This is a genomic window from Achromobacter sp. T5-5 (assembly GCF_055397965.1).
In genome coordinates this window covers 1,644,542-1,757,286 of the sequence record NZ_AP027919.1, presented here as the reverse complement: position 1 = coordinate 1,757,286, position 112,745 = coordinate 1,644,542, and the positions used below count along the sequence as shown (strand labels likewise).

General features: G+C 66.0%; 105 protein-coding genes and 3 rRNA genes (2 of these 108 running past the window's edge). 47 read left to right on the top strand and 61 right to left on the bottom strand.

All coding sequences use genetic code 11. From position 1 onward, the window contains the following. The 4 genes from ACZ50Q_RS07940 to ACZ50Q_RS07925 all read right to left on the bottom strand — a co-directional run. Positions 1-185, bottom strand: partial view of an SDR family NAD(P)-dependent oxidoreductase gene (locus ACZ50Q_RS07940; RefSeq protein WP_092582603.1) — the beginning only. The gene continues 640 nt to the left of window position 1, outside the view; 185 of the gene's 825 nt are visible here — the first part of the coding sequence; the start codon lies at positions 183-185; the stop codon falls past the left edge of the window. 39 nt (positions 186-224) lie between these two features. Next, positions 225-1,409 carry a lipid-transfer protein gene (locus tag ACZ50Q_RS07935; protein ID WP_464081092.1) on the bottom strand — a complete coding sequence of 395 codons (1,185 nt, stop codon included), beginning with the start codon at positions 1,407-1,409 and terminating at the stop codon, positions 225-227. Further along, positions 1,406-2,938: an acyl-CoA synthetase gene (locus ACZ50Q_RS07930; RefSeq protein WP_464081091.1), complete on the bottom strand. Its 1,533-nt coding sequence runs from the start codon at positions 2,936-2,938 to the stop codon at positions 1,406-1,408. Before ACZ50Q_RS07930 ends, ACZ50Q_RS07935 begins: the two co-directional genes overlap by 4 nt. A 152-nt stretch (positions 2,939-3,090) precedes the next feature. After that, positions 3,091-4,122 (bottom strand): AraC family transcriptional regulator, encoded by a 1,032-nt coding sequence (locus ACZ50Q_RS07925; protein ID WP_076515495.1) that lies wholly within the window; start codon positions 4,120-4,122, stop codon positions 3,091-3,093. A gap of 190 nt (positions 4,123-4,312) precedes the next feature. Between ACZ50Q_RS07925 and ACZ50Q_RS07920 the strand changes: the two genes are divergently transcribed. Beyond that, entirely contained in the window at positions 4,313-5,482 is a 1,170-nt protein-coding gene (locus ACZ50Q_RS07920; protein WP_464081090.1) for a CaiB/BaiF CoA transferase family protein, read from the top strand. 80 nt (positions 5,483-5,562) lie between these two features. Continuing rightward, a complete protein-coding gene (locus ACZ50Q_RS07915) occupies positions 5,563-6,558 on the top strand; it encodes a tripartite tricarboxylate transporter substrate binding protein (protein WP_464081089.1) in 996 nt (331 codons plus the stop codon). A 46-nt stretch (positions 6,559-6,604) separates the two neighbouring features. On the opposite strand, the gene ACZ50Q_RS07910 is transcribed toward ACZ50Q_RS07915, so the two are convergent. Beyond that, positions 6,605-7,504: a LysR family transcriptional regulator gene (locus ACZ50Q_RS07910; protein WP_231952184.1), complete on the bottom strand. Its 900-nt coding sequence runs from the start codon at positions 7,502-7,504 to the stop codon at positions 6,605-6,607. 71 nt (positions 7,505-7,575) lie between these two features. Here ACZ50Q_RS07910 and ACZ50Q_RS07905 point away from each other — a divergent pair, with 71 nt between their 5' ends. From ACZ50Q_RS07905 to ACZ50Q_RS07895, 3 genes are all read left to right on the top strand, one after another. After that, the gene (locus tag ACZ50Q_RS07905; protein WP_464081088.1) at positions 7,576-8,823 is read left to right on the top strand and encodes a CaiB/BaiF CoA transferase family protein; all 1,248 of its coding nucleotides are present in this window, start codon (positions 7,576-7,578) and stop codon (positions 8,821-8,823) included. Then, positions 8,820-9,299, top strand: coding sequence for a MaoC family dehydratase (locus tag ACZ50Q_RS07900; protein ID WP_464081087.1), 480 nt, complete (start codon positions 8,820-8,822; stop codon positions 9,297-9,299). Before ACZ50Q_RS07905 ends, ACZ50Q_RS07900 begins: the two co-directional genes overlap by 4 nt. An 88-nt stretch (positions 9,300-9,387) precedes the next feature. Beyond that, the gene (locus tag ACZ50Q_RS07895; protein WP_464081086.1) at positions 9,388-10,353 is read left to right on the top strand and encodes a Bug family tripartite tricarboxylate transporter substrate binding protein; all 966 of its coding nucleotides are present in this window, start codon (positions 9,388-9,390) and stop codon (positions 10,351-10,353) included. Here ACZ50Q_RS07895 and ACZ50Q_RS07890 read toward each other — a convergent pair. From ACZ50Q_RS07890 to ACZ50Q_RS07860, 7 genes are all read right to left on the bottom strand, one after another. Further along, a complete protein-coding gene (locus ACZ50Q_RS07890; RefSeq protein ID WP_464081085.1) occupies positions 10,350-10,832 on the bottom strand; it encodes a hypothetical protein in 483 nt (160 codons plus the stop codon). The two genes, ACZ50Q_RS07895 and ACZ50Q_RS07890, sit on opposite strands and share 4 nt — an antisense overlap. A gap of 11 nt (positions 10,833-10,843) precedes the next feature. Beyond that, on the bottom strand, positions 10,844-11,716 hold the full coding sequence (locus ACZ50Q_RS07885; protein ID WP_464081084.1) for a hypothetical protein: 873 nt from the start codon (positions 11,714-11,716) through the stop codon (positions 10,844-10,846). 154 nt (positions 11,717-11,870) lie between these two features. Next, positions 11,871-12,245 (bottom strand): tautomerase family protein, encoded by a 375-nt coding sequence (locus ACZ50Q_RS07880; RefSeq protein ID WP_464081083.1) that lies wholly within the window; start codon positions 12,243-12,245, stop codon positions 11,871-11,873. Between the two features lie 139 nt (positions 12,246-12,384). Then, entirely contained in the window at positions 12,385-13,653 is a 1,269-nt protein-coding gene (locus tag ACZ50Q_RS07875) for a quaternary amine ABC transporter ATP-binding protein (RefSeq protein ID WP_464081082.1), read from the bottom strand. Beyond that, the gene (locus ACZ50Q_RS07870; RefSeq protein ID WP_092582593.1) at positions 13,650-14,507 is read right to left on the bottom strand and encodes an ABC transporter permease; all 858 of its coding nucleotides are present in this window, start codon (positions 14,505-14,507) and stop codon (positions 13,650-13,652) included. Before ACZ50Q_RS07870 ends, ACZ50Q_RS07875 begins: the two co-directional genes overlap by 4 nt. Before the next feature lie 292 nt (positions 14,508-14,799). Next, a complete protein-coding gene (locus tag ACZ50Q_RS07865) occupies positions 14,800-15,801 on the bottom strand; it encodes an ABC transporter substrate-binding protein (RefSeq protein ID WP_464081081.1) in 1,002 nt (333 codons plus the stop codon). A 499-nt stretch (positions 15,802-16,300) separates the two neighbouring features. Continuing rightward, positions 16,301-17,572 (bottom strand): class I SAM-dependent methyltransferase, encoded by a 1,272-nt coding sequence (locus tag ACZ50Q_RS07860; protein ID WP_464081080.1) that lies wholly within the window; start codon positions 17,570-17,572, stop codon positions 16,301-16,303. A gap of 218 nt (positions 17,573-17,790) precedes the next feature. Between ACZ50Q_RS07860 and ACZ50Q_RS07855 the strand changes: the two genes are divergently transcribed. From ACZ50Q_RS07855 to ACZ50Q_RS07830, 6 genes are all read left to right on the top strand, one after another. Further along, positions 17,791-18,939 (top strand): Bcr/CflA family multidrug efflux MFS transporter, encoded by a 1,149-nt coding sequence (locus ACZ50Q_RS07855; protein WP_464081079.1) that lies wholly within the window; start codon positions 17,791-17,793, stop codon positions 18,937-18,939. A 310-nt stretch (positions 18,940-19,249) separates the two neighbouring features. Next, positions 19,250-19,486, top strand: coding sequence for a 50S ribosomal protein L28 (gene rpmB, locus ACZ50Q_RS07850; RefSeq protein ID WP_076515521.1), 237 nt, complete (start codon positions 19,250-19,252; stop codon positions 19,484-19,486). A gap of 37 nt (positions 19,487-19,523) precedes the next feature. Further along, the gene (gene rpmG, locus ACZ50Q_RS07845; protein ID WP_003810296.1) at positions 19,524-19,691 is read left to right on the top strand and encodes a 50S ribosomal protein L33; all 168 of its coding nucleotides are present in this window, start codon (positions 19,524-19,526) and stop codon (positions 19,689-19,691) included. A 216-nt stretch (positions 19,692-19,907) separates the two neighbouring features. After that, complete coding sequence (locus tag ACZ50Q_RS07840) at positions 19,908-21,137, top strand: ABC transporter substrate-binding protein (RefSeq protein WP_092582864.1); 1,230 nt, start codon at positions 19,908-19,910, stop codon at positions 21,135-21,137. After that, positions 21,137-23,014, top strand: a complete 1,878-nt coding sequence (locus ACZ50Q_RS07835; protein WP_464081078.1) for an ABC transporter permease — start codon at positions 21,137-21,139, stop codon at positions 23,012-23,014. Before ACZ50Q_RS07840 ends, ACZ50Q_RS07835 begins: the two co-directional genes overlap by 1 nt. Then, positions 23,011-23,778, top strand: a complete 768-nt coding sequence (locus ACZ50Q_RS07830; protein ID WP_464081077.1) for an ABC transporter ATP-binding protein — start codon at positions 23,011-23,013, stop codon at positions 23,776-23,778. Before ACZ50Q_RS07835 ends, ACZ50Q_RS07830 begins: the two co-directional genes overlap by 4 nt. Positions 23,779-23,850: 72 nt before the next feature. On the opposite strand, the gene ACZ50Q_RS07825 is transcribed toward ACZ50Q_RS07830, so the two are convergent. The 3 genes from ACZ50Q_RS07825 to ACZ50Q_RS07815 are packed head-to-tail and all read right to left on the bottom strand — an operon-like array spanning position 23,851 to position 27,454. Continuing rightward, positions 23,851-25,659: a SulP family inorganic anion transporter gene (locus ACZ50Q_RS07825; protein WP_464081076.1), complete on the bottom strand. Its 1,809-nt coding sequence runs from the start codon at positions 25,657-25,659 to the stop codon at positions 23,851-23,853. Positions 25,660-25,719: 60 nt separating this feature from the next. Then, positions 25,720-26,268, bottom strand: coding sequence for a hemerythrin domain-containing protein (locus tag ACZ50Q_RS07820; RefSeq protein ID WP_464081075.1), 549 nt, complete (start codon positions 26,266-26,268; stop codon positions 25,720-25,722). A 25-nt stretch (positions 26,269-26,293) separates the two neighbouring features. Beyond that, positions 26,294-27,454, bottom strand: coding sequence for a D-alanyl-D-alanine carboxypeptidase family protein (locus ACZ50Q_RS07815; RefSeq protein ID WP_083714128.1), 1,161 nt, complete (start codon positions 27,452-27,454; stop codon positions 26,294-26,296). Positions 27,455-27,818: 364 nt separating this feature from the next. On the opposite strand from ACZ50Q_RS07815, the gene ACZ50Q_RS07810 reads away from it, so the two are divergent. The 9 genes from ACZ50Q_RS07810 to ACZ50Q_RS07770 all read left to right on the top strand — a co-directional run bounded on the left by ACZ50Q_RS07810 (position 27,819) and on the right by ACZ50Q_RS07770 (position 37,438). Continuing rightward, a complete protein-coding gene (locus ACZ50Q_RS07810) occupies positions 27,819-28,295 on the top strand; it encodes an HU family DNA-binding protein (RefSeq protein ID WP_092582868.1) in 477 nt (158 codons plus the stop codon). A 156-nt stretch (positions 28,296-28,451) separates the two neighbouring features. Then, complete coding sequence (locus ACZ50Q_RS07805) at positions 28,452-28,964, top strand: MarR family winged helix-turn-helix transcriptional regulator (protein ID WP_464081074.1); 513 nt, start codon at positions 28,452-28,454, stop codon at positions 28,962-28,964. Between the two features lie 100 nt (positions 28,965-29,064). Further along, entirely contained in the window at positions 29,065-30,225 is a 1,161-nt protein-coding gene (locus ACZ50Q_RS07800) for an MFS transporter (RefSeq protein WP_464081963.1), read from the top strand. Between the two features lie 87 nt (positions 30,226-30,312). Continuing rightward, positions 30,313-32,970 carry a leucine--tRNA ligase gene (gene leuS / locus ACZ50Q_RS07795; protein WP_464081073.1) on the top strand — a complete coding sequence of 886 codons (2,658 nt, stop codon included), beginning with the start codon at positions 30,313-30,315 and terminating at the stop codon, positions 32,968-32,970. 11 nt (positions 32,971-32,981) lie between these two features. Beyond that, entirely contained in the window at positions 32,982-33,644 is a 663-nt protein-coding gene (locus ACZ50Q_RS07790) for an LPS-assembly lipoprotein LptE (RefSeq protein ID WP_464081072.1), read from the top strand. 3 nt (positions 33,645-33,647) lie between these two features. Then, the gene (gene holA / locus ACZ50Q_RS07785) at positions 33,648-34,703 is read left to right on the top strand and encodes a DNA polymerase III subunit delta (protein ID WP_464081071.1); all 1,056 of its coding nucleotides are present in this window, start codon (positions 33,648-33,650) and stop codon (positions 34,701-34,703) included. Positions 34,704-34,824: 121 nt separating this feature from the next. Continuing rightward, positions 34,825-36,105 (top strand): glutamate-5-semialdehyde dehydrogenase, encoded by a 1,281-nt coding sequence (locus ACZ50Q_RS07780; RefSeq protein WP_092582871.1) that lies wholly within the window; start codon positions 34,825-34,827, stop codon positions 36,103-36,105. 159 nt (positions 36,106-36,264) lie between these two features. After that, positions 36,265-36,645: a hypothetical protein gene (locus ACZ50Q_RS07775; RefSeq protein ID WP_464081070.1), complete on the top strand. Its 381-nt coding sequence runs from the start codon at positions 36,265-36,267 to the stop codon at positions 36,643-36,645. A gap of 4 nt (positions 36,646-36,649) precedes the next feature. Then, complete coding sequence (locus ACZ50Q_RS07770; RefSeq protein WP_464081069.1) at positions 36,650-37,438, top strand: 2-keto-4-pentenoate hydratase; 789 nt, start codon at positions 36,650-36,652, stop codon at positions 37,436-37,438. 88 nt (positions 37,439-37,526) lie between these two features. Here the strand turns inward: ACZ50Q_RS07770 and ACZ50Q_RS07765 are convergent, their stop codons facing one another. Then, positions 37,527-38,942, bottom strand: a complete 1,416-nt coding sequence (locus ACZ50Q_RS07765) for an amidase family protein (protein ID WP_464081068.1) — start codon at positions 38,940-38,942, stop codon at positions 37,527-37,529. Between the two features lie 84 nt (positions 38,943-39,026). Further along, entirely contained in the window at positions 39,027-39,896 is an 870-nt protein-coding gene (locus ACZ50Q_RS07760) for a LysR family transcriptional regulator (protein ID WP_076515547.1), read from the bottom strand. A gap of 113 nt (positions 39,897-40,009) precedes the next feature. Here ACZ50Q_RS07760 and ACZ50Q_RS07755 point away from each other — a divergent pair, with 113 nt between their 5' ends. The 4 genes from ACZ50Q_RS07755 to ACZ50Q_RS07740 all read left to right on the top strand — a co-directional run bounded on the left by ACZ50Q_RS07755 (position 40,010) and on the right by ACZ50Q_RS07740 (position 43,386). Then, positions 40,010-41,404: an MFS transporter gene (locus tag ACZ50Q_RS07755; protein WP_464081067.1), complete on the top strand. Its 1,395-nt coding sequence runs from the start codon at positions 40,010-40,012 to the stop codon at positions 41,402-41,404. A gap of 72 nt (positions 41,405-41,476) precedes the next feature. Continuing rightward, positions 41,477-42,436 carry a 3-hydroxyacyl-CoA dehydrogenase NAD-binding domain-containing protein gene (locus ACZ50Q_RS07750; RefSeq protein ID WP_464081066.1) on the top strand — a complete coding sequence of 320 codons (960 nt, stop codon included), beginning with the start codon at positions 41,477-41,479 and terminating at the stop codon, positions 42,434-42,436. Between the two features lie 254 nt (positions 42,437-42,690). Further along, a complete protein-coding gene (locus ACZ50Q_RS07745) occupies positions 42,691-42,963 on the top strand; it encodes a GNAT family N-acetyltransferase (RefSeq protein ID WP_092582875.1) in 273 nt (90 codons plus the stop codon). 18 nt (positions 42,964-42,981) lie between these two features. Next, positions 42,982-43,386, top strand: coding sequence for a YchJ family protein (locus ACZ50Q_RS07740; protein ID WP_464081065.1), 405 nt, complete (start codon positions 42,982-42,984; stop codon positions 43,384-43,386). Between the two features lie 68 nt (positions 43,387-43,454). On the opposite strand, the gene ACZ50Q_RS07735 is transcribed toward ACZ50Q_RS07740, so the two are convergent. Beyond that, positions 43,455-44,315, bottom strand: a complete 861-nt coding sequence (locus ACZ50Q_RS07735) for a LysR substrate-binding domain-containing protein (RefSeq protein ID WP_464081064.1) — start codon at positions 44,313-44,315, stop codon at positions 43,455-43,457. A 307-nt stretch (positions 44,316-44,622) separates the two neighbouring features. On the opposite strand from ACZ50Q_RS07735, the gene ACZ50Q_RS07730 reads away from it, so the two are divergent. Continuing rightward, positions 44,623-45,336: a haloacid dehalogenase type II gene (locus tag ACZ50Q_RS07730; protein WP_464081063.1), complete on the top strand. Its 714-nt coding sequence runs from the start codon at positions 44,623-44,625 to the stop codon at positions 45,334-45,336. Positions 45,337-45,370: 34 nt separating this feature from the next. After that, a complete protein-coding gene (locus ACZ50Q_RS07725) occupies positions 45,371-46,117 on the top strand; it encodes an aldolase (protein ID WP_464081062.1) in 747 nt (248 codons plus the stop codon). A 173-nt stretch (positions 46,118-46,290) separates the two neighbouring features. On the opposite strand, the gene rrf is transcribed toward ACZ50Q_RS07725, so the two are convergent. The 4 genes from rrf to ACZ50Q_RS07705 all read right to left on the bottom strand — a co-directional run bounded on the left by rrf (position 46,291) and on the right by ACZ50Q_RS07705 (position 52,496). Next, positions 46,291-46,403 (bottom strand): 5S ribosomal RNA (gene rrf, locus ACZ50Q_RS07720). 199 nt (positions 46,404-46,602) lie between these two features. Further along, positions 46,603-49,487, bottom strand: a 23S ribosomal RNA gene (locus ACZ50Q_RS07715). A 342-nt stretch (positions 49,488-49,829) separates the two neighbouring features. Continuing rightward, positions 49,830-51,360, bottom strand: a 16S ribosomal RNA gene (locus ACZ50Q_RS07710). Together the 16S, 23S and 5S rRNA genes form the textbook arrangement of a ribosomal RNA operon. A gap of 839 nt (positions 51,361-52,199) precedes the next feature. Further along, positions 52,200-52,496, bottom strand: a complete 297-nt coding sequence (locus tag ACZ50Q_RS07705) for a hypothetical protein (RefSeq protein WP_254791983.1) — start codon at positions 52,494-52,496, stop codon at positions 52,200-52,202. 146 nt (positions 52,497-52,642) lie between these two features. Between ACZ50Q_RS07705 and ACZ50Q_RS07700 the strand changes: the two genes are divergently transcribed. Further along, positions 52,643-53,566: a LysR substrate-binding domain-containing protein gene (locus ACZ50Q_RS07700; protein WP_464081061.1), complete on the top strand. Its 924-nt coding sequence runs from the start codon at positions 52,643-52,645 to the stop codon at positions 53,564-53,566. An 87-nt stretch (positions 53,567-53,653) separates the two neighbouring features. Here ACZ50Q_RS07700 and ACZ50Q_RS07695 read toward each other — a convergent pair whose 3' ends face one another. Continuing rightward, positions 53,654-55,171: an acetyl-CoA hydrolase/transferase family protein gene (locus ACZ50Q_RS07695; RefSeq protein ID WP_464081060.1), complete on the bottom strand. Its 1,518-nt coding sequence runs from the start codon at positions 55,169-55,171 to the stop codon at positions 53,654-53,656. Between the two features lie 245 nt (positions 55,172-55,416). Between ACZ50Q_RS07695 and ACZ50Q_RS07690 the strand changes: the two genes are divergently transcribed. Then, positions 55,417-56,343 (top strand): LysR family transcriptional regulator, encoded by a 927-nt coding sequence (locus ACZ50Q_RS07690; protein ID WP_464081059.1) that lies wholly within the window; start codon positions 55,417-55,419, stop codon positions 56,341-56,343. Here the strand turns inward: ACZ50Q_RS07690 and ACZ50Q_RS07685 are convergent. Beyond that, a complete protein-coding gene (locus ACZ50Q_RS07685) occupies positions 56,335-56,571 on the bottom strand; it encodes a hypothetical protein (protein ID WP_464081058.1) in 237 nt (78 codons plus the stop codon). The genes ACZ50Q_RS07690 and ACZ50Q_RS07685 overlap by 9 nt on opposite strands. On the opposite strand from ACZ50Q_RS07685, the gene ACZ50Q_RS07680 reads away from it, so the two are divergent. Further along, positions 56,570-58,984, top strand: a complete 2,415-nt coding sequence (locus tag ACZ50Q_RS07680) for a DUF3772 domain-containing protein (protein WP_464081057.1) — start codon at positions 56,570-56,572, stop codon at positions 58,982-58,984. The genes ACZ50Q_RS07685 and ACZ50Q_RS07680 overlap by 2 nt on opposite strands. A gap of 31 nt (positions 58,985-59,015) precedes the next feature. Here the strand turns inward: ACZ50Q_RS07680 and ACZ50Q_RS07675 are convergent, their stop codons facing one another. The 3 genes from ACZ50Q_RS07675 to ACZ50Q_RS07665 form a co-directional block, all read right to left on the bottom strand. Further along, positions 59,016-59,696 (bottom strand): hypothetical protein, encoded by a 681-nt coding sequence (locus ACZ50Q_RS07675; protein WP_464081056.1) that lies wholly within the window; start codon positions 59,694-59,696, stop codon positions 59,016-59,018. A gap of 44 nt (positions 59,697-59,740) precedes the next feature. Further along, entirely contained in the window at positions 59,741-60,217 is a 477-nt protein-coding gene (locus ACZ50Q_RS07670; protein ID WP_076515568.1) for a hypothetical protein, read from the bottom strand. A gap of 403 nt (positions 60,218-60,620) precedes the next feature. Then, on the bottom strand, positions 60,621-61,013 hold the full coding sequence (locus tag ACZ50Q_RS07665) for a hypothetical protein (protein ID WP_231952186.1): 393 nt from the start codon (positions 61,011-61,013) through the stop codon (positions 60,621-60,623). 97 nt (positions 61,014-61,110) lie between these two features. Between ACZ50Q_RS07665 and ACZ50Q_RS07660 the strand changes: the two genes are divergently transcribed. After that, on the top strand, positions 61,111-61,401 hold the full coding sequence (locus tag ACZ50Q_RS07660) for an antibiotic biosynthesis monooxygenase family protein (protein WP_076515572.1): 291 nt from the start codon (positions 61,111-61,113) through the stop codon (positions 61,399-61,401). Between the two features lie 76 nt (positions 61,402-61,477). Here the strand turns inward: ACZ50Q_RS07660 and ACZ50Q_RS07655 are convergent, their stop codons facing one another. The 8 genes from ACZ50Q_RS07655 to ACZ50Q_RS07620 all read right to left on the bottom strand — a co-directional run bounded on the left by ACZ50Q_RS07655 (position 61,478) and on the right by ACZ50Q_RS07620 (position 69,022). After that, positions 61,478-62,089: a 3'-5' exonuclease gene (locus ACZ50Q_RS07655; protein ID WP_464081055.1), complete on the bottom strand. Its 612-nt coding sequence runs from the start codon at positions 62,087-62,089 to the stop codon at positions 61,478-61,480. 4 nt (positions 62,090-62,093) lie between these two features. Then, entirely contained in the window at positions 62,094-62,318 is a 225-nt protein-coding gene (locus tag ACZ50Q_RS07650; protein WP_076515574.1) for a DUF1653 domain-containing protein, read from the bottom strand. A gap of 122 nt (positions 62,319-62,440) precedes the next feature. Continuing rightward, entirely contained in the window at positions 62,441-63,784 is a 1,344-nt protein-coding gene (locus ACZ50Q_RS07645; protein ID WP_464081054.1) for a PAS domain-containing protein, read from the bottom strand. Between the two features lie 147 nt (positions 63,785-63,931). Further along, a complete protein-coding gene (locus tag ACZ50Q_RS07640; protein WP_464081053.1) occupies positions 63,932-64,642 on the bottom strand; it encodes a glutathione S-transferase in 711 nt (236 codons plus the stop codon). 84 nt (positions 64,643-64,726) lie between these two features. Then, on the bottom strand, positions 64,727-66,325 hold the full coding sequence (locus tag ACZ50Q_RS07635; RefSeq protein WP_464081052.1) for a GMC family oxidoreductase: 1,599 nt from the start codon (positions 66,323-66,325) through the stop codon (positions 64,727-64,729). Positions 66,326-66,360: 35 nt separating this feature from the next. Further along, positions 66,361-67,164: a shikimate dehydrogenase family protein gene (locus tag ACZ50Q_RS07630; RefSeq protein ID WP_076515582.1), complete on the bottom strand. Its 804-nt coding sequence runs from the start codon at positions 67,162-67,164 to the stop codon at positions 66,361-66,363. A 13-nt stretch (positions 67,165-67,177) separates the two neighbouring features. Then, complete coding sequence (locus tag ACZ50Q_RS07625) at positions 67,178-68,164, bottom strand: transketolase family protein (RefSeq protein ID WP_092579083.1); 987 nt, start codon at positions 68,162-68,164, stop codon at positions 67,178-67,180. Continuing rightward, on the bottom strand, positions 68,165-69,022 hold the full coding sequence (locus tag ACZ50Q_RS07620) for a transketolase (RefSeq protein ID WP_464081051.1): 858 nt from the start codon (positions 69,020-69,022) through the stop codon (positions 68,165-68,167). It lies immediately after the preceding gene. Between the two features lie 125 nt (positions 69,023-69,147). Between ACZ50Q_RS07620 and ACZ50Q_RS07615 the strand changes: the two genes are divergently transcribed. Both ACZ50Q_RS07615 and ACZ50Q_RS07610 read left to right on the top strand, forming a co-directional pair. Continuing rightward, the gene (locus tag ACZ50Q_RS07615; protein WP_076515588.1) at positions 69,148-69,852 is read left to right on the top strand and encodes a GntR family transcriptional regulator; all 705 of its coding nucleotides are present in this window, start codon (positions 69,148-69,150) and stop codon (positions 69,850-69,852) included. A gap of 9 nt (positions 69,853-69,861) precedes the next feature. Beyond that, a complete protein-coding gene (locus tag ACZ50Q_RS07610) occupies positions 69,862-70,932 on the top strand; it encodes a glycerol dehydrogenase (protein WP_464081050.1) in 1,071 nt (356 codons plus the stop codon). 58 nt (positions 70,933-70,990) lie between these two features. Here ACZ50Q_RS07610 and kce read toward each other — a convergent pair whose 3' ends face one another. The 3 genes from kce to ACZ50Q_RS07595 are packed head-to-tail and all read right to left on the bottom strand — an operon-like array spanning position 70,991 to position 73,657. Next, positions 70,991-71,926: a 3,5-dioxohexanoate:acetyl-CoA acetone transferase gene (gene kce / locus ACZ50Q_RS07605; RefSeq protein WP_464081049.1), complete on the bottom strand. Its 936-nt coding sequence runs from the start codon at positions 71,924-71,926 to the stop codon at positions 70,991-70,993. Beyond that, positions 71,919-72,875: a 3-hydroxyacyl-CoA dehydrogenase gene (locus tag ACZ50Q_RS07600; protein ID WP_464081048.1), complete on the bottom strand. Its 957-nt coding sequence runs from the start codon at positions 72,873-72,875 to the stop codon at positions 71,919-71,921. Before ACZ50Q_RS07600 ends, kce begins: the two co-directional genes overlap by 8 nt. Continuing rightward, entirely contained in the window at positions 72,875-73,657 is a 783-nt protein-coding gene (locus ACZ50Q_RS07595) for an SDR family oxidoreductase (RefSeq protein ID WP_464081047.1), read from the bottom strand. The genes ACZ50Q_RS07600 and ACZ50Q_RS07595 overlap by 1 nt, the downstream gene beginning before the upstream one ends. Before the next feature lie 329 nt (positions 73,658-73,986). Between ACZ50Q_RS07595 and ACZ50Q_RS07590 the strand changes: the two genes are divergently transcribed. The 6 genes from ACZ50Q_RS07590 (at position 73,987) to ACZ50Q_RS07565 (ending at position 80,492) form a co-directional block, all read left to right on the top strand. Continuing rightward, the gene (locus tag ACZ50Q_RS07590) at positions 73,987-75,186 is read left to right on the top strand and encodes an ABC transporter substrate-binding protein (protein ID WP_464081046.1); all 1,200 of its coding nucleotides are present in this window, start codon (positions 73,987-73,989) and stop codon (positions 75,184-75,186) included. 134 nt (positions 75,187-75,320) lie between these two features. Continuing rightward, on the top strand, positions 75,321-76,187 hold the full coding sequence (locus ACZ50Q_RS07585; RefSeq protein WP_092579071.1) for a branched-chain amino acid ABC transporter permease: 867 nt from the start codon (positions 75,321-75,323) through the stop codon (positions 76,185-76,187). A gap of 23 nt (positions 76,188-76,210) precedes the next feature. Then, positions 76,211-77,992 (top strand): branched-chain amino acid ABC transporter ATP-binding protein/permease, encoded by a 1,782-nt coding sequence (locus tag ACZ50Q_RS07580; protein WP_092579138.1) that lies wholly within the window; start codon positions 76,211-76,213, stop codon positions 77,990-77,992. Beyond that, entirely contained in the window at positions 77,985-78,689 is a 705-nt protein-coding gene (locus ACZ50Q_RS07575; protein ID WP_076515602.1) for an ABC transporter ATP-binding protein, read from the top strand. The genes ACZ50Q_RS07580 and ACZ50Q_RS07575 overlap by 8 nt, the downstream gene beginning before the upstream one ends. Positions 78,690-78,708: 19 nt before the next feature. Then, positions 78,709-79,704 (top strand): NAD(P)H-quinone oxidoreductase, encoded by a 996-nt coding sequence (locus tag ACZ50Q_RS07570; protein ID WP_464081045.1) that lies wholly within the window; start codon positions 78,709-78,711, stop codon positions 79,702-79,704. Between the two features lie 8 nt (positions 79,705-79,712). Next, the gene (locus ACZ50Q_RS07565; RefSeq protein ID WP_464081044.1) at positions 79,713-80,492 is read left to right on the top strand and encodes an SDR family oxidoreductase; all 780 of its coding nucleotides are present in this window, start codon (positions 79,713-79,715) and stop codon (positions 80,490-80,492) included. A 63-nt stretch (positions 80,493-80,555) separates the two neighbouring features. On the opposite strand, the gene ACZ50Q_RS07560 is transcribed toward ACZ50Q_RS07565, so the two are convergent. Then, positions 80,556-81,215, bottom strand: a complete 660-nt coding sequence (locus ACZ50Q_RS07560) for a thiopurine S-methyltransferase (RefSeq protein WP_464081043.1) — start codon at positions 81,213-81,215, stop codon at positions 80,556-80,558. Between the two features lie 187 nt (positions 81,216-81,402). On the opposite strand from ACZ50Q_RS07560, the gene ACZ50Q_RS07555 reads away from it, so the two are divergent. Further along, positions 81,403-82,179, top strand: coding sequence for a hypothetical protein (locus ACZ50Q_RS07555; RefSeq protein WP_464081042.1), 777 nt, complete (start codon positions 81,403-81,405; stop codon positions 82,177-82,179). A 50-nt stretch (positions 82,180-82,229) separates the two neighbouring features. On the opposite strand, the gene ACZ50Q_RS07550 is transcribed toward ACZ50Q_RS07555, so the two are convergent. From ACZ50Q_RS07550 to ACZ50Q_RS07535, 4 genes are all read right to left on the bottom strand, one after another. Then, complete coding sequence (locus ACZ50Q_RS07550; protein WP_076521736.1) at positions 82,230-82,988, bottom strand: YoaK family protein; 759 nt, start codon at positions 82,986-82,988, stop codon at positions 82,230-82,232. A 77-nt stretch (positions 82,989-83,065) separates the two neighbouring features. Beyond that, positions 83,066-83,776, bottom strand: a complete 711-nt coding sequence (locus tag ACZ50Q_RS07545; protein WP_464081041.1) for a lysozyme inhibitor LprI family protein — start codon at positions 83,774-83,776, stop codon at positions 83,066-83,068. Next, the gene (locus ACZ50Q_RS07540; RefSeq protein ID WP_464081040.1) at positions 83,773-85,002 is read right to left on the bottom strand and encodes an SMI1/KNR4 family protein; all 1,230 of its coding nucleotides are present in this window, start codon (positions 85,000-85,002) and stop codon (positions 83,773-83,775) included. The genes ACZ50Q_RS07545 and ACZ50Q_RS07540 overlap by 4 nt, the downstream gene beginning before the upstream one ends. Before the next feature lie 153 nt (positions 85,003-85,155). Continuing rightward, a complete protein-coding gene (locus tag ACZ50Q_RS07535; protein ID WP_464081039.1) occupies positions 85,156-86,202 on the bottom strand; it encodes an aldo/keto reductase in 1,047 nt (348 codons plus the stop codon). Positions 86,203-86,519: 317 nt separating this feature from the next. Here ACZ50Q_RS07535 and ACZ50Q_RS07530 point away from each other — a divergent pair, with 317 nt between their 5' ends. The 3 genes from ACZ50Q_RS07530 (at position 86,520) to ycaC (ending at position 89,300) form a co-directional block, all read left to right on the top strand. Beyond that, entirely contained in the window at positions 86,520-87,479 is a 960-nt protein-coding gene (locus ACZ50Q_RS07530; RefSeq protein ID WP_464081038.1) for an AraC family transcriptional regulator, read from the top strand. An 88-nt stretch (positions 87,480-87,567) separates the two neighbouring features. Further along, complete coding sequence (locus ACZ50Q_RS07525) at positions 87,568-88,536, top strand: LysR substrate-binding domain-containing protein (protein ID WP_464081037.1); 969 nt, start codon at positions 87,568-87,570, stop codon at positions 88,534-88,536. 131 nt (positions 88,537-88,667) lie between these two features. Then, a complete protein-coding gene (ycaC, locus tag ACZ50Q_RS07520) occupies positions 88,668-89,300 on the top strand; it encodes an isochorismate family cysteine hydrolase YcaC (protein ID WP_076515620.1) in 633 nt (210 codons plus the stop codon). Positions 89,301-89,375: 75 nt separating this feature from the next. On the opposite strand, the gene ACZ50Q_RS07515 is transcribed toward ycaC, so the two are convergent. Continuing rightward, positions 89,376-90,527 (bottom strand): sterol desaturase family protein, encoded by a 1,152-nt coding sequence (locus ACZ50Q_RS07515; RefSeq protein WP_092579053.1) that lies wholly within the window; start codon positions 90,525-90,527, stop codon positions 89,376-89,378. A 252-nt stretch (positions 90,528-90,779) separates the two neighbouring features. Between ACZ50Q_RS07515 and ACZ50Q_RS07510 the strand changes: the two genes are divergently transcribed. Then, a complete protein-coding gene (locus ACZ50Q_RS07510; RefSeq protein ID WP_092579051.1) occupies positions 90,780-91,022 on the top strand; it encodes a YdcH family protein in 243 nt (80 codons plus the stop codon). 17 nt (positions 91,023-91,039) lie between these two features. Here ACZ50Q_RS07510 and ACZ50Q_RS07505 read toward each other — a convergent pair whose 3' ends face one another. From ACZ50Q_RS07505 to ACZ50Q_RS07495, 3 genes are all read right to left on the bottom strand, one after another. After that, the gene (locus ACZ50Q_RS07505; RefSeq protein ID WP_464081036.1) at positions 91,040-92,032 is read right to left on the bottom strand and encodes a Bug family tripartite tricarboxylate transporter substrate binding protein; all 993 of its coding nucleotides are present in this window, start codon (positions 92,030-92,032) and stop codon (positions 91,040-91,042) included. A 140-nt stretch (positions 92,033-92,172) separates the two neighbouring features. Further along, positions 92,173-93,405, bottom strand: a complete 1,233-nt coding sequence (locus ACZ50Q_RS07500) for a CaiB/BaiF CoA transferase family protein (RefSeq protein ID WP_464081035.1) — start codon at positions 93,403-93,405, stop codon at positions 92,173-92,175. A 35-nt stretch (positions 93,406-93,440) separates the two neighbouring features. Next, positions 93,441-94,397 carry a hydroxymethylglutaryl-CoA lyase gene (locus ACZ50Q_RS07495; protein ID WP_464081034.1) on the bottom strand — a complete coding sequence of 319 codons (957 nt, stop codon included), beginning with the start codon at positions 94,395-94,397 and terminating at the stop codon, positions 93,441-93,443. A gap of 114 nt (positions 94,398-94,511) precedes the next feature. On the opposite strand from ACZ50Q_RS07495, the gene ACZ50Q_RS07490 reads away from it, so the two are divergent. Continuing rightward, positions 94,512-95,459 carry a LysR family transcriptional regulator gene (locus ACZ50Q_RS07490; protein WP_464081033.1) on the top strand — a complete coding sequence of 316 codons (948 nt, stop codon included), beginning with the start codon at positions 94,512-94,514 and terminating at the stop codon, positions 95,457-95,459. On the opposite strand, the gene ACZ50Q_RS07485 is transcribed toward ACZ50Q_RS07490, so the two are convergent. Beyond that, positions 95,456-95,782, bottom strand: a complete 327-nt coding sequence (locus ACZ50Q_RS07485; protein ID WP_076515632.1) for a hypothetical protein — start codon at positions 95,780-95,782, stop codon at positions 95,456-95,458. The genes ACZ50Q_RS07490 and ACZ50Q_RS07485 overlap by 4 nt on opposite strands. 179 nt (positions 95,783-95,961) lie before the next feature. On the opposite strand from ACZ50Q_RS07485, the gene ACZ50Q_RS07480 reads away from it, so the two are divergent. Beyond that, a complete protein-coding gene (locus ACZ50Q_RS07480; protein WP_092579043.1) occupies positions 95,962-96,867 on the top strand; it encodes a DNA/RNA non-specific endonuclease in 906 nt (301 codons plus the stop codon). A 22-nt stretch (positions 96,868-96,889) separates the two neighbouring features. Here the strand turns inward: ACZ50Q_RS07480 and ACZ50Q_RS07475 are convergent, their stop codons facing one another. From ACZ50Q_RS07475 to ACZ50Q_RS07435, 9 genes are all read right to left on the bottom strand, one after another. Then, on the bottom strand, positions 96,890-98,122 hold the full coding sequence (locus ACZ50Q_RS07475) for a beta-ketoacyl-[acyl-carrier-protein] synthase family protein (RefSeq protein WP_464081032.1): 1,233 nt from the start codon (positions 98,120-98,122) through the stop codon (positions 96,890-96,892). A gap of 13 nt (positions 98,123-98,135) precedes the next feature. Beyond that, a complete protein-coding gene (locus ACZ50Q_RS07470) occupies positions 98,136-98,480 on the bottom strand; it encodes an acyl carrier protein (protein ID WP_464081031.1) in 345 nt (114 codons plus the stop codon). Between the two features lie 174 nt (positions 98,481-98,654). Continuing rightward, complete coding sequence (locus tag ACZ50Q_RS07465) at positions 98,655-99,821, bottom strand: fimbrial protein (RefSeq protein ID WP_464081030.1); 1,167 nt, start codon at positions 99,819-99,821, stop codon at positions 98,655-98,657. Next, positions 99,812-102,304 carry a fimbria/pilus outer membrane usher protein gene (locus ACZ50Q_RS07460; RefSeq protein ID WP_464081029.1) on the bottom strand — a complete coding sequence of 831 codons (2,493 nt, stop codon included), beginning with the start codon at positions 102,302-102,304 and terminating at the stop codon, positions 99,812-99,814. Before ACZ50Q_RS07460 ends, ACZ50Q_RS07465 begins: the two co-directional genes overlap by 10 nt. A 2-nt stretch (positions 102,305-102,306) precedes the next feature. After that, positions 102,307-103,044: a fimbrial biogenesis chaperone gene (locus ACZ50Q_RS07455; RefSeq protein ID WP_464081028.1), complete on the bottom strand. Its 738-nt coding sequence runs from the start codon at positions 103,042-103,044 to the stop codon at positions 102,307-102,309. Between the two features lie 101 nt (positions 103,045-103,145). Then, a complete protein-coding gene (locus ACZ50Q_RS07450) occupies positions 103,146-103,688 on the bottom strand; it encodes a fimbrial protein (protein ID WP_464081027.1) in 543 nt (180 codons plus the stop codon). Positions 103,689-103,891: 203 nt separating this feature from the next. Further along, positions 103,892-104,425 (bottom strand): fimbrial protein, encoded by a 534-nt coding sequence (locus ACZ50Q_RS07445; protein ID WP_464081026.1) that lies wholly within the window; start codon positions 104,423-104,425, stop codon positions 103,892-103,894. A gap of 53 nt (positions 104,426-104,478) precedes the next feature. After that, the gene (locus ACZ50Q_RS07440) at positions 104,479-104,886 is read right to left on the bottom strand and encodes a hypothetical protein (protein WP_464081025.1); all 408 of its coding nucleotides are present in this window, start codon (positions 104,884-104,886) and stop codon (positions 104,479-104,481) included. A gap of 5 nt (positions 104,887-104,891) precedes the next feature. Beyond that, the gene (locus ACZ50Q_RS07435; protein WP_464081024.1) at positions 104,892-106,244 is read right to left on the bottom strand and encodes a hypothetical protein; all 1,353 of its coding nucleotides are present in this window, start codon (positions 106,242-106,244) and stop codon (positions 104,892-104,894) included. Positions 106,245-107,357: 1,113 nt separating this feature from the next. Here ACZ50Q_RS07435 and ACZ50Q_RS07430 point away from each other — a divergent pair. After that, positions 107,358-107,729, top strand: a complete 372-nt coding sequence (locus ACZ50Q_RS07430; protein ID WP_464081023.1) for a DUF2946 family protein — start codon at positions 107,358-107,360, stop codon at positions 107,727-107,729. 256 nt (positions 107,730-107,985) lie between these two features. After that, complete coding sequence (locus ACZ50Q_RS07425; protein ID WP_464081022.1) at positions 107,986-108,756, top strand: helix-turn-helix domain-containing protein; 771 nt, start codon at positions 107,986-107,988, stop codon at positions 108,754-108,756. Between the two features lie 27 nt (positions 108,757-108,783). Here ACZ50Q_RS07425 and ACZ50Q_RS07420 read toward each other — a convergent pair whose 3' ends face one another. The 4 genes in view from ACZ50Q_RS07420 to ACZ50Q_RS07405 are tightly spaced (at most 29 nt apart) and all read right to left on the bottom strand, a layout consistent with a single transcriptional unit that may run on beyond the window. Beyond that, positions 108,784-109,512, bottom strand: coding sequence for an amino acid ABC transporter ATP-binding protein (locus ACZ50Q_RS07420; protein ID WP_076521742.1), 729 nt, complete (start codon positions 109,510-109,512; stop codon positions 108,784-108,786). A gap of 29 nt (positions 109,513-109,541) precedes the next feature. Further along, a complete protein-coding gene (locus tag ACZ50Q_RS07415; RefSeq protein ID WP_464081021.1) occupies positions 109,542-110,636 on the bottom strand; it encodes an amino acid ABC transporter permease in 1,095 nt (364 codons plus the stop codon). After that, positions 110,633-111,775 carry an amino acid ABC transporter permease gene (locus ACZ50Q_RS07410; RefSeq protein ID WP_464081020.1) on the bottom strand — a complete coding sequence of 381 codons (1,143 nt, stop codon included), beginning with the start codon at positions 111,773-111,775 and terminating at the stop codon, positions 110,633-110,635. The genes ACZ50Q_RS07415 and ACZ50Q_RS07410 overlap by 4 nt, the downstream gene beginning before the upstream one ends. Positions 111,776-111,800: 25 nt before the next feature. Beyond that, positions 111,801-112,745: the 3' portion of an amino acid ABC transporter substrate-binding protein gene (locus tag ACZ50Q_RS07405; protein ID WP_464081019.1), read on the bottom strand. The gene runs 135 nt beyond the window's last position; only the last 945 of its 1,080 coding nucleotides appear in the window; its start codon lies off the right edge, out of view; the stop codon is at positions 111,801-111,803.

Below are 112,745 nucleotides of genomic sequence, written 5' to 3'. Positions count from 1 at the left end.
CCCGCGCAGGCCACGGCCTGCCCGCCCGCCTTGCGGATCAGCGCCACCGTGTCATCGGCGGGCCCCGCGTCCAGGTCGTTGACCACCACCCTGGCGCCTTCGCGCGCCAGTTTCAGCGCGATTTCCTGGCCAATGCCGCGCCCCGATCCGGACACCAGCGCCACCTTGCCTTCAAGCGTACCCATGCCTTGTCTCTCCATGCTTGTTCTCCATGCTTGTTCTCCTTATGCGGCCTGATACAGCGTGACGACGCACGCGCCGCCCAGTCCCAGGTTGTGCTGCAGCGCCAGGCGCGCGCCTTCCACCTGGCGCAGGTCCGCCTGGCCGCGCAGTTGCCAGACCAGCTCGGCGCATTGCGCCAGGCCCGTCGCGCCCAGCGGATGGCCCTTGGACAGCAAGCCGCCGGACGGATTGGTGACGACGCGCCCGCCATAGGTGTTGTCGCCATCCACGATGAATTTTTCCGCCGTGCCCTCGGGCGTCAGGCGCAGGCCTTCGTAGGTGATCAGTTCGTTGGCCGTGAAGCAGTCGTGCAGTTCGACGACATCCACGTCGGCCGGATCCACGCCCGCGGCCGCGTAGACGCGGTCCGCCGCGGCGCGCGTCATGTCGTAGCCGACCAGCTTGCGCATGTCGCCGGCGTCAAAGGTCGATGGCAGGTCGGTCGTCATCGCCTGCGCGGCGATGCCCACCGCGGGGCGCAGTCCGTGGCGACGGGCGAAATCGTCCGAGCACAGAATGGCCGCCGCCGCGCCGCAGGTGGGCGGGCAGCACTGCAGCCGGGTCAGCGGGTCGAAGATCATGGGCGCGGCCAGCACTTCGTCCAGCGTCACGGTCTGGCGGAACACGGCATACGGGTTGCGCGCCGCGTGCTGGCGCGCTTTGACCGAAATGCGCGCGAACGTGTCCGCACGGATGCCGTGCGCTTTCATGTAGTCGCGGCCGGCGCCGCCGAAGAACTGCGCCGCGCGCGGCTTGTCGGCGTCGTAACCCTGGAGCTCGGTCATGGACGCCGCGAAGGCCTGCAGCGGCGACGGGCGGTCTTCATACACGCCCTTCAGCGCGCCAGGCACCATCTGTTCAAAGCCCACCGCCAGCGCGCATTCCGCGGCGCCGCTTTCGACCGCCTGCCGCGCCAGGAACAGGGCCGACGAACCGCTGGCGCAATTGTTGTTGACGTTGAATACGGGGATGCCCGTCAGGCCCACGCCGTAGACCACCGCCTGGCCAGAGGTCGAATCGCCATAGACATAGCCGGCGTAGGCCTGCTCCACGGACTCGTAGGGCAGTCCGGCGTCCTGCATGGCGTCGCGCACCGCGCGCATGCCCATGACGGAATAGGGTTCGCTCGCGCCGGGCTTGCTGAACGGGATCATGCCGACGCCGGCCACCCACACTTTTCGATTCATGCCTGCTTCTCCTGAAGAGTCGACGCGGCGGACGCCGCGCTGGGGAATCCATGGCCCTGCCGCAGCACGGACTTCAACACCTTGCCCGCCGCCGACATGGGCAGGTCATCGCGGAATTCATAGCTCTTGGGGCACTTGTAGGGCGCAAGGACCTGGCGGCAATGCGCGTTCAACGTGGCGGCATCGGGCGCGGCGCCCGGCCGCGCCACGATCACCGCGTGCACGGCTTCGCCCCACCGTTCGTGCGCCACCCCGATCACCGCGCAGCGCGCCACGCCCGCATGCCGCGCCAGGGCGGCTTCCACTTCGGCCGCGTAGACGTTTTCGCCGCCGGTGACGATCATGTCCTTCAGGCGGTCCACCACGTACAGATAACCGTCGTCGTCCTGGCGCGCCGCATCGCCCGTCAATAGCCATCCGTCGGCAAACATCCGCGCCGTCTCGTCGGGCCGGTTCCAGTAGCCGGCGACGACCATGGGACCGCGCACCGCCAGCTCGCCCACCGCGCCGGACGGGACGTCCTGGCCGTCGGCCGCCAGGATGCGCACCTCGACCCCGACCGCGGGACGGCCCGCCGACAAGGCGCGCGGCCCGCCCTGCCGCACGTCGGCATTGAGGGCCACCAGCGCCGAGGTCTCGGTCATGCCGTAGGCATGCACGAATTCCGCGTTGGGAAAGGCGTCCAGCGCCCGGGCCAGCAGCGCGGGCGCGATGGGGGACGCGCCCCAGATGACGCGCTGCACGCCGCCCAGCCGATAGGTCGCGAAATCCGGCGCGTCCAGCAGCATCTGGATCATGCTGGGCACCAGCAGCACTTCGGAGACGCCATCGTCCTGCAGGGATTGAAGCACCGCCCCGGGATCGAACCCGCGCTGCATCACGACCGACGCGCCCGCCAGGAACTGCCCCATCAGCCGGCCCAGTCCGGCCACGTGGAAAAGCGGCGCCACCAGCAGCACGCGGCTGTCCTGCGGCGTGGGGACGGTGGCCAGCCGGGCGACGGCGGCGCTCCACAGATTGGCGTGCGTCAGCATCGCTCCTTTGGGCAGGCCGGTCGTGCCGCCGGTGTACAGAATGGCGGCCAGCGCGTCGCCGCCCGCGCGGCAGTCTTCCAGGGCGGGCGCGGCCTCGGCCAGCGCATCCAGTTCGGGCAGCGGCAGCGCCTGCGCCGCGCAAGCCGACAGGCTGCCGGCAAGGCGCGGCGACATCGCAGGGTCCGCCAGGGCCAGGCGCGCGCCGCCGTCCGCCAGGCCCTGCGACAGCTCGGCGTCGTTCCAGCGCGTATTCAGGGGCTGGATGACCGCCCCCAGCCACCAGCACGCGAGCATGGCCGACACGTACGAGGCGCTGTTCGCGCCCAGCAGCGCGACCCGGTCGCCGCGACGCACGCCGCAGTCCCGCAGCACGGCGGCCTTGCGGGCCGCCCAGGCCAGCAGTTCGGGATAGGTCCAGGCGCGCGCGCCTTCACGCAAGGCGATCGTGCGGGGATACAGCCGGCTTGCCCGGTGCAGGCCCTGAGTCAGATACATAAGCCCGTGTTCCTCCTGCGGCGCGCCGGCGTGCCGGCTCGGTGTCTCGTGCGGCGCGGCGTCTGGCGGCCGGCCGGTGTCCAGTCCGTAGGTTCCCGCCGGCCGGGCGGCGCGGCAATGGCCGCAGGCGTCAATCCGATTGGCGGAAAGTGTCAGTCCATGGGCGGCCGGCAGGCCGGACCGCACACGAGCCGATTGCGGCGGTATTCGCCGGGCGACACGCCCGTCCATTTCTTGAACGCGCGGTGAAAGGTGCTGGGCTCGGAAAACCCCAGTCGCTCGGCGATGTCCATCAGCGATAGATCGTGCCGTCCCAGGTATTCGACCGCCGCATCGCGCCGCAGGTCGTCCTTGAGCACCTGGAATCCCTGGCCTTCTTCGCGCAGGTGGCGCCGCAGCGTCTGCGGCGTCATCGACAGCTGCGCGCTGACCTGCGCCAGCGACGGCAGGTCGGCCGACAGGTCGTTGCGCAGCAGGCGCCGGATGCGGTCGGTGAGCGTTGCGCGATCCTGGTACTTCACCAGCAGATCGAATGGCGCATTCGCCAGGAAGGCCTTGAGCGCCTGCGCGTCCTGCACCACTGGCAGCGCCAGCCAGCGCGACTCCAGCCGCAATCCCGTCACCTGCTGCCCATAATGGACCGGGGCATGGAACACCCTGTGCGCGTCGGCGCTGCGTGTGCCGCCGTTGTAGTCCACGCCCAATATCGGAATGCGGCGCCCGGCCAGCCAGTTCGCCACGCCCAGCGTGAAGAACAGAAAGGTGCGCTCGGCGTACCACTGCGTGCAGCGGCGTTCGCCGCGCGCATCCAGCACGACGCGCGCGGCATCGCGGTCCACGCACAGACGCGCGGTGAAGTCGCGCAGGACGCCGTGGTAATAGCGGAACGCGACGCGCAGCGCCTGCCCCACCGTGGCCTCCTGCAGCGCGAGCCGGCAGGCATGGGCGAAGGCGCCCAACGGAACCGGCTGGCGGCCCATGCCCAGGAAGTCGTCGCGCGTGGCGCGCCGCAGCATCCGCAGGATCTGCGCGAACTGCGCCTGCGACACGCGCGCCATCGGCGCCTGCAGCAGCGCGGGCGGCACGTCGGCGCGCAACAGCACCCGGTCGACGTCCACGCCGCGGCGGCGTGCGCCTTGCAGGATCTGGGCGACATGGCCCACGGCGATGGTGTGATGCGTCATGGCGATTCCCGAGGCGGGGTGGACACCGATGGCGTCGATGGTAGCGAAAGGTCCGCCGGCAAGAAATGCCCGGCGTGAGCATTCCCGCCAAGCGAAATCAGCGATTTCGCCATTGGACCGCCGCAAAGCCGCGCCTAGACTGGCTTGAGCCGATTCCCGGCCGCCTCTTCGTATTTACCGGAGTCCCTCTTTGGATACGCCGAACACCGCCCCGCTCGCGGACATCAGGATCCTGGACTTGTCGCGATTGCTGCCCGGCCCGCTGGGCGCGCAGTACCTGGCGGACCTGGGCGCGGACGTGATCAAGATCGAAGACACGCAGGCCGGCGACTATGCGCCGCCGTCGCTGCGCGCGGTGTGCAACCGCAACAAGCGCGGCCTGCGGCTGGACCTGAAGCACCCCGACGGCCAGGCCGCGCTGGCGGCGCTGGCGCGCGAGGCGGACGTCGTGATCGAGAGCTTCCGGCCCGGCGTGGCGGCCCGCCTGAAGGCCGACTATCCCACCCTGGCCAGCCACAATCCCCGGCTGGTGTACTGCAGCATCACCGGCTACGGCCAGACGGGTCCCCTGCGCGACGCCGCCGGCCACGACCTCAATTATTCAGCCTATGCCGGCGTGGCGGACCAGATGGGCTGCGGCCCGGACGAACCCGCGCTGTCCAACGTGCCCGTGGCCGATATCCTGGGCGGCTCGCTCACGGCGGCGATGGGCATCCTGGCCGCCCTGCTCGACGCGCGGCGCACCGGCCGCGGCCGCTGTCTGGACATCGCCATCGCGGACGGCCTGCTGGCCAGCGCCGCAGTGCCGCTGGCCACCCTCAACGCCCACGGCGCCACCCGGCCCGCCGGCGGCGACACGCTCTCTGGCGCACTGGCCTGCTACGGCCAATACCGTGCGCAGGACGGCCGCCATCTGGCGGTGGCGGCGCTGGAACCCAAATTCTGGACGGCGCTGTGCCAGCGCCTGGACCGCACGGACCTGATTCCCCTGCACCGCGATGCCGATGCGGCGCAACAGGCCCATGTGCGCGCAGAACTTGAACGCCTGTTCGGCTCGAAGCCGCGGGCGCATTGGCTTGCCTTGCTGGACGGCGCGGACTGCTGCGTGTCCCCGGTGCTGACGCTGGCCGAAAGCCTGGCGCACCCGCAATTCGTCGCGCGCGGCATGGTGCGGCAGCTCCGGCACGACACCTACGGCAGCGGCGCGCAGATCGCCAGCCCCGTAAAGATGTCCGGTTTTCAGTTCGCCATCCATCGGCAGGCGCCCCTGCCCGGCGAACATACCGACCAGATCCTGCGCGAAGCCGGCTACGACGACGCCGCCATCGCCAGCCTGCGCGCGCGCGGCATCGCGCGCTAGGCGTTGCCTTTCCCGGCGCGCGTGACGCCGCCGGAAACCTGCTGTCTGCTGTGCCCATAACAACCAGGACGGAGACCACCATGACGCATCCCATTTGCAGCACCGCTTCGCCCAGACGCCGCAGCCTGCTCAAGCTGGGGCTGGCCTTGCCCGCGGCGCTTGGCCTTTGCGCGCCCGCGCGCGCCGCCGCGTTCCCCGCGCGGCCCATCACGCTGATCGTGCCCTTTCCCGCGGGCGGCGCCACCGACACGCAGATGCGCGCCCTGGCGGTGGCGGCCTCGCGCGAACTCGGCCAGCCGGTCGTCATCGCCAACCGGCCCGGAGCGGGCGGCACGCTGGGACCCGCCGCCATGGCGCAAACGGCGGCGCCCGACGGCTATACGGTGTCGGTGGTGGTGGGCACCTTGTTTCGCTATCCCTTCCTGCAAGCGGTCAACTACGACCCGCTCAAGGACTTCACCTACGTCGCCTGCATGACGGCCTACTCCTACGGCATCGTCGTGCGGCAGGACGCGCCGTGGAAGACGCTGGACGACCTCATCGCCGATGCGCGCGCCAACCCCGACAGGATCAGCTATGGCGCGACCGGCACGGGCGGCTCCGGGCGCATCGCCATCGAACGCCTGTCCCGGCTCACCGGCGTCAGGTTCAACTTCATCCCCTACAAGGGCGCGGCTGAAGAAACCACCGCGCTGCTGGGCGGACATATCCAGATGGTGTCGGATGCGGGCTGGGGTCCGATGATCGACACCGGCAAGGCGCGGCTGCTGGCCGTGATGGGCGACGCGCGCGCCCGGCGCTTGCCCGACGTGCCCACGCTCACCGAGCTGGGCTATCCCATCGTCGCCTCCAACCCCGTCGGCATCGCCGGACCCAAGGACATGGACCCGGCCATCGTCGCCGTGCTGCAGCAGGCATTCCATCGCGCCTCGCGCGACGCGGAATACAACCGCGCGCTGGAAAGCGCCGACCAGCCGCACATGCTGATGGACTCGGCCGCCTACACGGACTACGCCATCCGGCAGGTGGCGCAGGAAAAGCAGTTCGTGGCCGAACTGGGCTTGAAGACGCAGTAGCGGCCGCGCCCGGCCGCGCGCCTCATGCCCCCGGCCAGGCGGCCGTTCAGCCCGCCTCCGGCGCCAGCATGCTGTCGCGCAGCCGCAGCACCGACGCACACGACGTGTCGCGATGCGTCACCAGCGACAGGGACAGCGCGCCGTGCGCATCCGCATCGGTCAGGGACACGAAGGCCACATGCGGCGTGGAGTACGCGCGCGTCACGCCCGGCACCAGCGCGACGCCCATGCCGCTGGCGACCAGGCTGACCAGCGTCTGCACCTGGATGGCTTCCTGGCTGATGCGCGGCGAAAAACCCGCCTTGTGGCACAGCGCCAGCGTCACCCCGTTCAGGCCGGGCACCTTGGCCGGCGAGTACAGCACGAAGTTCTCGGACCGCATGCGCGCCAGCGCAACCGGACCGGCGGCGGCGAGCGGATGCCCGGCGGGCACGGCAAGGATGAGATCGTCGCGCTCCACCACCCAGGAATCCAGCTCGCTGTCTTCGGCCAGCGGCCCGCGCACCAGGCCCGCGTCGATATCGTTGGCGCGCAGCATCGCCACCAGCCCCACCGTGCTGTCCTCGCGCAGATCCAGTTGCACGTCCGGGTACTGCGCGCGAAACACGGGCAGGCAGCGCGGCAGCAGCATGTAGGTGGCCGAGCCGACGAAGCCCAGGCGCAGCGTGCCCCATTCGCCCAGCGCCACGCGGCGGGCGGCCTGCCGGGCCTGCTCGGTGTGGAACAGCGCGCGCCGCGCGTCGGCCATCAACGCGTCTCCGGCAGGCGTGGTGGTGACGCCCTTGGCGCCTCGCACCAGCAACGGCACGCCCACCGCATGTTCCAGTTTCTGGATGGACACCGATAGCGCGGGCTGCGCGATGTGCAGCGCGTCGGCCGCGCGCCGGTAACTTCCCAGTTCGGCAATCGTCACGAATTGCCGAAGCTGGCGCAAATCTATAGCCATAACAGATTCCGTATCAAGCAATACCGAAGCCATATTAGACGCGTATGAGCGGCGCCGATAGCATGGCCCCCATGACAACCTCTCCCTCTCCCCGCGCCACCGCGCTGGACGGCGTGCGCATCCTGGACCTGACCTCCGTCGTGTTCGGCCCCTACGCGTCGCAGATCCTGGCCGACTATGGCGCGGACGTGATCAAGGTGGAAGCGCCCGGCGGCGACTCCACCCGGCGCACCGGCCCGTCGCAGGAGGCCGGCCTGTCCGCGATCTTCCTGGGCCTGAACCGCAACAAGCGCAGCATCGTGCTGGACCTGAAACAGCCGGCCGCGCGCCAGGCGCTGCTGACGATGGTGGACCAGGCCGACGTGCTGATGCACAGCATGCGCCCCGCCAAGATGGCCGCGCTCGGCCTGGACCCCGCCACGCTGTGCGCCCGCAACCCCCGCCTGGTCTACGCGGGCCTGTACGGCTTCGGCGCGGGCGGCGCCTACGACGGGCGCCCCGCCTACGACGACATCATCCAGGGACTGTCCGGCCTGGCCGACCTGGTGGGCCGCCAGACCGGCGCCCCGCGCTACCTGCCCACCGTCGCCGCCGACAAGACCTGCGGCCTCGTCGCCGCGCACGCCATCCTGGCCGCGCTGTTCCAGCGGGAGCGCACGGGCCTCGGCCAGGAGGTGGAAGTGCCCATGTTCGAAAGCATGGCGTCATTTGCGCTGGTGGAGCATTACTACGGCCGGCACCTGGCGGACGAGCCCGGCGCACCCGGCTATCCCCGCGTGCTGACGCCCTGGCGCCGGCCCTGCCAGACCGCCGACGGCCACGTCTGCCTGATGCCCTACACCGACGCGCACTGGCGCGACTTCTTCATCGCCGCCGGGCGGCCCGACCTGGCCGAGGATCCGCGCTTTGCCGACATCTCGGCCCGCACCCGGCACATCGAGACGCTCTACGAGCTGCAGGCCGGCATCGTCGCCGCGCACGACACGGCCTACTGGCTGGCCCTGTGCGAACGCCTGGAAATTCCCGCCGCCCCCGTGAACCGGCTGGAGGACCTGGAAACCGACCCGCATCTGCAGAGCGTCGGCTTCTTCGTGCCGCTGCAAAGCGCCGCCGGCAGCCGCTATCGCTTCGCGCGCAACCCCGTGCGCCTGGCGCAATCCGAGGTGCCGCCCGCCATGCCCCCGCGGCTGGGCGAGCACACGCGCGAGGTGCTGCGCCAGGCGGGCCTGCCGCCCGCCGACATCGCGGCGCTGCTCGATACCGGCGCGGCCCGCGACGCCGGCGATCCCCTTCCTGAAAACGCCAAGGACCCCGCATGACCCAAGACCGCACTTCCGCCCCCGTCGCCCAACTCGGCCAGGGCTATTACTGGCAGGACCTCGTCGTCGGCCAGCGCTTCCAGACGTTTCGCCGCACGGTCACCGAGACCGACATCGTGAATTTCATCAGCGTCACCGGCATGCTGGAAACCATCTTCATCGACGCCACCTACGCGCACGGCGCGATCCAGGGCCGCCCCGCGCCGGGCGCGCTGACATATGGGCTGATCGAGGGCCTCATCATGCAGGGCATGGTGCAGGGCACGGGGCTGGCGCTGCTGGAAGTCCACAAGAAGATGCTCGCGCCCGTGGTGGCCGGCGACACCGTCTGGGCCGAGATCGAAGTCACGGGCGTGCGTCCCACCTCGCAGCACAACCGCGCGGTCGTCACCTCCGCCATCGAGGTGCGCAACCAGCACGGCAAGCCGGTGATGGCCTACACGGCCGTGCGCATGCTGGCTGGCAGGCCCGACTGAGTCCGCGCCGGACGGCGCAGCGTCCCGCAGAGGACGCGGCCGCCCGGGCGTCATCCGCAGTACCCATAACAGCACAAGGAGACAACCCATGAAAAAAGCAATGCTGGCCGCCACGCTGGCCATCCTGGCGCTGGGAGGCGCCGCGAGCGCGCAGGCCGCCTGGCCCGACCGCCCCGTCACGATGGTGGTGCCCTTCCCGCCCGGCGGGCCGACCGACCTGGTGGCGCGCGTGCTGGCCAAACAGCTCACCGAACAACTCGGCCAGACCGTGGTCGTGGAAAACAAGGGCGGCGCCAACGGCAACATCGGCATGCAGTACGCGGCCGCCGCCAAGCCCGACGGCTACACGGTGCTGTACAACACCTCGTCCATCGCCCTCAGCCCCAACCTCTACCGCTCGCTGCCCTTTGATCCGGTCAAGGACTTCGCGCCGGTCTCGACCACGGCCGTCATTCCGCTGGTCCTGCTGGTGCACCCGTCCGTGCCCGCCGACACCGCGTCGGCCTTCGTCGACTATGCGCGCAAGCACCCCGGCAAGCTGTCGTACGGCTCGGCCGGCGCGGGCAACGTCACGCACCTGGGCGCGCTGCTGCTCCTGCGGTCGCTGGACATCGACGCCGTCCACGTCCCCTACCGCGGCAGCGCCCCCGCCATGACGGACCTGGTCGGCGGCCAGGTCCAGGTGATGACCAACACGCTCAACGATTCGCTGGGCTTCATCCGCGAAGGCAAGCTGCGCGCGCTGGCGGTCACCAGCGCGTCGCGCAGCGAACAGTTGCCGGATGTGCCGACGGTGGCGGAAACGGTGGCGCCGGGCTTCGGCATGGGCGCCTGGCAAGGCGTCGTCGTCCCGAGCGGCACGCCCGCGCCCGTCATCGACAAGCTGAACGCCGAGATCCTGCGCGCGCTGAAGTCGCCGAAAATGCAGAAGCAGCTCAAGGTGCAGGGCGCGCAGGCGCTGGGATCGACACCGCAGGAATATGGCGCCTACATCAAGAGCGAGATCGCGCGGTGGGGAGAGGTGGTGAAGGCGGCGAATGTGAAGCTGGATTAACGCCCGGGGGCGATCGGTTCGAACACGTACTTCTCGCCATGCTGCGCGCAGTCGGCTGCCAGCTGTTTCCAGGCCCGCGTGCTCAAGGTGCGTGGGAACATGGCAGCCCGGTCGCCTTCTTCGTACGTGTCCCTGCCCCACTTCACGCCGTCGCGTTCGTTCATGAGGCTTGATTCGCGGATGTCTTTATCCCGGCTGCCATGCCACTGAATCAGGCTGTCGTCTTCTTTCCAATGCAGCCAGGCCACCTCAGTGCCGTCATTCCAACGATACCCAACCAGGCAGAAATGATTCGTCTGGCCATTTTTGTGCACGTAGGCCAACCGGTTCGAGATGGCACGTTCGGGCTGCTGGTAATAGGGGCTGGCGGAAACAACGAGGCGTTCGTCGGGCGGCAGGCGAAAGGGCGCATCGGGCAGGTCGCCGGCGGTTGCCAGCATGGGAAACACAAGCAATAACATCGTACGCAGTGCAATCATTGGACCGTCCTTTACCGGATCTTGAGCACCTCGGCCTGATAGGCCGGCGTCAAACTATAGAAGTCTTGCCCGCCTTTCGTTTGAAAGAAGACGAAATTGGGCCCCGGACTTCCAGATGTGCGGGTTCGCCATGCGTATAGGCCAGTCGGACATGGATCTGCGATGATGTCGGCGCTACGCGCCACCGAGATCACATCATCAACGAATTTCCGATAGCGCTGGTGTCGCTTATCGGAGGCGTCGTTGGCAATACTCACCACGCCATTGATACGTTCTTGCATGGCCTGGGGCAAGTCCGGATACCGCTCGAAGTCCGCAATTTGGCCTGGCGCTTTTACTACTCCTCGCAGCGTATTGATGGCGTGTGCGTCGGCCGATCCCGGGCGCGGCGCAAAGTGCCTGGCTCCCGCGTTCAACCGGTTATGCAGGACCCGTTTGATCCACCTCATGCTTTCTACCGCTTCTGCCGGGCCGGCATAGCGTGAATCATCGGGTCCCGCAGTCTCTGCAAGCAAAACCCTTGCGAGCAATCCCTCATCGGTGCCCTCGTTGGGAAGCGACAGTCGAGGCAGAATCCTGACCCTGAGCCGCCGCGTGCCGGCATCAACCCTGCTCAAGGGCTGTTCGTTCACGTACGCGACCACTTCCACCACGCTTTCCAACTGCGCTTGCGTGGCAAGCGAGACCAGTCTGATCGACTGCTCTCTGTTCCTGTCATCCGGGTTGATTGCCTCGACGCGAAGCAAGGAAGGCGGGTTTCCCTTGAACACAAGGTGCTTCTTGTTCGGCCCCAACCCCAGCACTTTGAGTAGCAGCGCGTTGCCCTGAACCAAGGCGATTTCAGGGGGAAGCGACGAACGGTCGTTACGGATCAGCGTTGCCATGCGGGGACCCACCTCGCGTGTCCAGTTGGCGGCTCGAAACAGCCACCCGCGTTATGGTCACGCGCGGGTCCGGTGCGGGATATCAGCGGCGTCTGAAATCGCCGCTATCGCCGATAGCCCGCGCCCCAGAACGGGCACGGGAACGGCAACGCGGCTACCGTCCCGCCGCCTTCGCGCTCAGCCCATTGGCCACGCCCATGTCGGTCTTGGGCACGTCGCGCAGCAGCACGCGGACGTCTTCGCCGGAGATGTCGATGCTGGCGCACACGGCCTGGTTCAACGCGGCGATCAGGGCGGCCTTCTTGGCCTCGTCGCGGCCTTCGATGAGGTCCACGTCCACGCTCGCCATGCGCTTGCCGATCTCGCCCGCGACGATCACATGTTCCGCCGGCACTTCGTGCAGCACGATGCGCACGCTGGGCAAGGGCGCCGCGATGCTTTCGACCACCGCGTTGGACGCCGCCTTCAGCAGCGTGGCTTTCTGGGCGGCCGTGTGGCCTTGCATGATCTGGATGTTCAAAATGGGCATGGCGGTTTCCGATGTTTCGATAAAAGGAAAACCGGCCGAGCCGGCCGGCCAGCCATCATATCGTGACTGCGCCCGCGTGCAAGGGCATGCACGCGGGCGCAGTATGTGGCCGCAGTCAGGCTGGCGGGAAAGGCCGCGATCAGGCCGCCTTGTCGTGGCGCTCGGTCTCGGCGTCCGCCTGCGGCGGGGTCGCGTCGGCCACGGCCGGCGTTTCCACCTGGGCCGGCGTTTCGGTCAGGGCCGGCGTCACCAGCTCCACGACCTTCTTGCGCGACAGCATGCCCAGGAACTCGTCGTCCTCGCCCGTCACGGCGACCGGTTGGTCGCTGTGGACCAGTTGGGCCAGCACTTCGCCCAGGCCCGCAGTGGCGGGCACCGAGGCCAGGTCCTCGACGAAGCGGGACACGTCGCGCGCGCCTTCCTGCATCGCCGACGCAGCCGCCTTGGCGGTCAACACACCCGCCAGCCGCTTGCCGTCCAGCACCGGCGCGTACTCATAGTTCAGCGCGTTCATGCGGTCCACGGCGTGCGCGGGGCGCGAGCGCATCGTCAGCGTCAGGCGCGCCGGGTTCACGGCGTGCGTGGCGTTGAGCACCTTGGTGCGGTTCACGTCCTGCAGGAACGACTGCACGTAATCGTTGGCCGGATTCAGCAGGATGTCCTCGGGCGTGCCCTCCTGCACCAGTTCGCCGTCCTTCAGGATGGCGATGCGGTTGCCCAGGCGCAGCGCTTCGTCAAGATCGTGCGTAATGAAGACGATGGTCTTGTTGAGCTTGGCCTGAAGCTGCAGGAGCTGGTCCTGCATTTCGCGGCGGATCAGCGGATCCAGGGCGGAGAATGCCTCGTCCATCAGCAGGATTTCGGCATCGGTCGCCAGGGCCCGCGCCAGGCCGACGCGCTGCTGCATGCCGCCCGAAAGCTGATGCGGGTACTGGTTCTCGAACCCCGACAGGCCCACCTGCTCCAGCCATTCGCGGGCGCGCTTCTCGCGCTCGGCCTTGCCCACGCCTTGCACGGTCAGGCCGTAGGCGGCGTTGTCCAGCACGGTGCGGTGCGGGAACAGCCCGAAGCGCTGGAACACCATGCTCATCTTTTTTTGGCGGAAGACTTCGAGGTCGCGCTTGTTCAGGCTGACCACGTCCACGCCGTCAACCAGGATGTGGCCCGCGCTGGGCTCGATCAGGCGATTGAAATGGCGGATCAGCGTGGACTTGCCCGACCCGGACAGGCCCATGATGACGTAGATGCTGCCCTCTTCGATGGACAGGCTGATGTCGCGCAGGCCCAGCGTGTGGCCGCTTTCGGCCAGCAGCTGTTCCTTGCTCATGCCGCCCTGCGCGGCCTGCAGCCACTTCTTCGGATGCGCTCCGAAGATCTTGTAGATGTTCTTGACTTCGATCTTGCTCATCGCTGGCCTCCCATGCGCATGCGCTGTCCATACGATTGCGTGATCCGGTCGAACAGCACGGCCAACACCACGATACCCAGGCCGGCCAACAGGCCCCGGCCCACTTCCAGGCGGTTGATGCCCAGCAGCACTTCATAACCCAGGCCGCGCGCGCCGATCATCGACGCGATGACCACCATCGACAGCGCCATCATCGTGGTCTGGTTGATGCCAGCCATGATGTTGGGCAGCGCCAGGGGAAGCTGCACGCCGAAGAGCTGCTGGCGCGGATTGGCGCCAAAGGCGCGCGACGCCTCCAGCACTTCACGGTCGACCAGGCGGATGCCCAGGTCGGTCAGGCGGATCAGCGGCGGCACGGCATAGATGACCGTCGCGATGATGGCGGGGATCTTGCCCAGGCCGAACAGCATGACGACAGGAATCAGGTAGACGAAGCTGGGCATGGTCTGCATCACGTCCAGCACCGGCAGCATGATCGAGCGCAGCCAGTTCACGCGCGCCATCAGCACACCGAGCGGGATGCCGATCAGCACCGACAGGCCGGCCGCCATGATCATCAGCGCCAGCGTCTGCATGCCGGCGTCCCACAGGCCCAGCACGCCGATCAGGCACAGCAGCGCGCCCATCGCCAGGCTCAGGCCGATGCGGCGGCTCACGCCATACGCGATCGCCACCGTGACCGCGACGACCGCCCACCAGGGCGAACTGCGCAGCAGTTGCTCCAACCACACCAACGCGTGCAGGACGGGCTGGGACAGTTTCTCCAGCGTGTCCGCATAGTTGGTGACCAGATGATCGACGAAACCGTCGATCGCCCCTCGTACCTGACGGGCGGGAATAATTTCAGGAAACATGCATTTGACTCCATTCTGGCGCGCTCGCCGCCCGTGTCGCCACCGGGCACGCCGGCGCAGCGGAAAACAACGAGACTGAGACGGGTGCCGGGCACCGGGACGGACCGCCAGGGGCGGGGGTCCATCCCACATCGGTGCCCGGCACCGGGTTCACTGCCACCGCAGGTGGCGGCACAAGCACGCTTGCCAGGCCGGGCGCGAGCGCCCGGCCGGCGGCCATCCCGGCAAAGAGGTCCGGTCCCTCCAGGGGCCGGTACGCGCCACCGCGGCGCGCAGCCAGGATCACAGTGCTTTACAGCGCGCTTTGGACGCGCCCGGCGACGTCGGCGGGGACCCACTTGGTCCAGACGTCGGGTTTGTTTTTCAGGAACCACTTGGCCACGGCTTTGGATTCATCGCCGGACTCTTCCATGTGGGCCAGGGTTTCATTGATGACCGGCAGCGGCACCGAGACCTTGGACAGGAACTCGGTCAGCTTGGGCGCATCCTGGGAGAACTTCGTGTTCACCGCCGTGAAGACGGGATTGTCGGGGTAGGCGCTGGGCTCGGGCTTGGCGCACTTGGGCGAGGTCAGGCACTTGTGCTTTTCAGCGTCGTAGGGCGGCATGTCCAGCTTGACCAGGTCCATGGCGCCGACCAGCGGCGTGGGCGACCAGTAATAGAACACGACGTTCTGCTTGCGCTTGTAGGCCGACATCAGGGCCGCCTTCTGCGCCGCGCCCGTGCCGGGCGAGTACAGCGTGTAGGTGTCGTCCAGCTTCAGGGCATGGAACAGGTTGTTGCTGGTGACTTCGCAACCCCAGCCTGCCGGGCAACCGTAGAAGCGGCCCTTGCCGGGCTCTTCCGGATCCTTGAATTCGTCCTTGAACTTGGGCAGATCGGCCGCGGACTTCAGCTCGGGCAGGCGCTCGGCCGTGTAGCGAGGGATGTACCAGCCTTCGGCGCCCATGTACAGGTCGCCGATGCGCTTGACCTTGCCGGTCTTCTGGGCGCGATCCCAGGGATCGGCCACGCTGTTCAGCCAGATCTCGGTGTTGATGTCCAGATCGCCGCGCTCCAGCGCGGCCAGGGCGGGCAGGGTCTCGGTGGGCAGGGTTTCGGTCTTGCAACCGTAGCCCTTTTCCATGATGAAACGTTCGACGTCGACCAGGACCAGATTGGATTCCCAGTTCATGGCGCCAAACATGACGGGCCGCTTGAGCTCACATTGCGGGGCATCGGCGGCTTGGGCCGATCCGGCAAATGCAAACAGAACGGCCGCGGCGGCCAGGGTCTTGACAGGGGTAAAACGCATTGGCTTTTGCCTCCATAGGTTCAGGCACACACGCCAGGAACAGGCCCTGGGCGGCGCCATGGAGCTAAGGGGGTTGTGCGGAAGACGGGCTGAACCGCCAATACAAACCGACACTAGCAACAAGACGGCCCGCGAGGATCGCGGCGTCTTGCAAGACAGGGAGCATCAGAAAGGATTTTCTGAATACCCACAGAAAGAGAACAAACTGAACGAAGAAGGCGGCATCTTAAACGAAATTGATATGCAGACCAACCCCGGCGGTGAATGAAACAGATACATTCGGCCTAAATTCTGTCAGGGATAACCCGGACCCTCACAGGGAAGGCACGCGGTTTCTCCTGGGGAAATTCGCCCCCTCGGCGATGAAACATTTAGTTAACAATACGTGCCTATTAATACGTTCAGGCGGTTCCAGAGCGACGGAAAAGTCCGCCATTGGCTCCAAACTCAAGCAATTTTTCCGCATAGATTATGGAACCAAGGCAAGCAAACGGCGGCATCACCGCGCCGCCGGTTCCCCATACATGTAATCCCGCCGCCACGGGTACGAAGGCCCCGCCGGCTCGTCCAGATCGTCCGCCCTTCCCCCCGCCGCCGGATGCTGGGCAAGGACCTGGTGCAGCGCGATCCATCCATGTTCGAAGGCCATCGCGCAGCCGGCCAGATACAGCCGGTACGCGCGCAGCGCGCGCTCGCCCTGGCCGGCGCCCAGGATCTGCGCCGCCTCCGGCAGCCGCGCCTCCAGCCCGTCGCTCCATGCCCACAGGGTGCGCGCGTAGTGCGGGCGCAGGTTTTCCACGTCCAGGTCTTCCAGGCCGCCATTGGCCAGCGCCTGCATCACGACACTGATGTGCGTCAGCTCGCCCCCGGGGAAGATGTATTTCTCGATGAACTCGCCCATGCCATTGCCCAGTTCCGCGTTGTAGACGCCCGCGGCGGTGATGCCATGGTTCATCATCAGACCGCCTGGCTTGAGCAGGCGCCGCAGCTTGGCGAAGTAGCCGTCGAGTTGCGCGCGCCCCACGTGCTCGAACATGCCCACCGACGCGATCTTGTCGTAAGGCTGGGCCTCATCGAGCTTGCGGTAGTCCAGCAGTTCCATGCGGACACGTCCGGCCAGCCCCTTTTCCTGGATCAGCCGGACCACGTGCGCATGCTGGTTGCGCGACAGCGTGATGCCGGTGGCGTCCACGCCATAGCGTTCGGCAGCCCACAACAGCAGCCCGCCCCACCCCGCCCCGACGTCCAGGAAGCGTTCGCCCGCCCGCAGGCGCAGCTTGCGGCAGATGTGGTCCAGCTTGGCCTGCTGCGCCTGCGCCAGCGTCATGCCGGGTTCGCGGTAGTAGGCGCAGGAATAGACCCGGCGCGGATCCAGCCACAGCGCGTAGAAGTCGTCGGACAGGTCGTAGTGGAATTCGATCTGCCTGGCGTCGCGCGCGACCGAGTGCCGCCAGACCGACATCACCTTGCGCACCAGATCGGTCAGCCAGCCACCGCGGGCCGCCTCCATCGGCGATCCTGGCAGCAGCGCCGCGGCCACCGCCATCACATCGCGCATGCTGCCCTCGATGTCGATGCGGCCTTCCACGTAATCCTGCCCCAGCACGCCCACCGCACCTTCGGCCAGATGGGCCAGCGCGGCCTTGTCGTGCGTCACGAACCGGACGCGGGGATCGGCAGCGCCCAGCACCGCGCCGTCAGGCAGCACCAGCTGGACCGGGACAGGCACCGCCTGGAGTTTGCGTTCCACGATAGATAGCAAAGGACTCACGGCCTTTCCTCCGGATACGTAAAGACGCCAGAAACGCCATCGGAAAACACCTGCAATCTTGCTGTAAGCCAGCCCATGATAAAGTCACCGGCTTGGCGCGAACAGTGCGGCGGCCGTTACGGCCGCCGCACTGTTCGCGCCCTGTCCCTGCGCTTACCGCGATCTACATGCCCCCAACACAAACATCCCGCAGCAGCCTGCCCGGTTGGCTTATTCTCATGGGTGCGCTGACGGCCATCGGCCCGTTCGCCATCGATATGTACCTGCCGGCGTTTCCGACCATCGCCGCCAACCTGGGCGTCTCCCGCGGCGACGTCGAACGCACGCTGGCGGCGTACCTGATCGGCCTGGCGCTGGCGCAGGTGTTCTACGGCCCGATGGCCGACCGCTACGGCCGCAAGCCGCCGCTGCTGGTGGGCCTGACGCTCTTCATGATCGCCTCGCTGGGGTGCGCGCTGTCGGGCTCGGTCGAAGCGCTGACCGGCTGGCGCGTCGTGCAGGCCATGGGCGGCGCGGCCGGCATCGTGATCCCGCGGGCGGTCATCCGCGACCACTACGAAACCCACGAAGCCGCGCGAGCGATGTCGCTGCTGATGCTCATCATGGGCCTCGCGCCGATCCTCGCGCCGCTGATCGGCGGCCAGTTGCTGACCATTACTTCCTGGCGCAGCCTGTTCTGGGTGATGCTGGCGGGCGGCGCCATGCTGATGGCCGCGGTCATCCTGATCATGAAGGAATCGCTCGCGCCCGAACGCGCGGTGCCGTTGCGCTGGAGCACCATCCTGCAGAATTACCGCGGCCTCTTCGCCCACCGCGGTTTCATGTCGCACAGCCTGGCGGGCGGCTTCGGCCAGGCCGGCATGTTCGCCTACATCATCGGTTCGCCCCGCGTCTTCATCGAACTCTACGGCGTGCCGCCCCAGTACTACGGTCTGCTGTTCGGCACCAACGCGCTGGCGCTCATCATCTGTTCGCAGATCAGCGCCCGCCTGCTTCGCACCCACACGCCTCGCCAGTTGCAGCAGCGCGCGCTGGTCGCGCTGGCCTGCGCCAGCCTGGTGGCCGTGGCGCTCACGCTGGCCGGCCTGCTGACCCTGCCCCTTCTGATGCTGTGCCTCGTCTGCTACATGGGAAGCCAGGGGTTCGTGAATCCCAACTCCGCGGCGTTGGCGCTGTCGGACCAGGGCAAGCGCCTGGGTGCGGCGTCCGCGTTACTGGGAACGCTCCAACTGTCCTGCGGCGCGCTCGCCGGTTTCGCGGTCAGCGCCTGGCAGTCGGACAGCGCCCTGCCCCTGACGACCACCCTGGCGGCCTGCGCCTGCCTGTCCTGGACGGCGGGCCGTGTGGCGCGTTCGCACACGACCTAGCCCTGCGGCTTGATTTGGGCCGCCTTTTCGTATTAGAATCGCGGTCTTCACATGAAGTTTCCCGTGCGGGACTACTATGCTTTGTAGTTCAGCACTCTGACCCCCAACCGCGTGTTGTTGCATTGTTGAATGCAAGCGGGTGGCAGGCAGCGGGTATAAGCACTGGGGCGAAATCACTTTCCCCCTCATCCACTAAGACTGGGTGGCCGGCCAAGACAGCGCGCAGCGCGATCTTCACAGCCCGGCGGCTAAACCCCCGTCTCCCCCCCGAAGCGATGCGCGGCAAGAACGACACTAAAGAGGTGCATCCATGGCACGCGTATGCCAAGTGACCGGCAAAGGCCCGATGGTGGGCAACAATGTTTCGCACGCGAACAACAAGACCAAGCGCCGCTTCCTGCCCAACCTGCAATCGCGCCGGTTCTGGGTTGAAAGCGAAAACCGCTGGGTTCGCCTGCGTGTTTCGGCCAAGGCCATCCGCACGATCGACAAGAACGGCATCGAAGCCGTGCTGGCCGACATGCGTGCCCGCGGCGAACTGGCCTAATCGGCCTCCCCGCCAATCTACATACTAGGAGCACGACATGGCCAAAGGTATCCGCGAAAAGATCAAGCTCGAGTCGACCGCCGGCACGGGTCATTTCTACACGACCACCAAGAACAAGCGCAACATGCCCGAGAAGATGCTGATCAAGAAGTTTGATCCGGTCGCTCGCAAGCACGTCGACTACAAGGAAACCAAGCTGAAGTAATTCAGCCGGTATCCCGAGAAAAAGGCCCTGCCCATGCAGGGCCTTTTTTGTTGCCCGCGGCCGCCGAAGCACCAGTTGGAAACGGCGAGCAGGCAGGCGCCGCGCCAGACCGATTCCGTTTGCCGCATTGCTGGAGCGCATGTTTCAATTAGGCCGCACCCGCGGCGCCCCGGCGCGCGCAGAGGCCCGATTCATCTTCATTCTGCGATACCCGCCATGATCCGTCCCTGCCTCACCCTGCTGCGCCGCGCGCTCGCGCCCGCGCTCCTGGCCCTGGCGCTGGCCCCGGCCGCGCCCGCCGTCGCGAAAGACAAGGAACCGCCGATCCGCATCGGCGAGATCAACAGCTACAAGGCCATTCCCGCCTTCCTGGGCCCCTATAAAAAGGGCTGGCAGTTGGCGCTCGAAGAGGTGAACGCCGCGGGCGGCGTGCTGGGCAGAAAGCTCGAAGTCATTTCCCGCGACGACAACGGCAATCCCGGCGATTCGGTGCGCGCCGCGCAGGAACTGCTGGCGCGCGAAAAAGTCGAGCTGCTGTTCGGCGGCTTTCTGTCCAACACCGGCCTGGCGCTGACCGACTTCGCCAAGCAGCAGGAGGTTTTCTTCCTGGCGGCCGAGCCCCTCACCGACAAGATCACCTGGCAGGAAGGCAACCGCTACACCTACCGCCTGCGTCCCTCCACCTGGATGCACGTGGCCGCGGTGGCGCCCAAGGCGCTGGCGCTGCGCAAGAAGCGCTGGGCCATCGTCTATCCCAATTACGAATACGGCCAGTCCGCCGTGGCCACGTTCAAGGCCATGATGCAGTCCTTCCAGTCCGACGTGGAATTCGTCGCCGAACAGGCGGTGCCGCTGGGCAAGGTGGATGCGGGCGCCGTGGTGCAGGCGCTGGCCGACGCCAAGCCCGACGCGATCTTCAACGTGCTGTTCGCCGCCGACCTGACGCGTTTCGTGCGCGAGGGCAACACGCGCGGCCTGTTCGAAAACATGCCCGTGGTGTCGCTCCTGTCGGGCGAGCCCGAATACCTGGAGCCGCTGGGCGCCGATACGCCCACAGGCTGGATCGTCACCGGCTACCCCTGGTACGCCATCGACACGCCTGAGAACAAGGCTTTCGTCGAGGCCTACAAGAAGCGCTTCAATGAAACGCCCAAGGTGGGATCGGTGGTCGGCTATGCGTCGCTGATGTCCATCGCGCAAGGCCTGAAGGCCGCCGGCTCCGTCGACACCGAAAAGCTCGTCGACGCCTTTGCGGGCCTGAAGGTGGACACGCCCTATGGCCCCATCCAGTACCGCAAGATCGACCACCAGTCCACGATGGGCGTCTACGTGGGCGTGACCGCGGTGGAAGACGGCAAGGGCATCATGAAGGACTTTTCCTACATCGACGGCGCCCGGCTGCAACCGCCTGACGAGCAGGTGCGCAAGATGCGGCCGGCTCACTGATGAATGTTTCGGGGCTGCTGCTGCAGCTGCTCAACGGCCTGGCCGACGCCAGCGCGCTGTTCCTGGTCGCCGCTGGCCTGTCGTTGATCTTCGGCGTGACGCGCGTGGTCAACTTCGCGCACGGCTCGTTCTACATGCTGGGGATCTACCTGGCCTGGACCTTCACCAGCTACTTTGGCGGCGGCGCGGGCTATTGGTTCGGCCTGCTGCTGGCGGCGCTGGCCACCGGCCTGATCGGCGCCGCCGCTGAACTGCTGGTGCTCAAGCGCCTTTACCGGGCGCCTGAACTCTTCCAGCTCCTGGCCACCTTTGCGCTGGTGCTCATCATCGGCGATCTGGCCCTGGCGGTCTGGGGGCCCGAAGACCTCTTCTCCGCCCGCGCGCCGGGCCTGTCCGGCGCGGTGCAGATCCTGGGCCGCCGTTACCCCGAATACGATCTCCTGCTGATCGCCGCCGGCCCCGTGGTGCTGGGCCTGCTGTGGCTGCTGCTCATGCGCACCCGCTGGGGCCGGCTGCTGCGCGCTGCGGCCGAGAACCGCACGATGCTGGCGGCGCTGGGGGTCAACCAGGCCTGGCTGTTCACCTCCGCCTTCACGCTGGGCGCCTTCCTCGCCGGCCTGGGCGGGGCGCTGGCCGCGCCGCGCGTGCCCGCCACGCTGGGGCTGGACCTGGAAATCATCGCCAGCGCCTTCGTGGTGGTGGTCGTGGGCGGCCTCGGGTCGGTGCCGGGCGCCTTTCTGGCGGCGCTGCTGATCTGTTCCGTCAAGGCGCTGTTCGTGTTTCTTGGCCAGGTGCCCATCGGCCCGTGGGTCTTCAACCTGTCCAAGCTCACGCTGCTGGCCGAATTCGCGGTGATGGCGGTGGTGCTGGTGGTGCGGCCGTGGGGGCTGCTGGGCAAACCGCCCGCGCCGGCCTCGCACGCGGGCCTGCCCGAGCGTCCGATTGCGCCGGCCGGCCCGCGCCTGCGGCTGGCCTATGGCGTGCTGCTCGCGCTGTTGGCCCTGGTTCCCGTCGCCACGCTGCACTGGCCGTATCTCAGCATCCTGATGACGGAAATCCTGATCGCCGCGCTGTTCGCCGCCAGTCTGCACTTTCTGACCGGCCTGGCGGGCATGACCTCGTTCGGCCACGCTGCCTGGTTCGGGCTGGGCGCCTACGGCGCCGCGCTGCTTCTGAAGCTGGCCGCCGTCCCGATGGAAGCGGCCCTGGTGCTTGGCCCCTTCGCCGCGGCGTTCGGCGCGCTGGTGTTCGGCTGGTTCTGCGTGCGCCTGTCCGGCGTATACCTGGCCATGCTGACCCTGGCCGTCGCGCAGATCCTGTGGGCCCTCACCTATCAATGGGATGACGTCACGGGCGGCAGCAACGGGCTGACCGGTCTGTGGCCCTCCGCCTGGCTGTCGCACGGGCCCTGGTTCTATTACCTCACGCTCGCGCTGTGCACGGCGGGGGTCTGGTGGCTGCGCCGGCTAGCGTTCTCGCCGCTGGGCTATGCGCTGCGCGGCGTGCGCGATTCCGACTTGCGCGCGCAGGCCCTGGGCATGGACACGCGCCGCATCCAGTGGGCGGGCTTCGTGGCGGCAGCGTTCGCCGCGGGACTGGCCGGCTCGCTCTACGCCTTTTCCAAAGGAAGCATTGCGCCCGACGTGCTGGCGGTGAGCCGATCCGTGGACGGGTTGGTCATGGTGCTGCTGGGCGGCATCCAGACGCTGGCGGGCCCGCTCGTCGGCGCAGCGTCCTACACCTGGCTGCAGGATGCCGCGGCGCGCAGCACCGAGTACTGGCACGCCGTGCTGGGCCTGGCCATCCTGGCGCTCGTCATGGCCTTCCCCGAAGGACTGGCCGGCGCGGCCGCCCGCCTGCGCCGGAGGCCCGCATGAGCCCCGCCGCCCCCCTGCTACAGGTGCGCAACCTGCGCAAGTCGTTCGGCGGCATCGAGGCGCTGGCGAACGTCTCCTTCACGCTCGAAGCCGGCCAGATGCTGGCCTTGATCGGGCCGAACGGCGCCGGCAAGTCGACCTGCTTCAACGTGCTGGGCGGCCAGTTGCGGCCGGATTCGGGATCGGTGCTGCTGGACGGCCAGGAGCTCGTCGGCCTGTCGGCCGCGCGCATCTGCCGGCTGGGCGTCGGCCGCAGCTTCCAGACCGCGGCCACGTTCCGGTCGATGACCGTGCTCGAAAACATCCAGACCGCGCTGTTGTCGCGCGACCGCCTGCTCTTCAATCCGTGGCGCCACGCCACCCGCCACGCCGCCGCCGAAGCGATGGCGCTGCTGTCGCAGGTGCACATGGCCGACAAGGCGCACGAGGCTTGCGGCACCCTGGCCTACGGCGACGTCAAGCGTGTCGAACTGGCGATGGCGTTGGCGCACCAGCCGCGCCTGCTGCTCATGGACGAACCGACGGCAGGCATGGCCACCAACGAGCGCCATGCGCTGATGCGCCTGACCCGCGAATTGGCCGACCAGCAACGTATCGCCGTCCTGTTCACCGAGCACAGCCTGGACGTTGTGTTCAAGCACGCCGACCGCATTGCCGTGCTGGTGCGCGGGGGCCTCTTGGCCGAAGGCGCGCCGGCGGCGATCGCCGGAAACGAACGGGTCAAGGCCGCCTACCTGGGCACCGAGGCGCCGCTGGACGCCTGAACGCGCGGCCGCCGCGATGGCGGCGCGGAACATCGGGCGGCGCGGCGCCGACCGCCTGCCGCGCAACGGGCATCAGCCGTCCTGCGCGCGCTCGGGCTGGCATTCCCAGAAAATCCTGGCCGTGCACCCCGCGCAGATGTTGCGGTCCAGCTTGCCGTAGATGGCGTTCAGCGCCGTCGCCTTGTCCGGAAAGATGTGATCAGCGCCCAGCCGCTCCAGGAATCCGGTGCGCCGCCACATGTCCATCACCTCGGGCCGCGGCCGGTGAAAGTACAGGTCGCCGCCCATGGCGCGCCTGGCCGCCAGTTCGTCGTCCCACACCTGCGCGCCGGCCAGGTCGATGAAGTTCATGCTTTTGGCCATCACCAGCAGATGGCGCGGCGCGCCGGGCGCCGCGCGCAGATCGTGCAGGCGCTGCGCCACATGCGCGGCCGCGCCGAAGTACACCGAGCCTTCCATGCGCAGCAGCTTCAGTTGGGGGCACTCGGGCAAGGCGTCCGGCTGATGCTCCAGGACGACGAAGCGCCGCTCCAGGCCGCGCGAATCGAAGCCCATCGTACGCATCGCCGGCCGCGACGTGCGGTGCAGATACACCATGAGCGACAGCACGGTGCCCAGCAGGATCGCGACCTCCATCCGGATGGCGATCGTGGCGGCCAGCGTCGCGCCGGCGATGGCGCACTCGCCACGCTGCGTGCGCAGCAGTTGGCGCCATCGCGGCAGGTCCAGCAGCGTCCAGGCCACCAGCAGGAGCAGGCCGGAGATCGCGGCGTGCGGGATCAGCGCCAGCAACGGTGCGGACACCGCGACCAGCAGCATCAGCAACAGCGCCGAAAACACCGACGCGAGCGGCGTCTTGGCGCCGGCCTCGAAGTTGGGAATGGAGCGATTGAGCGAACCGCAGGACAGATAAGAGGAAAACAGGCCGCCCACGATATTCGACAGGCCCTGCCCCACGAACTCGCGGTTCGCATCGATTCGCTGCCCTGAACGCGCAGCCACGGCCTTGGCAATGGAAATGGACTGCGCCAGCGCCACGATGGTCAGCGCGAACGCCAGGCTAAGCAGATCGGGCAGCGCGCGCCAGTCGACGCTGGGCACGTGGAACGGCGGCCAGGGCTGGGCAATCGCCCCCAGCACGGGAACCGGCGTCCCGCCTTGCGACCCGATCAGCGTATTGAAGACCCAGGCCGCGAACGTCCCCGCAGCCAGCCCGAGCAGCATGTAGGGCTTGCGCTTGTCCAGCCTGCGCGCCAGCAAGGCCGCGCCCAGGGTCACCAGCGTCACCAGCACGGCGCCGGGATGCGCCTGTCCGATATGCGTGGCCAGGCTCTCCAGCACCGCGCCCGCGCCATGCGCCTCCGACGCCGGCAATCCCAAGGCATCCTTCAGCGCATGCACCGCGATCAACAGGGCGGCGCCGCTGGTAAAGCCGAACAACGCCGACGGCGAGATGAAGTGCGCCAGCGAACCCAGCCGCAATGCGCCAACCAGCCATTGCATCAGGCCGACCAGCACGGTCACGGCGAGCGCAAGCTGGATGTAGGCCGGACTGCCCGCGGCCGCCAACGGCGCCAGCACGGCAAACAGCGCCAGGGAATTCGCATTGGTGGGCCCGGACATCACATGGCGGCTGGAACCGAACAGCGCCGCCACGATACAGGGCACGATGGCCGAATAGAGGCCGTATTCCGGCGGCAGGCCCGCCAGCGTGGCGAAAGCCACGCCTTGCGGCAGCACCAGCAACGCGCCCAAGAGACCGGCGGCCAGGTCGGCGCGCAGCGTCAGCCTGTTGACGTCATCCACCCACGGGCCGAAAAGCCGGCGCGCTATGTTTTTTCCCCCCTGCATCATCCTGTCTTGTTCTCCGGGCCTCGGCATTCGCGCCTGTCCGCCTAGGGTAAACGCTCGCCCCCAACGCCGCAACGCGCGCCGCGCGCGTCAGCCCGCCTCGCCGCCGCGGCGCGCCTTCATGGCCTGGCCGATCGCGGCCAGCGCCTCATCCGAAATCAGCCGCGCCGCCATCGGCAGCAGTTCGTCCTCTTCGCGCCGGATGTGCGCCTGGTACGCCTCGGTGAACGCCTGCACCTGCTGCGGCGGCAATGGCGCGGGCCGTCCCGCCGCGATCTCCGACAAGGTCTCGCGCAGCGGCCCCCACAAGCCGGCCAGTCGCCGGTGATCGGCCATCAGGCCGTCCACGAGCGCATGCAGGCACACCGCATCCGACCCGGCCATGGATTCGATCAGGGCCGGGAACAGATCGTCTTCCTCGTCTTCGTGATGATGCGCGGCCGCGGTGTCGAAGTAACGGCACACGCTCGCGGCGGCCGTCTGCGCCGCGGCGTCGCTGCCGTGCGCCGCCACGTGCGCCGCCAGCCGCGCCAGCGTGGCGCATTGGCGCGCGATGCGCCCATGGCAGGCCGACAGCAGCGCCAGCGGCTCGTCAGGACCCGGCGCCGGGGCGGGCCCGCCAGGAAAGCTCACTGCCATCGCATGTCTCCGAAATGGTCCTGCGTTATCCCTGCGAACCGCGCCACCACAACCGGATGGAATCCCAAGCGCGTCCCGCGATGCCCGCCTCGGCCACCGGCTCCAGCGCCACCACCGGGAAATGCATGGCCGGCTTGCCGTCCACCATGACGCGCAACTCGCCCACCGTGGACTGCGCCGCGATCGGCGCGATCAGCGGCGCCTGCGGCGCCCACACGGACTCGACCTTGGCGCCGGCGGGCACCGTCACGTAGGCGTCGCGCGAGAAACCGGCCTTCAGGCTGTCGCTCTCGCCTTTCCAGACCTCTGGCGAGGCCACGGCCTGTCCGCGCGCATAGAGCTTGATGGTATTGAACCCCTGGAAGCCCCACTCCAGCAACTCGCGGCTTTCCTGCGTGCGCAGCTTGTCGGACGCGGTGCCGACCACCACGGTGATGAGCCGGCGCTGATCGTCGCCATTGGCCCGCCGCGCCGTGGCGATGATGCAATATCCGGCCGAATCCGTATGCCCGGTCTTCAGGCCGTCCACGCTGGGATCCAGCCACAGCAGGCGGTTGCGGTTGGACTGCGTGATCTTGTTGAACGTGAATTGCCTGGCCGAATCGTAAGTCTTGTAGAGCTGCGGAAAATCGCGGATGAAGCGCGTGGCCAGGATGGACAGGTCGCTCGCGGTGGAATACGTGCCCGGATCCGGCAACCCATGCGGGCTGGCGAAATGCGTGGCGTGCAGGCCCAGCCGGGCCGCGGTGTCGTTCATCCGCGCGACAAAGGCCTCGACGCTGCCCGACACGGCCTCGGCCAGCGCGATGGCCGCATCATTGCCCGATTGGATCATCAGCCCGCGCAGCAGGTCGTCCACGCTCACCTTCGAATTGGGCTCCAGGAACATCTTCGAACTGCCCGCCGGCACCTTCCACGCCCGCGTCGAAATCGTGACCAATTGGCTGGCCGTCAGCTCTTTCTTCGTCAGCGCGTCGAACACGACGTAGGCCGTCATGATCTTGGTCAAGGACGCCGGCTCGATGCGCGACGTGGCCGCGTGCGACGCGATGACCTGCCCGCTGGTTTCGTCCAGCAGCAGCCAGGCCTTGGCCGACAGCGCCGGCGCGGGCATCGATTGCGCCATGGCGCCGGATATACAAGCGGTCGCAACGAGCAGGCTCGCCGCCAACTTCTTCATCAACATATAGCTGCTTCACTTCCATGCGTGGTTTCTTTCGGCGCGCGACGGGCCTGCCATGCCTGGCCCCGCGCGCCGCCCGCAATTTGAACACGCGCCGCAAGATAGGTTCACCGGCCGGAATTCCTGGCGCGATTCCTGCCGCTATTTACACCGCGATTCCCGCCATGATTTCGCGCGCCTTTTGTCACGACATCTTGCGAAACCCCTTGCAGAAGGCACTTTTCTGCGGTGAAAACAACAAACAGTGGCTTAAAACCCGCTGGAAAGCCGCATCTGGCGCCGCTCTTCCGCTATCATCGGGCGCGTAGCGTCAAATGCCGATATCCGGCACGCGCTGCTCCATGTCCTCAACATACGGATTTTGACCATGGCCACGAAAGCTAAAGCTCCTGCCAAGAAAGTCACCAAGACCGCCGTCAAGGCGCCCGCAAAGAAGGCAACCGCCGCCAAGCCCGCCGTGAAGCCGGCTGCCAAGAAGGCCGTCGCCGTCAAGAAGGTCGTCGCCGCCAAGAAGGTCGCTGCCGCCCCCAAGGCCATCAAGGCTGCGATGAACAAGACCCAGCTCATCGCCTACATCGTTGAGCAATCCGGCGTCGAAGCCAAGTCGGTCAAGGCCGTTCTGGCCAGCCTGGAAACCTCGGTGCTGGGCTCCGTGGACAAGAAGGGCGCTGGCGAATTCACGCTGCCCGGCCTGTTCAAGGTCGCCGTGCAGAAGGTTCCCGCCAAGGCCAAGCGCTTCGGCAAGGATCCGTTCACGGGTGAAGAGCGCTGGTTCCCCGCCAAGCCGGCTTCGGTCAAGGTGAAGGTTCGCCCGCTCAAGAAGCTGAAGGACGCCGCGCAGTAATTTCTTTACGCGCTGTATCCGGTCAAGCCGGGAAGGGCCCGCCTCGAAAGAGGCGGGCCCTTCTTTTTTCGCCGGGGACTTTGCGGCGACCCCACAACACGGGTAGAATTTATCTTCACGTTAAGATACTTCACATTAAAACAGTGGCCATCAACCATGAATGATCTCGTCGACCTGGTGATTTCGCAGTGGACTACGCAGTGCCCCACACAGGACTTCGCCGCCATGTCGGTCGTTGCGCGCCTGTTCCGCCTGAACGCGTTCGCCACCCGCAACGTCAACCGCACGTTCCGCCAGCACAACCTGCACCAGGGCGAGTTCGATGTGCTCGCCACGCTCTACCGCAGCGGCGCGCCCCACGCGATGAACCCGCAGAAACTCGTCGAGGCCCTGCTGCTCACGTCCGGCGCCATGACCAACCGCCTGGACCGGCTGGAACAGGCGGGCCTCTTGGTGCGCAATCCCAATCCGCAGGACCGGCGCGGCATCATCGTGTCGCTCACCGCCGAAGGCCTGCGCCTGATCAAGGTCGTGCTCAAGGAATACCTGAAGGACCTGAATGAACTGCTGGAGCCGCTGTCCGCCGCCGAGCGCCGGCAGTTGGCCGGGCTCTTGAAAAAGCTGCTGCTCAAGCAGGACCAGGACACCCCCGGCAGCGTCGGCGCCTGAGCGGCGCACCGCACATCCCGTCTTACTCCATTTCCGCATCCAATCAGTGACTACCTCCACGCCCTCCTCGCCCACGCTGACCGCGCCCATCATCCTGCTGATGTCCGTGGCCACCGGCCTGGCCGTCGCCAGCAATTACTACGCGCAGCCGCTGCTGCACACCATCGGCCAGCAGTTCGCGATCTCGAACGCCACGGCCGGCGCCATCGTCACCACCGCGCAATTGAGCTACGCGGTGGGCTTGATGCTGCTGGTGCCGCTGGGCGACATGTTCGAGCGCCGCGCGCTGATCGTGCTGATGAACGTCCTGGCCGCGGGCGGGCTGCTGATTTCCGCCTTCGCCCCGAATATCGCGGTGCTCATCCTGGGCACGGCGTTGACCGGCATGCTGTCCGTCGTGGCCCAGATCCTCGTGCCCTTCGCCGCCACCCTGGCGGCCCCGCATGAGCGCGGCAAGGCCGTCGGCACCGTCATGAGCGGGCTGCTGCTGGGCATCCTGCTGGCCCGCACCGCCGCCGGCGCGCTGGCCGACGTGGGCAGTTGGCGCACGGTGTACTGGGTGGCCGCCATCCTGATGCTGTGCATGTCCGGGGTCCTGTGGCGGGTGCTGCCCCGCTACCAGAGCCCCACGGCGATGAGCTATCCGCAGTTGCTGGGCTCGATTCTGCGCATGTTCGTCGAGGAACCGCTGTTCCGCGCCCGGTCGCTCATCGGCGGGCTGCTGTTCGCCGCCTTCAGCATGCTGTGGACGCCGCTCACCTTCCTGTTGGCCGGCCCGCCCTATGAATACAGCAACACCACCATCGGCCTGTTCGGCCTGGCGGGCGCGGCCGGCGCCTATGCCGCCAACCGCTTCGGTCGCCTGGCCGACCGGGGCCTGGGCAATATCGCCACCCGTGTGGGCCTGTTGCTGCTTTTGGGTTCCTGGGGACTGATGGCGTTCGGCCAGGTTTCGGTGATCGCCCTGCTGGCCGGCATCCTGGTGCAGGATCTGGCGATCCAGGGCGTCCATGTCACCAATACCAGTTCCATCTACCGCCTGCGGCCCGAGGCGCGCAGCCGCCTGACGGCGGGCTACGTCACCTGCTACTTCATCGGCGGGGCGTCCGGTTCGCTGGTATCGTCCTGGCTCTACGCCCATTTCGGGTGGCCCGCCGTGGTGACCGCGGGCGCCGTCCTGGCGGCCGTGACGCTGGCATATGGCGCCCTCGCGCCCAGTGCGCGCATCCCGGAAACGCCCCCAGCGCCTGCCCGCGCCTAGCACCTCCTATAATCAGGGGTTTTGACCGCCACCGCGCCCCGGCGCGATGGGGCGGCTCACCCCTTTTTTGCCACCGCGCACGAGCCCATGCAGGAACGCTACCTCCCCACTACCGTCGAAGCGGCCGCCCAACAAGACTGGCAGGCCCGCGACGTCTATCTGGTCCAAGAACACGCAAAGAACGCCGACGGCTCCGAAAAGCCCAAGTTCTACGCCTGCTCCATGCTGCCCTATCCCAGCGGCAAGCTGCACATGGGCCACGTGCGCAACTACACCATCAACGACATGATGGCCCGCCAGCTGCGCATGCGCGGCTACAACGTCCTGATGCCCATGGGCTGGGACGCCTTCGGCATGCCGGCGGAAAACGCCGCCATCAAGTCCAAGGTGCCGCCCGCCAAGTGGACCTACGACAACATCGCCTACATGAAGAAGCAGATGAAGGCGATGGGTCTGGCGATCGACTGGACGCGCGAGATGTGCGCCTGCGATCCGCAGTACTACAAGTGGAACCAGTGGCTGTTCCTGAAGATGCTCGAAAAGGGCGTCGCCTACCGCAAGACCCAGGTCGTGAACTGGGACCCGGTCGACCAGACCGTGCTGGCCAACGAACAGGTCATCGACGGCCGCGGCTGGCGCTCGGGCGCGCTCGTTGAAAAGCGCGAGATCCCCGGCTACTACCTGCGCATCACCGATTACGCCGACGAACTGCTGGGCGCCGTCCAGAACGACCTGCCCGGCTGGCCCGAGCGCGTGCGCCTGATGCAGGAAAACTGGATCGGCAAGTCCGAGGGCCTGCGCTTTGCCTTCCCGCACCAGATCGCCGGCCAGGACGGCCAGCTCATCCAGGACGGCAAGCTGTACGTCTTCACGACCCGCGCCGACACGATCATGGGCGTGACCTTCTGCGCCGTGGCGCCGGAACACCCGCTGGCGACGCACGCCGCCGCCAGCAATCCCCAGCTCGCCGCGTTCATCGAACAATGCAAGCTGGGCGGCACGACCGAGGCCGAGATGGCCACGCGCGAAAAAGAAGGCATGCCCACGGGCCTGTTCGTCACGCACCCCATCACGGGCGCGCAGGTCGAGGTCTGGGTCGGCAACTACGTGCTCATGACCTATGGCGACGGCGCCGTCATGGGCGTGCCGTCGCACGACGAGCGCGACTTCGCCTTCGCCAAAAAATACGGCCTGCCCATCGTCCAGGTCGTGGACGTGGCCGGCAAGGCATATTCCACCGACGCCTGGCAGGAATGGTACGGCGACAAGCAGTCCGGCCGCACCATCAACTCTGGCAAGTACGACGGCCTGTCCTACAAGGAAGCCGTGGACGCCATTGCAGCCGACCTGGCCGAAAAGGGCCTGGGCGAAAAGCAGACCACCTGGCGCCTGCGCGACTGGGGCATCTCGCGCCAGCGCTACTGGGGCACCCCGATCCCCATCATCCACTGCGCGGACTGCGGTCCCGTGCCGGTGCCGGAGAAGGACCTGCCCGTGGTCCTGCCCGACGACCTCATTCCCGACGGCAGCGGCAACCCGCTGGCAAAGAATGAAGCCTTCCTGTCCTGCGCCTGCCCCAAGTGCGGCAAGCCCGCACGCCGCGAAACGGACACGATGGACACGTTCGTGGACTCGTCCTGGTACTTCATGCGCTACACCTCGCCCGGCAACGACAACGCCATGGTCGACACGCGCAATGACTACTGGATGCCGATGGACCAGTACATCGGCGGCATCGAGCACGCCGTGCTGCACCTCTTGTACGCGCGCTTCTGGACCAAGGTCATGCGCGACATGGGCCTGCTCAACTTCGACGAGCCCTTCACCAAGCTGCTGTGCCAGGGCATGGTGCTCAACCACATCTACTCGCGCAAGACGCCCCAGGGCGGCATCGAGTACTTCTGGCCCGAGGACGTCGAAAATGTGTACGACGACCGCGGCGCCATCGTCGGCGCCAAGCTGAAGTCGGACGGCTCGGCCATCACCTACGGCGGCGTGGGCACGATGTCCAAGTCCAAGAACAACGGCGTCGACCCGCAATCGCTGATCGACACGCTGGGCGCCGACACGGCGCGCCTGTTCGTCATGTTCGCCAGCCCGCCCGAACAGACCCTCGAATGGTCCGACTCCGGCGTCGAAGGCTCCAACCGCTTCCTGCGCCGTCTCTGGTCCATCAGCTACGGCCACCGCGACGCCGTGGCGCGCGGCTTGGCCCAGGGCACCGACTGGGCGCAGGCCCCGGCCGCCGTCAAGGATCTGCGCCGCGAGGTCTACGGGCTGCTCAAGCAGGCCGATTACGACTACCAGCGCATCCAGTACAACACCGTGGTGTCGGCCTGCATGAAGATGCTGAACGCCATCGACGATGCCAAGCTGCCCGAGGGCGCCGCCACCGACGCGGCCTACGCCGAGACCCTCGGCGTCCTGCTGCGCGTGCTGTATCCGGTCGTGCCGCACATCACCTGGCACCTCTGGCGCGACCTGGGCTACGCCCACGAGCTGGGCGACCTGCTCGACGCGCCCTGGCCCCACGTGGACGAAGCCGCCCTCGTCGCCGACGAGATCGAGCTCATGCTCCAGGTCAACGGCAAGCTGCGCGGCTCGATCCGCGTGGCGGCCAAGGCCCCCAAGGAAGACATCGAAAAGCTGGCCGCCAGCCAGGAAGAGGTCGCCCGATTCCTGGAAGGCCGTCCGCCCAAGCGCGTCATCGTGGTGCCGGGCAAACTGGTCAACGTCGTAGGCTGATGAGGTCAAGCATGTACTTCGCCGGGCAACAAACGCAACTTTCCCGCCAAACCTGGCTGCTGCGCGGCGCCTGCCTGGCGCTGTTCATGCTGCTCTCGGCCTGCGGCTTCGCGCTGCGGGGCGTGACCCCGATGCCGTTCGACCGGATGTACGTGGGCATTCCCGACACGACCCAGTTCGGCGCGGACGTGCGCCGCGCCCTGCGCGCGGCCTCGCCCAACACCAGGCTGGTGGACTCGCCCAAGGAAGCGCAGGCGATCTTCCAGCAGGTGAACGACTCGCGCACCCTGCGCGAGGTCTCGCTGAACGCCCAGGGCCGCGTCGAATCCTACGAACTCGGCATCAACTACACGTTCCGCCTGATCGACGCCCAGGGCCGCGTGCTGGTGCCCGACACGACGCTGTCGATCTTCCGCGAAATGCCGTACGACGACCAGGTGGTGCAGGCCAAGCAGGGCCAGATCGACACCCTGTTCAAGGCCATGCAGCGCGATCTGGTGTCGCGCGTGCTGCGCCGTATCACGGCGCCGGACGTGCACAAGGCGTTCGAAGCCGCGCAGGCCGGCGAAGACACCGGCGAAACCCCGCTCTTCAACCCGAACGAGCCGCAGCCGCAGCGTGTTCCCACGCCGTGGCAGACGCCGTCCGTCACCGATCCGACCAACGTGCGCTAGCCCATGGCACAGCCCCTGGACGCGGATCGGCTGGCCGAACACCTGCAGCGGCCCGGCACCCGGCTGGCGCCGCTGTACACGGTCTCCGGCGACGAGCCGCTGCTGGTCACCGAGGCGGTGGACGCGCTGCGCGCCGCCGCGCGCAACGCGGGCTACACCGAGCGCCTGTCCATGGTGATGGACGCGCGCAGCGACTGGAGCGCCGTCATCGCCGCCACGCAGAGCGTGTCGCTCTTCGGCGACCGCCGCATCCTTGAAATCAAGATCCCCACCGGCAAGCCCGGCAAGTCCGGCGCCGACACCCTGGCCAAGCTGGCCGAACAGGCCGAAAAGCAGCCGGACGCCGACACCCTGGTGCTGATCTCCCTGCCCCGGCTGGACAAGGCCACGCGGGAAAGCCGCTGGATGCAGGCGCTGACCCGCGCCGGCATGACGGTCGACATCGCCAGCATCGAACGCGCGCGCCTGCCCGCCTGGGTCGGCATGCGGCTGGCGCGCCAGAACCAGCGCGCCGACAGCGCCACCCTGCAATGGATGGCCGACAAAGTCGAAGGCAACCTGCTCGCCGCCCACCAGGAAATCCAGAAGCTGGGCCTGCTCTACCCCGAAGGTCAGCTTGCCCCCGAGGACGTGGAGCGCGCCGTGCTGAACGTCGCGCGCTACGACGTCTTCGGCCTGCGCGACGCGATGCTGGCCGGCGACATCGGCCGCACCATCCGCATGATCGACGGCCTGCGCGCCGAAGGCGAAGCGCTGCCGCTGGTGCTGTGGGCGGTCGGCGAAGAAATCCGCCTGCTCGCGCGCGTCGCCGAGGCTCGGGCGCTGGGCCAGGACGCCAACGGACTGATGCGGCGCCTGCGCATCTTCGGCGCCCACGAGCGCCTGGCGCTGCAGGCCCTGAACCGGGTCCAGCCCGGCGTCTGGCCCGCCGCCGTGCAGCATGCCCACGAAGTCGACCGGCTGATCAAGGGTCTGTCGGTTCCCGGGCGCCTCTCCGACCCCTGGGAAGAAATGACCCGCCTGGCGCTGCGCGTGGCCGCCGCCGGCGGACGACCGTGAAGGCGGCCTGGCCGCCGCCTTCGACTCGTCCCCCTCATCCGGTCGGCAGACCGGATCTCGCCCGGCCCCGTGGCCGGATATACACTGACTCTCCAGGCGGCGCCCGCGCTGCCCCACCTCCATGATCGACGCCGCCATGTCCTCGTCCTCCATCGAACAAGCCATGCTCACCCTGGGCGAAAACGCCCGCCGCGCCTCGCGCGCCATGATGCGCGCCGACAGCGCGGCCAAGAACCAGGCGCTGATCGCCATGGCCGACGCCCTGGCCGCCAGCCACGACGAACTGAAGGCCGCCAATGAACGCGACGTCGCCGCCGCGCGCGCCAACGGCCTGGAGCCGGCCCTGCTCGATCGGCTGACGCTGTCGGACAAGACGCTGGCGCACATGGCCGAAGGCCTGCGCCAGATCGCCGCCCTGCCCGATCCCATCGGCAGCATCACCGCCACCACGGTGCGGCCCAATGGCATGCGCGTTGCCCAGATGCGCGTCCCGCTGGGCGTGATCGGCATCATTTATGAATCCCGCCCCAACGTCACGATCGACGCCGCCGCCCTGTGCCTGAAGTCCGGCAACGCCGCCATCCTGCGCGGCGGCAGCGAAGCGCTGCATTCCAACGTGGCGCTGGGCCGCATCGTGCAGACCGGCCTGGCCGCTGCCGGCCTGCCGCAGGACGCGGTGCAGGTCGTCGCCACCACCGACCGCGCCGCGGTCGGCAAGCTCATCACCATGACCGAGCACATCGACGTGATCGTGCCGCGCGGCGGCAAGGGCCTCATCGCCCGCCTGTCGCAAGAGGCGCGCGTGCCGCTCATCAAGCACCTGGACGGCAACTGCCACATCTACATCGACGCGGCCGCGGACCCGGACAAGGCCCATGCCATCGCGCTGAACGCCAAGACCTACCGCTACGGTATCTGCGGCGCCATGGAAACGCTGCTGATCGACGCGGTCGCGGCGGTATCCATCCTGCCCAGCCTGGCCGCGGCCTTCGCCGAGCACGGCGTGGAACTGCGCGGCTGCCCGCGCACGCTGGCGCTGCTGCCGCACGCCAAGGCCGCCACCGAAGAGGATTGGGCCACCGAATACCTGGCGCCCATCCTGGCCGTGCGCATCGTCGACACGCTGGACGACGCCATCGAACACATCGCGCGCTACGGCTCGGGCCATACCGACGCCATCGTGACCCAGGACCTGACGGCGGCCCAGCGTTTCCAGCGCGAAGTCGACTCCAGCTCGGTCTACGTCAACCTGCCCACCTGCTTTGCGGACGGCTTCGAATACGGCCTGGGGGCCGAGATCGGCATCTCCACCAACCGCCTGCACGCGCGCGGCCCGGTCGGGCTGGAAGGCCTGACCACGCTCAAGTGGGTCTTGAACGGCGAAGGCCAGACCCGCGGCTGACGCCCCTGCGGCGCCCCGTGCCCAGGCGCGCACTGACGCGGCCCTGAATGACGCGGCCCTGAACACGGGGCCGCGCCAAGTTCTCTACAATAGGGCCAGCTTTTTTTGCCCGAATTTGTCCATCCCACGCGGCCCGCCCGCGCATCGTTGAGATTCCCCATGCATTCTCCCGTCATGGCCATGGCCTTCAGCCTATTCGTGCTGTGCTTCATCACCTGCACGATCAGCGGCATCGTGCTGTTCTTCATCAAGACCCGGCAGATCAACGCCGCCATGAAGCATCCTTACCTGCAGCATCGGCCCTTCAACCAGTTCCCGCTGGCGATCCAGGCCGCGATCATGCTCGATTATTTTTTCCGGCTGATGTTTCCGGGCACGCGCTTCTGGCTGATCGGCAACGCCAACGACCTGCTCGGCCATGTCGATCCCAAGAAGACCCCGCTCTCCTTGAAATGGCCGATCGTCGGTTTCTGGGGCTCGTGCTGGCTGGGCCTGATCGCCATGATCGTGCTCTGGATCATGCTGTTCCTGGGGAGGTGAGCGCATGCAGATCGGATTCGAAGACTATCCCGGCAGCATCGAAGCCGCCCGTATCCTGATCGCGGCGCGTCTGGCCGGCGTTGCCGGTCCGCGCCTGCCCGCGCACTGCCGGCCGCAATCCCTGAGCCAGGCCATTGCCGTGCAGCGGCGCACCGCCGAACTGCTGCGCGAAACCCGTCAGGACGGCATCGCCGCCTGGAAGAGCGCGCTGCCTTCCCCGGAAAAGACCGTCGTGGCGCCCATCTACGCGTCGGGCACCGCGGATGCCGCCGCCGGACCGGTCCCCGCCCGCACCGACGTCGTGCGCATCGAGCCCGAAATCGCCTTCCAGATCGCCCGCGACCTGCCGCCGCGCGACACGCCCTACACCGAAGCCGAGATCGACGCCGCCGTCGGCAGCGCCCGCCTCGCGCTGGAAATCCTGGGTTGCCGCTATGCGTCTCCAGAACATGCCAGCCTGCCCGAACTGCTGGCGGATCACATGTTCAACCAGGGACTGGTGCTGGGTCCCCCGATCGCATCGCCGGACGCGGCGCCGGGCAGCATGACCATCACGCTGACGGTCGATGGCGTCGAAGTCGAACAACACGCTGGCATCCACCCGAACGACCATCCCAAGGCCGGGCTGTACTGGCTGGCCAACTTCCTGCGCGAGCAGGGCCTGGGCCTGGCGGCCGGGCAGCACGTCATCACCGGCTCTTATGCCGGCTTCCTGGACGTGCCCGCCCATCGGGACATCGAACTGGCCTATGGCGATCTGGGCGTGCTGCGGGTGCGCTTCGGGCACCCATGACGGCGCCAGCGGCCCGGTGTCTGCGGCCGGTTGACGGCGCGCAGCCCGCGGCCGGCAGGCTAACGGCTCGCCGCCTGCGGCCAACCGGCTAGCGGGACGCGGGCTCGGCGATGCTGACCGGCTCGCCGCCCGCCTCGATGATTTCTCCCACCGCCAGGCACAGATCCTCGCGGAACCGACCCGCCACCACCTGCACGCCCACCGGGCTGGGACCCGCGCTGCTCATTGCGCTGCCCATGGCCACGGACAAGCCGGGCAGTCCCATGAACGGCAAGCCGATCTGGGTCATCTGCGCGCGCCAGACGCGCGCGTAGGCCGCATCCCCCTGCAGGTCGAGCTGGTCCGGGAAAGGCAATTCGGCCGACACCGGCAGCAGCAACACCGGGTATTCGGCGAAGAACACCTCCCACATGCGCGTCAGCGTCGCCCGGCGCGTCAGCACCGCCGAAAAGCTCGCCAGGTCAGCGTTCGCCGCCCTGTCACGCTGGCCGGCCAGCGCCACCCGCGCACCGGGATCGCCTTCTTTTTCGGCGGCCGCGACCATCGCGTCGTAGCCGTCGGCCATCCACATCCGAATCTGCAGATCGGCCGCCTCCTGCATCGGTGGGGTCGCGTCCAGCGTATCGACCGTCCAGCCCGCATCGCTCAGCCGCCGCGCCGCTTCCTGCAGCGCCTTCACGATGGCGGGCTCGGTCTCCAGGCCGTCCGGATTCAGGCACAGCGCCGCCCGCCGGGGCACCTCCGCGCCCATCAGCGGAGCCGGCACCCACCAGGGATCGCGCGGGTCGGCAGCCGCCAGCGCGGCCAGCCCCAGCCGCACGTCGGCAATGGTGCGCCCCAGAGGCCCCGACACCGCCGTGATCTGTCCGCCGATCGAGCGCTCGGGCAGCGAGGCGTTGTACGCCGCCACCCGTCCCAGCGAGGGGCGCAGACCGTGCACACCGCAGGCGTAGGCGGGGTAGCGGATCGAGCCGGCAATATCGGTGCCGTGCGCCAGATGCCCGATGCCCGCGGCCACCGCCGACGCGGCGCCGCCGGACGAGCCGCCCGGGGTCAGCGCCGGATTGCGGGGATTGCGGGTGTCGCCATGCAAGACATTGCTGGTGAACCAACGCAGCGAAAACGCGGGCGTATTCGTGCGCCCCAGGATCACAGCGCCTGCACGCCGCAAATTGTCGACGACGGGACTGTTGCTGTTGGCGATCAGGTCTTTCTGCAGGCCCACGCCGTTGGTCGTGGCAAAGCCGGCCTGATCCACGTTGACCTTCACCGTGACGGGCACGCCCGCCAACATGCCGGGATCTTCCCCACGCGCCAGGGCGGCATCCACCCCGGCCGCCTGGGCCAGCACGTCTTCCGGACGATGGTCCACCACCGCATTGATGGCGGGATTGACGGCATCGAGCCGCCGCAGCGCGCTTTGCGCGGCCTGGACGGCGGAGACTTCACGCTTGCGCACAAGGGCGGCAAGCTCAACTGCGGACAAACGCCAAAGATCGGTCACGCGCAACTCCTGGGGTCGTGGGTTTTCCTGCAAGCAGGCAAACCTTAGCGCCAGTCGCCCAAGCCCACAAGCCGCCGCGCGACGCTATTCGCTTTCCTCGAACACCTGGACGATCGCGTCGGCCACCGCCCGCACCCGCGCTGTGCGGTTCAGGTCGCCGTGCATCACCAGCCACAGGTCGTAGCTTTCGCTGCGGCTCGGCCAGATGCGCACCAGGTCGGGATAGTCCGGCGCCATGTGGGTAGGCAGTTCGCCGATGCCCAGCCCCGCCACCACGGCGTCGATGATCATCAACCCGGAATTGACCTCGATGCCGATGCGGCCATTGCGGGTCGGCTCGCCGCACAGCGAGTCAGACCAGCCCGGCAGCACCGCCTGCTGATAGGCGACCAGGGTATGCCCCGCGAACGCCGTGCCGGGCTTGGGCTCACCGTGCGCATCCAGGTAGGCGCGTGACGCATACAGCCCGACCTCCTTGCGCGCCAGGTGGCGATGGATGAGGTCCGGATTGTCGGGCTTGACGTTGCGGATCGCCAGGTCCGCTTCGCGGCGCGTCAGGTTGCTGATCTGGATGCCGGTGGACAGCACCATCCGGATGTCGGGATGCTCGGCATGGACTCGACGGATGGCCTCCATGAGGAAGTAACGGGCCACCGTTTCGGAGGACGCGACGCGCACGGCCCCCGACAGGCGGTGGTCCAGCCCCTGCATCTGGCGCTGGAGCTGATCGGCCGCCAGCTCCATGCGCTCGGCCGCGGCGAAGGCCAGCTCCCCCGCCGCGGTGGGCACGTAGCCGCCGGGCGTGCGCAGGAAAAGGCGCGCGTCCAGCGAGGCCTCCAGCGCCGCCAGGCGCCTGCCCGCGGTGGCCTGGTCGATCTGCAGCACCGCCGCCGCGCCGCGCAGCGTCCCCACCCGGTAAATCGCCAGGAAGATCCTGGCGTTGTCCCAATCCATGCGCCGTCCTTGATGCAATTTTGCATGACTATAAAGCAATTATTCGGCTTTTTTGCATCATAGAAAACGCCTAATCTTCACCCCTCGCAAGCCGCCCGCAAACGCATCCCATCATGTCCTCCGCCTGCCGCCCCGCCCCTACCCTGAACGCCCCGCCCGCCGCCGCCGGCTGGCTGCCCCTGGTCACCCTGGCCATCGGATTCGTCATGGCCATGCTGGACGTGACGGTCGTCAACGTGGCGCTCCCCAGCATTGCGCTCCAATTCACGGTGCCGCTGACCGACCTGGTCTGGATCGTGGACGGCTACACGCTGACGTTCGCCGCGCTGCTGCTGCTGGCCGGCGCGCTGGCCGACCGCTACGGCGCCAAGACGCTCTACCTGACCGGCCTGGGTGTGTTCACCGGCGCGTCGCTGCTCTGCGGATTGGCGCCCGACGCCGACACCCTGATCGCCGCCCGCATGCTGCAAGGCGTCGGCGCCGCGCTCTTCATGCCCAGCTCGCTCAGCCTGCTCGCGCACGCCTATGACGATGAACACGTGCGCAATCGCATGCTGGCGGCCTGGTCCGCCATCGTGGCGGTCGCGGGCGCGTCCGGCCCGCTGCTGGGCGGCGTGCTGATCCATCAATTCGGGTGGCGCGGCATCTTCCTCATCAACATTCCGCTGGGCCTGGCCGGCATGTGGCTTGCCCGTCGACGCATCGCGGCCGCGCCTCGCCGTCCGCGCGCGCTCAATCCCCTGAGCCACGCGCTCGGCGTCGTGGCGCTGGCTGCGCTGTGCTTTGCGCTGATCCAGGGCAATGCCTACGGCTGGACCTCGCCGCCCATCGCCGCCACGGCGCTCCTGTGTGGTCTCGCCACGGCACTCCTCGTGCGGCGCGAACGCCGGCACGCCGAACCGATCATCCCGCGCGCGCTGTTCGCCACCTCCCAATTTGCCGCCGCCAACGGCGTCGGCTTTCTCATCAACCTGGCGGCGTACGGCCAGTTGTTCCTGCTGAGTCTCTTCCTGCAGCATGCGCGCGGTGCCGACGCGCTGCAGACGGGCATCGAGCTCGTGCCGATGCTGGCCGTGTTTTCCATTGGCAACCTCATCTCGGGCCGCGTATCGGCGCGCTGGAACCTGCCGGCGTCGCTGCTGGGCGGCGTATCGCTCGCGGCGGCGATGAGCGCAATCGGCATGCTCGCCTTCTCTCCCGACGTTGCCTACTGGCCCTTCACGCTCGTCGTCGCCCTGGCCAACCTGGGCGTCGGCATCGCCGTGCCCGCCATGACCAGCATCGTCATGCAGGTGTCCGGCAAGCACCACGCCAACAGCGCCGCGGCGGCCCTGAATGCCAACCGCCAATCCGGCGCACTGGTCGGCGTCGCGGTGATGGGCACCCTCCTGCACCTGCTGCCGGACTGGCGCGCCAGCCTGCCCGCGGCCTATGCCGTGATCACGGCCAGCTACGCGTTCACGGTCGCGCTGGCATGGCGCCACCTTCGACGGGCCCGCAACGCCTGACGCTCGCCGGCCTGCATGGCAAGGGCCACGGGTTTGCTTCACAATGACGCAAACCCGAACAAGGAGACCTGCATGTCCAGCCCTGCCGCGACCAGCCCTGACTCGTCCCGCTCCATCCGCCGCGTCGCCATCGTCGGCGCCGGCACCATCGGCGCCAGTTGGGCGGCGCTGTTTCTCGCGCAGGGCCTGGAAGTCGTGGTCAGCGATCCCGGCCCGCACGCGCAGGGGCAGACCATCGCGCGCGTGCAGGCGGCATGGCCGGTCCTGACCGAGCTGGGGCATGTCCGGGCGGGCGCCACGCCCGACGCGCTACGCTTTGAACCCGATCTGGAAGCGGCATTGGCCGGGGTGGACTTCGTGCAGGAAAACGCGCCGGAGCGTGAAGACTTCAAAACCGACCTCTTCGCGCGCATGGACGCCGTGCTGCCCCCGCACGTGATCGTCGCATCCAGTTCGTCCGGCCTCATCATGAGCCGGCTGCAATCGCGCTGCCGCCATCCGGAGCGATTCGTCATCGGCCATCCCTTCAACCCGCCCCATCTGATTCCGCTCGTGGAGGTGGTGGGCGGCGACCAGACCTCTGCGCAGACGATGGACCGCGCCATCGACTTCTACCGCAGCATGGGCAAGCATCCCATCCGGCTGAACAAAGAAGTGCCTGGCCATATCGCCAACCGCCTGCAAGCGGCGTTGTGGCGCGAAGCCATCCACCTCGCCGCCGAAAATGTCGCCAGCGTCGCGGACATCGACGCCGCCGTATCGCAAGGCCCGGGCCTGCGCTGGGCGCTCTTCGGACCGCACATGACATTCAACCTGGGCGGCGGCGAAGGCGGGATGGCGCATTTCATGCACCACTTGCTCGGTCCGGTGCAGACCTGGTGGGATGACCTCGGCGCGCCCGACGTCACGCCCGACCTGCAGCAACGCCTCATCGAGGGCGTCAACGCCGAGGCCGGCCATCGCAGCATCGCCGATCTCGTCGAGACACGCGACGCGCAGCTCACGGCGCTGATCAAGACCTTGCGGCGCTGACCAAGATCTTGCGGTATTGATCCAGACCTTGCGCCGATGACCGCTCCTGGACCGCGGCGCTGTTATCCTGGAACGCGGGACTGGCTGCATCCGCCGAGGTACGGCAGCATGTTGCGAAGCCCAGGTGCCGGCTTGGGCCCGATTGCCGTGGTCCCGCGCCGTGGTCCCGTGCCGTGGTCCCAAGGTGCCACGTCCCGGGACCTGACGCCACTTTCCCGGACCTTGCCTCATTTTCAACCAAGGAATGTTCTCGAATGATCTCCGTGACTCACGACACCGAACGCTCCCGCTTCACCGCCACCGTCGACGGCGTGCTGTGCGTGCTGGACTATCAACTGCAGGACGGCGCCATGGCCATCACGCACACCGGCGTGCCCAGTGCGGTGGGCGGACGCGGCATCGCCGCCGAGTTGACGCGCCAGGCGCTGCTCACCGCGCGCACGAACGGCTGGAAGGTGCGTCCCTATTGCTCTTACGCCGACGCCTACATCCGTCGCCATCCCGAATACGCCGACCTGCTGGCCTGATCACACCGCCCATCCCCCGTGTCCAAGCAACCCAGCCCTTCCAAGACGCCCTGCCCTTGCGGCCGGCCCGCGGCCTATCCCGACTGCTGCGGCCGCTGGCATGACGGCCCGCAGGCGTTGCAAGCGCCCACCGCCGAAGCCCTGATGCGCTCGCGCTACAGCGCGTTCGTCATGGACAAGCTCCCCTACCTGCTTGCCACCTGGCATCCCAGCACACGTCCGGCCTCGCTCGACCCCAATCCCCCCGGCCTGAAATGGCTGGGCCTCGACATCAAGGCAGCCGCCAGCCAGGATGCGGACCACGCCACCGTCGAATTCGTCGCCAGAAGCCGCCTGGACGGACGCGCCAGCCGCATGCACGAGACCAGCCGTTTCGTGCGCGAAGGCGGGCAGTGGTTCTACGTGGACGGCGACCTGCGCTGATCCCCGCCCGCCAGGCATCGCGCGACGCCCTCATGCCCCGATGTCGGAGCCGATAGCTTGAGTCCCCGTCATCCCCGGACGTCAGGGCCGATGGCTTGCTCGAGCGCGGCGATCAGATCCTGCTCTACCGCGCCGAAAGCGCGCGTATCGCCCACAATCGCCAATTCCGTAGGCGGCACCGCCGCGAATCCGTCCGCCTCACCCAATTCGCGGTGCGACGCCAGGCGCGCGAATGCCGGCAACAGGCTCACCCCCAGTCCCGCCGCCACCGCCGCTTGCACACCGGCAAGACTATGGCTGAGATACGCAATGTGCCAAGGCCGGCCTGCGCTTTCCAGCGCGTAGATCATGCGTTTTCGATAGATACAGCCCTGCGGAAACAAGACCAGCGGCACAGGCCCCGATTCCCCGTTCCGCCGCCGGCCGTCCACCCAGACCAGCCGTTCCGGCCACGCCGCCAGGCAGGCCCCGTCCCCCGGTTCGCGCTTGACCAGCGCCAGATGCAGGTCCCCGGACGCCAACCCGGCGCGCAGCTCCGCGCTCATGCCACTCACGGTCTCAAGCCGCACCTCCTCATGGCTGGCGGCAAACTCGGCCAGCAGCACGGTCAGGCGCGACACGTCAAAATCCTCCGGTACCCCCAACCGCAGCACGCGCGCGGAGCGCGGCGCAGAAAACACATGCTCCGCTTCGCCCGCAATGGCGAGCAGCCGCCGGGCATAAGCCAGCATGAGCTCGCCGTCTTCGGTGACAGACACATTTCCACCGGCGCGGTCGCGCAGCAGCAGCGTCTTGCCGACGCTTTGCTCCAGCTTGCGCACCTGCTGGCTGACTGTCGACTGCGTGCGATGCACACGCCGGGCAGCCCGCGTGAAACTGCCCTCTTCGACGACGCAGACCAGCGTTTTCAGGAGTTCAAGGTCCAACATCGGCTTTCGTAGATTAGGTTTCGTGGATCGGGATTCGGGATTCGGGATTCGGGATTCGGGATTCGGGATTCGGGATTCGGGATTCGGGAATTGGATTTGGAGTCGGGCTCGCCGTCGGCGTCGGAACTCGGAACTCGGAACTCGGAACTCGGAACTCGTGGTCGACCATGCCACCACAAGCAGAACGACATTCCTCCCTGCCGAACCGATATCTAAAAATCCACTAAGAAGAATCCAATTATTAATTTTACAACTACAGCCTGGAATCTTACGCTGAAGGATCAACCCATACCCTCGAGGAACTGACATGCCGCTGGATCAACTCCCCCGCCCGCAATGGCTCACGTTCGACTGCTACGGCACCCTCATTCAGTGGGACGAAGGTCTGCAATCTGCCGTGGCGCGGATCCTGGCCGCCCATCCGGGCTCGACACCGCCACCCACCGCTGCGCAGTTCCTGCACGTATACGATGCGCACGAACACCGGCTGGAACGCACCCCGCCCTACCGCCGCTTCGCGGATGTCACGCGCGAATCGCTACGCCTGACCATGGAGCACTTTAGCCTGGCCTACCGGCCCGAAGACGCCGAAACGCTCACCGGCAGCATTTCGCGCATGCCTCCCTTTCCCGAAGTGGTGGCCACGCTCGCCACGCTCAAGCAGGCCGGCTTTCGCCTTTGCATCATCTCCAATACGGACGACGACATCATTGCCGGCAATGTCGCGCAGTTGGGCGGACATATCGACCGGGTCATCACTGCCCAACAAGCCCAAGCCTATAAACCGGCGCGCGCCATCTTCGACCACGCTCACGCCGAACTGGGCGTCACCCGCGATGAGGTCGTGCACATCTGCGCCAGCCCGCACCTGGATCTGGCCGCCGCCCGCGACCTCGGGTTTCGCTGCATCTGGATCGACCGCGGCACCGGCCGCAAACCCTTGCCTGACTACCAGCCGGACGCTACCGTAGCGACTCTGGATCGCGTCCCCGGCCTTTTTCAAGAAGCCGGGTGGCTTTGATCCCCCCTATTCCACTCTTAGCTCAAAGGCTGCCATGAACCAGGAACCCCGCTTTGCCGAAGCGCTCTTCCATGCCGACACCGTCGCCGCATTGCGGGCCGATCTGGCCCTGGCCCTGCGCGCCGCCGCGGCCCACGGCCTCGGCGAAGGCGTCTGCAACCATTTCAGCGTCGCCTTGCCCGGCGACCCCGACCATTTCCTGCTGAATCCGCGCGGCCTGATGTGGAACGAGGTCCAGGCAGACGACATCGTGCTGGTCGACGCGCACGGCAACAAACTCGCCGGCCGGCACGAGATCGAACCGACCGCCATGTTCATCCACGCCGCCATCCACCGCATCGCCGGCAAGGCCTGCGTCCTGCACACACACATGCCGTACGCCACCGCCCTCACGCTCACCAGCGACCGGGGATTGGACACCACCCTGTCCCAGAACGCGATGCGCTTTCATGGCCGCCTCGCCATCGACGAGCACTACAACGGCCTGGCGCTCGACGTCTCCGAAGGCGAGCGCATTGCACGCGCCATGCAGGGCGCCGACATCGTATTCCTGGGCAACCATGGCGTCGTCGTCTGCGGCGAACGCATCGATCATGCCTACGACGATCTCTTCTTCCTGGAGCGCGCCTGTACCGCCCAGGTCCTGGCGCAATCCACGGGCCGACCACTGGTGCCCGTCAATCCCGAGCTTGCTTCCAAGGTCGCCGCCCAAATCCAGAGCGAACGCCTGCAATCCGAACTGTTCTTCCAGGCCCTGCGCCGCCAACTACCTGAACAGTAAATACCCACGCCCCAGCGGAGCCAAAGTATTGCCCTCGATGGGTTGACGTCTACCGATCCCCCCAAAAACAAAACCCCTCGCGGCGCAAGCCGCGAGGGGTTCAATCAATCAATTCACTCTGCACAAAAAACAAACCCCCGCAGGGTATTCCTACGGGGGTTTGCACAATAAAAGCCTGACGATGACCTACTTTCACAGACGTCCGTCCACTATCATCGGCGCAAAGGCGTTTCACTGTCCTGTTCGGGATGGGAAGGAGTGGTACCACCTTGCTATGGTCGTCAGGCGTAACGGGTTGAGCGGTTGCGGGTTAGGCAACGGCTCCAATCTTGGAAGAAGCGCAACGTGTGGTGGTCAGAGCTTGGGCTCGATGATCACGCACAGTGGGTGTAATTGGTGTTGGCTGGCTGCTGACGGGGCAGCCAGTAATTTGTATTGAACGACACTTGGAACGCTATACACCAGGTCATAACCATCAGTGTTATAGGATCAAGCCTCACGGGCAATTAGTATCGGTTAGCTTAACGCATTACTGCGCTTCCACACCCGACCTATCAACGTCCTGGTCTCGAACGACCCTTCAGGGGGATCAAGTCCCCGGGATACCTAATCTTCAGACGAGTTTCCCGCTTAGATGCCTTCAGCGGTTATCTCTTCCGTACTTAGCTACCCGGCAATGCCATTGGCATGACAACCGGTACACCAGAGGTACGTCCACTCCGGTCCTCTCGTACTAGGAGCAGGCTCCGTCAAGTATCCAACGCCCACGGCAGATAGGGACCAAACTGTCTCACGACGTTTTAAACCCAGCTCACGTACCTCTTTAAATGGCGAACAGCCATACCCTTGGGACCGGCTACAGCCCCAGGATGAGATGAGCCGACATCGAGGTGCCAAACACCGCCGTCGATATGAACTCTTGGGCGGTATCAGCCTGTTATCCCCAGAGTACCTTTTATCCGTTGAGCGATGGCCCTTCCATTCAGAACCACCGGATCACTATGTCCTGCTTTCGCACCTGTTCGACTTGTCAGTCTCACAGTCAAGCACGCTTATGCCATTGCACTATCAGCACGATTTCCGACCGTACCTAGCGTACCTTCGAACTCCTCCGTTACACTTTGGGAGGAGACCGCCCCAGTCAAACTGCCCACCATGCACTGTCCCCGATCCGGATAACGGACCAAGGTTAGAACCGCAAACAAACCAGGGTGGTATTTCAAGGATGGCTCCACGTGATCTGGCGACCACGCTTCAAAGCCTCCCACCTATCCTACACAGGCCGGTTCACAGTCCAATGCAAAGCTACAGTAAAGGTTCATGGGGTCTTTCCGTCTAGCCGCGGGTAGATTGCATCATCACAAACACTTCAACTTCGCTGAGTCTCAGGAGGAGACAGTGTGGCCATCGTTACGCCATTCGTGCAGGTCGGAACTTACCCGACAAGGAATTTCGCTACCTTAGGACCGTTATAGTTACGGCCGCCGTTTACCGGGGCTTCGATCAAGAGCTTGCACCCCATCACTTAACCTTCCGGCACCGGGCAGGCGTCACACCCTATACGTCGACTTTCGTCTTTGCAGAGTGCTGTGTTTTTAATAAACAGTCGCAGCCACCGATTCTCTGCGACCCCATCATGCTAAGCGCGCAGGCGCTTCACACTACCGGGGTATACCTTCTCCCGAAGTTACGGTATCAATTTGCCGAGTTCCTTCTCCTGAGTTCTCTCAAGCGCCTTGGAATATTCATCCCGTCCACCTGTGTCGGTTTGCGGTACGGTCTCGTACAGCTGAAGCTTAGAGGCTTTTCTTGGAACCACTTCCAATCACTTCGCAAGCAATGCTCGCTCGTGCCATACCCTTGATTTACGCGCCCGGATTTGCCTAAGCGCCATCTTCGATGCAGCAACAGGGACATCCAACACCCTGATGATCTTCCGCGATCCGTCCCCCCATCGCACTGTACGACGGTGCTGGAATATTAACCAGCTTCCCATCAGCTACGCATCTCTGCCTCGCCTTAGGGGCCGACTCACCCTGCGCCGATGAACGTTGCGCAGGAAACCTTGGACTTACGGCGAGGGGGCTTTTCACCCCCTTTATCGCTACTCATGTCAGCATTCGCACTTCTGATACCTCCAGCAGCCTTTACAAGCCACCTTCGCAGGCTTACAGAACGCTCTCCTACCGCGTGCACTAAAAGTGCACACCCGCAGCTTCGGTTTATCGCTTAGCCCCGTTACATCTTCCGCGCAGGACGACTCGATCAGTGAGCTATTACGCTTTCTTTAAAGGATGGCTGCTTCTAAGCCAACCTCCTGACTGTCTATGCCTTCCCACTTCGTTTCCCACTTAGCGATAATTCGGGACCTTAGCTGGCGGTCTGGGTTGTTTCCCTCTTGAGTCCGGACGTTAGCACCCGGTGCTCTGTCTCCCAAGCTGTACTTGCGGGTATTCGGAGTTTGCCATAGTTTGGTAAGTCGCCATGACCCCCTAGCTATAACAGTGCTCTACCCCCCGCAGTAATACTTGAGGCACTACCTAAATAGTTTTCGGAGAGAACCAGCTATTTCCAGATTTGTTTAGCCTTTCACCCCTATCCACAGCTCATCCCCTAATTTTTCAACATTAGTGGGTTCGGTCCTCCAGCACGTGTTACCGTGCCTTCAACCTGGCCATGGATAGATCATCTGGTTTCGGGTCTACACCCAGCGACTGAATCGCCTTATTCGGACTCGCTTTCGCTACGGCTTCCCTATTCGGTTAACCTTGCCACTGAATGTAAGTCGCTGACCCATTATACAAAAGGTACGCAGTCACCCCACAAGGAGGCTCCTACTGTTTGTATGCATACGGTTTCAGGATCTATTTCACTCCCCTTCCGGGGTTCTTTTCGCCTTTCCCTCACGGTACTGGTTCACTATCGGTCGATCACGAGTATTTAGCCTTGGAGGATGGTCCCCCCATCTTCAAACAGGATTTCACGTGTCCCGCCCTACTTGTCTTACGCTTAGTTCCACACACAAAATTTCATCTACAGGGCTATCACCTGCTACGGCCGGACTTTCCATTCCGTTCGATTATCTTGCGTGCTAAAACGTAAAGGCTCTTCCGATTTCGCTCGCCACTACTTTCGGAATCTCGGTTGATTTCTTTTCCTCGAGCTACTGAGATGTTTCAGTTCACCCGGTTCGCTTCCACTAGCCTATGTATTCAGCTAGGGATACCGCATTGCTGCGGTGGGTTTCCCCATTCGGATATCTGCGGATCAAAGCTTGTTTGCCAGCTCCCCGCAGCTTTTCGCAGGCTACTACGTCCTTCATCGCCTGTGATCGCCAAGGCATCCACCATATGCACTTAGTCGCTTGATCCTATAACGCTGTAGGCTATAGGACCTGAGTATTAGCGTTTGTGCCGTTCATAAGTTTCAAAGCAGTCTGAGGTTATTCACCCCAGTCTTGAGAACTTGGAACAAAATTAATGCAATCACAACCCGTGCCCATCTTCATCAGCAACGCTGATTACTTGATGAACACATTTTCGTTGTGCTTCTTCCAGATTGTTAAAGAACAAATGTAGCTGTTGGGTAAAACCCAACTGATAGCGCTGCAAGCAGCGCTATCAGTTAGTTTCTACGCTGCGCCAAACACATGACGCCAGCTACAACAAACAACCGATAAGAGTGGACGCTTAACACGAGCACGTAAGCTCTGAAAGGAGGTGATCCAGCCGCACCTTCCGATACGGCTACCTTGTTACGACTTCACCCCAGTCATGAATCCTACCGTGGTAATCGCCCTCCTTGCGGTTAGGCTAACTACTTCTGGTAAAACCCACTCCCATGGTGTGACGGGCGGTGTGTACAAGACCCGGGAACGTATTCACCGCGACATGCTGATCCGCGATTACTAGCGATTCCGACTTCACGCAGTCGAGTTGCAGACTGCGATCCGGACTACGATCGGGTTTCTGGGATTGGCTCCCCCTCGCGGGTTGGCGACCCTCTGTCCCGACCATTGTATGACGTGTGAAGCCCTACCCATAAGGGCCATGAGGACTTGACGTCATCCCCACCTTCCTCCGGTTTGTCACCGGCAGTCTCATTAGAGTGCCCTTTCGTAGCAACTAATGACAAGGGTTGCGCTCGTTGCGGGACTTAACCCAACATCTCACGACACGAGCTGACGACAGCCATGCAGCACCTGTGTTCCGGTTCTCTTGCGAGCACTGCCAAATCTCTTCGGCATTCCAGACATGTCAAGGGTAGGTAAGGTTTTTCGCGTTGCATCGAATTAATCCACATCATCCACCGCTTGTGCGGGTCCCCGTCAATTCCTTTGAGTTTTAATCTTGCGACCGTACTCCCCAGGCGGTCAACTTCACGCGTTAGCTGCGCTACCAAGGCCCGAAGGCCCCAACAGCTAGTTGACATCGTTTAGGGCGTGGACTACCAGGGTATCTAATCCTGTTTGCTCCCCACGCTTTCGTGCATGAGCGTCAGTGTTATCCCAGGAGGCTGCCTTCGCCATCGGTGTTCCTCCGCATATCTACGCATTTCACTGCTACACGCGGAATTCCACCTCCCTCTGACACACTCTAGCTCGGTAGTTAAAAATGCAGTTCCAAAGTTAAGCTCTGGGATTTCACATCTTTCTTTCCGAACCGCCTGCGCACGCTTTACGCCCAGTAATTCCGATTAACGCTTGCACCCTACGTATTACCGCGGCTGCTGGCACGTAGTTAGCCGGTGCTTATTCTGCAGGTACCGTCAGTTTCCCGGGGTATTATCCCGGGACGTTTCTTTCCTGCCAAAAGTGCTTTACAACCCGAAGGCCTTCATCGCACACGCGGGATGGCTGGATCAGGGTTTCCCCCATTGTCCAAAATTCCCCACTGCTGCCTCCCGTAGGAGTCTGGGCCGTGTCTCAGTCCCAGTGTGGCTGGTCGTCCTCTCAAACCAGCTACGGATCGTCGCCTTGGTGAGCCGTTACCCCACCAACTAGCTAATCCGATATCGGCCGCTCTAATAGTGCAAGGTCTTGCGATCCCCTGCTTTCCCCCGAAGGGCGTATGCGGTATTAGCTACGCTTTCGCGTAGTTATCCCCCGCTACTAGGCACGTTCCGATACATTACTCACCCGTTCGCCACTCGCCACCAGACCGAAGTCCGTGCTGCCGTTCGACTTGCATGTGTAAGGCATCCCGCTAGCGTTCAATCTGAGCCAGGATCAAACTCTTCAGTTTAATCTCTGTATTTGTTTCGTATTCTTGGTCTGTCTTGGCTTACGCCAATTCAAACCAGGTCATACGTCGCTACTCAAAGGAAGTGAGGTATGTTCTTAAACTTGACGTCTAAGGTACTTCACTTCTAGTGAGCACTTGATTTCTTGTGCTTGCGATTAAGGCCGAAACCCAAATCGCTGCACTCGCATCAAGCGCCCACACTTATCGGTTGTTTAATTGTTAAAGAGCGGGTGCTGCTAAATTCTGTACTGCTTCTGCTTTCAACTTCGGCTAACTTCGCTTTTGCGTCGTCGCTGTCGTTGCAGCAGAGAAACGAGATTATGAAGAAGTTTTTATCGCTTGTCAAGTCAGCGCCGTTTTTAACTTCGCTTTCTTGCCGCGACCTCTTCAGGCCTCGCCAGGACTTTCGCCCTGCCTTAGCGGCTATCGAAATATCAGGGTAAACCCTAAATTTTCGGCAACTGCCAAGCCCAAGACTATAGCACAATTTTTGCAGATCTTGCAACTGGCTTCTGCCTGATTTGCGTCGATCCTTGCAATAACCGCTTGGCGTTCATGACTGATTGCCTTCGCGGCAGGCGGTGGTGGGTTGCCCCGTCCGCCTGTTGCACTTGCTTGGCTTCGCGGCTCAGAACTGCGTGAACTGCGAAGGAGCGAGACTATAGCACAAATTTTCTGGCTGTCATGTGCGTGTCGCAAATTGCCTGAGTGGCTGGGTGCGTTTGGGCGGCGTGCGCTGCCCGTTCTCCATCGCTCTCTATATATAAGAGGGATAACAGGGCAACTGGCAGCGACCGCTGCGCGTAGTTGGGTTCGGGGGGCCACAACGCGCAGAGGAGTCACCAGCGAATGTAGTCGGCGTTGCGCAGGCGTTCCAGTTGCCGGCGCACGATCGATTCATTGATCAGCCATGGCGGCGCGCCGACATCTTCGAGCAGGCGTGGTTCGATGTCCACGGCGAGATTGCGGATCCGGGCTGCGTTGCGGTGTTGGCGGTACGCTTGCCAAAGTCGGGAGAGGAGGCTTTGGTCGGGCGCGTGCATTGACGCGAGTACGGCCGGATCCGGCGACGTGGGCTTGGGCATCGAGGCCGTCGAACCCAAGGGGGATGACGCCAAAAATGGTTGCGCGGTCATAACGGGCTCCTTTGCAATTCCGTTTTGGTAAGAGTATTCGCCCAATGTCGCGCTGAAAATCCAATTGTTTTGGCGCGATCGGTAAGCTACGATGACCAAACCGATCCCGGTCCGGATTGCCAGATAGAAACGAATGAAGGTTCGCCGTGCGATTACCCCTTAATACCCTCCCTGCCTTTCGCGTCGTGGCCGAGTTGCAGAACCTGCGCGCCGCGGCGGAACGGCTGCATCTGACGCACAGTGCGGTCAGCCAGCAGATCAAAGTGCTGGAGGAACAGCTTGGCTTTCCCTTGTTCGAACGCAGCGGGCGCGGCATCGTGCTGAATTCCGCGGGCGCTGCGCTGTTGTGCAGCGTGCAAGGCGCGATGGCGCTGCTCGATGAGGGACTGATGGCGGCGAACGCGGCGGCGACGGGCAGCGAGCAGCGGCTTCGGGTGTCGGTGCTGCCGTCGTTCGCACAACGCTGGCTGTTGCCCCGCATGGCGCGCTGGCGCGCCCGGCATCCGGGCGTGGCGTTGGAGATCGAGACGTCCCAGAACGTGGTGGATCTGTTGCGGGACGGCTTTCATGCGGCGCTGCGGTTTGGCCGCGGACCGTGGGCCGGGGTGGAGTCGGAGCCGCTCTTTGACGTGCCGTTGCCGCTGATCGTTCTGGCGTCGCCGGAGACGATGGCCGCCCTGCCCGACGATACGCCCGCAACGCTGGCGCGCCAGCCTTTGCTGGGCGAGCGGGAGTTATGGCAGCACTGGTTCACCGCGGCGGGGTTTCCCACACCGGTCACGCCTGTCGCGTCTTTCAATGATGCGGGAATGATGTTGCAGGCCGCCGAACAGGGATTGGGCATCACCTTGGGTCGGCAACTGCTGGCGGCGGACGCGCTGTGCGCGGGGAGGCTGGTGCAGGTGTCGCCCGTCACCGTGCAGTATGAGCTGGCGCAGACCTATCACCTGGTTTATCTGCCCAGTCTGCGCGACTGGGCCCCGCTTGCCGCATTCAAGCAGTGGCTGCGGGACGAGCTGGAGATGTCGCGGCAGACGCTGGTGACAGGGAAACCCGAAAGCGAGGCTTAGGCCTGGGATTGGGCAAAAAAAAGTAAGGCAGCTTGCGGCGGCCTTACCCAAATCAAAACGCGGCGGCAGTAAACCTTCAAGCGTGCGTCAGGCCGCTTTGCGCGCGGATGCGGCGACCGGCTGCATCGAATCCGTTTCGTTGAAGCGCTGGTGCCAGGAGAAGGCTTCTTCCAGCAGGTGCGGCGTCTGGCCGCCGCGTTCGCAGGCGCGGTCGAAATAGTCTTGCAGCGCGTCCCGGTACGACGGATGCACGCAGTGCTGGATGATGGCCCGCGCCCGCTCGCGAGGCGCGAGGCCCCGCAGGTCGGCCAGGCCGCATTCGGTCACCAGCACGTCGACGTCGTGCTCGGTGTGATCCACATGGGACACCATCGGCACCACGCTGGAGATGTCGCCGTTCTTGGCCATGGACTTCGAGACGAAGATCGCAAGATGGGCGTTGCGGGCGAAATCGCCGGAACCGCCGATGCCGTTCATCATGTGCGTGCCGCCGACGTGCGTCGAATTCACATTGCCGTAGATATCGAATTCCAGCGCCGTGTTGATGGCGATGATGCCCAGCCGGCGCACGATCTCGGGCGCGTTGCTGATTTCCTGCGGGCGCAGCACGATGCGTTGGCGATAGTGCTCCATGTTCGCGAGGATCTTTTCGTAGACGGGCTTGGACACCGTGATGGACGACGCCGAAGCGAAGGCCAGCTTGCCCTGGTCGAGCAACTCGATGGCGCTGTCCTGCAGGACTTCGGAGTACATCGTCAGGTTCTCGAAACCGGACGATTCGAAGCCGTGCAGCACCGCGTTGGCGATGGTGCCGATGCCTGCCTGCAAGGGCAGCAGCGCATTGGTCAGGCGCCCGGCGGTCACCTCGCGGCGCAGGAAGTCGTTGATGTGCCCCGCGATCGCGTTGGTCTCGGCGTCGGGCGGCAGCGCGTTGGACGGGCTGTCGGGTTCCTGCGTGACGACGATGGCGGCGATCCTGGCGGGGTCGACCTGGATGCAGGGCTGACCGATGCGCTGGTCCACCGACACCAGGCCGATGGGCTGGCGCGTGGGGCGATCGCCCGGGATGTAGATGTCATGCAGCCCTTCGATCTCCGCGGGCACGCTCATGTTCAGCTCCACGATGATCTTGTCCGCCTGCTGCACGAAGGACGCGGAATTGCCCACCGACATCGTCGGCACGATGGCGCCGGACTCGGTGATGGCGGCGGCCTCGATGATGGCCACGTTGATCGGGCCGAGGTGGCCCGCGCGCAACTGTTCCACCGTCTCCGAGAGGTGCTGGTCGATGAAGGCGATTTCGCCCTGGTTGATCTTGCGGCGCAGGGTCGTGTCGACCTGGAACGGCAGGCGGCGAGCCAGCGCGTTGGCCTGCGCGAGCAGCTTGTCGGTGTCGTGGCCGAGCGAAGCGCCGGTGATCAGCGTGATGGACAAGGGTTCGCGCTCGGCGCGGGCCGCCAGCGCGGCCGGCACGGACTTACAGTCGCCGGCCCGGGTGAAGCCGCTCATTCCAACGGTCATTCCGTCCTGAACCAGTAGCGCCGCCTGTTCGGCGGACGTGATCCTGGCGTGCAGCTCAGGGTTGCGAATACGGTCCAGATGCATGGTGTCTCCAAATTCAAAGGCCTGCGGCTTGCGGCCGGGCGCGGCGTTGCCGCCTTGAGCGCCCGGGCACCGTCTGACGCGGCGTTTCCCGAGGTCCCACGGGCCGCGGATACGGACGGTGGGACGATTTTTCGGCAGTATAGGAAGGCGGGCTCAAATCTCGTAATGACTTAAAATCATCCAAATAAGTCGTTTTTTTCATCATTTGATTTTTTCTCGCGCAATGCGCGAAGGACCGCCCCGACATGGATGTGCGCGCGTTGCGGTATTTCGTGGAAACCGTCAGGCATGCCAGCTTCACGCAGGCCGCCAAAGCCCTGTTCGTCACGCAATCCACCGTGAGCAAAATGATCCGGCAACTGGAGGAGGAAGCCGGCACCCCGCTGCTGATCCGAGACGGGCATACCGCGCGCCCCACCGACACGGGCCGGGTCATGTACCTGCGCGGCCTGCAAGTGCTGGAGACGATGCGGCAGCTTTCGGAAGAACTGCGCCAGACCGCTGAACTCGGCCGCGGGTCGCTGGAGGTCGGCATCCCGCCAATGATCAATCTGCTGTTCACGCCGGTGGTCAAGCGATTCCGCGAGTTGCATCCGGGGATTCATCTGACGCTGCGCGAAGGTACCGGCCCGGCGGTGGAGAGCCTGGTGGCCAGCGGGGAACTGGAGATCGGAGCCACCATCCTGCCCGTCGCACCCGATGGCGGGCTGGCCGCGCAGGCGTTCGGCAGCTACCCGATCTGGGTGATCGGGCCGCCCGACGCGCCATGGGCCGGAAAGACGTCGCTGCCCTTGAGCGCGCTGCGCGAGGCGCGGCTGCTGATACCCACCGACGACTTCGCCATCACGCGCCGCTTGCGCCAGGCATTTGCAGACGCGGGCTTTCAGCCGGGCATTGCCGCGCAGAGCGCGCATTGGGATTTCCTGGTGGCGATGGCGTCGGCCGGACTGGGCGTGGCCCTGCTGCCCGAGCCGCTGATGCAGCGGATGAAGACCCGTGGCCTCAGCACCGCCAAGCTGGCCAAGTCCGGCATGCAATGGGAAGTGGGACATATCTGGCTGCAGTCGGGCTACCTGTCCTTTGCGGCCCGGGCGTGGCTGGAGGTGTGCGACGCCGTGCTGGGCAAGCCCCGGCATCGGGCCGCGCGCGGTTCCCAACGCCCATCAAGTTGAATCCAAACGTTGGCCGCGTAAACAGGGGTTGCGCAGGCGGGCATGGCCTGCCGCGCGGCGGGCGGTGTCGTGGTAATCCGCCCCCGTTTTATCGGCCTGCGGGCTCGGCCATTGGAGCGCGTCCGCCAGCCTGAAAATACAGGGACACAACACCAGTTTTTGTTGCAACGCGCAGGCCGGGGCCTTGCTATGCTGCCGCCTCGACGCGAGCCACTCGTCCAGGACCATGATCCCGACAACGCCTTCTTTGCTTACGCGCGCCCGCCCGGTCCGCGCCCCCAACCTGGCGGCGCTGCTTGCAGCGCTGCTGCTGGCGTTCTGCTTTCTGCCCGCCTTCGCGGCGCCGCCCGCCACGCCGGTCGATACCGAGGCCGTGCTTGCCGCCGCGCGCAAGCAGATCGACGATATCCGCAAGCAGATTCCCGACGTCACCGACGATGCCGTCCTCCTCAAACAGCGCGGGGAGGCCTTGGATATCCAGTCCAAGGCGGACGCCGCCACGGAGGCGCTGACGCCGCAACTGGCCAGCGTGACGGCGCGGCTGAGCGAATTGGGCACGCCGCCGGAGGGCGCCAAGGAAGCGCCCGACGTGGCGGCGCAGCGGGCGCAGCTTGAAAAGAACAGCCGCGCGCTGGACGCGCAGCTCAAGCTGGCCAGGCTGCTGTCGGTGGACGCCGGCCAGACGGCGGAGCAGATCTCGGCGCAGCGACGCAAGCAGTTCCAGGCCCGCCTTGGCGAACGGCGCGATTCCTTTCTGTCCGGCCAGTTCTGGGCCGAGTTCCGCCAGGAGTTTCCGCGCGACCTGCAGCGGCTGGAAGCGCTGCGCAGTAACCTGTCGACCGCAGTGGGACAGACGCCCAAGTGGGGCTGGCTGCTGCTGGCCGCTGCCGCCGGCCTGGCGATTGCGCTGCGCGTGTGGGTAGGCCGATACCTGCTGCGATTGACCGCGACGCGCGTGCCGCCAGGGCGCCTGCGCCGCTCCTTCCTGGCGGTGGCGCTCGTGGCGCTGTCGGTCGCCACGCCGGGCGTGATCGCCCTGCTGATCCAGGCCGGCCTGGACTGGAGATCGCAGCTGTCGGATCGCACCGATTCCCTGGTGACCAACCTGGTGGCCACGGTCTGTTTCGGCGGCTTCGTCTCCGGGATGGGCTATGCGCTGCTGTCCACCCATAGACCTACCTGGCGCTTGCCCCCCGTCAGCGACATCGTGGCGAACCGGCTGCGCTGGCTGCCCGGCGCGCTGGGCGTGCTGGTGGTGCTGATCTGGCTTGCCGAGGGGCTGCCGGTCCTGTTGGACGCAAGCCTGACGACGACGATCACGTTGACGGGCATGGTCGCCGTGCTGAGCATGGCGATGCTGGCCGCCGTGCTGGCGATCAGCCGCCGCCTGCGCCGCCAGGTCATGCAGGACAGCGAGACGCCGGTGCCGTTGTGGGTTTCCCTGATGCTGGCCGCCGTCTGGACCGTGCTGATCGTCAGCCTTGCGAGCCTGCTGGCGGGCTACGTGGCGTTTGGCAGTTTCCTGGTCAAGCAGGTGCTGTGGGTGCTGATCGTGCTGGCATCGGCGTATCTGGCCTCGACGCTGATCGAGGATGGTTTCAGCACGCTGCTGGGCACCTCGCACCGCGAGGGCGGCGACGGCGAAGGGCCCAGCATGCGCGACCAGGCGGCGGTGCTGCTGTCGGGCCTGGGGCGCGTGGCGATCGCGCTGCTTGCCATCACCCTGGTGCTGGCGCCGTTCGGCGAGGCGCCGATGGACCTGGTGCAGCGCTTCGACCAGCTCCGCAAGGGCCTGGCCATCGGCGAGGCGCAGATCCGGCCCGGCGCGGTGCTGCAGGCCCTGATCGTGCTGGCGCTCTCGCTGCTGGGCGTGAAGATGCTCAAGCGCTGGCTGTCCCACCGCTACCTTCCGACGACGGAGCTGGACCCGGGAATGCAGCTGTCGGCGGCGACGCTGTTCGGCTATGGCGGGTTCGTGGTGGCGGTGGCGCTGTCGCTTTCGGCCGCGGGTATCGGCCTGGAGCGCGTGGCCTGGATCGCCAGCGCGCTGTCGGTGGGTATCGGCTTTGGCTTGCAGGCCGTCGTGCAGAACTTCGTGTCGGGCCTGATCCTTCTGGCGGAGCGTCCGGTGAAGGTCGGCGACTGGGTGTCGCTGGGCGGCGTCGAAGGCGACATCCTGCGCATCAATGTGCGCGCCACCGAGATCCAGATGGGCGACCGGTCCACGGTGATCGTGCCCAATTCCGAATTCGTGACCAAGACGGTGCGCAACGTCACGCGGTCCAATCCGCTGGGCCTGGTGCAGATCAAGCTGCCCATGCCCCTGTCCACGGACGCCGAACGGGTGCGCGAACTGATGCGGCAGGCCTTTGCGGATCACGAGGACGTGCTGGAGTCGCCGGCGCCCGACGTATTTCTGGACGGTATCGACGCCGGCCATCTGATCTTCAACGCAAGGGGCTACGTGTCGTCCCCCCGCGCGGCGTATGGCGTGCGCAGCGCGTTGCTGTTCACGGTGCTAAAGCGCCTGGACGAAGCCGGGCTGGAGGTATCGTCTCCGCCCACGATGCTGCTCGCGACGGCGCCGGAACCCGCGCAGGCGCCTGCCCCCGCGGCGGTTCCGCCGCCCGCCACGACCTAGGCCCCCGCGGGACCGCCGGCGTCTCGCTTCCTTAGCCTGGCGTATACAGGTCTGCGAACTGCTGCCGTTCCAGGCGCGGATTACGCAGGGGCGGCGCGGTCAGCGCCGCGCTGCGCGCGGACACGACGGGAGCGCCCTGGGCCAGGGGCGCCTGGGGTTGCGCGGGCGCGGAGCGCGCCGTCTGTATCGGCGGCGGCGCGACCTGTGCCACGGCCCCGCTGTCGAACCGGTGGTCCGCCGTCGTCAGGGCGGGGTTGGTGCACAGCCCCTGCGCCACCAGCGCCGCCTTGGTGCGGTCGTCGGTCTGGCACAGGATGTCGATGGCCGCCGTCTCCAGCCGCCGCGAGCGGTCCGCGTCCTTGGTGGACGCCGCCGCCTGCATGGTGCGCTCGAAATTGCGGCGCAAGCTGCATTTCTGGTCTTCGATCGGAATCGCGACATTCATCCCGAAGCCCACCACGGAGCCGCCGCCGCCGGCGGACACCATGCAGCTGTCGGAAGAGAACGAGCCGTAGAAGCTTTGGCCGCCCACGGGCGGCGCGCTGCGCAAGGTGCTGGTGCCGCTGTTGCTGGAGTTCAGTGTGATGCCCTGGTTATTGCCCGCGTTGGTCGCGCCGGACGACGCCGATGTCGTGGAGCTGGATGTACTGGTCTGCGCCCCGGCCGACGCGGCGACGAGCGACAGGGAGATGGCTAAAACAATGGTCTTCATGATGTCCCCTCGCCCGGACGGCCGAAGCCGTCCGGATAATTGGGTCAGCGATTGAACCCGCCGACATGGCCCACCGAGCCGATGCCGTGTATCGACCCGAAAGCGCCGATATTCGCCGCGTGGAACGTTCCTGTCGCCGACGCGCTCGTTTCCGTGCTGCCGAATGTTGCCCCGCCATTGGCGATGCTGTCGCCGACCATGATGGGCGCGTTGCCCGAGACATGGCCGTAGGACTCGCTGTTGGCGTATTGGCGCGTGCTGGTCACCACTTGCGTGCCGTCGCGACTGAAGCTTCCGCCGACCTCCGCGATGCCGCCCGTGCTGCCGAACGACGTCTGGCTCGACGAGCCGTAGCCGTTGACCTGGGTGGCCACCACGGAGCTGCCTGACGAGATGGATGTGGCGGTGCCGTTGATGGCGCCGGCATGCCCGGTGATCGAGCCTCCTACCTGACCCGGGCCGGTGGCGTAGGCCGATGCGGCAAACAATGACAACGCGGCGACTGCTGCGAGCTTTTTCATTTGAGCTCCTCCTGATCCGTCTGCACGGATGCACAGGTGCCGGAGACCGACCGGCGCGGACCGTTACTTCCCCGTGGGCTGCGCCCTTTCAGGGCGAGGCGCATGGGACTTTCGTAGTGGTACGGAATGATTGCGCCGCGGTAGGCAGATCGGTATCGGTTAAACGAACGACCGGGTCTTTCTGGAGGATGGACTCGCGCATGACACGAACCTGAAAGCGTAGAACGCGGCCCTGCCTGGCCCGTCGTATGGCCGAGGCGGGCGGCATGACAACCCCGCCTTGCAGCCAGGGCTTCAACTCAACGGATGGGACGATGCGTCCTACGCTCGCGCGTGATGCCTAACGCGCAAGGCGGAGGCACAGGACGCGCAGCGGCTGCACGGAAAGCCCGCGCCGCGGCGGTCAGCCGCCCGCGCGTTCCCGTGCAATGCGCAGCAGCCAACCGGTCTCGCGGCGGGCGAGCATCAGGTCGACGGCCACCAGGACCAGAAGGAATCCGCACTCGGCAAGTTCCAGATTGGCCAGCACCTGGTAGCTGGCCAAGAGCGCCATGCCGCAGACGCCGGCCAGATGCGCGGGCCAGGCCGGCGGCAGGCCCCGTTCGTCCCAGGGAGCGCCGCGCCGCAGACATAGCCAGGCGACGAGCGGCAGGCTGAGCATCGACAGCGGAATGTAGATGGCGATGGCAGACAGCAGCACGTCAACCCCGAATTGCGTGTGCAGGAACAACGACATCAAGGCGATGCCGCCCACGCCGATGTACCAGAACAGGCGAACGGCAATGAGACGAGTCAAGGTGACGGCTCTGTGATTCATCGGTGGGGATGGAAACGGAAATTTCGGCCATACTACTCCCGGCCCTGCCCGCCCCCCTTCAATTGGAGACAAAGCCATGATTCAGGAGATTGCCAGCATCCACGTCCGCGAAGGACAGGAAGCGCTGTTCGAAGCCGGTGTTGCCCAGGCCAAGCCGCTCTTTCTGCGCGCCAAGGGATGCCACGGCATGGAACTGTACCGCAGCATCGAGCAACCCCAGCGCTACACGCTGGTGGTGCAGTGGGAAACCGTGGAGAACCACATGGTGGATTTCCGCGAATCGGCCGACTTCCAGGAATGGCGCAAGCTGGTGGGCGGCTTTTTCGTCGAACCGCCCCAAGTGCATCACGAACAGCAAGTGATCTGACGCAGCGCGCCAGCCCGGGCGCACGCCTGGGGTGGCGCCATCGCGGCGGTTCGTCAGGCGCGGGTATTGATCCCCATCACGCCGCGGCCAGACGCGCGCTGGCCGCCAGCGCCACCGCGACCGTGGTGCGCACGTCGGCCAAGGCCCGGTGCGTCGGCTGCGACGCGCCCACGTGCCGCGCCAGGATATCCAGCTTGTGCGATGGCAATTCCGGCCATGCGCGGCGCGCCAACGCGAGCGTGCAATGGGTGGCGTTGGCGAACGGCAGGCCCGTCTGGAGGGCCGCCGCACCGAGAAAGCGCCGGTCGAACGACGCGTTATGGAAGAACACCGGCAGGTCTTCCACGAACGCCAGAAAGGCCGAAAAGGCCTGCGCCACGGGCACGCCGTCCCGATCGACCTCGGCCTGCGTGATGCCGGTGAGCCGGGATATGAAAGACGGGACGCGGCCGCAGGTGCGCACCACTTGCGTGTATTCGCGTTCCAGCGTGCCGCCCGCGCCGACCCTTACTGCGGCGAATTCCAGGATTTCGCAGCTTGCGGTCGACAGGCCGGTGGTTTCCAGGTCGGCGACGACGAAGGGGCCGCCGAGCGCCTGCAGCGCCTGCGTCAAGGCGGCCTGGGCGCGCGGGGCAAGCCGGGCGGGCGCGGCGTCGTTGGCGCGCGGCCGCCTGAAGAAATAGGTCATGGGCCTACTCCGCGGGATGCAGGGCGGCAAAGCGCGGCGAGCCATCGGCAAGCTGGCCGAAAAACAGCTCGGCCGGGCGCACCCACATACCGCGCGCGTGAGGCCACAGATGCTCGTACACCACCATGGATTCCTCGGTTTCGGAATGGCGGGCGGTGCCGATGTATCGGTACAGCCCGCCCTTGTAGTGGCGGTGCGAGGCAAGGGCGAGGGCTTCGGATTCGGTCATGACGTTTACGGCAGAGGGCATGGCCCGCGGCGCATTTCGCTGGCGCGGACGGGGTCGTTACGGACAATGCCGTCTTTATAGCGCACTCGCGCCACCGCGCTACGCAAGCCGGACGGCTTGGGCTAGGCGGCGCGCAACCGTTCGACCGCGTCGGCGCTCATCTGCGTGAGGTCTTCTGTGACGCCGCCCAGCCTGGCCGATTGCGCCAGCGACACCTCGACGACCTGGCCCATGATTTCGGTCACGCGCCGCGACGACGACACGATGCTTTCCATCGTGTCGCCCGCGGACCGGACCTGCACCGCACCGCCTTCGATCTGCTCCACCGACGTGGTGATGAGGGCCTTGATCTCTTTGGCGGCCGCGGCGCTGTTCTGCGCGAGGCTGCGGACTTCGGCGGCCACGACCGCGAAACCCTTGCCGTGCTCGCCGGCGCGCGCGGCCTCGACGGCGGCGTTCAGGGCAAGGATGTTGGTCTGGAACGCGACGCCGTCCATCACGCCGATGATTTCCGAAATGCGGCGCGAGCTTTCGGTGATGCCAGCCATGGTGCTCACGACGTCCCGCATGGTCTCGCCACCCGTTTCCGCGATGTGGCTGGCGTCCTGGGCAAGGCTGTTGGCCTGCCGCGCACGCTCCGCGTTTTCGGTCAGGCCCTGGACCGCGACGCGCAGCGTCTGGGCGGCGGTAAAGCGCTTGGTGATGTCGGTGGCGAACTTCACGACCTTGAACGGCCGGCCCTGCGCATCGAGGATCGGGTTGTAGCTGGCTTCGATCCAGACCTGGCGTCCGCCCTTGCCCAGCCGCAGGTACTGGCCGGTGTCGTGTTCGCCGTTGCGCAGCCTGCGCCAGAACTCCTTGTAGGCCGCGCTTCGGGCTTCCTCGGGCGGCACGAACATGCTGTGGTGGCGCCCCAGCACTTCGTCGGCGCGGTAGCCCACCGCGTTCAGGAAGAGCTCGTTGGCGCGGATGATGGTGCCGTCGAGCTCGAACTCGATGATCGCCTGCACCTTGGAGATCGCGGCAAGCTGGCCTTCGGAATCGGCCTGGCGCTGCTGCTGCTCGGTGATGTCGGTGGCGTACTTGACCACTTTGACGGGCTGGCCGTGCGGGTCGAAGATGGGATTGTAGGTCGCCTGCAGCCAGACGTCCGTTCCATTCTTGCGAATCCGCCGATAGCGGCCGGCATCATGCGCGCCCTGGGCCAGTCTCTGCCAGAAAGCCGCGTATTGCGCCGAACCGGATTCGCCGGGATCGACGAACATCCGGTGATGCCGGCCCTGGATTTCTTGGAGCGCATAGCCCATGGTGTCCAGGAAATTCTGGTTGGCCATCAGGATGTGGCCATTCAAATCGAACTCGATGACCGCCTGGGATCTGTCGATGGCGTCGATCTGTCCCAGCAGATCCCTCTGCCGCGAGGGTCGGTGTCCACGAATGAATCGGTCAAGCGTATGCCAAAGCATGGTGACCTCCAGGATTCAGTTTGCCGCGCGCCTGGTACACGTGTATCTAATAGAAACTATTTAATCCTAAAAATTTGCGAGCCTCAACCTCATCGGGCCAAAATTTTTCACGGCGTTGTCCTCACACACACCCGGGATAACCCGCAGCTAAGCCGCGTCAAGCTCCCGATATTGCCGGAAGATCCCCTCTCCGAATGGCAGGCGCCGGCCGCTGGAAAAATAGGCCTGCAACGCAGGCAGCGCGGTCACGCGCTCGTGCAGCGCAAACACATTGGGGTAATGCGCCGCCACGGTGGCCATGCGCTTGGGAAACGCAAAAAGCAGCCCATCGACCAAGTGATACAGGGATAGATCGACGTAGGTCCACTTCTTGCCGCCCGCCAGCCACGCCTGCGGCCCGTCAAGCAGGCGTTCGAAATAGCCCAGGAATTTGGGGATGCGCTCTTCGCGAAAGACGCGCGCCCGGCGGGCGGCTTCTTCCTTCTGGTCTTCGTAGTACTCGCTGGCGGAGATGGGGTGATGCGTGTCGTGCGCTTCGGCCACCATGTCGGCAATGGTGAGCTGCAGCTGGTTGACCCAGAGGCGCCCTTCCAGCGAATCGGGGGCAAGGCCGTGCTTTTCGCCCAGGAAAAGCAGGATGTTGGCCGTTTGCCCCAATGTCATCTTTCCGGCCACGAGGTACGGCGGCGCGAAAGGGGGATGCTTGCGCGCGGACTGCAGGTCGTCGATCAGCGCGCCTTCATCGGCGCCGGGGTCGCGCGCCCGCTCGCGGTACGGGATACCGCCCGCCTCGAGCGCAAGGCGCACGAACTCGCCGCGCCCGGGGATGCCATTCCAGTACCAAAGGTCGTAAGTCATACGGTCTCCTTTCAGTTGGCTCAGCCGAACCACCAGTCTGCAGCCAGCGTCCCGGGTTAGCAAGACGCGTGCCCCGCATGCGACCTACCCCTGCGCGGCGTCCTCCAGGATCATTTCGGCACCGCGTTCGGCCACCATCATGACGGCGGCCTGCGTGTTGCCGGAGACCATCTTCGGCATCACCGACGCATCGACGACGCGCAGTCCGGCCAACCCGTTGACCCTCAGGCGCGCGTCGGTGACGGCGGCGGCGTCAGGTCCCATGCGGCAGGTGCCGATGGGGTGATAGATGGTCTGCCCGTTGCGCCGCGCGAAATCCAGCCATTCGTCGTAGCTGTCCACGTCCGCGCCGGGGCTGAGCTCGGCCTGCACGAACCGCTGCAGGGCGGGCTGCCCCACGATGCGCCGCGCTACCTGCATGCCGCCCACCAGGCTGTCGCGGTCCACTTGCGCGCAGAGGAAGTTGGGGCGGATGGCGGGTCCGGCCAACGGGTCGGCTGATTTGATGTGGATGGACCCGACCGATTCCGGACGCAATTGCGCCACGCCGATGGTCATGCCGGGATGGCGGTCCAGGATGCGTTCGGCGGCATTGGCGTAGCTGGCGTGGACGAAGAAGAACTGCACGTCGGGCGTGGGCAGGTCCGGCGCGCTCTTGACGAAACCATGCACGAGCCCCGTGCCGAGCGTGAGAATGCCCTTGTGGTTCAGGTAGTAGCGGGCCACCTGCTGCGCCAGACGCCATCCGCGCGACATCTCGTTCAGGGTCACCGTGTTCTTCACGCGCCAGTTCATGCGCGTGGCGAAATGATCGATATAGTTTTCGCCGACCTGCGGCTGCGCGTGCACCAGGGCGATGCCGAGCGACTTCAGCAAGGCCGGATTGCCGACGCCGGACAGTTCCAGCAATTGCGGCGACTGCACCGCCCCCATGCACACGAGCGTTTCGCGGCGGGCGCGCACGGTGTGTTCCTGGCCGTCCTTGCGGTAGGCCACGCCAACGCAGCGTTTGCCCTCGAAGACCAAGCGCGTGACATGGGCGCCGCATTCGACGCTGAGATTGCTGCGTCCGGCGGCGGGCTTCAGGTAGCCGTCCACCACGCTCCAGCGCCGGCCGCGGTGCTGCAGCACCTGGTAGTAGCCCACGCCTTCCTGGTCGCCGCCGTTGTAATCCGGATTGAGCGGCTGGCCGTCTTCGCGCGCGGCCTGCAGGAAGGCATCCGACACGGGAAAGCGTTCGGCGACCTCCTCCAGGTACATCGGCCCGTCTTTGCCGCGGCTTTCGCCGCCCGGCGCGTAGTTTTCGATCTTGCGAAAGACGCGTTCGGCCACTTCGCTGCCCCAGCCAGACGCGCCGGCGGCTTCCCAACCGTCGTAATCCTGCGGTTGGCCCCGGACGTAGATCATGCCGTTGATCAGCGTGGATCCGCCAAGCCCCTTGCCGCGCGGCACGGCAATGGTGCGGCCGTAGACGTTGTCTTCCGGCTCGGTCGCGAAGCGCCAGTTGTAGGTCGGATCGACCAGCAGCTTGGAAAAGCCCGCGGGAATCGGGATCCACATGCTGCGGGCCTCTTGTCCGGCCTCGAGCATCAGCACGCGATACTTGCCGTCCGCACTCAGGCGGTTGGCGAGGATGCAGCCGGCCGTACCGCCGCCCGCGATGATGAAATCGTAGTCGCCCATCTTTGTCTACCGGTCTCGAATGTGGCTGCGCGGATTCAAGGGGCGGACGTCACGCCCAGCATTTCCACCATCAGTTCGATCTGGCACGCCAGCATCGGCGCGCCGTAGTGAACTTTGCAGCCGCGCGCCTGCGCGGCCACGAGCAGCGCCGTGTCCCGGGGCTGCATGATGACCTCGCACACGAGTTGGTCGGGCGTCAGGCGGCTGGTGTCCAAAGGCAGCGGATCGCCCTCCTTCATGCCCAGCGACGTGCCGTTCACGACCAGGTCATGGCCAGAGGGGTCGGCGTTGCCCACCGAGATCTGCGCGTCCGGATGCAACGACAGGATGCGCGCCTTGAGGTCTTCAGCCTTGGCGGGGGTGCGGTTGGCGATGGTCAGGCGCGAAACGCCGGCCTGCACGAGCGCGAAGCCGATCGCATTGGCCGCGCCGCCCGCGCCGGCGAGGTACACGCTCTTGCCTTCGGGCGCGACGCCGCAACTGCGCAGGCCGCGCACAAAGCCTTCGCCATCCAGCATGTGCGCCACCAGGCGTCCGTCCGCCTCGCGCCGCAGCACGTTGGCCGCGCCGATCTTGCGCGCGACGGGCGTGGCTTCGTCGGCAAGGTCCAGGATGGCGGTCTTGTGCGGCACCGTGACGATCACGCCGCCCAGGTTTTCCAGGCGGCGCAGGCCCTCGACCACGGCGGCGAGGTTTTCGGGCCGGGCGTGAAAGGGCACGCACACGCCGTCGAAGCCGATCTTGGCGAAGTGCTCGTTCATGCGCTGCGGCGTCTTCACGTGGTGGATGGGGTCGGCCAGGATGCCGAACAGGCGCGTGTTGCCGCTGATTTCCTTCATGAGCGTCTCCGTTTCAATGCTTGATGAATTCGCGCGCGACGTCGGCGATGCCCGCGGCGTCGAGCTTGTAGTGGGCGTACAGGGTCGTGGGCGGAGCGATGAGGCTGTATTCGTCGTAGATGCCATGACGGCGCAGCCGCGTGCCCGTGCCCGCGTCGGCCAATACCTCGGCCACCGCCGACCCCAGACCGCCCAGCACATTGTGCTCTTCGACGGTCATCAGCAGGCGCGACTGCCCGGCGGCCTTCAGTACGGCGTCGCGGTCCAGCGGCTTGATGGTGGGCATGTCGATGACGCCCACGGACAGCCCCTCGGCGCGCAGCGCGTCGGCGGCGGCCAGTGCGCCATGCAGCGTGATGCCGCAGGCGATCAGGGTGAGGTCGCTGCCTTCCGCATGCACGATGGCGCGTCCGAATTCGAAGGGCGCGCCGTCCGCATAGACCTGCGGATCGCGGCCGCGTCCGATGCGGAAATAGATGGGCTCGGGCCAGTTCGCCGACGCCTTGATGGCGGACGCCAGTTGCGGCCCGTCTGCGGGCGACACCACGGTCAGTCCGGCCAGCGCGCGCATGGTGGAGATGTCTTCGGTGGCATGGTGCGAGGTGCCGTAAAACCCCAGGCTGATGCCGGTATGGTGGCCGATCAGGCGGACCGGCAAGCGGGTATAGGCGACGTCCATGCGGATCTGTTCGCAGCACAGCAGACCCAGGAAGGACGCGAACGTGGCGACAAAGGGCATCATGCCCGTGGTGGCCAGACCGGCCGCGGCCGACACCATGTTCTGCTCGGAAATGCCGAACTGGACGTAGCGGTCGGGATAGGCCTGCGCGAAGCGGTTCAGGCCGTTGGAGTATTGCAGGTCGGCCGAACCCGCGACGACAGGATGGCCGGCTTTCACCAGATCGATCAACGCGTCGGAAAGATACGACAGCCCGGGGTTCACCGCGTTGAGCGCGCGGTACTGCCAGGAATCGGGAGAGAGGACTTGTGCCTGTGCCATTCAGATCTCGCGGGAAAGGATTTCGTCGACGGCGCTCTGCGCATCTTGCGGCGCCAGGTAGCCCAGGTGCCACCCCGGTTCGGTTTCCATGTAGGACACGCCCTTGCCCTTGATCGTCCTGGCGATCACGCACGCCGGCTGGGCGCGCGCGTCGTCGGCCCGCAGCCGGCGCAGCAGGGCGGTCAGCGCCGACAGGTTGTGGCCGTCGACCTCGTGGACCTCCCAGCCGAACGCCCGCCACTTGTCCGGCAGGGATTCCACGCCCATGACGTCGTCCACCTTGCCATCGAGCTGATAGCCGTTGCGATCGACGATGGCGACAAGGCGCGACAGGCGGTTATGCGCGGCGAACAGCGCAGCCTCCCAGACCTGCCCTTCCTGCATTTCGCCGTCGCCCAGCATCACGAACACGTTGAAGTCGCGCCCGCTCATGCGCCCGCCCAGCGCCATGCCCACGCCATTAGACAAGGCGTGGCCGATGGAGCCGGAGCTGAAGTCCACACCGGGCACCTTGGTCATGTCGGGGTGGTCGCCCAGCGGGCTGCCCAGCCGGGTGTAGCCGTCCAGCATGTCGCGGCCGATGAAGTCCAGGTCCGCCAGTACCGGGAACAAGCCGACGGCGGCGTGGCCCTTGCCCATGAGGAAGCGGTCGCGGTCGGGCCAATGGGGCTCGCCCCGGCGCAGGCGCATCACGTCGTAGTACAGCGCGGCGAAGATCTCCGCGCAGGAAAACACGGAACTGTAGTGGCCGACCTTTGCGATTTCGATGAGGCGGATGGTCTCCAGCCTGATATGGCGGGCCTTGTCCCGCAGCATCGCGATTTCCCCGGAAGCGGGGGCATCCTGACCCAAGCGCATGGCGTCTCCTCCTGTCGTATGGATATATGATATATAATATACTCACTCTGCGCGAATTGGCTACGCCGGGCTAGAATCCAACCTGGATTCACCCCGCATCCTCCATACAGCAAGCTAGAAACGCCATGCCCAGCCTCAAACCGGTCAAAAAAGAGAACCTTTCCGTCAGGGTCTATAACGAAATCCGCAATGCCCTGATCAATGGGCAGTACGAACCTGGCGAGCGCCTGATCATCGGGGAACTGGCGCAGGAAATGGGCGTGTCGATCACGCCCGTGCGCGAAGCCATTTTCCGGCTCATCAGCGAGCAGGGGCTGGAGATGCAGGCCGCCACCGCGGTGTACGTGCCCTACGTCAATTCCGAAAAGCTGCGGGAAATCCAGCAGATCCGCTTTCACCTCGAAGGCATGGGCGCGGCCGAGGCCGCGCAGCACATCACGCGCAAGCAGCTCGACAACCTGATCGCCCTGCAGCGGGATTTCATCTCGTGCACGTCCACCGATCCCAAACGCGCCAGCTACCTGAACCGCAAGTTTCACTTTGCCATCCTGGAAGCCAGCAACAAGCCCATTCTGCGCAACACCGTGGAGTCGTTCTGGGTCATCACGGGCCCGATTCTCAAGGTGTTCCACATCAAGACGGCGGGGCTGGACTATTCGCTGGACGAACATCGGCACGAGGCCGTGATCGAGGCCCTGGAAGCGCGCGATTCGGAAGCCGCCCGCCAGGCCATCCAGGCCGACTTGGTGTGGGGCGGAAAGATCATGATCGACTGGCTGGTCGAACGCGAAAAAGAACTCGACTACCGCCCCCCCGGGGCCCGCAAATAGGGAGATGCCATGCTGAAGATTTTTGGAGCGCCCAGCCGCTATATCCAGGGCTCGGGCGCCCTGGACACGCTGGGACAATATGCGGCGTTGTTCGGGCGGCGCGCCGCCCTCGTCATCGACGGCTATGTCCATGGCGTGCTGGGTCCAAGAATCGAAGCATTGTGCGCGGCGCACGGCGTGGCGCTTTCGCCGCTGATCGTGGAAGGCGACCTGACGCCTGAGGTCATCGAGGGCCTGCGGGCGCAGGCCGCGCCGGCAGGCATCGACATGGTCATCGCGGTCGGCGGCGGCAAGTCGCTCGATGCCGGCAAGGCGGTGGCCAAATCGTCGCATTGCCACCTGATCACCGTGCCCACCGTGGCGTCCAACGATGCCCCCACCAGCAAGAACTACGTGCTGTACGACGCGCATCACAACCTCCTGGCGGTCGAGCACATGCTGTTCAACCCCACGATCGTGCTGGTCGACACCGCCATCATTGCCACCGCGCCCGTGCATTTCTTCCGGGCCGGGCTGGGCGACGCCATTTCCAAGAAGTTCGAAGCCGAGCAATGCGCGCGCAATGGCGGCAAGAACATGTATGACGCAGCGCCGCTGCTCACGGCCCAGCTCATTGCCGACGGCTGCTTGCGGACGCTGCTTGCCGACGGCGCCGACGCGGTCGCCGTGGCGGGCACCGGGCAGCCCACGCCGGCGTTCGAGCGCGTGGTGGAAGCGATGATCCTCATGAGCGGTCTCGGGTTTGAAAGCGGGGGCCTGTCCATTGCCCACGCGTTGACGCGCGGGCTGCCAAAGATCACCGGCGTGGCGACGGCCCTGCACGGCCTGCAGGTCGCCGTGGGCCTGCTGGTGCAATTGGACCTGGAGAACCGCGGCGACGGCATGCTGGCCGACCTGAAGCAGTGGTACGCCCAGGTGGGCTTGCCCGTTTCGCTGCGCGAACTCGGTGCGCCCGCCGCGCCGCCGCACGCGGAACTGTCGCTGGCGGCAGACCTCAGTCTGAAGGCGCGCCACGCCGCGAACTTCGATCGCACGCTGGATGTGAACACGCTGGCCGACGCGCTGCGTCGCTACGCCTGACCCGCGGCGGCCGGCGGGGCCGGCCGGCTGCCCGGCGCGCCCTCACCAGCGCGCGCCGTCAGAACGCCACGTTGTCCCTGCCCTTCAGGCCCAGCTTGGCCCGCGCCTCGTCCGGCGTGGCGATCTCCAGGTTGAGCGCTTCAAGGATGCCGCGGATGCGTTCCACCTGCATCCGATTGGATTCGGCCAGTTGCCCCGGACCGATCCAGAGCGAGTCCTCCAGTCCCACCCGCACGTTCGAGCCCATGGCCGCGCCGATGGTCGCCAGCGGCATCTGGTTGCGGCCCGCGCCCAGGATCGACCATTCGTAGTCGTCGCCAAAGAGGCGATCGGCGGTGCGCTTCATGTGCATCAGGTCTTCAGGATGCGGACCGATGCCGCCCAGGATGCCGAACACGGACTGGATGAATGGCGGCGACTTGACCAGGCCCCGGTCCACGAAGTGGGCCAGGTTGTAGAGATGGCTGATGTCATAGCACTCGAACTCGAAGCGCGTGCCATTGGCGTTGCCCAGCGTCAGGATGGATTCGATGTCCTGGTAGGTGTTGCGAAAGATCAGCGAGCGGCTGTTTTCCAGGTGCTCGCGTTCCCAGTCATGCTTGAAGTCCTGGAAGCGGTCCAGCATGGGGAACAGGCCGAAGTTCATGGATCCCATGTTCAACGACGCCAGCTCCGGCTTGAACGTGGTGGCCGGCCGCATGCGCTCTTCGACCGTCATGTGAGGGCTGCCGCCCGTGGTGATGTTGATGATGGCGTCGGTCTCGCGCTTGATGCGTTCGAGGAAAGGCTGGAACAGCGCCGGATCCTGCGAAGGCTTGCCCGTCTGGGGATCGCGCGCATGCAGGTGCAGCACCGCGGCCCCGGCCTGGGCCGCGCCGATGGCCGCCTCGGCGATCTCGTCGGCCGTGACCGGCAGGTGCGGCGACATGCTGGGCGTATGGATGGCGCCCGTCACGGCGCAGGTGATGACGACTTTCGGTTTCGGTTTAGCCATGGTTGTCTCCGTTGCTTTGTTTGTGACGCATCAGGCGCATCAGCATGTCGTCGCGCCAGAAGCGGCGCGCGGCCAGATCCTCGGCGGGCAGCAGGCTGCGCCGCTCGTCGGACAGGGTGTCGATCAGCGCCCCCTCCCAGGCCACGCATTCGTCTTGCGTGGCGCCGATGGACCGGTAGAGGTCGCCGTAGCGCTGGCAGTAGTCGGCAATGCCGCCCGGCGCATTGAGGTCTATGGTTTCAAACGGCCCCATGAAGGCCCAGCGCAAGCCCAGCCCGTCCTTCACGGTGGTGTCGATGTCCTCGGCGCTGGCGATGCCCTGGCTGGCAAGCCGGAAGGCCTCGTGCAGCAAGGCGCCCTGCAGCCGGTTCAGGATGAAGCCTTCGATTTCGCGGCGGACCAGGACCGGCTTCTGACCGATGCTGGTCATGACCTCGCGAGCGCCCGCCAGCGCTTCGGGGCTGGTCCAGGGCGCGGGGCACAGCTCGACGACCGGGATCAGGTAAGGCGGGTTGACCGGATGGGCCACGAGGCAGCGATGCCTGCCCGCCAGATGGTCGGTGAACTGGCTGGCCGGAATGCTGGACGTGGAACTGCCGATGATGGCGTGGGGCTCGGCCAGGGCATCCAGTTCGGAAAACAGCTGGCGCTTGATCTGCACCTTTTCCGGGGAATTTTCCTGGATGTACTCGGCGCCCGCCAGGGCTTCCTGCAGGCTGGCTGCCGTCTGCACACGGTCGACGATGGCGTCCGCGCCCACCAGCAGGCCCTGCGTCTCCAGTTCCCGCAACTGTTGCAGGATCAGGGTGCGCGCCTCGGCCAGCATGGCGGCGTTGACGTCGTACAGCCGCACTTCCCAGCCCATGCGCGCAAAGACGATGGCCCAGCCCTGGCCGATCAGGCCGGTTCCGATGATGGCGGCGCGCCGCGCCGCGGTGGCGGCCTCCATCAGTAGAGCTTCTGCGTGAAGCCATCGACCACGATGGCCTGGCCCGTCACGCTGCGGGCGGCCTCGCTGGCGTTGAACAACACCATGTTGGCGATGTCGCGCGCGGTGACCATGCGCCCCAGCACGGCCTGGTTCTCGTACTGGGCCGCGATCTCTTGGACCGGGCGTCCCAGCGTTTCGGCCTTGGCCGCGATGACGGCGCGGATGCGCGGCCCTTCGACGGCGCCCGGCAGAATGGCGTTGACGCGGATGCCGTAGCCGCCCAGCTCGATGGCCAGGGACTTCGTGAAGCCGATCACCGCCCACTTGGAAGCCGAATACACCGACCGTCCGGCGAATCCGAGATGGCCCGCGGCCGAGGACAGGTTGATCATCACGCCGGCCTTGGACTCCTTGAGCAGCGGGATGGCCTGGCGGGCGCACAGGAACTGGCCCGTGATGTTGACGGCGAGCGTGCGGTCCCAATCGGCCTTGGTCAGGGTTTCGACGTAGCCCGTCGGACCCGCGACGCCCGCGTTGTTGACCAGGATGTCCAGCCCGCCCAGCTTTTCCTTGACCGCGGCAAAGAGCTGTTCAACGCTGGCCTCGTCGGACACGTCCGCCCGCGCCACCTGCACGCCGGGCAGTTCGGCGGGCAAGGCGGCAAGACGCGCTTCATTGACGTCGCATACGAACACCGCGGCGCCGGCGTGGTGAAAGACCTTGGCCATTTCCAGCCCCAATCCGTCTGCGCCGGCGGTGATCAGCACCTTCTTGCCGGTGAAATCAACTTCCTCGAACATGCTTTTGTCTCCTAGGACTGTTCTGAAAAGCGCGATTCATCATATACGATATATGATAAAAACAGCTATTCTTGACGCAGTCATGCGGCGCTTGGAACCACCTTAAAGCTACATCCGCGTGACGGAATTTTGTCGGTAGATTTTTCGTAGATCGGCCGCTAAGGCTTTATTCATGCGGTTTCAGGGAATTCCCTGATTCGTCATACAGCGACCGACACTAGAATCAAAGGCGAGGGTTTTCGCCTCGCCGGCGCATATATCATATATACAAAAAGACGGACGGCACGTAGATTCAGTCCGCATTCCATACCAACAAAGGAGCGTAGACAGTGTTCAAGTTCAACAAAATTGTTTTGGCGCTGGGCGTGTGCGGCGCGCTGGCAAGCGGCACCGCAGCGGCCGACATGAAGGTGGGCGCCCTCTTCCCGTTCAGCGGCGCGCTTGCGCTGCTTGGCCAGGAAAGCTACCGCGGCCTGGAACTGGCCGTGAACGAAATCAACGCCGCAGGCGGCGTCAACGGCGAGAAGATCGAAATCGTCAAGGCCGACGCCGTGGATCCCACGCAGGCCGTGTCGGAAACCAAACGCCTTATTTCCGCCAACGTGGTCGGCGTGTTCGGCAGCTACGCCTCGGGCATTTCATACGCCGCCTCGCCCGTCACCGAGCTTGCCGGGGTGCCCTACTTCGAACTGGGCGCCACCGCCCACAAGATCACCACGCGCGGCTACCAATACCTGTTCCGCAGCAACCCCAACACCGCGCTGTACGGCGTTTCCGTCGTGAACGCGCTCCACGAAACCATCGCCCCCGGCATGGGCCTCAACCCCAAGGACATCCGGATCGGCATCATCCACGAGGACGGCCCCTACGGCACCGACGTCGCGGCCACCGAAAAGAAGCGTGCGCAGGAACTGGGCTACAACGTGGTCGAAGTCCTGCCGTACTCGGCCAAGACGGTCGACCTGTCATCGCTGATCCTGCGGCTCAAGGGCGCGAAGGCCGACGTCGTGCTGCAGACGGCCTATCAGAACGACGCCATCCTCTTCTTCAGCCAGGCGCGCGCGGCGGGCTTCAAGCCCAAGGTCGTGATCGGGGCGGGCGGCGGCTACTCGCTGGCCGACACCGCCAAGGCGGTGGGCGCCGACATGAACGGCGTGTTCGACCTGGACTTTCCGCAGGCGTCCATCAATCCGGCCGGCGCCCCCGGCCTGGACAAGTTCCTGCAGGCCTACCGGAGCACCTACAAAAGCGACCCCCAGTCCGGCCACAGCCTGACCAACTATGTGGGCGCCAAGGCGTTCTTTGAAGCCATCGGCAACGCCAAGTCCACCGACAAGGACAAGATCCGCGCCGCAGTGCTGGCCTACAAGAAGCCCGCCGGCCAGTCGGCCAACGGCTGGGGCTTCGACTTCGGCGAAGACGGGCAGAACAATGCGTCCACGTTCTACGTGATGCAGTGGCAAGACGGCAAGCTCGTCACCATCGGCCCGGAAAACCTCGCTCTCGGCAAGCCCATCTTCAAGAAATAAAGCGCGATGCCAGCGGCCGGACGCCCGGGCCTCGCGGCCCCGGGGCGCGTCCGGCCTTTCCCGGGGCTTGGGCGCCCCGTCCCTGGACGCTGCGGGACAGGGACGGAGCGCCTCCCGCACTTAAAGGTTGCACCATGGAATTATTCATTCAACTGGTCATCAATGGCCTGTTGCTGGGCGGCGCATACACCATCATCAGCCTGGGGTTGACGCTGATTTTCGGCGTCGTGCGCGTCGTGAACTTCGCGCATGGCGAATTCCTGATGATAGGCATGTACATGGTCTATCTGATCGCGGCGCATTTTGGCGTCCATCCCTACGCGGGGCTGATCCCGGTGGCGGTCATCCTGTTCGCGCTGGGCGCGCTGACCCAGAAGGGCATCATCCAGCCGCTGCTGCATGCCGACCAGCACATCCAGATCTTCGCCACGGTGGGCGTGTCCACCATTCTCCTGAACCTCGCGCTGGTGATCTTCGGCGCCAACGTCTATCGCGCGCCGGTCGAACTGGGCACCAACGCCATCGACGTGGGTCCGTACTCGATGGTCACGGGCCAGCTCGTCACCTTCGTGATCGGCCTGACGCTGGCCGTGCTGCTGCACCTGTTCATGCACCGCACCTACCTGGGCCGCGCGCTGCGCGCCGTGGCCCAGCACCGCTATGCGGCCACCCTGATGGGCGTGAACGTCAACAACGTCTACGCCATCGCCTTCGGCCTGGGCACGGCGTTCGTCGGCATCGCCGCGGGCCTGCTGGCCCCGCAGTACCCCGTGTTTCCCACGGTGGGCACCTACTTCGTGCTGACGGCCTTCGTGATCGTCGTGCTGGGCGGCCTGGGCAGCCTGTACGGCGCCGTCGCCGGCTCCATGATCATCGGCATCGTCGATACGCTGGCGGGCTTCTACATCGCGCCCGACCTGAAGGAGGTTGTCTATTTCGGGATCTTCCTCTTGATCCTTGTCCTGAAGCCGAACGGCCTGTTCGGCGTCGGTACCGAGTGACCCGGAACAACAAGGAGCAAGACGTGTTTCCCGACTTTCGACACCCCAAAACCTACGTCAGCCTCATCCTGCTGATCGTGATGTTCCTTGTGCCCGTCGTCATGGGCACCCCTTTCTGGACCAACCTCTTCGTCCTGCTGTTCGTGTTTTCCGCGCTGTCGGTCGCGTGGAACATCGTGGGGGGCTATGCGGGCCAGCTTTCCCTGGGACACGCCGTGTTCTACGGGATCGGCGGCTACACGGCCACCCTGCTGACCCAGAACTTCGGCATCTCGCCGTGGATCGGGATGTTCGCCGGCGCCGCCATTTCCGCGGCGGTCGCCGTCCTGATCAGCTATCCCACGCTGCGGCTGCGCGGCCCCTTCTTCGCGCTGGCGACCATCGCCATCCTCGAGGTGGTGCGCCTGCTGGTCATCCACGAGGAAAGCTGGACCGGCGGATCAAGCGGCATCAGCCTGCCCTTGAACATCGGTTGGGCGTGGATCGTGTTCCGCGAAAAGATCAACTACGTGATCATTGCGTTTGGCCTCTTCGTGATGGTGACCTGGGTCTCGTGGTACATCCGCAAGTCGCGCATCGGGCACTACCTGATCGCGATCCGCGAACGCGAGGACGCGGCGCTTGCGGTCGGCATCCACACCGTGCGGGTCAAGATCATCGCGGCCGTCGTCTCGGCCGTGCTGACCAGCATCATCGGCACCTTCCACATCACCTACCTGACCTTCGTCGACCCCAGCTCCGCGTTCTCGCTCGAATTGTCCATCCAGGTGGCGATGTTCGCGCTGATCGGCGGACTGGGCACCGTGTCCGGTCCCATCGCCGGGACCTTCCTGGTGCTGCCCATCGCGGAACTCGCGCGCGGCTGGCTCAGCAGCGTGGGCAACGGCATGCATGGCCTGATCTACGGCCTGATCCTGGTGGCCGTGGTGCTGACCATTCCGCGCGGGCTGGCCGGCGCGTTCGGTCCCTTCGTCGAGCGCCTGTTGGCCAGGCTGCCTTACCTGGGCACGCCCCGCCCCAAGCTCAAGCTCGCCGACGAGATCCGCATCCGCAACGCGACCCGCACCGACCGGCCCGTGCTGAAGGCCGAAGGCCTGTTCAAGAGCTTCGGCGGCCTGCGCGCCACCAACGATGTGTCGCTGACGCTCAACCAGCACGAGATCCTGGGCATGATCGGTCCGAACGGCGCGGGCAAGACCACGGTGTTCAACCTGCTGTCGGGCTTCCTGTCGCCGGACAAGGGCGATATCTCGATGCTGGACGCCAAGGGCAACTGGGTCGTTTGCCGGACGCCCGACGCCTTTGCGCACCAGGGGCTGGGGCGCACGTTCCAGATCGCCAAGCCGTTCACGGGCCTGACGGTGCTTGAGAACATCATGCTGGGCGCGTTCATCCACACGTCCGACCGGGACGAGGCCGAACAGATCGCGCTCAAGGTCGCCGAGCAGACCGACCTGGTGAAGTACCTGAACACCGAGGCGCGCAGCCTCACCGTGGGCGGCATGAAGCGCCTGGAGGTGGCGCGCGCGCTGGCCATCAAGCCGCGCATCCTGCTGCTGGACGAAGTGATGGCGGGCCTGAACCCCACCGACATCGAAAAATCCATCCAGATGATCCGGCGCATCCGCGATTCGGGCGTATCCGTGCTGCTGATCGAACACATGATGCAGGCCACGATGGCGCTGTCGGATCGCATCATCGTCCTGAACGAAGGCGGCGTGCTGGTCAGCGGCGCCCCGAAGGACGTGGTCGAGAACCCCGCCGTCATCGAAGCCTATCTGGGCAAGGAGTTTCAAGATGCTTAAGGTATCGAACCTGACCTCGGGCTATGGCAAGAGCCAGGTGCTCAACGGCCTGGATTTCGAGGTGAACGCGGGCGAGATCGTCACGCTGATCGGCGCCAATGGCGCGGGCAAGACGACCACGCTCAAGACGCTGTGCGGCGTGATCCCCGCCACGCAGGGCAAGGTGGAATTCGAAGGCCAGGACCTGACCAACCGCGAGCCCTACGACATCGTGGACGCCGGGATCACTATGATCCCCGAGGGCCGCCAGCTCTTTCCCCACTTCACCGTGCGCGACAACCTGCTGATGGGCTCGTACAAGCGCGCGGCGCGGCCCATCGTCGAGCGCAAGCTTGAAGAGGTGCTGCGCATCTTCCCGCGCGTCAAGGAGCGCATGAGCCAGTACGCCGGATCGCTGTCGGGCGGCGAGCAGCAGATGGTGGCGATCGCGCGCGGCATGATGTCCGACCCCAAGCTGCTCGTGTTCGACGAGCCCTCGCTTGGCCTGTCGCCGCTGCTGGTGCAGCAGATGTTCGACATCATCCGCGACGTCACCGCGCACGGCGTCACGGTGCTGCTGGTCGAGCAGAACGTCTTTCGCACGCTGCGGCTGGCGGATCGCGGCTATGTGCTTGAAAACGGCGCCATCGTGCGCACGGGCACGGGCGAGGAGCTGCTCAGCGATCCCCATGTCAAGAAGGCCTACCTGGGCCACTGAATCCAAGGACCAACGTCTCATGTCTTTACGCTGCACATTCATCGACCATGGCAAGGGCGGCACGCCCGAATGCATGCGCATTGCCGAGCGCGACATGGAAGCGCCCACGGGCCGCCAGGTGCTCATCGAGGTCGCCTACGCCGGCGTCAACCGCCCGGACGTGCTGCAACGGTCGGGCTCCTACCCCCCGCCGCCGGGCGCCTCGCCCTATCTGGGCCTGGAGGTGTCGGGCACCATCGTGGCCGCCGGCCCCGACGTGCAGGCCTGGAAGGTGGGTGACCAAGTCTGCGCGCTGACGCCGGGCGGCGGCTATGCCCAGTACTGCCTTGCCGACGAACGCCACTGCCTGCCGGTTCCGCACGGGATGGACCTGCTGACGGCCGCGGCGATTCCCGAGAACTATTTCACGGTGTGGACCAACGTGTTCGACCGCGCGCGCCTGGCCGCGGGCGAGAAATTCCTGGTCCACGGCGGCTCCAGCGGCATCGGCCTGACGGCCATCCAGCTCGCGCGCGCCTTTGGCGCAGAGGTCTGGACCACCGTCGGCAACCCGCAAAAGGCGGATGCCTGCCTCAAGGCCGGCGCGCACCACGCGGTGCTGTACCGCGACACGGACTTCGAATCAGCCGTGCGCGAGGGCACCGGCGGCGCGGGCGTCGACGTGATCCTGGACATGGTGGGCGGGGCCTACATCAACAGGAACCTGCGGCTGCTGGCCCTGAACGGCCGGCTGGTGCAGATCGCCTTCCTGGAGGGCAGCAAGGCCGAGATCGACGCACTGCCCATCATGACCAAGCGCCTGCAGTTCACCGGATCGACGCTGCGCCCGCGCTCCGACGAGGACAAGGGCGCCATCGCGCAATCGCTCGTGGAAAAGGTGCTGCCGCTCATGGCGCAGGGAAAGTGCCTGCCCCTGATCCACGAAGTCTTCCCGCTGGCCGAGGCCGCGCGCGCGCACACGCTCATGGAAAGCAGCAGGCACATCGGCAAGATCATGCTGCAGGTGCGGCCATGAGTGCGGCGATGAATGGGACCACGCATGCGCGCTTTACGGACCAGACCGTCATCGTCACGGGCGCGGTGGGCGGCATCGGCGGGGCCATCGTCCAGGCCTTCCTGGCCGAGGGCGCCCGCGTCGGCCTCATCGATTTCAACGCGCAAGGCGGCCAGGCCGTTGAAAGCGCGCTGCGCAAACGCGGCCACGACGTATGCTTCGTGCCCGCCGACGTCGCGCATTTCGACCAATGCCAGGCCGCCTACGAGCGCATCACGCAGGAACTGGGCGCCGCGACCGTCCTGGTGAACAACGTCGGCATCTCGCCCAAGACGAACGGCCGCGCGCTGAAGGTCTGGGAAATGCCGCCCGCCGAATGGAACAACGTCGTCTCGGTCAACCTGAACAGCGTGTTCTACATGACCCACCTGGCCACGCCGCACATGGTGCGGGCGCGGCAAGGGCGGGTGATCAACATGTCGTCGGTGGCGGGCAAGGCGTATTGCGACATCGTGGCGGCGCATTACGCCGCCACCAAGGCGGGGCTGATCGGGCTGACTCGCCATTGGGCCGCCGAACTCGGCGAACATCAGGTCACGGTGAACGCCCTGGCGCCTGGGCGGATCAGCACGCCCTTGCTGAAAAGCGTGCCGCAGGAGATCAATGACGCCGTGGCCGCCGTGACCGCGCTGCGACGGCTGGGCACGCCCGAGGAAGTGGCCGACGCCTGCCTGTTCTTCGCATCGGATCAGGCCCGCTTCGTGACCGGCCAGGTCCTGGACGTGGCCGGCGGCTGGCTCATGACCTAGCAAAAAGGCCCGCCCGCGGAGCACCGCGAACGGGCCGATCTGCGGGCTTGCGCCGAGGATGCGTCAGTCCTGCACGCCCAGGCGGTAGACCACCGTATCCAGGCGGCTCACGCCGGCTGACCGGAACTTGGGCTCCTTGTCCAGGATGTCGCGGCGGTCGATGATGACGGCGGGCGACACATCCGCGAAGATCGCCTGCACTTCGCTGTCCACCACCGAAAACGGCGGGCCCGCCATTTCGTCCTGCGGGTAGTCCAGGGTGATCAGCAGGCCGCGATAAGTCGGCGCCAACTGGCCGTAGACGTGGCGCACGTAGTCCGCGCGCATGGCCAGCGGCAGCGCGACCAGCGCCGCGCGGTCGTACACGCCCACGCAATGCGACAGGACCTGGGCGTCCATCTTGAAGATGTCGCCGCAGACGATCTCGATATTGCCGGCCACGTAATGGGTGCCGTATGCGGAGTCGTGCGTGACGGGACGAAGCTCGTTTTCGGCGAAGAACTGTTCGACCGCGAGCTGCGACAGCTCGGCCCCCAGCACCTGATGGCCCTGCGCCGCCAGCCACACCATGTCCAGCGATTTGCCGCAAAGCGGGACCAGGACCTTGCCGCCCTTGGGCACGCCCAGCGTCGGCCAGTATTTCTGCAAGAGGGGCGTTACCCGCGACTGATGAAAATGCGTGCGCCCTTCGCGCCACCGTTCCAGCCAGAATTCTGCGTCCATGTCTTGTCTGCTCCTCCTATGAATGCCCGGCGCTCGAGCGTGGCCGAGGCCTGGGCCTGGGCCGGGTCGCATGACCGCGCGCCGATGCCACTGCGGGATTGTATGCCCGGGCCCGCCCCGGCGCTTTTGGGCATGGCGGCGGGCTTCCGGTATCTTATGACCCCGCCTTTCACGCCCGCGACCCGCCATGCTACGCCGCACCCTCCTTCTGACCCTGGCCGGCCTGTCCGCCGCACCGCTGCGCGCCCTGGCCTCACCCAGCCGCGACGCCATCATCCGCGAGGTGTTCGCGGCGCCGCGGGGCAGCCTGCCGTACACCGCGCAGCACGCCGCGCTGATGCGCCTGCTGCGCGTGCAGTGGATGCCGGTCGAATCCGGCGCGCCCGCCATCGATTTTGAACAGCCGCTGCTAGGAGGCGAAGATACGCTTGCGGTTGCGCGCGGCGCCCTGGGAACGACGGACGACGCGCTGGCGCTGCGCAGGATGGCGCAAGTGTGCAGGCTGGTGCCGCGCTATGTGGGGTCGATCGGCAGGCTCGCGCCCGGCCGCTATGACGTACCCGAGACAATGCGCGCGGCCTTCGACTTTCCGGAAAGCGGCGTGGACAGCCAGGGCAGGTTCGCGCTGCGTAAGGAACACCTGATTCTGCTGCGGGCCGCCGTGTGGCGCGAGGCCGACGGCCCGGCGCTGCAGGCCGTCCTGCGCGAAGGCGACCGCTTCTGGCCGATGCCTTATATCGACGGCAAACGGCCTTACGGCAACGCCAGCTTTTACCAGGTCGACATTGCCCGGTTGCTGGACGAGCCCTATTCCCTGGACGCCGACGGCTACGCCATCACCGAGCCAGCGAAAGACGCCCGCCTGGCACGCCTGCATCACGAAACCCTGGCGGCGCTCCAGGTGTTCCTGCGGCATTCCACCGCCGCCAAGCCCAGACGGCAAAGCTCGGCGAGAGCTGGCTAGGTGCGGCCGGCGAGGTGCGGCCAGCTAGGCGCGGCCGGCCAGGCGCTTGCCTAAGCGCGATGCATGAAGTGCCGGATGTCGTCCGTGATCGGCACCGCGGCCAGCAGCATCAGCAAGAGCGCGAGCGGCCAGGTCGATCCGAAGCCGAAGTTGAAGAACGAATACGCGCCCGTCACCCCGCCCACGAAGAACAGCGTGACCATGAGGCTCAGCACGATGAGCTTGCCCCGGTCGGCCAGCACGCGCGGCATCGCCTCTGCGCCGCCTTTGGCGACGTTCCAGTAAAACAGCTTGCCCAGTTCGATGCCGATGTCGGTCACCATGCCTGTCACGTGCGTGGTGCGGATCTCGGACCGGGAGACCTTGGTGATCATCGCGTTCTGCAGGCCCATGATGTAGCACAGCAGCATCACCGTCCCCGGCACGTAGAACCAGCGCAGCGTCTCCAGGTTGGCGCCCAGCAGGCCAAAGACGAGCAGCAGCACGGCCTCCAGCAGCAGGGGTAGCGCGTATTCGCTGGCAAGCCGGGACCTGCGCCCGAAGTTGATGAGAAAGGCCGAACTGGCCGCCCCCGCCATGAAAGACAGCAGCGCCCCCAGGCCCTGCAGCACGACGACGATTCCGCCGAGCGCCATGTGGTCGGCCATCATCGACACGATGCCGGACATGTGCGAGGTGTACTGCTGGACGGCCAGGAAGCCGCCGGCGTTGACGGCGCCGGCGGTGAAGGTCAGCAGGTAAGCGAGATGGCGGTTGGCTTGGGGGCTGCGGCTGACGGCCGTCAGCCGGCGCAGATACGGGATGGTCACGCCGGTCCTTTCAATCAAGAACACATGCACGGCGGTGCGGTGCGAAACACATTCTAGACGGGGTGTACCCGGGTCGATCAAGGCCTGGAGACGGGAAAGTACACGCCGCCCAGGGCGCCGTTGAGCCCGCAATACGGCCGTCCCGCCACGTCCTCGGCGCCGGCCGGCGCGCGCTCGGCCAGCGCCAGGCCCGCCCCCTTTCGGACCAGGGTCAAGGTCCAGCCTTCGGCGTCGATTGTTTCGACCACCAGCGCGCCGCCCTTGACGGCGCCCACGCCCCGGACGTCGCACACCCAGCGTCCGTTTTCCGGGTGCGCCGCGGAGCCGTCGAATGACAGGCGGCCGTCGGGCTGCTTGCGGATCGAGATGCCGCCCGCGAGATTCTCCCAATCCCCTTCGAAGCCCTGGCGCCGCTTGAACACCAGGGATGCGAGGAAGTCGTCGCGGTACTTCAGCCGGTCGGCCAGTTCCTTTTGCGGCGTGCCGTCGCCGGGGGGAGACGCATAGGCCTCGTCCCGGACCTGCACGAACCAGCGCTGGTCTTCGGTAAGCGCCTTGGCGGTCGCCGCATCGAAGGATTTACGCGCCTTGCCGAAGCGGTTCCCGATGCTGGCGTCCTGGTCGGCCAACGCGCCGTCCGCGCAGATCGCCTTTTCGACCGCGCTCCGGGCCTTCGCGCAATCGAACGAGGGCCGGCCGGCCGCCCAGGCCGCGGGACTGCCCAGCCCAATGCCCAGCCCAACGCACAGCGCAAAGCACAGGGCCGGCGCGCGCACCAGGCGATTCATAGCGAAAACTCCCGCAGGTTCTCAACCCGCGCAGCCAGGCCGTCCGCACCCAGATAGTGGCCCAGCTTGCCGGCGCGCACGCGCTTGAGGTCTTCCTGGTAGCGGGTGGCCATGGCGTCGCGCTCCTGGGCGTAAGCGTCGGCGATGCCTGCGCCGCAGGCCCGCGCCACGAGGCGCGCGGCGTCGGGCGAGCCGCAGGCCACGCAACGCGCCACGCCCAGGGCATCGGCCACGGCGCCGCGCGCCAGCAGCCCGGCCACCAGTTCCGCGGGCGGCTCACGATCGAAGCGGTGGATGGCGGTGGCGCTGACCGGCGCTCCCGCGTCCAGCAGCGCCTGCGCCGCGCCGAAGGCATGCTGCGTCAGGGCGACGTCCACCGGCTGGGCGCTGCCGTGCAACGGCGCATGGAAGCGGACACCCTGCTCCGCCAGGCGCCGCACGAGGCCGGCGTCGTCATGCGCCAGGGCATGCCGCAAGGCCAGCGCGGCAAGGCCGGGCTTGTCGGCCAGCGTGCCGGCTTCGAGCGGGGTGCGCCAGTCCACCTGCGCCTGTCGGTAGAAGGCGGCCACGCGGTCGGCCAGCGACTGGAGCATGCCATGGGCCGACACGCGTTCGTCCAGGTACTCCAGCACGCGCACGCCGGTGCTGTCCTCGTCTTGCTCGGGGTCCGCTTCCAGGCACAACGCGGCAAAGGCGCCGTACAGGTCCGTGGCGATGGTCGCGATGCTGTCCTGCTGCAGGGCATGCGTCCAGCCCGGCAGGCCCTGCTTCCAGGCGACCACGCTGCCCGCGCGCGGCCCCGGCTCGACGACGACGTAGATGCGGTCGCAGTATTCGAAGCCGCCGATCGGCAGATAGCGCAGCTTGCCGTTCCAGGCCGCGCCATCCTGGTCCGCGGCGTCTTGCGCGCATTCCTGCTCGTGCTCGATCCAGCCCCGCAGATCGCGGTAGTGCTGGCTGCCGTCGTAGAACAGCTCGGACCAGCTCAAGGCCTCTTCGTTTCCGTCCATCTGCGTCCGCAGGTCATACGCCAGCTCGCCCCCCGCGGTAAGCCGCCACAGGTCGAGCAACGCTTGCGGGAGCGGCCCCTCGCACTCGGCCTGGATCTCGGCGATGCGGGCATCGGCCAGGGGCGGTTGCACGTCGATCAGCACGCGGTCGGCGAAAACCGCGATGCCGTGCTCGCGCAGGGCCAGCAGTTCACCGGCGGTAAAAAACTCACTCATGTTGGCGCTTCAAGAATGGAACTGGTGCGATTTTACTAGCGGGTGGTGAAGCATCACCGCCCTAAGATGGCCGACCGCGGTTGGCGTACGGAGTTTGTCCTTGGCCTTCCACATGAGCATCGGCCGCCCGTCCATTCCCGAGCGCAAGCCGGATCAGGCCGCGCCCGACTCGCGCAGCTGCTGGCGCCGGAATTCGCCCTGGCGCACGTGCATCCAGCCCGGATATTCCGGCGCAAGCGCGCTGACTTCATCCAGCGCCGCCAGCTCTTCCTGCGTCAACCGGATGTCCGTGGCCGCCAGGTTGTCCTCGAGCTGGTCGACGCGCTTGGCCCCGATGATGACGCTGGTGACGACCGGCTGGTGCAACAGCCAGGCAAGCGCGATCTGCGCCACCGAGACGCCCCGCGTGTCCGCGATCTGCCGCATGGCGTCGACGGTGTCGTACGCGCGGTCCCGGTCCACGGGCGGGAAATCGAACGCCGCGCGACGGCTGCCGGCTTCGGCTTCGCCGTCGCGGCCGTACTTGCCGCTCAGCAGCCCACCGGCCAGTGGACTCCAGACCATCAGGCCCACGCCTTCGCTCTGCAGCATGGGCGCCAGTTCCCGCTCCAGGTCCCGGCCCGCGATCGTGTAATAGGCCTGCAGCGATTCGAAGCGCGCAAGGCCCAGGCGTTCGGCAATGCCCAGCGCCTTCATGATCTGCCAGGCCGCCCAGTTGGAGACGCCGACATAGCGCACGTGGCCGTGCTGCACCAGGGTGTCGAGCGCCCGCAGGGTTTCCTCGATGGGCGTGGCGGGGTCGAAGCCGTGGATCTGATACAGGTCGATGTGGTCCAGTTGCAGGCGCGACAGGCTCTTTTTGACGCTATCCAGGATATGAACGCGCGAATTGCCCCGGGCGTTGACGCCCGCGCCCGTCTGCCCGAAAACCTTGGTGGCGACCACCACGTCGTCGCGCGCGACCTTCAGGTCGCGCAAGGCCTGGCCCGTGATGATCTCCGAGCGGCCCTCGGAATAGACGTCCGCCGTGTCGATGAAATTGACGCCGGCCTCCAGCGCGCGCCCGACCAGCCGGTTGGCGTCTTCCTGTTGCAGGTTGCCGATCTTGCTCCAGAGTTCGCCTTCGCCACCGAAAGTCATGGTGCCCAGGCACAGCTCCGAGACGAACAGGCCCGTGCTGCCGAATTTCTTGTATCGCATGTTTGCTCCTTCAGGGGCTGGCGGGCACGCCGGCCCCCGGAACGGGGACCGCTGCGGCAACCTGCCGGGGGTGCGGACAGTATGCGTCCGGGGCAGCGCGCACGCGCTGCTCGATCCTGCCCTTTTTTTGCCCGATTCTCCGGCGCCGCGGCCTGGGCACCGGAACCCGCCGTTTTCTCCGAAATTCCTGCCTGATTCTCCATTCCCCTGGGCGGCCCGCCACGCGCACTGGCCGATGGCAATACACTGACAGGCACCCAATTCTCTGCCGCCGCGGCGATTCCCGCCTGCGGCAGGCACGCCACGGGAGTCCCCCAATGTCCCTGAATCCTGCCCGATCGGGCGAGCCGGCCTACGCGGTCCAGGACGCCGCCTGCGAACTTGCCCGCGCCGAGCTGCTATGCACGCTGGAGCGCATGACCGGCGCCCTGGAAGGGGCGCTGGATACGCCGATCGAGGGCTTGTACCTGCACCGGCTGTCACAACCCACCGGCGCCAAGCCAGCCCTGCAAAAGGCCGCGCTGGCGGTCATCGCGCAGGGGTCGAAGCGTCTTTTCATCGGCGACGAGACCTATGAATACGATCCCTTCCATTTCCTGATTTCGTCGGTGGACCTGCCGGTGGTGGCCAAGGTGTCCGTCGCCAGCCCGACCCTGCCCTACCTGGGCTTGCGGCTGGACCTGAACCCCGAGGAGATCACCGCGCTGATCAGCGACGAGAACCTGCCGCCGCTGGTCCCCGCGGAAACCTCACGCGCCCTGTGCGTCAATCCGCTGGACGGCACGCTGCTGGACGTGGTGGTGCGCCTGCTGCGGCTGCTGGACACCCCACGCGACATCCCCATCCTCGCTCCGATGATCAAGCGCGAACTGCTGTATCGCCTGCTGATGAACGGCCAGGGCGTCGTGCTGCGCCAGACGGTCTTGCAGGACAGCCAGCTCAACCGCGTGGCCAAGGCGATCCGCATCCTGCGTGATAATTTCGCCCAGCCGCTGCGGGTGGAGGAGATCGCGCGCGACGTGCACATGAGCGTGTCATCGCTGCACCACCATTTCAAGCAGGCCACCGCCATGAGCCCGCTGCAGTACCAGAAGCACCTGCGCCTGCAGGAAGCGCGGCGCCTGATGCTGACGGACGACGCCGGCGTGGCCCTGGCCGCGCATGCGGTGGGTTACGAGAGTTCGTCGCAGTTCAGCCGCGAGTACAGTCGCCTCTTCGGCGCGCCGCCCTTGCGCGACAAGCAGCGCTGGAAGGACGAAACCGCGCTGGCCGCCTGAAGCGGGCCGCCGGCAGCCGCCCCGCACGGACGCCGGCTGCGCCGGTCGCCCGCCCCCTACCCCCCACCCGGATTGACGAGGACTATGCATGCATGACCTGAATGACCTCTATTACTTCGTCGAGGTCGTCAAGCACGGCGGATTCGCCCCCGCCGGCAGGGCCCTGGGTATCCCCAAGTCGCGTCTGAGCCGGCGCATCGCGCTGCTGGAAGAGCGCCTGGGCGTGCGCCTGATCCAGCGGTCCACTCGCACGTTCGCGGTGACGGAGCTGGGGCAGGAATACTACGACCAGTGCCTGGCGATGCTGGCGGGCGCCGAGGCGGCGCAGGATGTCATCGACCGCACCCACGCCGAACCGCAGGGCACGATCCGTATCGCCGCGCCGCCCGCCCTTATCTACTATTTCCTGGGCGACGTGGTGGCGCGCTACATGGAAAAGTGCCCCAAGGTGAACGTCTACCTCAAGAGCTTCAGCCGCCCGGTGGACGTGCTGCGCGAGGGCTTCGACCTCGCCGTGCGGGTGCGCTTCGGCGCGCTCGAAAGCAGCGACCTGGTCATGAAGCACCTGGGCATGAGCTGCCAGAGCCTGGTGGCCAGCCCCGCGCTGGCTCGCGGCCTGCCCCATCCCGCGGACTTGCAGCACATCAGCCGGCAGCCGGCGCTCGCGCTGGGCACCGAACAGCGCGAGTGCCAATGGCGTCTGCTGGGACCGGACAACGCGCGCCTGACCGTGCCGTTCATGCCCAGGCTGGTCACGGACGACATGCTGGCGCTGAAGCAGGCGGCACTGCGGGGCGTGGGCATCGTCGCCCTGCCCCTGCTGATGATCCGCGAAGAGCTCGACGCGGGGACGCTCGTCACGGTGGGCGCGCCCTGGCAGCCCGAGCCAGGCAGCGTACACGCGGTGTTCCCGTCGCGCCGCGGCCTCCTGCCCGCGGTACGGGAACTGTTGGATTTCATGGGAGAGGCGTATCGTGAAAACGCCCGGCGCGAAGCGCAGAGCCAGGCGCGCCACGGCCTTCCCGTCCTGCAACCGCCCACCTCATTGTCCGATTAATAGAACTCTGAGACGCGATTTGGCGGTCTACCGGAGCGGTCGTCCTGAATTTAAGATTCTTTCTACGCACTCAGCGTTGTTCCCAACACCGCGCACCACCGCGCAAACCTGAATCGACCAAGGAATCCGCCATGACCAAACCCTACGTGAAGCTCGACAAGTCCCAAGCCGCCGTTCTGCTGGTGGATCACCAGGCAGGCCTGCTGTCCTTGGTGCGCGATTTCCAGCCCGACCAGTTCAAGAACAACGTGCTGGCCCTGGCCGACCTGGCCGAATACTTCAAGCTGCCGACCATCCTGACCACCAGTTTCGAAGACGGCCCCAACGGCCCGCTGGTCCAGGAATTGAAGGACAAGTTTCCCGACGCCCCCTACATTGCCCGCCCCGGCAACATCAATGCCTGGGACAACGAAGATTTCGTCAAGGCGGTCAAGGCCACCGGCAAGAAGCAATTGATCATCGCCGGCGTGGTCACCGAGGTCTGCGTCGCGTTCCCCGTGCTGTCGGCCATTGAAGAAGGGTTTGACGTGTTCGTCGTCACCGACGCGTCGGGCACCTTCAACGAAGTGACGCGCGACGCGGCCTGGCGGCGTATGGAGCAGGCCGGCGCGCAATTGATGTCGTGGTTCGGCGTGGCGTGCGAACTGCACCGCGACTGGCGCAACGACGTGCAGGGCCTGGGCACGCTGTTCGCCAACCACATCCCGGACTACCGCAACCTGATGGCGTCGTACTCGGCCCTACAGGCGGCCAAGCAAGGCTGACCGCCGCGTGACCGGCGGAACACCGCCGGGACCAAAGCCAAAAGGCCCAGGTGAATTCACCTGGGCCTTTGCCATTCATTTGCGGCGGGCGAAGGGATACGCCTGCTGCGCCAGGAACGTCCCTGGCATGTCGTTGTCCAGGATGCCGTAGTTCTGCGGCAGCCGGTTGCCGGCCCCGCGCACCGCCGTGCCGAACAGGTAGTCGATGAAGGCGAAATGGGCCGCGTAATTCTTGTCGATCGCCTCGGTGTCGGACGAATGATGCCAATGATGGAAATCCGGCGTCACGATGATGTAGCGCAGCCAGCCCCACGGCAGCTTCACGTTGGAATGAATCAGCACCGCCTGGAACCCCACGATGATGATGTAGGCGTCCAGCACCGGCTTGGAAAACCCCAGCACGAACAACACGCCCAGCACGGCCACGCGCGTGATCAGCAGTTCCACGATGTGCAGGCGCGAACCCGCCAGCCAATCCAGCGTGCGCGTGCTGTGGTGCACGGCGTGGAAGCGCCACATGAACGGCACCTCGTGGTAGATGCGGTGCGCGGCGTACTGCGCCAGGTCCGCCACCAGCACCGCCACGAAAAGCTCCAGCAGGTACGGCATGGACTGGATGGCGTGTTGCAGCGGTTCGTAGGCCGCCCACGAGAACAACCGGTGGATGAAGAAGTTGATGCACAGCAGCACCGCGCCCACCGACAGGTGATTGAACAGGAAGTGCTTCATGTCCACCTGCCACTCGCCGCGGAACACGGGCTGGCCGGGATAGAGCGGCGTCAGCTTTTCAAAAATGATGAACACGGTGCTGGAGGCCAGCAGGTCCAGGATGAACCAATCGAGGCCCAGATACGGATGCCCCCCGGCGCTCGACGCGCTGATTGCGACCTGGCTTCCGCCCGCCGCGACCGCGCAGCAGACCAGCACGAACGCCGAGATGTTCAGCCAACGCTGCCGCCCAAGCACGGTGTTGGCCAGCGCGATCGAGCCCGACACGAGCAGCGCGCCAAAGAGCAGCGTGCGCATTGCTTCCACCGAATAGAAATTGCGCAGTTCCGGCGTGGTGAGATAGGCGGGGAAATGGAATGCCAACACGCCCAGCACCGACAGGATGGCCAGAAAAAGCGCAATCACGCCGCTCATCATTCCGGTGCCCGGATCGATCCGGCCATCTTGTTTGAATAGATCCAATACTCGCCGATAAATGGGCGCGCCACGCTGTTTCATTGCGATTACAGGACAGTCCAAGGGGAAGCGAGTGTATCGCCGGGGACAGACCACCTTGTAATCAAACGTGAAAGTACGCGACAGAATGACGCATTTCGCGGCGCCCCTTGCGCCCGGTCAACGGGGCGGCCCCGGGCGGCGGGTGGCAAGGTTGACAAGGCGATGGCGTTGGCGTGTCATGGGCTTGACGCTGATGAGGCGTCGAGCCAGGCGCATCGTCGGTCCCGTCAACCGGTTCCTCAAGAGGCCTTTATGTTCCCTGAATACCGCGAGCTCATTACCCAACTGAAGTCCGAAAACGCCCATTTTTCGGCGCTGTTCCAGCGGCACAACGATCTGGACCAGGAAATCCAGAATATGGAGGACGGCATCAAGCCGTCCTCGAGCACCGCCATCGAGGTGCTGAAAAAAGAAAAACTCCACCTCAAGGACAAGCTATACGGCCTGCTCCGCGCCGCCGACAAGAACGGCGACGCCAGCGGCAAGGACAGCTAGCGCGCCCTCGGCGCGGGCTACATCGGCTCCAGGCCCGCGCTCTTGACGACGGCGGCGTACTTCGCCATCTCGGAACGGAAGTACGCCACCGTCTGCTCGGGCGGCATCAGGACGATACGGTTGTTCTGCGTCGCCATCGCTTCCTTCACGGCAGGCGAATTGAACGCGCGTCCCAGCGCGTCATAGATGCGCGCAACGTCCGCCTTCGGCAACTTCGCAGGCCCGGCCGCGGCGAACCAGCCGCCGATCTCATAGTCCGCCAGCCCCTGTTCGCGCAGCGTCGGCAGGTCGGGCAGCGCCGCCATGCGCTCGCCGCCGCAGGCGCCCAACGCCTTGAGCGCGCCGCTCTTGATCTGCGGCAGCACTGACGGCAGCGATAGCACCCCGAAATCCACCTGCCCGCCGATCAGATCGGCCATCATCGGCCCCACGCCCTTGTACGGGATGTGCCGCGCCTTCACACCCGCCTGCTGCACATACATCTCGGCGGCAAGGTGCAGGATCGTGCCATTGCCCGACGACGCGTAGTTGTAGCGGCCGGGCTGGCTCTTCAAGAGCGCCGTCAATGCCTTGATGTCATTGGCGGGAATGTTCCGGGGATTGGCGACCACCAGGAACGGCGTCATACCCACCATGCTGATCGGCGTGATGTCGGTCAGCGGATCGAAAGGCAGGGTCTTGTAGACGCTGGGAAAGATGACGTGGTTGTTGGACAGCATGCTGAGCGTGTATCCATCCGGCGCCGAGCGCACCAACGCGGACGTACCCACGATGCCGCCGGCGCCCGGCTGGTTCTCGACCACCACCGTATGTCCCAGCGCCGCCGACAGCGCCGGCCCCGCTGCCCGTGTGATCGTGTCCACGCCGGAACCCACCCCCACCGGCAGGATGAATTTCACCGGCCGGTCCGACTGCGCCCACGTCAAGCCGGGCGCGCCCAGCATAGCGGCGCCCAGCGCCCCGATCACCTGGCGGCGGCTCCAGCCCCCGCCTGCGCGTTGATTGCTCATGTCTGTCTCCTGATGGTTGTTGGACCGGCCGACTTGTGCGGCCTTTTGCTACTGCTACTGCTACTGCTACTGCGACTTCGACGCTACCCGCTGCCCGTTCCGGTGTTCTTGGCGTTCCTGGCGTTCCTGGCGCCTTTGGCTCAGGCCGCCGCGCCCTGCTCGCGCAGCGCGGCGATCTGTCCGGCGTCGTAGCCCAGCCCCTGCAGCAACGCCTCGGTGTCCGCTCCCAGCACCGGCGGGTCGCGCCGCACCCCGAGCCGCTGGCCGTCCATCATCAGGGGAAAGAGCGCGGCGCCCGCCGTCTGGCCCGCCCGCTCGCCGTCGGGCAGGCGGATGTCGGCCAGCCCGCCCGTCGCGCGCAGATGCGGATCGTCGTACAGCTCCTCTGGCTTGACGATGGGGGCGAACGGCAGGCCGGCGCGCTCGAAGATGGCGCCCAATTCGGCCGCGCGGTAATTGGCCAGCCGCCGGCGCAAGTCCGCCAGCAGCGTGGGCCGCAAACGAACGCGGTCATTGTTGGTGGCCATCGCCGGGTCGTTCTTCAGGTCGTCAAACCCAAAGGCGTCGCAGAAAGTCACCCACTGCGCATCGCTCACCGCCGCCAGGAAGATCTGCTCGCCGTCCTTGACTGTGAACACGTCGTACAGCGCCCAGGCCGACACGCGCTCGGGCATCGGCGCCGAGGGCTGCCCCGTGATCGCATACTGCAACATATGCTGGCCGACGAGGAACACGTTGTTCTCGAACAGCGCCGACTGCACTTCCTGGCCGCGCCCAGTGATGCCGCGCTGGATCAGTGCGGCCATCGCGCCGATGGCGCCGAACATGCCGCCCATGATGTCGTTCACGCTGGTCCCGGCGCGCACCGGATCGCCCGGCCGGCCGGTCATGTACGCCAGCCCGCCCATCATCTGCACGACCTCGTCCAGCGCCGTGCGCATCGCATACGGACCGGGCAGGAATCCCTTGTGGCTGACGTAGATGAGGCGCGGATTCTCCTTGGACAGCGAGGCATGGTCCAGGCCGTACTTCGCCATCGTGCCGGGCCGGAAGTTTTCCGCGACGACGTCGGCGCTGGCGGCCAGCCTGCGCGCCACCTCGGCGCCAGCCGGGCTCTGGATGTCGAGCGCAATGCTCTTCTTGTTGCGGTTGAACATGGGAAAAAAGCCCGCCCCCACGCCCAGCAGGTGGCGGGTGCGGTCGCCCTTGACGGGCTCGACCTTGATGACTTCGGCGCCCAGGTCGGCCAGCACCATCCCGCAGGTGGGCCCCATGACCATGTGCGTGAATTCCACCACGCGCAGGCCGGCCAGCGGCAAGGGACGGGAGGCGGGAGCGCCGGCGGCGTCGGGGGTGTCGGGGGTGTCAGGCATGAAAAGGCTCGCAGGAGTCGCGTTGAAGCGCGGGCTCAGGCCGCCAGGCCGGGGCGCGCGCGAAAAGTCTTGGGCAGGCCGGCGCGCCACAACGCGCCGTGCAGGGGCTGATCCGGCAACCAGCCGGCGACGGCCTCGCGCAATGCAAGCAGCCGGTCCAGGTCGACGCCCGTCTCGATGCCCATGCTTTCCAGCATGAACACCAGGTCCTCGCTGCTGACATTGCCGCTGGCCCCCGGCGCGTGCGGGCAGCCCCCGATGCCGGCCAGGCAGGCGTCGAAGCGCGCCACGCCGGTATCCAGCGCGGCCAGGACATTGGCCAGCCCCAGTCCGCGCGTGTCGTGGAAATGCGCGCAGCACAGCCGGTCGCCGGCGATGCGCCGCGCCGCCTCGAAGAGGCGCCGCACCGCCTCGGGATCGGCATAGCCCACCGTATCGGCCAGGCTCACACGGTCCGCGCCGGCATCCAGCAGCGCCTGCATCAGGCGCAGCACCTCCTGCGGCCGCACCTCGCCCTGCAAGGTACAGCCGAAGGCCGTTCCGACGCCGCCCTCGATCAGCACGGACGACCCGGCCGCGTCGCGCGCGGCCCGCATCTGGCCGACCATCGCCACCACCTCGTCCGGCGTCTTGCGCAGGTTCGCCAGGCTGTGGGCGTGGCTGGCCGACAGCGGCACCAGCATCAGGTGGGCGCCGCTGTCCAGGGCCAGCTCGGCGCCCTTCAGGTTGGGAACCAGCACCGACACGGCCAGGCCGGGGAGCCGCCTGCCGTGGGCAATCAGTTCGGCCGTGTCCGCCAATTGCGGCAGCAGCCGGGCGGGCACGAAGGAGCCCACCTCGATCTCGCGCTGACCCGCCGCATAGGCGGCATCGATCCAGCCGAGCTTGGTGTGCGTGGGCATCACCACCGACAGGCTTTGCAGGCCATCGCGCAGCCCCACTTCACGAACCGTGACGGCGGACGGGCGACAGGGCGATTCAAGCTGGGACATGGCGCGATTGCGTGGGTAAGGGAAGCCCCAGTTTAGATATTCCCCATTTGCGCACAAGCGGTATTTTGGAACGCTTAAAATTCCTATTTGGAATATCACGTCAGGATGACCGCCATGCGCGACCTCGACATCACCACCCTGCGCCTCTTCATCTCCGTCTGCGAGACCGGCAACATCGCCCGCGCCGGCCAGCGCGCCAACATCGTGGGCTCGGCCATCAGCAAACGGCTCGCCCAGCTGGAAGACACCGTCGGCGCGAAGCTGCTCACGCGCAAGCGCCGGGGCGTCGAACCCACGGAGGCCGGAGAAACGTTGCTGGAACACGCGCGCGCCATCCTGGCCAGCTCCGACCGCATCGAACGCGACATGTCCGCCTACGCCAGCGGCGTAAAGGGGCAGGTGCGGATACTGGCCACCGCCTCGGTGCTGGCCGAGTCCCTGGCGGAAGACATCGCGTCGTTTCTTCAGGCGGAGGCGCACCGCAACATCCGCGTGGACATGGAAGAACGGGTGAGCAACGAGGTAGTGCGCGGCGTGAAGGAAGGCATCGCCAGCCTGGGCATCTGCTGGGACGCCGCCGAATTCCATGGGCTGGCGCACCGCCCCTACCGCGGCGACCGGCTGGCGGTGGTCACGGCGCCGGGGCATCCGCTGGCCGAGCAGGAAGCCGTCTTTTTCGAGGAAGCGCTGGCGTACGAGCATGTGAGCATGCCCGCCGCAGGCGCGGTGCTGCGGATGCTGCAGACGGCGGCCAGCAACAGCGGCCGGACGCTGCGCCACCGCGTGACGGTCAGCAATTTCGATTCAGCCTTTCGCGTCGTGCTGGCCGGCCTTGCGATCAGCGTCGCCCCCATCGAGGTTGCGACGCCCTACGCCCTGGCGCACGGCCTGCGCGTGCTGCCGTTGAAGGATGCCTGGAGCCGCCGGCGCTTCGCGATCTGCATGCGCAGCGAGACGGGCCTGACGGCCGCCGCGGCCTTGCTGCTGGAACACCTGGTGGCCGCGGGTGCGGCTGCGCAGCCTGCCCCTGCGCCGAAGGATCGGCCGCGCCGCCCGCGCTAGCGTGGCCGCGCCGTGTCCTTTTCGCCGACGGACGCGTTCATGTACTCCTTGACCGTGCCGTCGGGGTTGTAGATCACCGTCAGCGTGCGCTGGTCCTGCATCGCGCCGTACTCGCTGTTGTTGAAGTAGAACCATGACGCGGTCCGCAGCCCCCGCGCATCGACGCGCTGCGACCGGGGCGGGCCGAAATCCCGGACCATGTCGTCAAACGTCGTGACGTTGATCTTGATGGCTTGCACCTTGGCCTGCGTGACCAGATCGCCCGACGATGGGGCGGCGCACCCCGCCACGAGGGCGGCCACGAAAAGCAATGACGGTCTCATTCGGTTTCCCCGATCCTGTCAGCCTGCCTGCGCGGCTGCCGTGTCTGTGAATGTCGGACGACCATAAGAATACCTCGCGCCCCCTTCCCCGGGGCCGACGGCGCCGTCATGTTGCGGTCATCTACAATGCCGCCAGTTGCCGAGCGCGAAGAGGCGCCGGCCCGCAACACACAGGCAGTATGACCCGCGCGAAGAAATCAGCACCCAGAAGGAAAGCCCCGGCAGGCAGAAGCAAGAGCGCCAGCCCCGGCCGCATCTACCGATTCCTGCGTACGTTTGCGCTCACGTCGCTGGCCACGTTCGGCGCCGCCACCTATGCGCTGAACCCCCAGTGGCGCCCCAACCTCTCGCTTGACGAGCTCCTCGCGCGCGTCGGTTGGCCGACCCAGGAACAGTTCGCGCCCGCGGCGGTGCCGGCGGGCGGCCTGGCCCACACGCGCTTTGCCGACTGCCCGCAGTTCTTTCCGCAGCAACGCCCCCCTGTCGTGCCCGCCAGCCTTGCGCTGCGAGAACTCTGCTTTTCAAACTTCGCCATCCTGCACAACGGCCAGACGAAGACGCCGGTGTTCGTTGCCGAGCGCCTGAACCGCAGCGTGTTGACGCAGGCGCAAGGCATGGAGCGGTCCGACAAGTTCTATGCCGAGGCCCGCGTGCCGCGCGCCGAACGCGCCGAGCTGGCCGACTACCGCGGCTCGGGCTACTCGCGCGGCCACATGGCGCCGGCGGGCGACATGTCCACACACGAGGCCATGGCGCAGAGCTTTTCGCTCGCCAACATGGTGCCGCAGGACCAGCGGCACAATGGCGGCCCATGGAGCCAGATCGAACAGGACACCCGCAAGTACGTCATGCGCGCCTCGGGCGACGTCTACGTCTTCACCGGTCCGTACTATGGCGACAAGCCCAAGGAGATCGGCTCGGGCGTGGCGGTGCCCAGCCATCTCTTCAAGGTCGTCTATGACGCGGCCACGGGGCGTTCGTGGGTGCATTGGCAGGCCAACAGCCCGAACACGACAGCGGGCGCGCCCATCAGCTACGACGAGTTCCAGCGGCGCACAGGCATGCAGTTGCTGCCTGCCCGCTGAACGCCCGCGCGAGCCGCACCGCTCACCCCCGCGTCCCGGCCGCCTGTCGAAACGCCAGCACGGCATTGTTGCCGCCCATGCCGAAGGAATTGCTGATCGCCACCCGCAGCCCGGGCAATTGGCGCGCGCGTCCGGGCACGTAGTCCAGATCGCATTGCGCATCCCCGGGTTCAAAAAACAAGGTGGGCGGCACGACGCCTCGCGCGACGGCCATCGCGGTCACCGCCGCTTCGATCGCGCCCGCCGCACCGATGGTGTGGCCGATGGCGCCCTTGATGCTGCTGACGGGCAACGCGTCCGCCTGAACCCCGAAAACGCGCCTGATGGCCGCGGTCTCGATCCGGTCGCCCACCAAGGTGCCCGTCGCGTGGGCGTTCACATAGCCGACTTCGCCGGGCGACAGGCCGGCATCCGCCAGGCATCGGGACATGGCCAGCGACTGGCCGTCCGGGTCGGGACGCAAGGGGTGCGTGCCATCGTTGCTGACGCCGTATCCGCAGAGTTCCGCGATGGGCGTCGCGCCGCGCGCCGCGGCGTGATCCGCCGATTCCAACACCAGCATCGCGGCGCCCTCGGCCAGCGCGAAGCCGGTGCGCCGGCGGCTGAACGGGCGGCAACTGCCTTCATCGCCGCTTTCGGGGTCCGCACACAATACGTGCAGCTGCTTCCACGCCGCCATGATGACCGGCGTGAGCATGGCCTCCGCGCCGCCCGCGATCGCCACGTCCAGGTAGCCGTCGCGGATGCGTCGAAAGGCTTCGCCGATGGCGACGGCGCCCGCCGAGCAGGCGGTGGTGTAGGTCTGTGCCTCGGCGGTGGAGGTGAGCTGCTGCGCGATGTGCGCCGCCGGCGCATTCGGCATGGTCGCGGGGACCACCAGCACCGTCCGCCGGGGCACGACGCCGTGATAGGCCTCGACGGCCTCGCACAGCGTGGACACGCCGCCGATGCCGGTGCCGATGAAAACGCCGCATTGCGCCTTGTGGCGGTCCTCAAGGGCGGCGCGCGCCATCGCCTCGGCGGCGGCATGCTGCGCCATCAACGTCACCCGGTCCATCATGCGGACCTGCGCGGGATGCAGCCCCGCGGCCACATCGGTCCGGACATGGCCCACGCGCCGGTCGATGCCGCCGTCCGGCGAGCGCGCCACGCCGCACCGGCCTTCGATCAGCGCATCAAAGGTCTGCTCGGCGTTGTCGCCCACGGGCGTCACCATGCCGATGGCGGTAACCACGACAGATCGACGTTGCGTCATGGCGCAGCTCCGGCTAGGCGGCTGACGCGACGGGGGCGGCAGCCATGCGGTCGACCACCTTGCGCATGTAGACGATCAAGGCGGACAGGTCCGAGGGAAAGACGCTCGTGATCTCCTGCGCGCCCACTGCATGATCGGCGGGCAGCATTTCGTCCGTCGGGATGCCAAACAGGGTCTCGATCTCGAGCAGGATCTCCAGGATGGCCAGCGAGTCGAATTGCGTGATGACGGCGGTAAATGGCTCGTCATTCAGCAGCGGGCCGCGATCGCAACGGCACACGTCGGAAATGATGTCGGCGAGCTTTTCGCGCAGGATGGCGTCGTCCGGCAGGACGGGAGATGCCGCTTGGGTTTGCATGGTCATGGCCCCATAAAAAAATGAACCGCCACCGTCGCGAAGAAGGCGCCGTCTTCCAGAAACCAGACGGTTCCACTATATGACACGGGCGACGACATAGGCGAGGGACGGGCGGGAGAAATACGGACGACCGTCGGCAGGACGCTGCCGCGGCCGCGATCCGCCAGGGCGGCGTCAGCTATAACTGAAGGTCAGCGTCGCCTTGGCGCTCACCGCCCCCGCCGTGGGCGTCGGCTCCACCTGCTGGTAGCTGGCCCCGATCTGATAGGACCAGCTCGCCGTGGGAACCGCCCCGACGGGCGAGCCCAGGTTCTTGTCGGCCACGCCCATCTTGGGCGGGCGGAAGGTGCCGGTCTGCGTGTCGTATACCCACAATGTCACGCCGACCCCCTTCGCGGCCGTGGCGGCAGCTTCCTGATTTTTCAGCGTCGTGTCATAGCCCTGAACCGTGGATCCGGCGATGGACAGCGTCGGCGCCTGCGCGCTGCTGCTGGTGCACGTGACCTGCAGCGTGGTCGATGAGACGCTTCCAGCGGTGCCTGCCTTCAACGCCGCCACGTTGGCGTCGGGCAGTGTGATGCTCAGGGCGCTCGGATTGGACACGCTGCAGGTCGGAACGGAGAACGAGACGTTGCCGTACATGGAAACGGCGTAGAGGTTAACGGGCGGCGACGTCATTCCCAGGTTCGCCAGCGTCGTGACAGCGGATATTTCGGTCGTGTTCAGTGAGCCCGGTACGATCGGGTCGCCGGTCGCGACGACCTCGATGCGCGTCCGGGCGTTGGGCAGGTATTCGGAACTGTTGAACGGAAATACGAGCGCACCGCTCGAGAAATTATTGATGTAGGTGATCGGCGCGGTCTGGGACGAGCTGTCGGTCACATAGTAAAAGATGCGAAAGCCGATGCCCTGGCGGCTGGTCTTGTAGATGTCGGTGCCCCCGATCAAGGGCCTTGAGCTGGCAAAAGTTTCCGAGGCCCCTGGCGGGCAGGCATACAACGGGGCCGCCTTGCCCCGCTCCCCACCCTCTAGACGCGGCAGCGCCAGCTCCACCGCGAAGAACGGCTGGCCACGCGTTGGGTTGGCCGGCACAGCCACGGAAGTTCTTCCCGCGTAAATCGAATACTGGTTGCCGGCATACGCGGAGTACATTGTCCTGCTGGGCCCCATGCCACCTTGGTTGACATAGCATCGGATTGCTCTCGCGTCGAGCGGACCCGCCTGCGCATCGGGCGCGCCGCCGGCGGCGCCGAGCAATGCGAGGCAACACGCTGCCAAGACGCGTCCCGCCCCCTTCAGCGGGCCAGGCATGCTCTGAGCCTTTTCATGGATTAGCTGCATGTCAGCTCCTTGGTCGATTCCCCGGCGCCGGATGCCACCGAAGATGCGTCGATTTCAAATGCGCAATGCTGCGCCTGCGCTTCGCCCCATTGCACCGTGAACCTGCTGACGCCTTCCAACCCGGTCAGCCAGGCGCGTCCCACCGGTCCCACGATGCCGCGCTGCCTGCCGTCCGGTTCGTGGATCGCCGCCCCAAAAGGCAAGGCTGCGCCGGCCGCATCCTTGAGCACCACCAGTATCGTGCGACCCAATTCGGTGTCGAACTTCGCGACCACGATCGCGCCGCGGCTGGGGACGACGGTGGCGACGTTCTGCCCCAGCGTCGCATGGGTATCGTCATAGTCGGGCTTCAACGAGATGCGATTCTCGCGGTACGGCGTCGCGGACGGTACCAATGCCCGCCCCGCGCTGTTGGTCCGCACGCCGGGATAGGACTCGACCTCCACGCCGGCTGCACCTGGCGCGTCCACGATGACGGCGGTCTCGCCGATGTTCTGTCCGAGCAGGAAGCCTTTCTTGTCCACGACGACCGCGCCACTGAAGTCGATGTTCGTATTGGAGGCGCCAGCGTTGTAGCCATGGCTGACGTTGGCTACGCCCACGGGAGACGCGTAGCCCACCGCGGCATATCCCCGGCCGCCATTGCCGCCGCCCGGCGCCCCCTGCGTCACGCCGCCCTGCACCGCATAGGTCATCGCGTAGTCGTCGGTCAGCGCCCCGCTGAGATTGACGTCCTGGCTCACTCCCTGGCCCTGGTTGCGCGACAGCGAGTAGCTCGCGCTATGCGTGCCGCCCAGCGGTATGCTGAGCGTCAGCATGAATGTCGACTGGCGCTTCTGCCAGGGACTGCTGTTGATGCCGTAATTGAGCGAGTATCCCAACCGGCCAAAGCCGCTGGAATAGGAAACTTGCGCGAACGACGCGGCGCGGGGAGCGTTCCGATAGACGATGCCGTAGTAGTTGAACGAGATGGAGCTCGCGCTTCCGACTCGTTGAGAGAGCCACAACTGGTATTCGTGCATTCGCTCGTATCCGCGAAACGCGTTGTTCGAGCTGCGATCCCGCACCGCGTCGTCCAGGCTGCGGTAACCATCCGAGTTGTAGCGGTAGCCCGCCAGCGTCAGGTCGGTACCCAGCGATGGAAAGGCCTTGGCGTACTGGATACGCGCCGCCGTGCCGACCAGCTTCTTTCCGTCGGCGCCGCGCGAGTGAGAGGTCGTCACATCCGTGGAAAGCGCGCCGAGTTCGCGCAGGTTCAGCGCCAGCCCGGCGGCTCCCGCGTAGTACGAACCCTGCGCACCGGTGAGACCGCCGTACGCCGTCACCCCAAATGGCAATCCATGCGCGAGCGTCATCTGCGCCATCATCGGGCGTTCGTTCACGTAGCTCTGCCGATGCTGGCCCAAGGCAAAACTGTAGTTCCAGGTTCCTTCGCGCAACATGGTCGGCAGGGCCGAAAACGGCTGAGAAAAGCGCGTGGTACGGCCGCCCAGTTCCTCGATGGTCACTTCGAGGTCGCCGCCGCCCGGCGTCGAGTAAAGATCGTCGATGACGAAAGGCCCGGCCGGCACGAACGTCGTGTAGATCGCGTAGCCATTCTGCCGCACGGTCACCTTGGCGTTGGAAGGCGCGATGCCGCGCACCACGGGTGCGAACCCGCGTTGGCTGTCCGGCAGCATGCCATCGTCGGACTGAAGCATCACGCCGCGAAACCGCGTCGCATTGAAAATGTTGCCCGGGGTGGCGCTGTCGCCCATGCGCAACCACCCGCGCCAAGGCGCCACGTCGCGCTCGGCGTAGAGGTCGCTCCAGTCAAAGCTGGAACTTCCCGCGCTCTGGAAATAGTTTCCGTTGGCCCGCAGGCGCCATGCGCCCAGGTTGAAACCATTGCGGAAACTGGCGAAGGTGCTGCTGGTGCTGCTGCCCTGGCCGCCGGAAAAGCGGGAGGCATTGTGCGACAAACGATAGGACGACCAGAACACGGTCGCGCCGTTGTCCCAGAGTTCGGGCGCAACGGTGCCCCGTGCCTTGCGATCCAACGCCGCCTGGGCGATGGAAACGTCAAGGATGTTCTTGTCCTGGTCGTAGCGCGCCTCGGCGGAAGGCAGCGTCTTGAGCGCCCCGGTGCAGCCGGTCGCGGTCTGCAACGCGGGAAAGGCCTCGATCTTTACCCCCATTTCCTTCAGCAACGGCACGGGTAGACACGGTTGCGCGTCCTCCATGCCCTCCACGGCGGCGAAATCGATCTCGCGCATGCCGAAAGCCTGGCGGTTAAGCTGGATCATGACCGACTTCGTGCCCGGCAGAACGCGGTTGGAAAACGCGAACACCGACAGGTCGACGCCGGTCGCGCCCGCCTTTTGATACAGAAAACTGCTATCGAACGTTGCCGCGTCCTGGTCGGCCTCTGCCGCACGGCCGACGAGACAAGCGGCGAGAATCACGACCGCCGAGAAAACGGCGCGGGCCTGATTCGCGTTCATTTTCACTGCCCGCGCGTTTGCGCTTCGGCGCCAGCGGGCACCGCAACCTCTGCCCAGGATTCCACCACGCCATAGTCGTTGACGACTTTCGCCGTGGCCTTCGTCGCGCCGCTGGGACACTTCGCCAACGGCAGCAGCGTCGTGGTCAACGGCTTGGCCACGACAGTGCGGCCAAAGCCATCCGCTTCGCCCGGGACGTCAATGCCCGAGAAATTGACGGTAAAAACCGATGTGTTCTTGATCGCAAGCTGGCAGCCCTTGCCGTCCTTCTGCCAGGACCACTGCACCAGCGACGCATCGCGAGGCATCTTCTGGATGGCTTCCGGGCGATAGAACAGCTTGATGCGGGTGCGCGTGGCCAGCGTCAGACTGTTTTCCGAGGCGCCCATTTTCTTTTGCGGGATCTCGAGCACGTTCAGCCAGTAATAGCTCTCGCGATCGACGGGCATGCCGCCCCCCACGCGGGTGATCGTGAGACTGCGTTCGGTACCGCCGTCAAAACGGCTCAAGGGCGGCGTCACGAAGAACGGCGTTTCCATTTCCTCGGACTCGCCGTCGATCCATGCCTGCACGACGAAGGGATCCGTGCCGTGATTCTTGGCGTTGATCGAGACGCTCTTTTCCTTTTCATTGAAGATGACGCGCGTGCTGGACAACTGGACGGCCGCATGGACGGAACTGAAGGCCAGCGCACCGAGCGTGGCCACGACAGAAAGAATGCGCTTGGAGAGAATGTTCATGATGCTGGCGCGCGGCTCTTTGCGGACAAGCCGGCTGATGTTCAGGTTGAGTTGGACCGCCGCCGCATCGGACGCATGGCGGGGTGGATCCCCGGGATGATTCAGGAGTATGTCAGCGTGATCGTCGCGGTGGCGTCGGCCGTTCCTGATCGGATGCCGGTCGCGCTGGGAGTAGAAATGTAGGAACTGGTGAACTGAAACGTGTTTTTGCTTGAGTTCACGTTGAATGCGTAGGACTCGCTGCCATCCATGCGCACGATCTGCCCGGACCCGTGCGTGGCATCCTTGGTCTGCACCTGCACACCGAAGCCCGTGGCGGCGCCCTGGACCGCCGTCAAGGCCAGAATTCCTGCGTCGCCAAACGCCGTGGTGCCGTTGAATCGCAAGCTGGCGGCCTGCAGGGTGGAGACTTCGCACCCGCCCAACGTCACGGAGAAATCCTTCCAGTACTGCTGACCCGGCGTTCTGCTTGCGCTGAACTCGGAAATCGGCACATCGCCCATCACCACCGCGTCCACTGATACGGTGCAAGGGGTGCTCGTGATACGCCCGGAAATGCTGAGTGTCACGGACTGTCCATGCGCCACCCAGGACGCCGCCACGAGAACCACCGCAACAGCGAGTTTTGCTTTGTTGAGTTTCATGTCGTCAAGCACGCCCAGTACGATCTGGCGTGCGGTAATGGAGCGTCGCCGCCATCCAGACAAGCAGCGTTACGGCGGTGCGCCCAGGGCGCACAAGGCGGGCGAGGTTCAGAGGGTCGCAAGGCCGTCCGCGCGGGCGGCCTTGCGTAGAACCCGGGCGGGCGGGAGCGCCTCCCAGCCCGCCGTACGCGCGTCTGCGCGAATTACGAGTACGTGACTTCGAACACCGCGCGCGCGTTGGCGGAACCCGCGGTCACCGTCGAATCGATCGCTTCGTAGTAAGCGTTGAATCGGAAAACGTTGGTGCCTTCGGCGAGCGTGAAGCTCTTGCCGGCCCCCCCAACGACCACGTCGCTATCGCTCTCGATATCTTCCAGCGCAATGGCCACGCCCTGCGCACCCGCGCCGTTTTCCAGACCCAGCAGGCGGCCGAGGACGACGCTGCCAGCGCCCGGACGGAAGGCGATGGTGGCCGTCCCCAGCGTCGTGACGTCGCAGTTCAGCAGCGAAATGCTGAACGCGGAGGCGGGGCCGCGGTCGCCCGCGTTGGTGAAGTAGTTGGTGGAGATGGAGCCCATGGACACCACCATGTCTGCGCCCTGCTGGCCGCCACCGATCGAGCAAGGCGAAGTGGTGATCTCGCCCTGGAACGAGATGTTGCCGGTATCGGCCGACGCGGCGCCCGCAAAGGCGGCGAAGGCGGAGGCGATCAGGGCGTTGATGACGAGCTTTTTCATGACGTAAAGACCTATCTAAGTGGAAGAAAAAAACAACGAAATGGCGGAATGAACTACCGCCCAAGTGCTTGCATTCGGGTCCGGCCGGCGGAGACGCCGGTATCGATCCAAACCAGTCGCGCAAGACAACCCAAGAGCAGATTGGCGGGCCAGAAAATGCCGCGCCGCACGATCCTGCCCAGCAGGTGCCGCTGCTTGCTAACGCCCAGTTCGTGCTTCAGGTCGGCGACCATCCAGCGAACCACCACCGCAAGTTTTTTCGCCAGCGGCGGATGCCTGTGCATCAGCCGCAGACATGGCTTTGCCCAGAGCCGATAGCCGAGGTAGCTGGTCGGCGAGAAGCGCCGTGCGCAATTCGTTGCGTCGTAGACCCAGTCCTGGAACGAAATGAGTTCCTGACGGCGCAATTCGTTGCACACGATCTTTCTGTCGTAGTCGACCCAATAGGCGTGATTGCTCATGGACATCACTCCGTCTGGAATGGCGCGGACAGGCGGTCTGCCATGGCAGACGCTCGGCCCGTCGAGCGCGTTGAACGGGAAAGGAATGTGAAGCCCACGTAGCCGAGCCAAAGCAGGAGCAGGAAAGGAAGGCCGATGTGCAGCGTGGCGGCGAATTCGTCGATCACCAGGGTGGAGCCGGCGATCGCCGCCACCACCACGGCGCCAACGATGGCGGGTACGGCACGCAAGCGGCTTTGCATGGACGAGCGCAGGAATATGGCATCGCGGCCAAGATCGCGGCGGGCATGCGTCAGGAAGATGGCCAGCCACACGAACAACAAGCCGCTGATGGCGATCGACGTCGCCACAACGTAGGCGTCGCCGGGCAGCCAGGTGTTGACCCCCAGCACCGCGATGGACAGCCCGCCGGTCACGGCAACTGCGCGGCCGGGTCCCCGGCGGGATGAACGGCCCAGCCTTGCCGGCGCCTGCCCGGCGCGCGCCATGCTGAAGAGCATGCGCGAGGCGCAATAGATCTGGCTGTTGAGCACCGACAGGATCGTCACAAGCACCAGCGCGCGAAACAGCGTGTTCGACCAAGGCAAGCGGGCCAAGTCGAGCAACGTGGCGAAGAGGGGCCGGGACAGTGAATTCACGCCGCTATCGAGCAGCGCCGACGCCGCTGCGACCGCAGCCAGCGCCAGGCCCACGACGGCGAAGGAGGTGATACGCAGCGTGCGGCGCAGCCCCTTGGCGGTGGAACGCGTTTCAGCGGCCACGATGGCCAGGGATTCGATGCCGACGAAGCCAAGCGTCGCAAGCATGAAGGCCTGCCAGACATTGATGAAAGGCACGGAGCCGAAGACGGACGTCAGTTCGGAGGAAGATTGCGCAGGTGTGGAAGGACCCTGCGTGGCGTAGTGAAATGCCAGGCCAATGAGGGCGATCAGCCCCCCCACCTTGAGCATCGACAATGCGACTTCGCAGCGCGCGAATGCATGCGCACCCGCCATGTTGACCAGCGTGAGCATTGCAAGCACGCCAGCCAGCAGCCAAACAGGAGAGGCCTGAGGCAGCCAGGCCGCCAGGACGGGAACGAGCAGGGACACTTCGGTTCCGATGATCAGGACGAGAGAGGCCAGGTATGCCGCGCGCACCAGAAACCCCATGGCAGGCCCCAGGGTGCATTCCGCGTAGGAACCGAATGCGCCGGGCGTGGGGTATTGGGCGACGAGGCGGCTGAGTCCGGCCATCAAGGCCAGCACCACCAGCGCTGCCGCCACGTAGGCGGGAAACGCGGCCGGGCCGGCCAGCAGCAGCGGCAGCGCGCTTCCCGACACCAACCCGTAACTGATGACCGTACCGAAAGCGACCATGGACATTTGCCGACCGCTTAGCACAGCTGGCAGGGCCGACTCTCTGTTCAATATGTGGTTCAAGTGATTCATGGCGGGTACCTCTCCCGGAAATCGAGGGGTACACCTCAGGCAGGGCGAAGCCTCATTGGGACGAGACTTTAGGCCTGGCTCCAATGCACGTATGTAGAAGGATTACGAAAGGCACGGCGAGAGAATTGCGTCCGCCGGCCAGCATGCACGGCCTGACTGCGGCCCTGCCGCGAGCCTCGCAGGAGGCCCTTTCGCCTGAAGGACAGACCGCCATCCCTACAAGGCGTATCGTGCGCCAGCGCGGTCTATCCGCGACGATGACAGCATTGACCCACATTCGAATTGATGCGGGACCTTGTGAAAGATCAATCACTACTGGCCTGAACGTCAGTAAAAGAGCGGAATGACACTTTCTCCGGCTTAATTTTTCTACGACGGAGCCATGCAGATGAAAGCAAACAAATTGCAGGCACTGATCGGTTTGGTGCTGTTGAGCATAATGGCGTTAACGAATGCGCACGCCCGAAACTGCACCAAGGGACAACCATGCGGTGGTTCATGCATTTCTTGGAGCAAGGTCTGCCGGGTGGGAACGGGGACATCACGTCCGACCGCTCCGCGTTCTGCCACTATTCCGCAAACTGTGGGACCTTCCTCACCGTCAAGTACCGGCCTCAGCCAGATAAGACCAGATGTGCCAAGTTCGACCCTCGCGCCTGCCGCGGGAGCGGCGTCCGCAGCAACGCTCCGCGTTCGCGTGGATGCTGCGGTATTTGAATGGCCGGAGCACAGTGCTCCGGTCATCCGCGTTGTCGGTGCGGGGAGCCAAGTGACGGCATATCGCAGGCACAACGGCTGGATCCGGATCAGCGCAGAAAAGGCAGCATCTGAATGGCTGCCGCTGACGGTCATAGAGCAGCGATGACGGGAGCTCACAGGAGCGCCCCCCTACGTCTCACGCGCGGCGGCGTTGGCCGCGCCCCGGATCGACATACGTGTAACGCCCAGTCTGCGCGCGAATGCCCGCGACATTTGGCTGCACACGCCCCGTGGGGCCCCACCTTCGCGCTGACTTTCCGGCACGCCCGTGCGGTGCTGTGGATGCTGTTGCTGGCAATCACGGTGCGCGGCCTGGTGCCGGCGGGCTATATGCCGGACGCCCGCGCGCTGGAAAAGGGCCGTGTCGAGCTGACGTTCTGTACGGCAGCGGGCACGGTCTCGAAGATTTCCCTCTCGCTCACGGACGACGGCTCGGATGCCTCGCACCATGGCAACCAGGCAGCCCTCGGGATGGAGTGCCCCTTCGGCCTGCTGACGCATGTGGCGGCGGCCCCGCCCGCGACAGCGCCACCGGTTGCACTGCCCGTGCATGCCGCGCCGTCGATTCCCTTCGACGTCTCGCGCGCGCTTCCTCCTTTGCCCGCGCAGGGTCCGCCGCTTGGATCCCGCGCCCCTCCCTCCTTGCTCGGCTGATCGCCGCCCGTGCGACGCGCTGATTCAGCGCATGCCACGGTGCCCGTCGATGCCGAGGTTCTGGCGGCCACGCCTACCGGCTCGTGCCCGGATCCAGCCCCGCTGATCCGGGCCTGATCGGACCCGCCTTCCCCCTCTTTCACTGACGTAGACGATCTTCGCGACGCGTTGCTTTCCTGGGCAACCGGCCGCGAGGCTCGACGGCGCGCGACTCATTCCGCATCGCCGTCCTCCCATTCATATCGAGCAAACGAACATGACGATGACTTTCTTTGCTTCCGTGCAGCCTGCGGCATCCCTGCCCTTTAAACCCAGCGTCAGCTGCACCGACTGCCGGTTGCGCGGCTGCTGCCTGCCGCGCCGTCTGAACGATCCCGAGGTCGCCAGCCTGAGCGACTGCATCGATACTCGAGTACGGCTCAAGAAAGGCGAAGTGCTTTTCAGCCAGCACGACTCGCACCATGCGGTCTTTGCCGTTCGCGCCGGTTCGCTCAAGACGCACTGGGCAGACCCATGCAAGCCTGGCCAGGTGGCGGCTGTCCACCTTCCCGGGGATCTTTTGGGTTTCTCCGGCCTGTTTGAGCGCCGCCACGGCATGACGGCGACAGCGCTGGAATCCAGCGAAGTCTGCGTGATACGCCTGGACACCCTGGACGCCCTGACGCCGCAATTCCCGCAAATCCAGTCTCAGATCCGGGGATTCATGAGCGGCGAACTGATACGGCTTCAGAAGCTCCTGGCCCAGACAAGGCAGCGCTCCGGGCCACGGATCGCGTCGTTTGTGCTGGACCTTGCGGAGCGGCACGCCGCCCTCGGATATGCGCCCGACAGCTTCTCACTACGCATGACGTACAGCGATATCGCCAGCATGCTGGGAATGACGCTGGCCACCGTCAGCCGGCTGATTAACATCCTCAAGCGCGAAGACATCATCGATGTACAGGGCAGGCAGTTGAAAATCGTCGATCGGGTGGCGCTAACAGCCATCGCGAAAGGCCGGGATGATGTGTGCCGCCTGCCGACGTAGATGCATCGCGCCTGGCCTGCCCTGCGCTCAATGCAGGATGCGCTCAAGAAACGCGCGTGTGCGTTCGTGCCTAGGGCGGTCGAAGAAGGCGTCCGGCGCGGCCGATTCCAGGATACGGCCGCCGTCCATGAAGACGACCCGGTCTGCCACGCTGCGTGCAAAGCCCATCTCGTGCGTCACGCACAGCATGGTCATGCCATCGTCGGCCAACGAGGTCATGGTGTCGAGCACCTCCTTGACCATTTCCGGGTCCAGGGCGGACGTGGGCTCGTCGAACAGCATGATGCGCGGCTGCATGCACAACGAGCGCGCGATGGCCGCGCGCTGTTGTTGCCCGCCGGACAACTGGCCCGGATACTTGTCCGCCTGGTCCAGGATGCGTACCCGCGCCAGGTACTGCAGCGCCAGTTCGGCGGCCTGCGGGCGCGCCATGCGCTTGACGTGCATGGGCGCCAGGATGCAATTTTCCAGCACGGTCAGGTGCGGAAACAGATTGAAGTGCTGGAACACCATCCCCGCATCCGCGCGCACTTCGTCGATGGCGCGCAGGTCGTCGGCCAGCTCCACCCCGTTGACCACGATGCGGCCTTCCTGATGGCGTTCCAGCCGATTGATGCAGCGGATCATCGTGGACTTGCCCGACCCCGAAGGCCCGCAGATCACCAGACGCTCACCAACCGCCACCTGCAGGTCTATGTCATGCAGCACCTGAAAATCGCCATACCATTTGCTCATGCCGGATATGCTGACGGCCATGGGCGCGGCCTCGCCGCCTTGTTGCTGGTTCAACGGAGTTCCCCTTTTTTGAAGCGCCGCTCCAGCCACATCGAATAGCGCGACAGGCCGAAGCAGATGCAGAAATAGATGCTGGCAATGAAGAGATAGGTCTCGACATAGGGCGTGGGCCAGGCCGGATCCGTCAAGGCGGCGCGCCCCGAACTGAGCAGGTCGAACAGCCCGACGATCAGCACCAGGCTGGTGTTCTTGATCATCACGATGGCGGTATTGGTGAGTGGTGCGATCACCTTGCGCACGGCCTGCGGCAGCACCACCAGCCGCGTCATCTGCCACCACGACAGGCCCAGCGCGCGCGAGGCTTCCATCTGCCCCGCCGGCAGCGACTGCAGGCCGCCACGGATCACCTCGGCCAGGTAAGCGGCCGAAAAAACCGTAAGCGCGATGCCGGCGCGCAGCAGGCTGTCGATGGTCATGCCGGCCGGAAGCATGATGGGCAGCACGATGGATGCCATGAACAACAGACTGATCAACGGCAGGCCGCGGATCAGCTCGATGACGCACGTGGCGATGAAGCGCGCCATCGGCAGCGACCCGCGCCGGGCCAGCGCCAGCAGGATGCCCAGCGGCATGCCCACCCCCAGCGCGCATACCGCCAGCAGCAGCGTCACGGGCAGGCCGCCCCACGATGCGGTGGGCACTGGGGTCAGGCCCGCCCAGCCGCCCTGCATCAGCGCCAGCGAGCCGGCCATGCCCGCCAGCCACAACCAGACCGTGCGCAGCCGCCATTGGCGCGGGTCGAGCGACACGACGACCATCGCCAGAATCACCACGCACACCACGGCCGGCCGCCATTGCTCGCCGCGCGGATAAATGCCGAACAAAATCTGATTCAGCTTTTCGGCCAGGAACGCCCAGCAGGCTCCGCTGGCCTGCCGGCACATGGCGCCGGGTTCGCCCGGCCAGACGGCGTTCAACAGCGACCAGTCAATGAACCGCCCCAGGGCATAGAGCGCCAACCCAAGTGCCACCACGGTGGCGATACTGCTGGAAACGCTGCCGAACAGGCGCTGGGCCACGCCCGCCCGGCGATCCACCGGCGCCGGCCGGGAAGGCATGTCTGTAGAGATCACGGTCGTATTCATTTGCGTTCGGTCCGCAGGATGCGCCGGTTGTAGAGGTTCATGAACAGCGACACGCTCAGGCTGATGCACAGATACACGCCCATCAGGATCGCCAAGCCTTCGATGGCCTGCCCGGTCTGGTTGATGGTGGTGGTGATCACGAACGACAGGTCCGGATACCCCACCGCGAGCGCCAGCGTGGTGTTCTTCACGATCGACAGGTACTGGCTGGTCATGGGCGGCACGATCACGCGCAGCGATTGCGGCACGATCACATGGCGCAGCGTGGTCCAGGGCCGCAGGCCAAGCGACTGCGCCGCCTCCCATTGCCCTTGCGCAACGGCCTCGATTCCGCCACGGATGATCTCGCCCGAGAACGCCGCCGAGTACAGCGTCAGGCCCACCAGCAGCGCGGTGAATTCAGGCGTGAGCGCAGTGCCGCCGACGAAATTCAGTCCGCGCAGTTGCGGCGCGGTGGTGCTTAATGTCAGGCCGCCCCACTGCCAGGCCGCGACGCCCGCCAACGCCGTCACGGCGATCAGGATGCGGCCCAGCGGCAGGGAGGGACGATGCCTGCGCAGCGGGCGCAGGCCCCACCACGCCAACAGCGCCGCCACCAGCACGCCCGCCAACGGCAGCCAATCGCCCTGCGACTGCACGCTGGGAAAAAACAGGCCGCGAATCGACAGGAATACGCCCGGCAAGGGGTTGAGCGCCTGCCTGGGCGAGGGCAGATTGATGGTGACCAGGCTATACCAGAACAGCAGTTGCACCACCAACGGGGTATTGCGCGTGATTTCCAGATAGAGCGTGGCGATGCCATGCACCAGCGGATGCCGGCTGCGGCGCGCCAGCGCCAGCAGGAATCCCAGCACCGTCGAGGCCACGATCACCAGCGCCGAGATATACAGCGTGTTGACCAGTCCGACGGCGAACGCGCGCGCATAGCTGTCGGTAGGCCGGTAGGCCAGCAAGCTTTCCGACACCGGGAAGCGCGCGGCGTCCCCCAGATAGCCAAAGCCGGTGGTGATGCCGCGCTGGGTCAGGTTGTCGTGCGCGTTCCACACCAGCCAGGACAGCGTGCCGAAGAAAACGCAGGCAATGAGCCCCTGCGCCAGCACGGATCGCGCCCGCGCGTCGTACCAAAGTCGCTTGAACATGAATCAGCCCCGCCCGGCTTGCGGGTCAGTTGAAGACGTAGGGGTACATCAGGCCGCCGTCGCGATACAGCCGGTTCAAGCCGCGCTCAAGCTTCAAAGGGCTGTTCTTGCCGACATTGCGTTCGAACATCTCGCCGTAGTTGCCCTGCGCCTTGACGATGTTGTAGGCCCAGCGCTCGTCCAGGCCCAACGCCTTGCCGTTGCCCGGCTCGACGCCCAAAAAGCGCGCGATGCGCGGATCGTCCGACTTGAGCATGGCGTCCACATTGGCCTGCGTGATGCCCATGTCTTCGGCCGCGATCGGCACCTGGACCACGAATTTGACGATGTCGAACCAGCGGTCATCGCCATGGCGCACCGCGGGAGTCAGGGCTTCGCTGTTGCCGCTGGCCGGAAAGATGATGTAGTCGTCCGGGTTCTGCGCCTGCGTGGCGCGCACCGCCGCCAGCGCCGACGAGTCCGTGATCAGGCCGTCGCAGCGCCCCGTGAAGAAGGCCTGGCGCGATGCGGCCACGTTGTCGAACAAGACCGTCTTCAAGCCCAGTTTGAACTTGCGCGACAGGTCGGCCACCGTCACTTCGTTGGTCGATCCGGTCTGCACGCAGATGGTGGCGCCCTGCATGTCCTTGGTCTGGGTGATACCCAGATCCTTGCGCACCATGAAGGCGTCGTACTCGTAGTAATTGGGATAGGTGAAGTTGATGCCGTTGGCATCGCGCCGCAGGGTCCAGGACGTGGTGCGCGGCAGCACGTCGATCTGCCCGGTCTGCAGCGCGGTCAGACGCTGCTGACCGGTCAACGGAACGAAGCGCACCTTGGCGCCGTCACCCAGCACGGCAATCGCGATGGCGCGGCAGGTTTCCACGTCCAGCCCCTTCCAGTTGCCGTCTTTGTCGGGCGCGGAAAAGCCGGTGGTGCCGTGGCCGGATCCGCAGATCACATAGCCGCGGGCACGGATCTGGTCCACGGT

Coding starts and splice junctions, on each gene's coding strand:
- ACZ50Q_RS07935 (WP_464081092.1), bottom strand. CDS start 1,409: ATGAATCGAAAAGTGTGGGTGGCCGGCGTCGGCATGATCCCGTTCAGC.
- ACZ50Q_RS07930 (WP_464081091.1), bottom strand. CDS start 2,938: ATGTATCTGACTCAGGGCCTGCACCGGGCAAGCCGGCTGTATCCCCGC.
- ACZ50Q_RS07925 (WP_076515495.1), bottom strand. CDS start 4,122: ATGACGCATCACACCATCGCCGTGGGCCATGTCGCCCAGATCCTGCAA.
- ACZ50Q_RS07915 (WP_464081089.1), top strand. CDS start 5,563: ATGACGCATCCCATTTGCAGCACCGCTTCGCCCAGACGCCGCAGCCTG.
- ACZ50Q_RS07910 (WP_231952184.1), bottom strand. CDS start 7,504: ATGGCTATAGATTTGCGCCAGCTTCGGCAATTCGTGACGATTGCCGAA.
- ACZ50Q_RS07905 (WP_464081088.1), top strand. CDS start 7,576: ATGACAACCTCTCCCTCTCCCCGCGCCACCGCGCTGGACGGCGTGCGC.
- ACZ50Q_RS07900 (WP_464081087.1), top strand. CDS start 8,820: ATGACCCAAGACCGCACTTCCGCCCCCGTCGCCCAACTCGGCCAGGGC.
- ACZ50Q_RS07895 (WP_464081086.1), top strand. CDS start 9,388: ATGAAAAAAGCAATGCTGGCCGCCACGCTGGCCATCCTGGCGCTGGGA.
- ACZ50Q_RS07890 (WP_464081085.1), bottom strand. CDS start 10,832: ATGATTGCACTGCGTACGATGTTATTGCTTGTGTTTCCCATGCTGGCA.
- ACZ50Q_RS07885 (WP_464081084.1), bottom strand. CDS start 11,716: ATGGCAACGCTGATCCGTAACGACCGTTCGTCGCTTCCCCCTGAAATC.
- ACZ50Q_RS07880 (WP_464081083.1), bottom strand. CDS start 12,245: ATGCCCATTTTGAACATCCAGATCATGCAAGGCCACACGGCCGCCCAG.
- ACZ50Q_RS07875 (WP_464081082.1), bottom strand. CDS start 13,653: ATGAGCAAGATCGAAGTCAAGAACATCTACAAGATCTTCGGAGCGCAT.
- ACZ50Q_RS07870 (WP_092582593.1), bottom strand. CDS start 14,507: ATGTTTCCTGAAATTATTCCCGCCCGTCAGGTACGAGGGGCGATCGAC.
- ACZ50Q_RS07865 (WP_464081081.1), bottom strand. CDS start 15,801: ATGCGTTTTACCCCTGTCAAGACCCTGGCCGCCGCGGCCGTTCTGTTT.
- ACZ50Q_RS07855 (WP_464081079.1), top strand. CDS start 17,791: ATGGGTGCGCTGACGGCCATCGGCCCGTTCGCCATCGATATGTACCTG.
- rpmB (WP_076515521.1), top strand. CDS start 19,250: ATGGCACGCGTATGCCAAGTGACCGGCAAAGGCCCGATGGTGGGCAAC.
- rpmG (WP_003810296.1), top strand. CDS start 19,524: ATGGCCAAAGGTATCCGCGAAAAGATCAAGCTCGAGTCGACCGCCGGC.
- ACZ50Q_RS07840 (WP_092582864.1), top strand. CDS start 19,908: ATGATCCGTCCCTGCCTCACCCTGCTGCGCCGCGCGCTCGCGCCCGCG.
- ACZ50Q_RS07835 (WP_464081078.1), top strand. CDS start 21,137: ATGAATGTTTCGGGGCTGCTGCTGCAGCTGCTCAACGGCCTGGCCGAC.
- ACZ50Q_RS07830 (WP_464081077.1), top strand. CDS start 23,011: ATGAGCCCCGCCGCCCCCCTGCTACAGGTGCGCAACCTGCGCAAGTCG.
- ACZ50Q_RS07825 (WP_464081076.1), bottom strand. CDS start 25,659: ATGCCGAGGCCCGGAGAACAAGACAGGATGATGCAGGGGGGAAAAAAC.
- ACZ50Q_RS07820 (WP_464081075.1), bottom strand. CDS start 26,268: ATGGCAGTGAGCTTTCCTGGCGGGCCCGCCCCGGCGCCGGGTCCTGAC.
- ACZ50Q_RS07815 (WP_083714128.1), bottom strand. CDS start 27,454: ATGTTGATGAAGAAGTTGGCGGCGAGCCTGCTCGTTGCGACCGCTTGT.
- ACZ50Q_RS07810 (WP_092582868.1), top strand. CDS start 27,819: ATGGCCACGAAAGCTAAAGCTCCTGCCAAGAAAGTCACCAAGACCGCC.
- ACZ50Q_RS07805 (WP_464081074.1), top strand. CDS start 28,452: ATGAATGATCTCGTCGACCTGGTGATTTCGCAGTGGACTACGCAGTGC.
- ACZ50Q_RS07800 (WP_464081963.1), top strand. CDS start 29,065: ATGTCCGTGGCCACCGGCCTGGCCGTCGCCAGCAATTACTACGCGCAG.
- leuS (WP_464081073.1), top strand. CDS start 30,313: ATGCAGGAACGCTACCTCCCCACTACCGTCGAAGCGGCCGCCCAACAA.
- ACZ50Q_RS07790 (WP_464081072.1), top strand. CDS start 32,982: ATGTACTTCGCCGGGCAACAAACGCAACTTTCCCGCCAAACCTGGCTG.
- holA (WP_464081071.1), top strand. CDS start 33,648: ATGGCACAGCCCCTGGACGCGGATCGGCTGGCCGAACACCTGCAGCGG.
- ACZ50Q_RS07780 (WP_092582871.1), top strand. CDS start 34,825: ATGATCGACGCCGCCATGTCCTCGTCCTCCATCGAACAAGCCATGCTC.
- ACZ50Q_RS07775 (WP_464081070.1), top strand. CDS start 36,265: ATGCATTCTCCCGTCATGGCCATGGCCTTCAGCCTATTCGTGCTGTGC.
- ACZ50Q_RS07770 (WP_464081069.1), top strand. CDS start 36,650: ATGCAGATCGGATTCGAAGACTATCCCGGCAGCATCGAAGCCGCCCGT.
- ACZ50Q_RS07760 (WP_076515547.1), bottom strand. CDS start 39,896: ATGGATTGGGACAACGCCAGGATCTTCCTGGCGATTTACCGGGTGGGG.
- ACZ50Q_RS07755 (WP_464081067.1), top strand. CDS start 40,010: ATGTCCTCCGCCTGCCGCCCCGCCCCTACCCTGAACGCCCCGCCCGCC.
- ACZ50Q_RS07750 (WP_464081066.1), top strand. CDS start 41,477: ATGTCCAGCCCTGCCGCGACCAGCCCTGACTCGTCCCGCTCCATCCGC.
- ACZ50Q_RS07745 (WP_092582875.1), top strand. CDS start 42,691: ATGATCTCCGTGACTCACGACACCGAACGCTCCCGCTTCACCGCCACC.
- ACZ50Q_RS07735 (WP_464081064.1), bottom strand. CDS start 44,315: ATGTTGGACCTTGAACTCCTGAAAACGCTGGTCTGCGTCGTCGAAGAG.
- ACZ50Q_RS07730 (WP_464081063.1), top strand. CDS start 44,623: ATGCCGCTGGATCAACTCCCCCGCCCGCAATGGCTCACGTTCGACTGC.
- ACZ50Q_RS07725 (WP_464081062.1), top strand. CDS start 45,371: ATGAACCAGGAACCCCGCTTTGCCGAAGCGCTCTTCCATGCCGACACC.
- ACZ50Q_RS07705 (WP_254791983.1), bottom strand. CDS start 52,496: ATGACCGCGCAACCATTTTTGGCGTCATCCCCCTTGGGTTCGACGGCC.
- ACZ50Q_RS07695 (WP_464081060.1), bottom strand. CDS start 55,171: ATGCATCTGGACCGTATTCGCAACCCTGAGCTGCACGCCAGGATCACG.
- ACZ50Q_RS07690 (WP_464081059.1), top strand. CDS start 55,417: ATGGATGTGCGCGCGTTGCGGTATTTCGTGGAAACCGTCAGGCATGCC.
- ACZ50Q_RS07680 (WP_464081057.1), top strand. CDS start 56,570: ATGATCCCGACAACGCCTTCTTTGCTTACGCGCGCCCGCCCGGTCCGC.
- ACZ50Q_RS07685 (WP_464081058.1), bottom strand. CDS start 56,571: ATGGTCCTGGACGAGTGGCTCGCGTCGAGGCGGCAGCATAGCAAGGCC.
- ACZ50Q_RS07675 (WP_464081056.1), bottom strand. CDS start 59,696: ATGAAGACCATTGTTTTAGCCATCTCCCTGTCGCTCGTCGCCGCGTCG.
- ACZ50Q_RS07670 (WP_076515568.1), bottom strand. CDS start 60,217: ATGAAAAAGCTCGCAGCAGTCGCCGCGTTGTCATTGTTTGCCGCATCG.
- ACZ50Q_RS07660 (WP_076515572.1), top strand. CDS start 61,111: ATGATTCAGGAGATTGCCAGCATCCACGTCCGCGAAGGACAGGAAGCG.
- ACZ50Q_RS07655 (WP_464081055.1), bottom strand. CDS start 62,089: ATGACCTATTTCTTCAGGCGGCCGCGCGCCAACGACGCCGCGCCCGCC.
- ACZ50Q_RS07650 (WP_076515574.1), bottom strand. CDS start 62,318: ATGACCGAATCCGAAGCCCTCGCCCTTGCCTCGCACCGCCACTACAAG.
- ACZ50Q_RS07645 (WP_464081054.1), bottom strand. CDS start 63,784: ATGCTTTGGCATACGCTTGACCGATTCATTCGTGGACACCGACCCTCG.
- ACZ50Q_RS07640 (WP_464081053.1), bottom strand. CDS start 64,642: ATGACTTACGACCTTTGGTACTGGAATGGCATCCCCGGGCGCGGCGAG.
- ACZ50Q_RS07635 (WP_464081052.1), bottom strand. CDS start 66,325: ATGGGCGACTACGATTTCATCATCGCGGGCGGCGGTACGGCCGGCTGC.
- ACZ50Q_RS07630 (WP_076515582.1), bottom strand. CDS start 67,164: ATGAAGGAAATCAGCGGCAACACGCGCCTGTTCGGCATCCTGGCCGAC.
- ACZ50Q_RS07625 (WP_092579083.1), bottom strand. CDS start 68,164: ATGGCACAGGCACAAGTCCTCTCTCCCGATTCCTGGCAGTACCGCGCG.
- ACZ50Q_RS07620 (WP_464081051.1), bottom strand. CDS start 69,022: ATGCGCTTGGGTCAGGATGCCCCCGCTTCCGGGGAAATCGCGATGCTG.
- ACZ50Q_RS07615 (WP_076515588.1), top strand. CDS start 69,148: ATGCCCAGCCTCAAACCGGTCAAAAAAGAGAACCTTTCCGTCAGGGTC.
- ACZ50Q_RS07610 (WP_464081050.1), top strand. CDS start 69,862: ATGCTGAAGATTTTTGGAGCGCCCAGCCGCTATATCCAGGGCTCGGGC.
- kce (WP_464081049.1), bottom strand. CDS start 71,926: ATGGCTAAACCGAAACCGAAAGTCGTCATCACCTGCGCCGTGACGGGC.
- ACZ50Q_RS07600 (WP_464081048.1), bottom strand. CDS start 72,875: ATGGAGGCCGCCACCGCGGCGCGGCGCGCCGCCATCATCGGAACCGGC.
- ACZ50Q_RS07595 (WP_464081047.1), bottom strand. CDS start 73,657: ATGTTCGAGGAAGTTGATTTCACCGGCAAGAAGGTGCTGATCACCGCC.
- ACZ50Q_RS07585 (WP_092579071.1), top strand. CDS start 75,321: ATGGAATTATTCATTCAACTGGTCATCAATGGCCTGTTGCTGGGCGGC.
- ACZ50Q_RS07575 (WP_076515602.1), top strand. CDS start 77,985: ATGCTTAAGGTATCGAACCTGACCTCGGGCTATGGCAAGAGCCAGGTG.
- ACZ50Q_RS07570 (WP_464081045.1), top strand. CDS start 78,709: ATGTCTTTACGCTGCACATTCATCGACCATGGCAAGGGCGGCACGCCC.
- ACZ50Q_RS07565 (WP_464081044.1), top strand. CDS start 79,713: ATGAATGGGACCACGCATGCGCGCTTTACGGACCAGACCGTCATCGTC.
- ACZ50Q_RS07560 (WP_464081043.1), bottom strand. CDS start 81,215: ATGGACGCAGAATTCTGGCTGGAACGGTGGCGCGAAGGGCGCACGCAT.
- ACZ50Q_RS07555 (WP_464081042.1), top strand. CDS start 81,403: ATGCTACGCCGCACCCTCCTTCTGACCCTGGCCGGCCTGTCCGCCGCA.
- ACZ50Q_RS07545 (WP_464081041.1), bottom strand. CDS start 83,776: ATGAATCGCCTGGTGCGCGCGCCGGCCCTGTGCTTTGCGCTGTGCGTT.
- ACZ50Q_RS07540 (WP_464081040.1), bottom strand. CDS start 85,002: ATGAGTGAGTTTTTTACCGCCGGTGAACTGCTGGCCCTGCGCGAGCAC.
- ACZ50Q_RS07535 (WP_464081039.1), bottom strand. CDS start 86,202: ATGCGATACAAGAAATTCGGCAGCACGGGCCTGTTCGTCTCGGAGCTG.
- ACZ50Q_RS07530 (WP_464081038.1), top strand. CDS start 86,520: ATGTCCCTGAATCCTGCCCGATCGGGCGAGCCGGCCTACGCGGTCCAG.
- ACZ50Q_RS07525 (WP_464081037.1), top strand. CDS start 87,568: ATGCATGACCTGAATGACCTCTATTACTTCGTCGAGGTCGTCAAGCAC.
- ycaC (WP_076515620.1), top strand. CDS start 88,668: ATGACCAAACCCTACGTGAAGCTCGACAAGTCCCAAGCCGCCGTTCTG.
- ACZ50Q_RS07515 (WP_092579053.1), bottom strand. CDS start 90,527: ATGAAACAGCGTGGCGCGCCCATTTATCGGCGAGTATTGGATCTATTC.
- ACZ50Q_RS07510 (WP_092579051.1), top strand. CDS start 90,780: ATGTTCCCTGAATACCGCGAGCTCATTACCCAACTGAAGTCCGAAAAC.
- ACZ50Q_RS07505 (WP_464081036.1), bottom strand. CDS start 92,032: ATGAGCAATCAACGCGCAGGCGGGGGCTGGAGCCGCCGCCAGGTGATC.
- ACZ50Q_RS07500 (WP_464081035.1), bottom strand. CDS start 93,405: ATGCCTGACACCCCCGACACCCCCGACGCCGCCGGCGCTCCCGCCTCC.
- ACZ50Q_RS07495 (WP_464081034.1), bottom strand. CDS start 94,397: ATGTCCCAGCTTGAATCGCCCTGTCGCCCGTCCGCCGTCACGGTTCGT.
- ACZ50Q_RS07490 (WP_464081033.1), top strand. CDS start 94,512: ATGCGCGACCTCGACATCACCACCCTGCGCCTCTTCATCTCCGTCTGC.
- ACZ50Q_RS07485 (WP_076515632.1), bottom strand. CDS start 95,782: ATGAGACCGTCATTGCTTTTCGTGGCCGCCCTCGTGGCGGGGTGCGCC.
- ACZ50Q_RS07480 (WP_092579043.1), top strand. CDS start 95,962: ATGACCCGCGCGAAGAAATCAGCACCCAGAAGGAAAGCCCCGGCAGGC.
- ACZ50Q_RS07475 (WP_464081032.1), bottom strand. CDS start 98,122: ATGACGCAACGTCGATCTGTCGTGGTTACCGCCATCGGCATGGTGACG.
- ACZ50Q_RS07470 (WP_464081031.1), bottom strand. CDS start 98,480: ATGCAAACCCAAGCGGCATCTCCCGTCCTGCCGGACGACGCCATCCTG.
- ACZ50Q_RS07465 (WP_464081030.1), bottom strand. CDS start 99,821: ATGCAGCTAATCCATGAAAAGGCTCAGAGCATGCCTGGCCCGCTGAAG.
- ACZ50Q_RS07460 (WP_464081029.1), bottom strand. CDS start 102,304: ATGAACGCGAATCAGGCCCGCGCCGTTTTCTCGGCGGTCGTGATTCTC.
- ACZ50Q_RS07455 (WP_464081028.1), bottom strand. CDS start 103,044: ATGAACATTCTCTCCAAGCGCATTCTTTCTGTCGTGGCCACGCTCGGT.
- ACZ50Q_RS07450 (WP_464081027.1), bottom strand. CDS start 103,688: ATGAAACTCAACAAAGCAAAACTCGCTGTTGCGGTGGTTCTCGTGGCG.
- ACZ50Q_RS07445 (WP_464081026.1), bottom strand. CDS start 104,425: ATGAAAAAGCTCGTCATCAACGCCCTGATCGCCTCCGCCTTCGCCGCC.
- ACZ50Q_RS07440 (WP_464081025.1), bottom strand. CDS start 104,886: ATGAGCAATCACGCCTATTGGGTCGACTACGACAGAAAGATCGTGTGC.
- ACZ50Q_RS07435 (WP_464081024.1), bottom strand. CDS start 106,244: ATGGTCGCTTTCGGTACGGTCATCAGTTACGGGTTGGTGTCGGGAAGC.
- ACZ50Q_RS07430 (WP_464081023.1), top strand. CDS start 107,358: ATGCTGTTGCTGGCAATCACGGTGCGCGGCCTGGTGCCGGCGGGCTAT.
- ACZ50Q_RS07425 (WP_464081022.1), top strand. CDS start 107,986: ATGACGATGACTTTCTTTGCTTCCGTGCAGCCTGCGGCATCCCTGCCC.
- ACZ50Q_RS07420 (WP_076521742.1), bottom strand. CDS start 109,512: ATGGCCGTCAGCATATCCGGCATGAGCAAATGGTATGGCGATTTTCAG.
- ACZ50Q_RS07415 (WP_464081021.1), bottom strand. CDS start 110,636: ATGAATACGACCGTGATCTCTACAGACATGCCTTCCCGGCCGGCGCCG.
- ACZ50Q_RS07410 (WP_464081020.1), bottom strand. CDS start 111,775: ATGTTCAAGCGACTTTGGTACGACGCGCGGGCGCGATCCGTGCTGGCG.